Here is a 111,106-nt window from a genome sequence, read left to right as displayed (position 1 = left end):
AACGGGGGTTCAGGTGGCACCCCGCCGCCTCCGTCGGCGCCGATGCCGAACCCCCCGAACGAACCGAACCCGAATCCGGGTCCGACCGAAGGGAAGGAGTAGGCGATGCCACGCACCGACGACACGAAGACGACCGGCGAGCTGGTGCCGGTCAAGTTCTCCCGCCTCACCCGCCGAGGCCTGATCCTCGGGCTCTCCCTGTCGCAGATGATCGCCCTCGGCCTCGGCGGCGCCTCCCTGATCGGGGCGCTCTACGCCGGCGGCGGCATCCTCATCGCCTACTCCGCCCCCGTCTGGCTAGCCGCGATCACCCTGACGTGGGTGAAGGTCGGCGGCCGGGCGCTGGTCGAATGGATCCCGGTGTGCGCCTGGTGGCTGTGGCGCACCACCGGCGGGCAACTGCTCTACCGCCGCCGCATCATGACCCCGCGGCCCGAAGGCACCCTCGCACTGCCCGGCGACATGGCGAGGCTGCGCGAGTACACCGACCCCGAGACCGGCGCAGGGATGATCCACGACCCGACCGCGAACACGCTCACCGTCGTGGTGGAGGTCACGCATCCGGCGTTCGTGCTGCTGGACCCGTCCGAACAGAACCGCCGCGTCACCGCCTGGGGCCGGGTACTGGCGACGATCTGCCGCTCCGGGAGAGTCAGCGCCCTGCAAGTGCTGGAACGGACCCTGCCCGCCTCCGGGCAGGGCCTGGCGGAATGGTGGGCCGAGCACGGCACCCACGACGACTCCTGGGCCTCGACCACCTACGCCGAGCTCATCCAGAGGGCCGGTCCCGCCGGGGAACGACACGCCACCACGCTCTCGCTGAGCCTGGACATGAAGGCGGCAGGCCGGCAGATCCGCACCGCCGGCGGCGGCATCAAGGGAGCGGCGAACGTACTGCGGCAGGAGATGACGACCCTCGTCTCCGCGCTGCGAGCCGCCGACCTCGACCCCTCCGGGTGGCTGTCGACCGGCAAGCTCGCGGTGATGCTGCGCACCGCCTACGACCCTGCCATCGGCCCGACCCTGGAACGCCACGGGCAGCTCGGCCAGGACCTCGCCACGGCAGGCCCGGTCGCGGTCGCCGAGACGTGGGATCGGCTGCGCACAGACTCGGGTCACCATGCGGTGCTGTGGATCAGCGAGTGGCCGCGGGCGATGGTCTATCCGGGGTTCCTCGCCCCTGTGGCCCTATCGACGGGGATTCAGCGGTCTATCTCGCTGATCTGCACCCCGCTGCGGACCGATCAGGCCGTGCGTGACATCCGCAAGAAGAAGGTCGAATACATCAGCGACCGGGCGCAGCGGGCGAAGATCGGGCAGATCCAGGACGCGTCCCAGACCGCCGAATACGAGGACGTGCTGCGCCAGGAGGCCGACCTGACGGCCGGGCACGGGGTGCTGCGCTACACCGGCCTCATCGCCGTCACCGCTCCCACTGTTGAGGAGCTCGACGCTGCGGTCGCCGCAATCGAGCAGGCCGCGATTCAGGCCTCCTGCGAGACCAGACGGCTCGTCGGGCAGCAAGCCGCCGCGTTCACCGCCGCCGCCCTGCCCATCGCACGCCGCATCTGAGATGTGGTCAGTCGGTGGGCTTGACCAGGACTGTGGCGCCGGGGTCGACATCGGGAGCTGCGGCGAGGGTCGGCAGATCGGCACCGTCGAGGCCGGCCATCTCCAACGCAGCCTGCCCGGACAAATGAGCCGAGCGCACCGACTGGCCGTTCGCGATGGAGGCGTAGAACTGGGCCGCGTAGTTGATGGCGTCTCCGTCATCGATGCTGTCGGCCATGCCGATAGCGAACGGGACAACGTCCGCGACCAGTTGATCGATCTGTGCGGCGGACTTGCAGGCGTTGAGCAGCACGAGCAGCGGCGGGTCGTCAGTAGCAGCGATGGCGCGTGAGAACGCGCGTGCCGTGACAACGTGCCCGTCGTGCGGCGCGTCGGTGTCGTGTTCGAAGACGATGAGGTCTTCGTTGCTGTGTCCGGAGAAGTGCACGACGTGCGGACGGAATTTGGTGATGCCGTCCAACAGGTCGCTCGCGGTCGCAGCAGGGCGGACATCGAGTTCGATCAGGTCCCGGTGCAGCGCGGACTCGACTGCGGATCGGATGCGCTTCTGCTCTCGCCCGACACGTAGATCGCCTTCGGAGGACGCGCCGAGCAACAGCACACGCAGCTTCTCTGGCTTGGGTGCACGTAATTCCCGGAGCGCTTCGCCGACAGCGTGTTCCGTGCGGTCGAATCGCGCTTCGGTTGCCGCGCGTTCGGCGGCTGCACGCCGATCGGCCGCGGTCTGCTCTCGCTTGCGCTTGCGTTCCGCCGCGTCGGCCTCGGAGCGCTCTGCGCGTGCGAGCTTGGACTGGAGGTCCGCTTCCTGCTTGCGGTAGGTGGATGCCTTGCCCTGCCACTTGTTCGCTTCGCTTCCGGCGGTCGCGGCCTCCTTATCGCGCTGGGCGGCCCGGCTCAGCTTCGATCTCTGTGTCGACGCGCTCGTGGTCTTCGCCGCCTCCTGGCGCGCCTTGTCCGCCTCGGCACGCTTCTTCGACTCCTTGTTCCGGTACTCACCGGCCTTCTTCTCCGCATCGACCCGCTGCTTACGCTTGCGCTCAAGCTCCCCGCGGTACTGCTGTGATCCCAACTTGGCTCCTCTCGACTCACCTGCTTGGCAACGCTATCCGGCACCACTGACACGGCAGAGCCGTGCGCACCTGGGAAGTACAGCGCCCCGACTCCCTCTCGCTCCGGGAGCCGGGGCGCTGCCCTGCTCACCCCGATGCGAAAGAGGCCATCATGCCGACGTTCCACGACCCTGCCGCCGATGCCCGTGAAGCCGCCGAGGCCTTGCGCGGGCTCGCGCACGCCACGATCACCATCGAGGACCCGCGCGCCATGTATGAAGTCATCGGGAATCTGCTGGCCAGCACCCGGTACCTGGCCCAGGTCACCGATCAGCTCGCCCAGAACCATCACCGCAGTGCGGCACGAGCGACGACCGATCACGGTGATCCACTCGCCGCAAGAACGCTCATCAGCGACACGATCGACGCCCTGCGCACCGCGTCTGCCCGCATGGACCAGGCCGAAGTCTCCCTCGACCAGGCTTCCGGCAAGGCGGGGCAAATCGCATGGAAGCCCGACGATCCGCAGCACCGGTGGGTCAGCATCGTGTTCCTCCAAGGCGAGGAAGCGGACCCAGTGATGGAGATCATCGACCGGCAGAGCACCGACGCCGCGATCGCCTACCTCGCCGGCTGGGACCACGGCGAGGAGACCATCAGCGATGCGATGGAGAACGGCTACGTCTACGACACCGCCCCACAGAGCGCCGCCGACCGGCTCGCCACCTCTGGCGACTACGCCCTCACCTACAGCCCCGACCTGCGGTACGTCGGTCTGTCCCGCCGCATCGACGCCCCCGACCCCGACGCTCCGGCCTCCGGCACCGCAATCCCGCCTCTACCGGAGCCTGAACCGCGGCGGGGGCGACATAGCGGACCTGCACGATCGGGCGCAGCGTCGAGGTTCCGGCCGGACGCGATCGACGAGGTCGCCGAGAACCGGGGGCTGTTCCGGTGAGCGGCGACCGCGAGAAGCTGCACTCCGCCGTCCTCGTCGCCCCCGCGAAGGAGCGGCGCCGGCTACGCAAGCAACGCCGAGCCGCCGCCGCGGAGCTCGTCGCCGAACAGCGCCAGAAAGAACGGGCCAAGGCGCGGGAGAAGAAGGCCGCTGAGCGGGCCGAGCGCCGGGCGACCCGATATCTGCCCGCCGCCGGCGAGCCCGGCCCCGCCACACTCCGCACGCCGGGCAGGTTCCGCCTCCCGAAGCATCAGGACACCTCCGCGATGCTCGCCGGGGCCTACCCGTTCCTCGCCGAAGGTGGCCTCGGCTCCCACGGAGTGTTCATCGGCCAAGACCTCTACTCCGGCGACTCGTTCGTCTACGACCCCTGGGTGCTATACGCGAACGGGGTCATCACCGCCCCGAACGTCGTAGTCGCCGGAATCGTCGGCTCCGGCAAGTCGAGCCTCGCGAAGAGCCTCTATACGCGGTCGCTCGGGTTCGGGCGCCGCGTCTACATCCCCGGCGACCCGAAAGGCGAGCACACCCCTGTCGCCGAGGCCGTCGGCGGGCGGGCGATCAAACTCGGCCACGGCCTGCCGTCGCGCCTGAACCCCCTCGATGAGGGGTACCGGCCGGCGGGGATGAGCGATGAGCAGTGGACCGCGACGGTCACCTCCCGGCGCCGCGACCTGATCGGCGCATTGACGGAGACGGTGCTGGCCAGGCCCATGAGCCCGTTGGAGCACACCGCGATCGACACGGCACTGTCGGCGACCATGCGGGAGAACGCCGTGCCGATCTTGCCGATGGTCGTCGATCACCTCCTCGACCCGACCGGTGACGAGGACGGGCGGTTGAAGGAGGACGGCCGCATGGTCGGCCATGCGCTGCGCCGCCTGGTCGCCGGTGACCTGGCCGGCCTGTTCGATGGACCCTCGACGGAGGTGTTCGATCCGTCCTTGCCGATGATCTCCCTCGACCTGTCGCAGGTCACCGAGAACTCCACCCTGATCTCGGTGCTGATGACCTGCTCATCGGCGTGGATGGAGGCCGCCCTGCTCGACCCGGCCGGCGGTCAACGGTGGTGCATCTATGACGAGGCCTGGCGGCTCATGAGCCAGCCGGCCTTGTTGAAGCGGATGGATGCCCATTGGAGGCTTGCCCGCGCCTACGGCATCGCGAACGCGATGATCTTCCACAAGGTCTCCGACCTCGACAATGTCGGCGACCAGGGGTCAGCCATGCGCGGCCTGGCGAACTCCCTGCTGGCGAACGCAGAGACCAGGATCATCTACCGGCAAGAATCGGATCAGCTCGGCCCGACCTCCGCAGCGCTCGGGTTGACCGGTACCGAGCAGTCCCTGCTGCCCACGCTCGGCGTCGGGCAGGGACTGTGGAAGATCAAGGGCAAGTCCTACGTCATCCAGCACCAGCTCCACCCCGCCGAAAACCGACTGTTCGACACCAGCGCCCGCGCCGCCGCGAAAGTTTAAAAGTTCGTCGAAATATTGAAGGGTTTTGTCGGAACTTGAGTACTCGATGTGCCCTCAGGCTATCCCGTATTCAAAGTTCGCGGAACCCGTCACTCTGACGAACGAATGTCTTCCCGTGACAAGCCCGATCCTTGCCGATCAGTCAGCGATCGCTGTATGGTCAGTTTATGCTGACTATTGCTTCTCGGGTGGGCGTGATGAACCGGCTCGGCCGGGCGATGGCTGACCCCACGCGCTCCCGGATCCTGCTCTCCCTGCTCGACGGCCCGGGCTACCCGGCGCGGCTCGCCCGCGAGCTGGAGCTGACGCGGACGAACGTGTCGAACCACCTGGCCTGTCTGCGCGGGTGCGGGATCGTGGTCGCCGAACCCGAGGGCCGGCAGACCCGCTACGAGATCGCCGACCCCCACCTCGCCGCAGCGCTGACCGCGCTCCTAGATGTCACGCTCGCAGTCGACGAGCAGGTGCCGTGCATTGACCCCGCCTGCCAAGTGCCGGGCTGCTGCACCCCCGAGGTCGCGCCGTGAGCGCGGCGGTACTGACACTGGAGCGGACCGGGGTACTCCGGCGGCGGATCCGGATCGTCGTGGGGATCACAATCACCTGGAACGTGATCGAAGCGGTCATCGCCCTCATCGCTGGCGGGGCCGCATCCTCGGCGGCGTTGATCGGGTTCGGACTCGACTCGATCGTGGAGGTCCTGTCGGCGGCGGCGGTTGCATGGCAGTTCGCCGCCCCGGACCCGGAGAAGCGGGAGAAGGTCGCCCTCCGGGTGATCGCGGTGTCGTTCTTCGCTCTCGCTGCCTACGTCACCGTCGACGCGATCTTGTCGCTGGCGGGCTTGCGGGAGCCGGAGCATTCCCCGGTCGGGATCGCGATTGCCGCCCTCAGTCTGATCGTGATGCCGTTCCTGTCCTGGTTCGAGCGACGCACTGGACGCGAGCTCGGCTCCGCGTCCGCGGTCGCGGATTCGAAGCAGACCCTGATCTGCACCTACCTCTCCGCCGCGCTGCTGGCAGGACTGCTGCTGAACAGCCTGCTCGGGTGGGCGTGGGCGGACTCGGTTGCCGCGCTCGTGATCGCGGTCTTCGCGATCCGTGAAGGCGTGGAGGCGTGGCGCGGGGATGCCTGTTGCGCGGCCCCGGTCGCGGTCCTTACCGGGGAACGTGAGCCGGAGCACTGCGACGACGGTTGCTGTAGGCCATGACTCGCTGGAATACCCTGTGGGGGTATTCGGTTGTGGTGGGTGATGCATCCGTACCGGGTGCGATAGCGAAGGAGTGAGCGATGTCCGATCCGCATGCGCACCATCACGGTGCGAGAGCGCATCCGTCTGGGCCCGTGTCGACCGAGGGGGACGCAGATCGTGCAGACCGCGCAGGTCACCCGGGTCATGGCGATCATCACACGTCGGGGCATGAGGCGCAGGAGGGGCGTTCCGCGTCCGCCGGGCACGAGATGCACGCTGGGCACGAGATGCACGCTGGGCACGAGATGCACGCGGAGCACACCGGGCATGGGGACCATAGCGGGCACGGGGATCATGTCGGGCAGTTCCGGCGCCTGTTCTGGATCAATCTGCTGATCGCGGTGCCGGTGGTGGCGTTCTCGCCGATGTTCGCGATGATCGTCGGTTACGGGGTCCCCGGCTGGGGGTCGTGGGTCGCGCCGGTGCTCGGCACAGTCATGTACATCTGGGGCGGGCGGCCGTTCCTGACCGGCGCGGTCGGCGAACTCCGCGCCCGCAGGCCCGGGATGATGTTGCTGATCGGCCTAGCGATCACGGTCGCGTTCCTCGCGTCCTGGGGTGCGACGCTGGGGCTGTTGGATCACGCGCTGGAGTTCTGGTGGGAGCTGGCGCTGCTGATCGTGATCATGCTGCTCGGACACTGGGTCGAGATGCGCTCCCTCGCCCAGACCACATCGGCGTTGGATTCCCTGGCCGCGCTCTTGCCGGACGAGGCGGAGCGGGTGGACGGCGACCGGGTGGAGACGGTCGCGCCGAGCGAACTGCGGGTCGGCGACATCGTGATCGTGCGGCCGGGCGGCAGCGTGCCGGCGGACGGGCGGATCGTGGATGGCCGCGCGGACATGGACGAGTCGATGGTCACCGGCGAATCCCGCCCCGTCCCTCGTGGCGTGGACGACACGGTGACGGCGGGCACGGTCGCCACCGACTCCGGTCTGCGGGTCGAGGTCACCGCGACCGGCGATGACACCGCCTTGGCGGGGATCGGGCGCCTCGTGGCTGAAGCTCAGGCGTCGTCGTCGCGGGCGCAGCGGATCGCCGACCGCGCGGCGGCGCTACTGTTCTGGTTCGCCCTCGCCGCGGCCGTGATTACGGCCGCGGCGTGGACGCTGGTGGGGAGCCCGGATGATGCGGTCGTGCGGGCGATCACGGTGCTCGTGATCGCGTGCCCGCACGCGCTCGGCCTGGCGATCCCGCTGGTGGTGTCGATCGCGACCGAGCGCGCGGCGAAGGGCGGCGTGCTCGTGAAAGACCGGCTCGCGCTGGAGAGCATGCGCACGATCGATGTCGTCGTGTTCGACAAGACCGGCACGCTCACCAAGGGTGAACCCGTCGTCACGGCGACCGCTCCTGCCGGCGGCATGGAGGCGGATCGACTGCTCACGCTGGCTGCGGCGGCCGAGGCCGACAGCGAGCACCCGCTCGCGCAGGCCATCGTCCGCGCCGCCCGTGAGAAGCAGCTCGCGATTCCGGCCGCGTCAGGGTTTTCCTCATCGCCGGCGGTCGGGGTGACGGCGAGCGTGGACGGCCACGAGGTGCGCGTCGGCGGGCCGAGCCTGCTCGAACAGCTCGGCGCCGCCGAGGTCGCCGAGGCGGATGCGTGGCGGGCGGAGGGTGCGATCATCCTGCACGTCGCCATCGACGGCCGGGTGGTCGGCGGGCTTGCGCTCGCGGACGAGATCCGCCCGGCGTCCCGCGACGCGGTCGGCGCGCTGCACGCGTACGGCGTGCAGGTCGTGATGATCACCGGCGACGCCGACGCGGTCGCGCAGCGGGTCGGCCGGGAGCTCGGCATCGACCGAGTGTTCGCCGGGGTGCGGCCCGAGGACAAGGCCGCGAAGATCGCCGCGCTGCAGAGCGAAGGCCTCAAAGCGGCGATGGTCGGCGACGGCGTGAACGACGCCCCGGCACTCGCCCAGGCCGATGTCGGGATCGCGATCGGCGCCGGCACCGATGTCGCGATCGCCTCCGCCGGGGTGATCCTCGCGAGCTCCGACCCCCGCTCCGTGCTGTCGGTGATCGAGCTGTCGCAGGCGGCGTATCGGAAGATGAAACAGAACCTGTGGTGGGCGGCCGGCTACAACCTCATCTCCGTGCCCCTCGCGGCCGGTGTACTCGCCCCGGTCGGGTTCGTGTTGCCGATGTCGGTCGGCGCGATCTTGATGTCCTTGTCGACCATCGTCGTCGCCGTCAACGCGCAGCTGCTGCGTCGCCTCGACCTCACCCCCGAAGCGAGTACGCGAGCTGCGCTGGATCGGGCAGCCTGACCGAACTATCGTTGACCAGGGAGAGGAAGGGGGGCCGATGGGTTCAGCGCGTGAGCACCGCGTCGCAGCAAGGACCTTGCATGGTCTGCTGCTCAGCGTCGGAATCGCCCTCCTGGTCATCGCCGGGCTGCTCGGTATGCACGCCCTCTCCGTCGGACACGCCACGCCCGGGGTGGGACACAACCAGACGGCCGCTCACGCCACCCACTCCGCCTCGGCGCACCACAATGCCGTTGCTGAGTCGGCGTCGCACCATGATGCATCGACCCCTGTGGTACTTGCGCGCACGGGCATATGTTCAGGCGACGGCTGCGGCGGGGCCGCGCACGACCATGCGATGCAGCTGATGATGTGCGTGCTCGCTCTGCTCTCGGTCGCCCTCGTCCTGCTCGTGCCGCGGCTGCTTGGCCCCTGGTTCCTGCCACTGCCGTCGATCAGCACGCAGTTGGGCGTGCTACTCCGCTCTCTTCCGCAGCCGCGCCCACCGTCGCTGCACGTCCTGTCGATCAGTCGTACCTGATCCGCACCGCCCGCCGCTCGCCCCGAACTTTCGGGGTTGGCGGGCTCCGCCCTGTCCGGGCGACGGATCACCCCCAATTTTCGAATGACACGATAAGGACACTCACCTCATGCGTATTCGCACCATCGCCTTCTTCTCAACCGCTCTGGCCGCCTCGCTCGTGCTCACCGGCTGCTCCACAGCCGGCGATGACACCACGGGCGGAACCGATCACAGCTCACACTCCAGCAGCCCCGAAGCATCGACCTCGTCGGAGGCGAACTCCGCCGATGAAATGTTCGCGACGATGATGATCCCGCACCACGAACAGGCCGTCGAGATGGCCGACATGATCCTCGCCAAAGACGACATCGACCCGCGCGTCACCGACCTCGCCCAGCAGATCAAAGACGCCCAGCAGCCCGAGATCGACACGATGACCGGATGGCTCGAAGACTGGGGCGTTAACCCCGACGACGCCCCAGCCGGTCACGACATGGGCGACGACGGCATGATGGACGAGACCGCCATGACCGCCCTCGACAACGCGACCGGCGACGAGGCGGCACGCCTGTTCCTGGAAGGCATGATCGTCCATCACGAGGGCGCGATCGACATGGCCGAAACCGAACTCGAGAAGGGCCAGAACCCCTACGCACTCGAACTGGCGCAGCAGGTCATCGACGGGCAAAGCGCTGAGATCACGACGATGAACGAGATCCTCGATACCCTCTGACCCGTGTTCGGCTCGGGCTGCTGGCGGCGCGATGCGTCGGCCGGCAGCCCCGCCGATCTTCACCGAAAGACACGCAATGCTCACTATTTCTATCGCCCGCACCACGATCCTGACCGCCACCGGTATCGTCCTCGCCGCAGCGATGCTCCTCACTGGTTGCTCCACCGGCCCGGCACCGTCCCCTGAACCCCCCGCGCAAGGCAGCGCACTGGAGATGGACGAGGTCGCGGGCCTCGACGCGGAGACGATCATCGACCGCCTCGATCACACCCCGATCGGCGAGCGTCCCACCGACTTCACCGCCTCGATCCGGCCCGACACGCTGGTTCTCACCGACACCACCGGCACGGAAACGTCAGTACCGATGCCCGAGGACCGCGCATATGTCGCGCTCGCGCCGTATCAGCAGCAGACTCACGACTGCTACTACCACGCACCGACGAACTGCATCGGCGAGCTACGCAACACCGACATCCACGTCACCATCACCGACACTGAAACCGGGAAGGCATATTACGACGAAGATACCCGCACCTTCGACAACGGCTTCGTCGGCTTCTGGCTGCCCAAGGGCATCACTGCAACTGTCACGGTCACGAAAGGCGAGCAGACCGCGATCGGCGAGGTGTCCACGGTCGCCAACGACGATGCGACCTGCATCACCACGCTCAAGTTCGCCTGAGGTGAGGATGCTCAAGCGTTCCGACATACCGCTGCGTGCCGTCAATGCTCAGCCCGAACAGGTCGGTGAGGCGACGCGGGTCACCGCCGGTAGCGCGAACTTCGGCGAGGATGCGGTCTTCGCGGAGCGCCTGGGCGGAGATGCCGGCCTTCTTCCAGGGGAACTGGTGGCCGGGCGAGTTCAGCCTGGGGGCGGTGTGCGTCGTGACGAATAGGTGCGGGTTGCGGGTGTTCGGCCACTTCGCCGCCCGGTAGTCCAGCCATCGAGTGAGTCGGGCGCGGACCGGCTCCGCGAGGAGGATGACGCGGCCGTCGGGCATCGTGAGGCGTCCGTCGCTGATGTCGGTGAGCTGGATGTTGCGGACTTGCAGATTCGTGAGCGCGTGGAAGGCGACGATCGCGACGGCCAGAGCGATCGCGGGGTCGTCGTGGCCCAGGACGGCGCGAATCTCCGCGGGTTCCAGCGGCAGCGGCGTGGTGCCGTTGAGTTGGTAGGAGCCCATGCTGCTGGTTGGGTCAGCGAAGACGAGTTTGCGGCCTTTGAGGATGGTGAACAGGGAACGCAGGCCGAGCATCGCGGCGTGCCTCTTGGCCGATTCCTCGGGCAGCGAGTCGATGAGGATGGCCGGGCTGATCTCGGCGAGGGATTGGTGGCCAGCTTCGGCCCAGGCGGTGACGATCGGGGCGAGGCCGATGATCTGGACGCGCACTGTGGTCTCTTCGCGGGGCTTGCGGCGCGGAGGGATTCGGCTGCCGTTGAGCATGATGTCGAACCAGAGCTCGAGTTGGGTGCGCATCGCCTCGGGGAGCTGGCCGAACTTGCCGGCGAAGTGGCGGTCGATGGTCGGGATGCGGTCGTCGATGAGGATGTCGGCGGCGGCGAGGACGTCGAGGGTGGAGCGGACGTTGCTGTCGCTGTCGTAGCGGCGCAGCCGGATCACTTCGGTCGCGCGGATGGTTGTGGCGCCCTCGGGGGCGAGGATCTGGAGCATCTTCAACGAGCGCCGGACCTGGTTGGTCTGGCGCTTGGACCAGCCGAAGCGTTCAGCTTGCTCGAAGACGATGCCATCGGTTCGCCAGGACCAGTCGCGGGCCTGAGCGGTGGTGAGTTCTCGGAGCACGTCTGTGTCGGGAGCGAGGTCGAAGAGGGCAGGCTGCTCCCAATCGGAGAGTGCCTCGGCCTGTTGCGCTAGAAGGATGCGGGCGGCCCGCACGGACTGTCTGGGCGGTTTCGGCTTGCGTCTCGGGGCCATGTTCGCGAAGAAGAGCTGCAGCCCGAGACGGACGCCTTCCTCGAAGTCGAGGGGTTGGCCCGGTACGTGGATGCGGCGGGCGTTCTCCAGACAGAGGCGGCAGGCTCCCTGGTCGCCGACGGTGACGGGGCGGCCGCAGTAGAGGCAATCGCCGACCGGGTAGTGCTGAGCCCACCAGCGGCATTGCCAGCATTTCCAGTTGTGTCGGCGATAGACGCCCCAGGCGAGACAGTCCTTGCAGTAACCGACGTATTCAGGGCTGCCGGGGTGACAGCGGTCGCAGAGCCCCTGGCTGTAGTAGACGTCCGACCCGCAACGCTCGCAGGACGGAGCGGGGAACGGACCACCGGGCAGGCAGTCGTAACAGTAGTCGACGGCAGGCCAGGTCCATGCCGCCGCGTTCACGCCGCAGGCGAAGCACGTTCGAGGGGGCCGGAAGCGTGAGTTGATCCCCTTCCTCGTGCTCACAACGGCGGCTCTGACCGCGGGTTGCCGAACCGCGGAGACACCCGCGGCCCGGTCTCGTTCTCGCCGTTGATCGTCTCGGCCTTCTTCGGCCGGCGGGCGGCAACCTTCTCCGGCTCGGGAGTCATCAGGTCAGAGGGCGTGCAGTCGAGGATCGCGCAGATCACGTCGAGTTCTTCCAGCCTGATCGTCGGCGGAGTGCCTGACCACCAGCCCGACATCTTTCCGGCGCTGATCTCCACCCCAGCCGCGGCGAGTTGGCGGCGCAACTCGGCTGACTTCCAGATGCCCCGTTCGGCGGCTCTCATCCGCAAGTTCCACTTCACGGTCTTCTCACCCTTCCGCTGTCAGGCGGGCCTCGACCCGCTGGTTCGCGTTGCGCCACGCGAGCTCGACATGCTCGCTGCGCACATGGACATAGCCCGAGGTCGTTGCCAGCCACTGATGGCCCAGTAGCTCTTGGAGCGCTTTCAAGTCCATCCCGGCCCCATACAGCGACGAGGCGCAATAGTGCCGCAGCACATGCGGCGTCAGACGACCCGCCCACGCGGGCAGGAACCGCTCGGTCTGGATCGTCAGAGCCCGCCGCAGCGAGTTGTGACCGATCCGCCCGCACCGGCCGAGTTCGTCATCGAAGCGCTCGGACGGCATCAGCGGCGCATCGGGGTCCTGCCAGTCGTCGCCGAACTGGTGACGGACCTCGGCCAGCCACCAGTCAATGAGCTGATCGGCACCGTTGATCGCCGGCACCAGTCGAGGCTTGAACCCGCGGCCACCCGAGCCCTTGCCGAAGCGCACATGCAGCTTGCCGAACCCGCCCAGATCGGGTCGCCAGTCGCGGATGTCGAGCATCACCGACTCGTTGATCCGCAGACCCAGCCGCCGCCACAGCGACGCGGCGAAGTAGTCGCGAGCGGCCGGCAGGTACTTCCTCGCGTCGGGGATCGAGCCGCGCCACCCGGTGAACAGCTCCTCGACCTCAGCGTCAGAGGGCGGCACCCTGACCTTGCCCAGCGACTTGCCCTTTTGCCGGTTGAACTCGTCGATCGGTTGCTCGACGGTCACGCCGGTCATCCGGCGGATCTGGCCCTGATAGCGGGCGATGAGGAACTCGTAGAACTGCGCCAGCGAGCCGGCCTTGCCAGCCCGCGTGGTCACCGACAGGCCCTTGCGTCGCTGTTCCGCCATGAAGCGATCGGCGTCATTGGTCGTCGCTTCCCACAACGGGCAGATCAGCGACCGGGCGAACTCGATGACCGCCGCCCGGGTCGTTCGCGCATGCCCATCGGTGAGCCCGGCAGCAGCCATCGCCAGTGCGTACTCGTCGACGAGCTCCTGCTCGAAGTCCTCCGCATCCTGGGCGCTACGCAGCACCTCATCAGCCGCGCCGCCACCATGCAGCGCGACCAGTTTCATGAACGCCTCGGTTCACTCTGACCGACCATACGTCAATCATAGCGACGAACCTTCAGCCACAGTGAAGGTTCGTCAACGTGTCGTCCGGACACGGGGAACCTTGCACCACCTGGGAAGCAGGCCCCTCAGACAGCCGGGGCGTCAGGAGGAACTTGAGTGCATGGAGATTAAAGTCTAGAAGTTCACCGGATTCCTGACCGTTGTTCACGATTCCTGACGGTCCGTCAGCCGCGGTAACGTCGGTCGGGATTCCTGACGGTCGCCGATGAACACGCGCATCCGGTCGCGGGGTGGCTTGGGTGCACCTGGCGGGCATGAGACACGCCCCGATCCCTGATTCGTCCACCCCGGTGCCGGTGTCGGTGCCCCACCTCGTACTCGACGTGCACGAGAACGGCACCCTCACCGCCACGCTCAACGCGCATCAGATCGCCCCGCCAGAAGAGCCCGGTACGTGGCGGCGGACGATGTTCACGCAGATCATCGACCACGTCACCCACGACCGCGCGATCCCGGTGCGGGTCACGGTGCACGAGGCCGACGGCACGACCTTCACCGACATCCTCCCCGCCGCCAAACGCCCGACCCCTCAGCCGGAGGCCGAGATGATGCCGGGGCCAGTCACGGCGGGCAAGCGGCGCCGTCCGGCCGATCCGATCGAGGTCGACGGCGGTGAAGGGTTCGTCTCCGGGGAGGACGTCGCCATCGCGCTCATCACCACGCACACGGATGCGACCCCCGACGGGCGGGCGCGCGCCCTCCTCGACCCCCAGGGCGTCGCCGCGATCAACGCCGGCGAGGTTTTGCTGTTCGGGCGGGTCTCGGGCACGATCGCGATCCGGAGCCTGCCGTGACCGGCCCGCAGGGCCGACCCGGCGGCGGGGCGATGGGCGATGAGCTGACCAACGTGATCCTCCTCGGCATCGGCGGGCTGCTCGGGGCCGCGTTCGTCCTGCGCGCCGCCGGCAGCGTGGCCGCGTTCCTCACCGGCACCGCCCAACCGACCGCCGGGATGACCGGCGGGGTCGCGGTGTTCTTCGACCCCGCCGACCCGGCCGGGCAGCTCGGCGCCGACGAGCTGAACCCGGTCATCTACTGGATCGTCGCTGTCGTCCTGCTCGGTCTCCTGGCGACGGCGGGATTCTGGGCGTGGGGGCTGATCCGGCGCACGATACGGCAAGCCGCGCATGATCCGCACCGGCAGGAAGGCACCGCGACCCGTTACGAGGTCGCCCGCGCCGCCTCCACCAAAGCGCTGCTGCGCCGCGCCGGCACCCTCAGACCAACGTTGGAGAACCCGAGACCGGCCGATGTCGGTTACCGGCTCGGCTCCTCCCATCGGCAAGAGGTGTGGGCATCGGTGGAGGACTCGATCCTCCTCGTCGGAGCTCCGCGAAGCGGCAAGGGCCTGTTCCTGGTGATCCCCGCAATACTCGACGCGCCCGGCGCCGTCGTCACGACCTCGACCCGGCCCGATAACGTCACCGCCTGCCTGCGCGCAAGGAAACGCATCGGGCCGGTCGCGGTGTTCGACCCCCAGCATCTCGCCGAGGGCCTGCCCGCGGGTTTGCGGTGGTCGCCGATCCGGGGATGCGAGTCGCCGCAGACGGCGATGATCCGCGCCGCCGGCCTCGCTTCCGCAACCGGCCTCAGTGCGGGCGGGGTTGAGGGCGGTGACTTCTGGGAAGGCAAGACCAAGGCCGCGCTCCAAGCGCTGCTGCACGCCGCCGCCCTCGACCGCCGCTCCCCGGCCGAGCTGTTCCGGTGGACGCTCGACCCCACGTCCGCGGCGGACGCGGTCGCGATCCTCACCAACCATCCGCAGGCGGCGACCGGGTGGGCGGACTCGCTGGCATCGATGATCGACGCCGACCCGCGCACGCGCGATTCGATCTGGCAAGGCGTCAGCTTGTCGCTGGCGGCGTTGGCCGATCCTCGGGTGCTCGACGCCGTCTCCCCGGCAGACGGCGAAGAGTTCGACCCCGAAGCGTTCATCCAGCAACGCGGCACCCTGTTTCTGCTCGCCACCGGTGCCGGCGCCGGGAACAGCGCCGCCCTCGTCGCCGCCCTGGTCGAAGACCTCGTGGAGACGGCCCGCCGACTCGCCGCCCGCTCCACGGGTGCGCGTCTCGACCCGCCGATGCTGCTCGCGCTGGATGAGATCGGGAACCTCTCGCCCCTGCCGAGCCTGCCGACGCTGATGTCCGAAGGAGGCGGCTCGGGAATCACGACCCTCGCCGTACTGCAATCGCTCGCGCAGGCCCGCGACAAGTGGAACGAGCACCAAGCCGGAGCGATCTGGGATTCATCGATCGTCAAGATCCTCCTCGGCGGCGCCTCCAACTCCCGCGACCTGCAAGACCTCTCCACCCTGATCGGCGAACGTGACGAGCTGACCGACTCGACCACCGTCGGCGACTACGGCTCCCGCTCCAACCAGCGCTCGGTGCGCCGAGTCGCGATCCTGCCACCAGACCAAATCCGCCGACTCCCGTTCGGCACCGCCGTCACCCTGCTCAGGTCGGCACCGCCGATCATCACCGACCTGCGCGGCTGGCCCGACCGCCCCGACGGCACGCAACTCAAGACCGATCGAGCCGAGGTCGAACAACTCCTCCGCGACGCCCACCAGCAGTAACCCGACACCGACCGAACGAGCGCGGGAGAGACCGGGAGCACCTGCTGGCCAAGAGCAGCCCCGACGAACGGGCGGCATGAGCAGAACGGGAACACACGATGAGCGAGCAGCAGCAAAGCAACCCGGACCCGGAGATCGGCGAGGCCTTCTACGGCTTCGTCGCCTCCGAGCCGCAGCTGACCTATCACGACGGCAAGCCGCGCCTGTATTTCAAGGCCGGGCAGGAGCACTACGAGTACGGCCCGGACGGATCGCGCACGAAACTGCCCACCACGTTCCACGACGTCGTCGCGTTCCGCGGCGCCGCCAAGAGCGGGGGCGAGACGCTGTCCAAGCTGGACTGGTTCGTCGCGCACGGCCGCCTCGAACCGAACACCAACCCAAACACCGGGGTGGAGACCAAGGAGTTCATCGCGAACCGATTCGGCCCCGACGCCGCCCGCATGAACATCGAGATCGGCTCCCCGCGCCGTCTGTCGCAGATGGACTCCCCGAAGCGCCAGCAGCCGCAGCGACAGGTCGCGTTCGAGCCCGTCGAACAGGAGCAGCCCGAGCGCGAGCAGCCCGCACGGGCCATGTGACCGAGGCGGCGATGATGAACAACGACACCATGCCCACCGAGAGCCCTGATCCGGAGGAGTGGGAAGACGACGGGTTCGATCCGGTCGGCCCCGACGATGACGTGCCGGGGCCGCCGCGACCGGTGAACTGGAACCTGCTGCTCGCGCACGACCTGGAGCAGGAATGGCTCGCCCTCAACCGGTGGGTCGAATGGGTCAGGAGAGAGTACGCGTTGCCCTCCTCGGTGATCCCGCCGTGCTGGCACCGGCATCCGGCCCTCAAATGGGAGCTCAGCGCGCTGCACCTGCACTGGCTCGCCGCCTACGACCCCGAACAGGACGCCTCGGCCGCGATCGGATGGCACCGCGACTTCGCCGCCGCCCGCCAACGCCTACGCGACTGGGTCGCCGCCTCCGGCACCCGCCTGGACCGCGACCGCCCCGACCGGCAGACCGCCTGGCCCGGCGAGCCCCCGGCACCGCCGGTCGAGGACATCCCCATCACGAACCGGCGCGAGGACTTCGTAGGCTTCGTGATCGAGCAGGTCGCCCGCCGCAAAGCCGCCGAAGACGCCTTCTTCGCCCGCCTCGACGACACCGACCCCGATGCCGAGGGCGGGTGAGCAGGCATGGTGCGGAACTATCAGCGCAAGACCAACCGGCCCTCGGCGGATCGAAACCTGCGGGTCACCTTCACCCGCCGGGAGCACATCGACACCGAGAAGGTCGCCGAAGTCCTCATCCGCGTCGCCCTCCGGCACGCCGACACCCACACGCCGACGGGGCAGGCCGGCTCCTACCTCCGTGATCTGCTCACCAGCAACCGGTAGAATCCTGAATGTACGTCCACACCAGGGCGCTACCGGCTTACCCCTCTGTTGCCCGAACCCGTCGCGGTTCGGCAGGCCCCTCAATCTGTGTCGTGACCGCCAGTCGGCGCCCACACCCGCCCCCATCGTTTGGGGCGGGTGAGAGCCCGAAAGGCAGTCACGACCATGACGCTCATCGACCTCCCCGCCGGCCTCGACCTCGGAGCGCTCCGCAATCTCGCGGCCGGCCCGAAACCCTCCCACGAGGGGGCGGCCCTTCCCGACGGGAAAGTGCCCGCGATCTCCTACCTGCGGGTCTCCACCAAGGACCAGGCCACTCGCAACGGCCTCGAAGAGGGCCTGTCCATCCCCGCGCAGCGCGAAGCCGCCCAGCGCAAAGCCGACTTGCTCGGCGCGGTCATCGTCGCGGAGTTCATCGAGCCCGGCGAATCCGGCAAGACCGCAAGGCGCAAAGCGCTCCAGGAGATGCTGGACTATCTCGCCGAGCATCCGGTCAGGTACTGCATCATCAACAAGGTCGACCGGATCGCCCGCAACCGGCTCGATGACGCGATCATCCACGCCACGCTCCGTCAAGCAGGGGTCACGCTCGTGTCGGTGATGGAGAACATCGACGAGACCCCGTCGGGGATGCTCATGCACGGCATCATGGCCTCCATCGCCGAGTTCTACTCCCTGAACCTCGCCCAAGAGGTCACCAAGGGCCTCGTGCAGAAGGCGACAATCGGCGGCACCCCGCACAAGGCGCCCATCGGCTACCTCAACGTGCGCACCACAGACGCGAACGGGCACGAAGTACGCGAGGTGCGGCTCGACCCGGACCGGGCCGAGCTGATCCGGTTCGCGTTCACCGCCTACGCCACCGGAGACTGGTCGCTGTCCAAGCTCGCCCGCGAACTGGAGACTCGCGGCCTGACCACCCGGCCTACCCCGTCGTTCCCCGCCAAGCCGGTCACGACGACCTCGCTGCACAAGATCCTCGTCAACCCCTACTACCAGGGCATCGTCACGTTCCGCGACGTGACCTACCCCGGCACGCACGACCCACTAGTGACGCCGGAGACATTCGATCAAGTGCAGACGATCCTGCGGCAGAACCACGTCGTCGGCGACAAGCCCCAGAAGTACGACCACTACCTCAAAGGCTCCATCTACTGCGGGTGCGGGCAGAAGCTCATGTTCGAGCGGCCACGCAACCACCAGGGCGTCGCCTACGACTACTTCACCTGCACCGGTCGCCGGTTCAAGCGCACCGCCTGCCAGCGCACCGCCGTCCTCGTTCACCGCGTTGAGCACGCGATCGAGAACCAGTACCAGCAGGTCGCCATCACCAAGGAGGAGGCGGCGCAGATCAAGGCCGTGCTCGGGCAGGTGTTCGACACCCTCGCCGAGGCGACCAGCGACGAACAGAAGCTGCTCGCCGGGCAGAAGGCGAAGCTCGAAGCCGAACAGGTCAAGCTCCTCCAGGCCCACTACGCCGATGCGATCCCGCTCGACCTGCTGAAGACCGAGCAAGACCGCATCCGCGCGAGCCTCCAAGCCATCACCGGCCGACTTGACACCCTGGAGACGACCTACGACAAAGCGAGCGTTGGGCTCGACGCGATCCTCGGGCTCCTCACCGACATCGGCGAGGTCTACGCGAAGGCCGCACCTGCCGAGCGACGGATGCTCAACCGGGCACTGTTCGACCGCATCACCATCGATGACGAGGACGAGGCCACTCTCGAACCGAAGGAGGCCATCGCGACGATCCTTGCCAGCAACCCCAGGCCACACAACGAAAGAACCTTGCCCCGCGATCAAGCGGGGCAAGGTTCGAACGTTCAACTTTACGTGGATCTGAGGGGACTCGAACCCCTGACCCCCTGCATGCCATGCAGGTGCGCTACCAGCTGCGCCACAGACCCAGATGTCTTGCTTTCGTGCCGTCCGGTTCCCCGGAGGCACCATAGAAGCGTACACCATGCGAACGCCGGGCAACGAAATCGAAGCCGTCACCCGGGCGCGTCGCTGATCAGGCGGTGTGGTCCACCGGGAGCTCGAGCGGGATGGTCGGGCAGTCGGCCCAGAGACGCTCGAGCGAGTAGTACTGGCGGTCTTCGTCGTGGAAGACGTGCACCACGATGTCGCCGACGTCGATGAGGACCCAGCGGCCCTCGCTCCGGCCTTCGCGGCGGAGGGTCTTGGCGCCGAGCTCGAGGAGGCGCTCCTCGACCGCATCGGCGATGGACTGCACGTTGCGCTCGTTCCGACCGGTTGCGAGCAGGAACACGTCCGTGAGCTGCAACGGCCCGGTCACATCGAGCGCGACGAGGTCCTCGGCCTGCTTGGCGTCGGCCGCGAGAGCGGCGGCCTGCACGAGTTCCAGTGCGCGAGTGGAGGCGGTCACGGATTCCTTCCGGTCGTCGACCCGGCAGGGAGCCGGATCGCTTGGTGGGTCACGATCATAAGCCACCCCGCCGACAGCGGCCAGGCCAGGGGCGGCGGGGTGGTGCACGACGGACGTCGGGGAGGGCGGCGGTCAGCCGCCCATGTGGGTGGTGAGGAGGGCGGTGATGATGACACCGGCCGCTGCCAGTCCGACCGCACCCACCGTGACACCGAGGATGAGCGGCGTGCGCGACTCCTTCGGCTTCGCGGCGGCGAGGACGACCTGGCGGGTCGAGGTGTGGCTGGACACGGCACGGCTGGCGCGCACCGGGCTGGCGTCGGTCTCCGGCTGCTCGTCGTGCTGCTCGAGCAGGCGGTCGACCTCGGCGCCGTCGATCGGCCGGTGCGACCCGGTCGACGAGAGCGACGCGGGCAGGTCGATCGATCCGGTGAGGATCACCTCGCCCGTCGCGTTCAGCGCACCGGTCGGGTCGGCGAGGGCCGAGTTCGGCAGGATGATCGCGTTGGTGTCGGTGACCGCGATCCGGCGGGTGCCGGTCGAGTCGTCGTGCACCTCGGCGTCGTTCGAGCCGTGCGCCTGCTGCGACCAGTGCCCGACGGGCGGCTCGAAGGCCGTCGTCACGGGCTTCGGCTCGGACGGCCGCTGGAAGGACGCGGGGACCTTCGGGGGCTCGGTCCGTGCGGGTTCCGGGATCGGGACCTCGTTGGTGTCGTCGTCCTCTGGGTCGAGGGACAGCGGGAACACCGCCGGGGTCGACGGCGCGCCGTCCGGGATCCCCGGGAGCGGCGTGGCCGAGGGGTGCTCGAGCGGGGCGACGTCGGCCGGTGTCTCCACGTCGGTCTGCGCCTCGTCGGCGCCCGTCTCGTCAGAGCCCGTCTCGTCGATGCCCGTCTGGTCGGTGTTCGACTGGTCGGTGTTCGACTGGTCGCTGGGCGCCCCTGGGGCAACCTCGTCCGTGGACCCGGCTGCAGGCTGTGCGTCGGAAGCGTCGTCGGCGGGCGGTGACCAGGTCGACCGGTGGCGCCGGGGCTCCTCGGCGTGCGCAGCGGCTTCGTCGAGCGGCTCGAGGGCGTCGGGCGACCCGTCGGCCTCGGTGGCCTGGGCGACCGCAGCCTCGTCGAGCACCGTGTGACCCTCGGGACCGGACGGCTCGTCCGCGGCGCGCGGCGCCGAGGTCGGCTCGATGGTGTCGACCGAGCCGAGGACGTCCTCGACGGTGCGGTCGGAGGACTGCGGCGTCGGGTTCTGCAGTGGTACCGGCAGGACCGCCTGGTTCTCGGCGGCGCGCTGCTGGCGGATCTGGCGGCGGGTCAGACCACCGCTGCCGGGGACGATCTCGGTCGCGGAGGCCGGCGGGAACGGCGACACCCCGGCCGCGGGCACGGAGGTCACCGGCACGGAGGGCGCCGAGGCCGGCGTGCCCGTGGCGGCGGATGCCGGGGCAGCGGACTGGGTCGGACCGCCGGGGGCGGGTGCCACGTGCGAACCGGGCCGAGGACGGGGTTCCGTCGACTCGGCGGGTGCGGCGACGGTCGGTGGCGGCGTCGCGGGCTGCGAACCGGCTGCTGCGGCACGCTCCCGCTCGCGCGCCTGGCGCCGCGACAGGGGCGGCTGCGCGTCGGACGAACTCATGCAACGCTCCGATACAGGTGGTGCTTGGAGATGTACTGGACGACCCCGTCGGGGACCAGGTACCAGACGGGGGAACCACGTCTCACCCGGTCGCGGCAGTCGGTCGACGAGATGGCCAGTGCGGGGACTTCGAGCAAGCTTACGTCTCGCTCGGGGAGTCCACTGATGCTCAGGTCGTGTCCCGGACGCGTCACAGCGACGAAGTGCGCGAGGTCCCAGAGACCATCATGGTCTTTCCAGTCGACAATCTGCTGAACGGCGTCTGCGCCCGAGATGAAGACGAGCTGCGCGTCGGGCCGCTGTTCGTGCAGGTCGCGGAGCGTGTCGACCGTGTACGTCGGGCCGGGGCGGTCGATGTCGACGCGGCTCACCGTGAACATCGGGTTCGATGCGGTCGCGATGACCGTCATCAGGTAGCGGTGCTCGGCATCCGTGACGCCGGACTTCATGTACGGCTGCCCCGTGGGGACGAACACGACCTCGTCGAGGTCGAACGCCCGAGCCACCTCGGACGCCGCGACGAGGTGACCGTGGTGGATGGGGTCGAACGTGCCGCCCATCACCCCGATGCGCGGTCGTCCGGTGCTCTCGAGCATCGAGTGCAGATCAGATCTTGGTGTGGCCGAACTCGTCGACACCCGTCTCGTGGTGGCGGGTCGCCTCGAACTTCTGCGAGTGGCGGTACGCCACGTCGCGGAAGCTCCAGGTGACGAAGCCCAGGAAGACGAAGAACAGCGCACCGACGAGCGGGAACACGAACGCCGGGGCCCCGGAGGCGTGCTCAGCAGCTTCTGCGAGGAAGGTCATCGTTCGGTGCTCCGTTCGGTCGGGGAAAGACGCCGTTCAGTCTAGCCGCGGATCTGGCCGTTCCCGCGCACGATCCACTTGGTGCTCGTGAGCTCCGGCAACCCCATCGGACCACGGGCGTGCAGCTTCTGCGTCGAGATGCCCACCTCGGCGCCGAAGCCGAACTCGCCGCCGTCGGTGAAGCGCGTCGAGGCGTTCACCATCACGACCGCCGAGTCCACCGTCGCCAGGAACCGCTCGGCCGTGTCGACGTCGTTCGTCACGATCGACTCGGTGTGGTGGGTGGACCAGCGCGCGATGTGCGCCATCGCGGCGTCGACGTCCGGCACGACCCGGATCGACAGGTCGAGGTCCATCGACTCGGTCGCCCAGTCCTCGTCGGTGGCGCGGAGCACCCCCGGCACGATCGCCCGGGTGGCGTCGTCGCCGCGCAGCGTGACCCCGGAGGCGCGGAGCCGGTCCGCCAGCACGGGCAGGAGCCGCTCGGCCGCCTGCTCGTGCACCAGCAGGGTCTCGAGGGCGTTGCACACGCTCGGCCGCTGCACCTTGCTGTTCAGGACGATGTCGACGGCGCGCTGCTCGGGGGCGGACGCATCGAGGAACACGTGCACGACGCCGGCACCCGTCTCGATCACGGGGACCTGTGACTCGGTGACGACGGTCTGGATGAGCGAGGCGCTGCCACGAGGGATGAGGACGTCGACCAGGCCCCGGGCGCGCATCAGCTCCGTGGCGCCGGCGCGGCCGAACTCGTCGATGGTCTGCACGAGCTCGCGCGGCAGGCCGACCGACTCCACCGCGTCCTGGATGCGGGCCACGAGCACGGCGTTCGTCCGCTGGGCCGCCGATCCACCGCGGAGCACGACGGCGTTGCCGGACTTCAGCGCGAGCGAGGCGATGTCGACCGTGACGTTCGGGCGTGCTTCGTAGATGGCACCGACGACCCCGAACGGGACCCGCACCTGCGTCAGCTGCAGGCCGTTCGGCAGCAGCGAGCCGCGGAGGTGCTCCCCCACCGGGTCCTGCAGACCGACGACGTCCTCGACCGCGGTGGCCAGCGCCTCGATGCGTGCGGGGTCGAGCCGGAGACGGTCGACGAGCCCGGACGACAGGCCGCTCTCCTCGCCCGCGACCAGGTCACCGTGGTTCGCGGTGACGATCTCGTCCGTGGCGGCGCGGACGCCGGCGGCGATCGCCACGAGGGCGGCGTCCTTGACCGCCGTCGTCGCGGTCGCGAGGGCCGACGAAGCGGTGCGGGCCGCCACGAGCGTGTCGGTCAGGGTCGGGGCGGGCGCGATCGACGACATGGACCGATCCTAGGCCCGAGGCGATCCCGTGTGACGGACGCGACCCCGGCCTCCCGACCGCTGTGGACGACGCGTGTCAGGAACGGGGCGCCGCGTGGAACCAGGTGCCCACGTGCTCGCCCGACAGGGCGCGGTCGACGAGCGCCGTGGCGGTCACCAGGACCGACGTGCCCGCCTCGGCCGCGAGCCGTGCGGCAGCGACCTTCGTGCCGGCACCCCCGGTCCCCACGCCGGACTTGCCGACGGAGCCGAAGGTGACGCCGGCGAGCTCGTCGCCGAACGGGACCTCGTCGATGCGCTCGGCGCCGGGCTGCTCGGGGGGCTTCGTGTACAGGGCCTCGACGTCGGACAGCAGCACCAGGGCGTCGGCACCGAGCAGCCGCGCCACCAGGGCAGCGAGCCGGTCGTTGTCGCCGAAGCGGATCTCGTGCGTGGCGACGGTGTCGTTCTCGTTCACGATCGGCAGCACCCGCAGGGCGAGCAGTCGGTCGACGGCGCGCTGCGCGTTCACCCGGTGCGTCGGGTTCTGCAGGTCACCGGCGGTCAACAGGATCTGCGCCGCGACGACCCGGTGCCGGTCGAGTTCCTTCTGGTACCGGAACATCAGGACGTTCTGGCCGGTCGCCGCGGCGGCCTGCTGCGTGGCGAGGTCGTCAGGACGGCCCTCGAGCCCGAGGAACGGGAAACCGGTTGCGATCGCGCCGGACGACACGAGCACGACCTCGGTGCCCCGGCCGTACGCCGCGGACAGGGCGTCCACCAGTGGTCCGATCTGACCGGCGGCGTCACCGCTGACCGACGACGAGCCGACCTTCACCACGATCCGCCGCGCACGCGGGATGTCCTCGCGCCGGGTGACGGGTCCGAGGTCGGTGCGGGCGGTCGTGTCGGTCATGCCGCGGTCAGTCCTTCTGGTCGCTGGTCGTCTCGAGGTCGTCGCTCGTCTCGAGGTCGTCGCTGGTCACGACGTCGTCGTTCACCCAGAGGCCGGCGACGCGCTCCTGCTCGAGCTCGGCACGGGCGGCCGCCTTGGCGTCCATCCGCTCGAAGTACTCCTCGCGACGCTCGTTGCGGGTCGGACGCGACGTCGCGCCGATGCGGGCGTCGGTGCCTCGGGCGCTCGTGATGAGCTCCGCCGTCGAGGTGAGCGTCGGCTCCCAGTCGAAGACCATGCCGCCGTCGCCGCCGATCACGACGGTCGAGCCGGCGACGGCGCCGGCCTTGAACAGGCCGTCCTCGACACCGAGCTTCGCGAGCCGGTCGGCCAGGAAGCCGATCGCTTCTTCGTTGGTGAAGTCGGTCTGCTGCACCCACCGCTCGGGCTTCGCACCGCGCACGCGGTAGAAGCGGTGCTCCTCGCCGCCCTCGGCGCGGACCGTGAAGCCCTGGTCGTTGACCGCGCGGGGGCGGATGACGATGCGCTCGACGACCGGCTCGGCCGCGCGCTTCGCACGACCCTGCTCGACGACCTCGGCCAGCGCGAACGTCAGCTCACGCAGGCCCTTGTGCGACGCGGTGGAGATCGGGAACACGCGGTAGCCGCGGCCCTCGAGCTCGGCGGTGACGAACTCGGCGAGCTCGGCGGCGTCCGGCACGTCGATCTTGTTGAGCGCGATGAGCTGCGGACGCTCGAGCAGCGGCACCTGGCCCTCGGGGACCGGGTAGCGCTCGAGTTCGCCGAGGATGACGTCGAGGTCGCTGATCGGGTCGCGGCCCGGGTCCATCGTCGCGCAGTCGATGACGTGCAGCAGGGCTTCGCAGCGCTCGACGTGCCGCAGGAACTCGAGGCCGAGGCCCTTGCCCTCCGACGCGCCCTCGATCAGACCGGGGACGTCGGCGACCGTGAAGCGGCTCTCGCCCGACTCGACGACGCCGAGGTTGGGGGTGAGCGTGGTGAAGGGGTAGTCGGCGATCTTCGGCTTCGCGGCCGAGATCGCCGCGATGAGCGAGGACTTGCCGGCACTCGGGAACCCGACGAGGGCGACGTCGGCGATGGTCTTCAGCTCGAGGCTGATGTCACCCGCCCAGCCCTCGGTGCCGAGGAGCGCGAAGCCGGGGGCCTTGCGCTTCGTGGTGGAGAGCGCCGCGTTGCCGAGACCGCCCTGCCCACCGGGGGCCACGACGACGCGCATCCCGGGTTCGGTCAGGTCGGCGATGACCTCGCCGGCCTCGTCGTACACGACGGTGCCGATCGGGAGCGGGAGCTCCTGGACCTCGCCGCTCACACCACTGCGGTGGTCACCCATGCCGGGCTGACCGTTCTTGGACGAACGGTGCGGCGAGCGGTGGTAGCCGAGCAGCGTGGTGACCTGCGGGTCGGCCACGAGCACGATGTCGCCGCCGTCACCGCCGTTGCCACCGTCGGGCCCGGCGAGGGGCTTGAACTTCTCACGGCGGACCGAGACGCAACCGTTGCCGCCCTTCCCCGCGCTGAGGTGCAGGGTCACGCGGTCGACGAAGGTCGCCATGGTTCCACTCCTGGAAGGTCGTTGTGCCGACGGGATCCGTCAGCGCGTTGTGCCGACGGGATCCGTCGACGCGTTGTGCCGACGGCATCCGTCGGCGGGAAAAGCGAAGGAGGGGCGGGCACTCGGCCCGCCCCTCCCGCTGAAGCTGATCGTCGCGACTACGCGTTGACGATGTTGATGACCTTGCGGCCACCCTTGGTGCCGAACTCGACCGAACCGGCCGAGAGGGCGAACAGCGTGTCGTCGCCACCGCGGCCGACGTTGGCGCCCGGGTGGAAGTGGGTCCCACGCTGGCGGATGATGATCTCGCCGGCGTTGACGACCTCGCCACCGAAGCGCTTCACGCCGAGGCGCTGTGCGTTCGAGTCACGACCGTTGCGAGTGGAACTCGCACCCTTCTTGTGTGCCATGAGCTGACTCCCTTACGCGATCTTGGTGATCTTGACGCGGGTCAGTTCAGCGCGGAAACCCTGGCGCTTCTTGTACCCGGTCTTGTTCTTGAACTTCTGGATGATGACCTTCGGACCGCGCAGGTCGTCGAGCACCTCGGCGGTGACGGTCACGTTGGCGAGCTCGGAAGCCGCCGACGTGATCTTGTCACCGTCCACGAGGAGCACGGGGGCGAGGTCGATGTTGCCCTTGTCGTCCGCCTTGACACGGTCGACGGTCAGGATGGTGCCGACCTCGACCTTTTCCTGACGGCCGCCGGCGCGCACTACTGCGTAAACCACGTGGAAATCCTTACGTAACTCTGCTTGAGGGAAGTCTCGGGTGCCCACTTCTGCACGAGCGGCTCCCGGGAGGCCGGGCCCGATCGGCGACGCAGGCAGAACGGCCCGCTGACACCAGGGATCGAGAATACTCGATCCCCATGGGTCCGGTCAAACGGCGACACACGTACGATTGCACGGTGACCGTGTTGATCGACCCACCGACGTGGCCCGCTCACGACACTCTGTGGTCGCACCTCGTCAGTGATGAATCCTACGCGGAACTCCACGCGTTCGCTGCACGTGCCGGTGTGCCGCGTCGTGCGTTCGACCACGACCACTACGACGTGCCGCTCGCCAAGTACGACGAACTCGTCGCCGCGGGGGCGTCGGCGGTGTCCGGACGCGAGCTCGTGCTGCGGCTGATCCGCAGCGGGCTGCGCGTGGCGCAGCGCGACAAGCGCGCGCACTGACGCGCGGGCCGCGTGCGTCCGGACGCACGGTGCGAGGTTCCCGACTCGGTGCGGGGTGTGGCGGCTCGCACGGTGTCCGGAACCTCGCACGGTGCGCACGTGCCCTGGACGTGGCGCCGCACCGTGCGAGGTGAGGCGCGTGGCGGGCGCACACCGGGCCTCCCGGCCGCACCGTGCGCAGTTCCCCGCAGCGCGCGAGGTTGGTGGCTCGGTGCGGCGCCGGAGGCTCGCACCGAGCCGCGAACGCCGCACCGCCCGGAGAAACTCGCACCGTGCAGCGACCGCGCGTCGACGACCGGGGGTCAGCGGGGCGCTGGACCACCCCACGGCGCGGCCGGCGGCTGCTGCTGCTGGTTCGGACGGGGCTGTGCGCCGTACTGACCGCCGTACTGCCCGTAGGGGTCCGGCTGGACCAGACCCTGTCCGTACGGGCCCTGCTGCGGCTGCTGCGGCCCCGGCTGCACCGTCGCGGGCGGGACGGCGTCTGCGGGCCGTACCGTGCCCGGCAGGCCGGAGGTCGGCGCTGCACCGCGGTTCCGTCGCGGGCGGCCGAGCCAGAGCCACGCGGCGGTGGCGGTCGCCAGGAGCATCACCGTGTACGGCACCCCGTTGCGGAGCGGGTTCGTGACGACGTCGATGACCAGGCGGGACCCGCCCGAGGTGATCGCGCCGAACGCCCCGGTGAAGACGCCGACGAGCGCGAGTGCGATCGTCCCCGCGGCGCCGGCGAGCACCGCTCGGAGCAGCACCGTCGGCAGCGGGCTGCGACGGGCGATCGGCGTCAGGAACGCCAGCGCCAGGAAGGCCCCGGCGTAGAACGGGAACGGCGCGAGGAAGACCCCGGCGATGAAGCTGCCGACGAGGCTCGCACCGGCACCGTAGTGCGCGAACGGGCTGACGACGAGCGACGTCCCGATCAGGCCGACGACGCCGGACACGAACTCGACGAGCACGAGCGACACCACGGCGATGAGCGCCCCGGCCGTGTTGTTCACCGAGGCGCCGGGCGCGAAGGCCCGACGCGGGTCGGCCGGCGTGCGCGGCGGCCGTGGCGGGGCGTAGGGCACCCCGGCGGTCGGCTGCGCGCCGTGAAGCGGCTGCCCACCAGGCCACCCACCGCGCGGCGGCTGCCCACCAGGCTGCCCACCAGGCTGCCCACCGTACGGCGGCACGGGACCGCCGGCTCCCCCGGGTCCGGGCGGTGCGGGCTGCTGCCAGCCCGCACCGTAGTACCCACGATCCTGCTGCGGGTCACCCGGGTTCGCCACGCTCAGTTCCCCAGGATGACGGAGCCGTCGGTGTCGTCGCCGGATGCATCGTCGGTCGTGGCCGGAGCGCTGATGCTCGGCGACGACACGCGGCGGGACCGCGAACGGCCCTGGCCCGGCTGCTTCGGCTCCGGCAGCGCCTGGAGCACGGAGTCCAACAGCGACTCGGCGTCCGGGGCCACCTGGCGGGGCTCGCGCTTCGGTGCGGCGTTGAGCGGGATGTCCAGGATCGCGACCGTGTTCTCGGTCGGGGTCACCGTCGCGCTGGAGCTGACCCGTCGGCGGGCCGGGGCCTTGGCCTTCGGCTCGGCAGCAGGAGCGGCAGCCGCCGACTGGTCGACAGCCTGACTCCGCGCGGCCTGCTTCGGCTCGTCGCGCTTCGGCGCGGCCTGCTTCGGCTCGTCGCGCTTCGGCTCGGCGACGGGCTCCGGCTCGACCGCGGCGGATGCCGACTCGGTGGATGCCGACTCGGTGGCTTCGGTCGTGGCAGCGTTCGACTGCTCACCGCCCCGTCCGCCACGGCCGCCACGGCGCCGACGCTTCGAGCCGCTGGGCTGTTCGCCGGCGTCTGCGGACTCGGCGGTCCCCGCCGGCGCGTCGGCCGAGGTCGGGGCCGCTGCCGAGGTCGGCGATGCCGGCGACTCCTCGTGCGGGATCGTCGAGGCCGCGATCCGGGACAGCGCGTTCTTCACGTCGTCCGTGATCTGGTGCGCCTGGCTCGACTGCCCGTTCGACGAACCCGAGCCACCGCCGGAGTTGCCCCCGCCGTTGCCGTGCCCGTTGCCGCCGTTGCCGCCGTTCCCGTTGCCGCCGTTGCCGCCGTTCCCGGCCGCACCGCTGCGCCCCTTGCGACGCCCCTTGCTCGGGCCCGGGTCGGCGTTGTTGTCGTTGACCTTCGCGTTGACCTCGTCGAGCGACTCGCGCAGGCCGACACCGATCTTCTTGCGGGTCATCTGCACGAGGCCGAGCGAGGTGACCTCGGCGACCTGGTGCTTCGTGCGGTCGCGGCTCAGGCACTCGATCAGGCGACGGAGCACGAGGTCGCGGTTCTCCTCGAGCACCATGTCGATGAAGTCGACGACGATGATGCCGCCGATGTCACGCAGGCGGAGCTGGCGGACGAGTTCCTCGGCGGCCTCGAGGTTGTTCTTCGTGACGGTCTCCTCGAGGTTGCCCCCGGAGCCGACGAACTTGCCGGTGTTGACGTCGACGACCGTCATGGCCTCGGTGCGGTCGATCACGAGCGAACCACCGGAGGGCAGCCAGACCTTGCGGTCGAGCGCCTTGTCGATCTGCTCGTTCAGGCGGTACTCCTCGAAGGAGTCCGGGCCCTCGTAGCGGACGACGCGGTCCTTCAGGTCGGGTGCGACGGCCGACAGGTACTCGTCGATGGTGCCGCCGGCAGCCTCGCCGTCGATGATGAGCTTCGTGAAGTCCTCGTTGAAGACGTCGCGCACGATCTTGACGAGCAGGTCGGGCTCCGAGTGCAGCATGACCGGGGCCTGGCCACCGTCGACCTTCTTCTGGATGGCCTCCCACTGGCTGGCCAGGCGCTGCACGTCGCGGGTGAGCTGCTCCTCGGTCGCGCCTTCGGCAGCGGTGCGCACGATGACGCCCGCGTGCTCCGGCAGGACCTCCTTCAGGATCTTCTTGAGGCGCGCGCGCTCGGTGTCGGGCAGCTTGCGCGAGATGCCGTTCATGGAGCCGTTCGGCACGTAGACCAGGTAGCGACCGGGCAGCGAGACCTGGCTCGTCAGACGGGCGCCCTTGTGGCCGACCGGGTCCTTGGTGACCTGGACCAGGACCTTGTCGCCCGGCTTGAGCGCGGCCTCGATGCGACGGCCGTGGCTGGTGTCGACGGAGTTCCAGTCGACCTCGCCGGCGTAGAGCACGGCGTTGCGGCCGCGGCCGATGTCGACGAAGGCTGCCTCCATCGAGGGCAGCACGTTCTGCACCTTGCCGAGGTACACGTTGCCGATGAGCGACACGTTCTCGGACTTGGTGATGTAGTGCTCGGCGAGGATGCCGTCCTCGAGCACGCCGATCTCGATCGTCGACGAGCTGGAGCGGACGATCATCTGACGGTCGACGCTCTCGCGGCGGGCGAGGAACTCGTCCTCGCTCACGACCTGGCGACGACGTCCGGCGTCACGGCCGTCGCGGCGACGCTGCTTCTTCGCCTCGAGCCGGGTCGAGCCCTTGATACGCTGCGGCTCGGTGATGAGCTCGGGCTCGCGGCGGCGGGGCTCCTGGTGGTCGCGCGGTTCGCGCGGCGCACGGGACTCGCGGTCGGCGCTGCTCCCCCGACGACGCGAACGACGGCGGGATCCGCCGGGCTCCTCGTCGTGGTCCTCGCGGTCGAACCGGTCCTCGCGCTCGGAACGGTCGAAGCGGTCGTCACGGTCGTCCTCGTCACGCTCGTACCGCGCGGCGCGGCGCGGCAGCTCCGGCAGGACGGGGGCGTGGAAGATCAGGCTGAGCGTGCTGGTCGCCTTCGGGACGAACGGCTCGGCCGGGGCGGCGGGTTCGCTCGCCTCGGTCGTCTGCTCGGTCTCGGTCGGACGGGAGGCACCACTCGCCTCCGTCACGTCGGTCGCGGGCTCGGCCGGCTCGGCCGTGACCACCGGCAGGTCGCCGGTCAGCGTGCTCACGTCGTCCGGCTCGGCGCTCTGAGCGGCGACGGCCTCGACCGCGACGGAGACCGTCTCGGCTCCGGTCGGCTCGACCGCGTCCGCTGCGTCGGCGGACGAACCGTCCGTCAGCGCGGAGGCCTCGTCGACGGCCGGCACCTGCACGGCACCGGCCTGACCCTGCAGGCCGGACGACCGGGCGCGGCGTCCGCCGAACAGGCGGGTCCGACGCTTCGGGGCGTTCTCGTCGTTGGTCGTGTTGTCGTTGTTCTGCTCCACCATGGACTGGCGCACTCCTCGGCCCCACTCGCACCCTTGTCAGGCGGCGGGAATTCTTTGGTTGTGGCGGTGGCGTCGACGCCCCGCGCTCGCTGTCTTCGTGACCGGTCTGCGTCAACTTCTCGTTGCGTCCGCGGCCGTTCCGGTCCGGGCACCCGGCCCGGGTCGGCTCGGCGTCGGAGTGACGCTGTCCCGACCACGGTGCGCTCTCACCGCACCTGATCGTCCGGACACTGCCCCGTGGGGCACCGCCCGGAAAGCTCTCTTCGGTCTGCGGTTGCCCGCACGACCTCCGGCCAGTATCGCACGCCGCTCCCGGAAAGGACCGGAACCCGCGTGCGATGATGACGGCGTGAGCACGTCAGCGCCTGCCCCCCGTCGTCCGGTCGCGATGGCCGTCTTCCTCTTGATCACCGGGTTCGTCGGCCTCTACGGGTCGTTCTCCCTGGTGCTCGACGAGTTCAAGAAGTACGCAGACCCGGACACCGTGCTGTCGTGCGACGTGAACCCGTTCATCAGCTGCTCGGACGTCATGGCCAGTTGGCAGGGCCACCTGTTCGGGTTCCCGAACCCGCTGCTCGGCGTGATGGGCTTCGTCGCGCCGATCGCCGTCGCCGTGCTGATGCTCGCGGGCTTCCGGAACGGTTCGCGGTGGTTCTGGATCGCCTTCAACGCCGGCGTGTTCCTGGCGTGGGTCTTCGTGACGTGGCTCTTCACCCAGACCGTGTGGTTCATCGGCGCGCTCTGCCCCTGGTGCATGCTCGTGTGGTCGATGACGATCCCGATGTTCTGGGTGTTCACGATCTGGAACGCCGCGCAGGGTCGCTTCGGTGCGAAGACCCAGCGCGTCGGCCGGGTGCTGCTCCCCTTCTGCTGGGCGTTCCCGCTGGCGAACTACCTGTTCATCATCGTGACGATCATCATCAAGTTCCCGACCATCCTCACGGTCTTCTGATCCACTGCTGGACGTTCCCGATGCGGCGACGATGACGCATCGATGACGTGTCGATGACGCGTCACCGAATTCCTGGGCGCTTCCCAGGCAGGACGCCCGATCGGCGTCCGGGCAGCACCTACGCTCGATCTCGATGAGCGAGAACGAGAGCAAGAAGGTCCGTCGCGACGCCGCCCGAGAGCGCGCGCGCGAAGCCCGGGTGAAGGAACAGGCGCGACGTCGCCGCAACAGGACGCTCGGCATCAGCGGCATCATCGTCGGCAGCCTGGCGGTCGTCGCCGTGGTCGTCCTGGTGATCGCGAACTCGGTGCAACCCGCGGGGCCGGGGCCGCGCAACATGGCGAGCGACGGCATCCTGTTCACCGGCCAGAGCGGCAAGATCGTGCCCGTCGAGACGAAGGCGACACCCGACGGCGGGACCCCGACGGCGACGAAGCAGGACGACTCGGTGGCGAACATCACCGTGTACTCGGACTACATGTGCCCGTACTGCAACCAGTTCGAGACGGCGCAGATGGACCAGATCCAGCAATGGGTCGAGGACGGCTCGGCGACCCTCGAACTGCACCCGTTCAACCTGCTCGACCGGGTGTCCCTCGGGTCGAAGTACTCGACGCGCTCCGCGGCAGCGGCCGCCTGTGTCGCGAACGACGACCCGGACGCCTTCCTGGCCTACAACACGTCGCTCTACGAGAACCAGCCGTCCGAGAGCACCAAGGGGCTCACGAACGACGAGCTGGCGTCCCTGGCGAAGGAGGCCGGCGCGACGAGCAGCAAGGTCGCCTCGTGCATCACCGGGCAGCACTTCGCCGGGTGGGTCGCCGACGCCACGAACCGGGTGATGAACGACCCGATCCCGAACTCGTCGCTCGACAAGGTGACGAGCACCCCCACGATCATCGTGAACGGGAAGCAGTTCACCGGCTCCCTGACCGACACCGACGCCTTCGCGTCCTTCGTCGAGCAGAACGGTGGCACCGCCTGACCCGAAGGTGCCCCACACGAGCGAAGGCCCCCGCTTCCGGATGGAAGCGGGGGCCTTCGCTCGTGCGGGTGGCGCTACTTCGCCGCGTCGTCGATCGCGGTGATGACCGTGCTGAGGTTGTCCAGGCGCTTGCCGTTCACGACCACGGTCGGCGTGCCGAAGCCCTGCGTGCCCTGCAGTGCTTCGTCCGCGGTGACGAGCTTCGTGGACTTGGTCACCCAGCCCTTGAACTGCTCGGTCGACAGGCACTCGGAGACGTTCGACCCGGTCGCGCCCCCGGCCTTGACGAGCTTCGCGATCTCGGCGTTCGTCAGGCCCGAGGTGCCCTCGGCGGGCTGGTTGTCGAAGAACTGCGTCTGGACGTCCAGGAACTTGTCCGGCGCGTAGTTCGCGACGCACATCGCGGCGTTCGCGGCCCGGCTGGCGTAGCGCGAGCTCTGGTAGCTGCGGTCGAGGATCGACACCGGCTGGATGGCCAGCGTCGCATCGCCCGACTTCACCTTGTCCAGGATCTGGTCGGCGTAGGCGGCCTCGAACTGCTTGCAGACCGGGCAGGCCCAGTCGACGTACTCGGTGACCGCCACAGCGCCGTCGGTGTTCGACGTCGGGACCGCCGACGGGGTGCCCTTCGCGGTGACGGCCTTCGTGGTCACCGGGGTGACCTCGCCGCCCTCGCCGGTGAACTGGATCGCACCGGTGGCCATGTTCTTCGGCCCGGCAGCGGACACGGCGGGCGCGTTGTTCACGTTCACCACGACGAGCGTGATGATCGCGGCGATCGCGATGATCCCCAGGCCGATGCCGCCCTGCAGGAACCACTTGTTGCGGCGCTTGCGGCGCTTCTCGGCGTCGGCGCGCTGTCGCGAGACCTCGCGCGCGTGCTGACGACGTTCGTTCTTGGTGGGTCGGTCGTTGTTCGTCATGCTCTCCCCGTCGCTCAGGCGAACCAGAGCGCGAGCTCGCGCGCCGACGACTCGGTGCTGTCGGATCCGTGCACCAGGTTCTGCTGCACCTTGAGACCCCAGTCGCGACCGAGGTCGCCACGGATGGTCCCGGGTGCGGCGCTGGTCGGGTCGGTGGTGCCGGCGAGCGACCGGAAGCCGGCGATCACGCCGTTGCCGGCGACGCGCACGGCGACGACCGGACCGGACTGCATGAACTCGACGAGCGGCTCGAAGAACGGCTTGCCCTGGTGCTCCTCGTAGTGCGCGTCCAGCAGGTCGCGCGGCGCGGTGAGCATCTTCAGGTCGACGATCTCGTAACCCTTCGACTCGATGCGGCGAAGGATCTCACCGGTGAGCTGGCGGGCGACGCCGTCGGGCTTGACGAGGACGAGGGTCTCTTCGAGGTCGGACACGCAGTACTCCTAGTGTGTTCGCGGGATCGGAGGGGTGGTCAGTCCTCGCCCATGGCGGCCCGGCGCGCGGCGTTCTGACGGTCGAGCTGACCGCCCTTGACGAAGCAGAAGACCCACAGCGCCAGGAACACCACGGCGACCGCGAACATGAACGGTTCGATGAACCCGGTGGCGAGGATGGCCGCCTGCAGCAGCCACCCGAACCATACACCGGCGGGGTTGCCGGTCAGGCGTGAGGCCAGTGCCAGCACGACCATCGCACCGATGCCGCCGCCGAACGCCAGGGCCGGCGGCAGGGTCCCCTTGCCGAACACGACGAGCATCGGGAAGAAGAACATGATCGCCTCGAGCACGAGCGCGATCGACAGCAGGCTCTCCTGCGCCCCGCGGTCGCGTCGCGGCTTCCGGGTGCGCGGTGCACGCCCCGGCCGGGAGGCACGTGGTGCGTCCGTCACTTCGTCTCGCCTTCCCGGTGGACCAGGTCCATGACCGCACCCACCATCACGATGGAGCCCGCGACGAGCACGAGGGCGTCCTCGGCGTCCGCCTCGTCCGCCAGGTCGCGTGCCTGCTGCAGCGCGGCGGCCAGCGACGGCTCGACGACGACACGGTCCGCGCCGACCTCGTCCACGACGACCTTCGCGAAGGCGTCCGCGTCGAGCGCACGATCCCCCGGCGGCTGCGTGACGACGAAGGTCTCGACGGTGCCCTTCAGCGCGCGGACGAACCCGCGGGCGTCCTTGTCGCCGAGGATCCCCACGACGCCGACGACGTGCTCGGACGGGAACGCCACCGGCAGGGCCTCGGCCAGGGCCTTGGCGCCGTGCGGGTTGTGCGCCGCGTCGACCACGACGGTCGGCTCGGTGGCGATCGGCTGCAGGCGGCCGGGGCTCGTGGCACCGGCGAGGCCCTCGGACAGGACGTCCTCGTCGAGCGCCTGGGTGCCCCGACCGAGGAACGACTCGACAGCGGCGATCGCGACGGCCGCGTTGTGCGCCTGGTGCCGGCCGAACAGCGGCAGGAACAGGTCGTCGTAGCGGCCGGCGATCCCCTGCACGGTGATGAGCTGACCGCCCACGGCCGGGGTGACGTCGACCACCGAGAAACCAGTGCCCTCGACGGCAAGGGTCGACTCGGTCAGCTCGGCGGCCCGCTCGAGTTCCACGAGGGCCTCGGGGACCTGCTCGCTCGACACCACGGCGGACGACGGCTTGATGATCCCGGACTTGGTGCGGGCGATCTCCGCCACGGTGCTGCCGAGCTGCTTCGCGTGGTCGATGGCGATCGGGGTGAACACCGCGACCTGGCTCTGCACGACGTTGGTGGAGTCCCACTCGCCGCCCATGCCGACCTCGATCACGGCGACGTCGACCGGCGCCTCGGCGAAGCAGGCCAGGGCCAGCACGGTCAGTGCCTCGAAGAAGGTGAGCGGAAGCTCGCCCCTGTCGGCGAGCTCGTTGTCGGTCAGCTCGAGGACCGGGGCGATGTCGTCCCAGTTCTCGACGAACCGCTCGGCGGCGATCGGCTGGCCGTCGATGACGATGCGCTCCCGGATCGACACCAGGTGCGGGCTCGTCATCAGGCCGGTGCGCAGACCGTGCGCACGGACGATGCTCTCGGTCGTCCGAGCCGTCGAGGTCTTGCCGTTCGTCCCGGTGATGTGGATCACCGGGTACGCCAAGTGCGGGTCGCCGAGCAGCTCGACGGCGCGACGGGTCGCGGTCAGGCGGTGCTCGGGCGACTGCTCGCCGATCCGGGCGTACAGGGCGGCCTCGACGCGCTTGACCTCGTCGTCGTCACCGCCGTACGGCACGGCCTCGAGCGGGGTGTCACCGGACGGACCCACCGGGATCCGGATGCCGTCCTCGTCGTGCTGGTCGTGCTCGTCGTACTGGTCGTCGTCGCTCATGCGCGTGACACCTCCACGGTCACCTTCGCGCCGTCACCGACATCGGTGGTGGCGCCTGCCCCGAGGGGCACGATCTCGACGCTCGTCGCCAGGGTCTCCCCCGCGATGAGCTGCTGGTGGGTGCGCACCGACGCGTCGGCGACCTCGTCGACCCCGAGGGTGAGGACGATGCGGTCGCTGACGTCCAGGTCGGCGTCGCGTCGGGCCTGCTGGACGGCGCGGACGACGTCGCGGGCGAGCCCCTCCGCCTCGAGCTCGGGCGTGGTCACGGTGTCGAGCACCACGAAACCGCCCTCGTCGAGGAACGCCACGGCGACCGACGGGTCGGCGACGGTGAGGTCGAGCGTGTACTCGCCCTGGACCAGGTCGACACCGCCGACGGTGACGCCGGACTCGGTCGCGGTCCAGTCGCCCTTCTTCGCGGCCGGGATCACCTGCTGCACCTGCTTGCCGATCCGGGGACCGGCGACACGGGCGTTGACGGTGAGCTTCCGCTCGATGCCGTACTGCGCCAGGGATTCCTCGGCCTGCGCCTCGAGCACGACCCGCTTGACGTTCAGCTCGTCGCGCAGGATGTCGGCGAACGGTTCGACCGCCGCCGGGTCCGGCACCACGAGGGTGAGCGTGGCGAGCGGCAGCCGGACGCGCTTGCCGGTCGCCTTGCGGAGCGCGAGGCCCTTCGAGGCGACGTCGCGCACGCGGTCCATCGCCGCGACGAGGGCGTCGTCGGCGGGGAACTCGGCCGCGTCCGGGAAGTCCGTCAGGTGCACGCTCCGACCGCCGGTCAGGCCCTTCCAGATCTCCTCGGTGACGAGCGGGGCGAGCGGGGCAGCCACACGGGTCAGGGTCTCGAGCACGGTGTACAGCGTGTCGAACGCGGCACGGGCGTCGTCCGCTGCCACGCGGTCGGCTCCGGTCCAGAACTTGTCGCGCGACCGGCGGACGTACCAGTTCGTCAGCACGTCGGCGAAGTCGCGGACGGCCTGGGCCGCGAGCGGGGTGTCGAGCGCGTCGAGGTGCTGCTGCACGTCGGACACCAACACCCGGGTCTTCGCGAGCAGGTAGCGGTCGAGCACGTCGGTGCTGTCCGTGCGGCGGGTGGCCTGGTAGCCGTCCGGCCCGGAGGCGTTCGCGTACAGGGTGAAGAAGTAGTACGTCGACCACAGCGGGAGCATGAACTCGCGGACGCCCTGGCGGATGCCTTCCTCGGTGACGACGAGGTTGCCGCCGCGGATCACCGACGAGGACATCAGGAACCAGCGCATGGCATCGGCACCGTCGCGGTCGAACACCTCGGAGACGTCCGGGTAGTTCCGCAGCGACTTCGACATCTTCTGGCCGTCCGAGCCGAGGACGATGCCGTGGCTGATGACGTTCTTGAAGGCCGGCCGGTCGAACAGCGCCGTGGACAGCACGTGCATGACGTAGAACCAGCCACGGGTCTGCCCGATGTACTCGACGATGAAGTCGGCGGGGTTGTGCGACTCGAACCACTCGCGGTTCTCGAACGGGTAGTGCACCTGGGCGTACGGCATCGACCCGGAGTCGAACCAGACGTCGAACACGTCGGTGATCCGGCGCATCGTCGAGTTCCCCGTGGGGTCGTCGGGGTTCGGACGGGTCAGGTCGTCGATGAACGGGCGGTGCAGGTCGACCTCGCCGTCGGCGTTCAGCGGCAGGCGACCGAAGTCGCGTTCGATGTCGGCGAGCGAGCCGTACACGTCCGTGCGCGGGTACTCGGGGTCGTCCGACTGCCACACCGGGATCGGCGTACCGAAGTAGCGGTTGCGCGAGACCGACCAGTCGATGGCGTTGCCGACCCACTTGCCGAACTGGCCGTCCTTGACGTTGTCCGGCACCCAGTTGATGTCCTGGTTCAGCTGGCCCATGCGGTCACGGAGCTCCGTGACCCGGACGAACCACGACGACACGGCCTTGTAGATGAGGGGCTTCCGGCAGCGCCAGCAGTGCGGGTAGCTGTGCTCGTAGGACGCCTGGCGGAGCAGGCGCCCGGCGTCGCGCACGGCCTTGGTGAGCGGCTTGTTCGCGTCGGACCAGAGCACGCCGGCGACCTCGCCGAACTGCGAGGTGAACACACCGCCCTCGTCCAGCGACAGCACGACGGGGATGCCGGCTGCGGCGCAGACCTCCTGGTCGTCGGCGCCGTAGGCCGGGGCCTGGTGCACGATGCCGGTGCCCTCGCCGGTCTCGACGTAGTCGGCGACGAGGATCTTCCAGGCGTTCTCCATGCCCTCGGTGTCCGCGAGGAAGTCGAACAGGCGCTCGTACTCCACGCCGTCGAGCTCCGCGCCCGTCAGGGTGCGGACGACCGCGGCAGCGGCGTCCTCGGCGCTCTCGTAGCCGAGGTCCTTCGCGTAGGCGGCCACGGTGTCCGAAGCCAGCAGGTAGTGGACGGAACCGGCGTCGGCACCGTCAGCCGCGCCTCCCGGCCCCGCAGGGAGCACCACGTACGAGACCGCAGGCCCGACGGCCAACGCGGCGTTCGTCGGCAGCGTCCAGGGGGTCGTCGTCCAGGCGAGCGCGCGCACACCCGTCAGGTCGAGCGCGGCAGCGCGGTCGCCGTGCAGCGGGAAGGAGACCGTGACGGACTGGTCCTGGCGCATCTTGTAGACGTCGTCGTCCATGCGCAGCTCGTGGTTCGACAGCGGCGTCTGGTCGTTCCAGCAGTACGGCAGGACCCGGAAGCCCTCGTACGCCAGGCCCTTGTCCCAGAGCTGCTTCCACGCCCACAGCACGCTCTCCATGAACGTGGTGTCGAGCGTCTTGTAGTCGTCCTCGAAGTCGACCCAGCGCGCCTCGCGGGTGACGTACTGCTGCCACTCGTCGGTGTACTGCAGGACGGACTTCTTGGCGGCGGCGTTGAACACGTCGATGCCCATGGCGTCGATCTCGTGCTTCTCGGTGATGCCGAGCTGGCGCATCGCCTCGAGCTCGGCGGGCAGGCCGTGGGTGTCCCAGCCGAAGCGGCGGTGCACCTGCTTGCCGCGCATGGTCTGGTAGCGCGGGAAGACGTCCTTCGCGTACCCGGTCAGCAGGTGGCCGTAGTGCGGCAGGCCGTTCGCGAACGGGGGGCCGTCGTAGAAGGTCCACTCGTCGCAGCCCTGACGCTGATCGATGGACGCCTGGAACGTGTCGTCGCGCTTCCAGAAGGCGAGGATCCCCCGCTCGACGGCGGGGAAGGACGGCGAGGGGACGACGCCTGCGGCGCCGTCGTGCTCGTCGGGACGGTTCAAGGGGTAGCGCACCGCGGGGCTCCTGTGGGTTGCCGGTTCTCGGACCACGAGGACGGAGCGGACTCCGCGGTACCACCTCGCTTGCCGTGGCGCACTGTTCGGCGCGTCACGACCGCTCGTGTTCGGGTTCGGCGCGGCCCGGTCCGCCCGGTTCTACTGACGAGCCGCTCGCGCGGACCGCGTTCTTCCGGGAGCTCCCCGGTGATGGCCGGATCGACGCTCGTGTGACACGAGTTTAGCGGACGGGAGCATGCTGGAGGGATGCCCGACGACTCTGCCTCCGGCGAACGCCCGGAGTCCTCCCTCACCGTCATCATCGCCTTCGGCGCGAACCTGCTCGTGGCGATCGCGAAGACCATCGCGTCGCTCCTCTCGGGCTCGGCATCGATGGTGGCCGAGGCGGCGCACTCGTGGGCGGACACCGGCAACGAGGTCTTCCTGCTCGTCGCCGAACGACGGGGCGCGCGGAAGCGCGACACCGCACACCCGCTCGGCTACGGGCGCGAGACGTACATCTGGTCGATGTTCGCCGCGTTCGGCCTGTTCACCGCCGGCGCCATCGTGTCGATCTACCACGGCATCTCGGAACTCGGGGACACCGGCCCGGCCGAGGACGTCCTGCTCAACTACATCGTGCTGGCGCTGTCGTTCTGCCTCGAGGGCACGAGCTTCCTGCAGGCGTACCGCCAGGCGCACGGTGCCGCGACGAAGCGCAAGGTGCCGGTGCTGCGCCACGTGCTGCAGTCCTCGAACCCGACGCTGCGAGCCGTGTTCGCCGAGGACGCCGCCGCGCTCATCGGCCTCGTCGTCGCGTTCCTCGGGGTGTTCCTGCACCAGGTCACCGGCCTGGCGGTCTTCGACGCGATCGGGTCCATCGCGATCGGCGTGCTGCTCGGCGTCGTGGCGATCGTCCTCATCGACCGCAACCGCCGCTTCCTGCTCGGCGAGAGCACGTCGCCGGAGCTCGAGAACGCCGTGCTCGTCGAGCTGCTCGGCCGCTCGCAGGTCGAACGCGTCACCTACCTGCACCTGGAGTTCGTCGGACCGTCGCGGGTGTACCTCGTCGCCGCCGTCGACCTGACGGGCAACGAGAACGAGGAGCACGTCGCGGTGCGGTTGCGCGACGTCGAGAAGTCGCTCGAGGACAGCCCCTACATCGAGGAGGCCGTCCTCACCCTGAGCTACCCGGGTGACGAGTCCCTGGTGCCGACCGACGACGACGTGCCCGAGGTCGTGCGCGACGGGACGGCCTCGGACGTGGCGTCCGGCGGCGCGGGGACCCTGCGCACGGAGTGAGCGTCCGCGCGTCAGCGCGCGTCGAGGCCCGCGACCACCGGCGTCAGCGCTGCGGCGACGTACTCGACGAGCGGCCGGCGCGCCACCCCGTCGGCGACCCACACCCCGAACGCCGCCGCGGCGGCACCGAGCATCGCGCCCGACACGGTCTGCGGCCAGAGCGACCCCGGCTGCTCCCCCGTGCGCCCCGCCACGAAGGCGGCGACGGCCCCGTGCTGCGCCATCACCCGGACGGCGACGCCGGCGACGAGCTCGGATCCGATGCCCATCACCTCGGCCTGCGCGACCGCCCACGGCACCCGCTCGGGGTCGTGGGCCCGGGCCGCAGCGAGCAGGGCCTGCTCCACCGCACGCACCGCACTCGCCTCGGTCGAGGACGCCAGGTACCCGGGCAGCCCCGCCACTGCGGCGTCGAGCTCGAGCCACATGACGTCGGACTTCGCCGTGAAGTAGTTGAAGAACGTCGCTCGGCTGACCCCGGCACGCACGGCGATCTGGTCGACCGTGGTGCGCCCGTACCCCTGCTCGAGGAACAGCTCGGCGGCGGCGTCCGCGAGGACCTCGGCGCTCGAGCGTCGGGGCCGCCCACCGCGGCGGATCGGTTCGTCCATGGGCCCCAGTAAACCGCTAGACTCGTCCAGCCATGATCTTGGACTCAGTACAGAAAACCGTCGCCGCCGTCGCGAGCGCCACCGCCGTCGTCCTCGTCCTCGCCGCCTGCAGCGGCGCGGGGACGAGCACCACGAGCAGCAAGCCGGTGAGCGGCGGGACCCTGACGTACGCGTCCGGCGACGCCGAGCCCACCTGCCTCGACCCGCACGTCGGCGGCAACTACCCGCAGGCGCTCCTGGCGACGCAGTACATCGAGGAGCTCGTCGGGCTCGAGGACGGCGAGCCGACGCCCGAGCTCGCGACGAAGTGGACCACGAGCGACGACGGCAAGACCCTCACCTTCACGCTCCGCGACGACGTCACCTTCACCGACGGCACCCCGTTCGACGCCGCCGCCGTCGTGGCGAACATCGAGCACGTGCAGGACCCGGCGACCGCGTCGAGCACCGGTTACCTCGCGCTGCAGTCGATCACGAAGGCGACGGCCACCGACGACCACACCGTGACGCTCTCGCTGAGCCGTCCGGACAGCGCGCTGCTCGAGTCGTTCTCGCAGCCCTGGGTCGGCATGGAGTCTCCGAAGGCGCTCGAGCGCAAGCAGGCGACGAACTGCGAGTCCCCCGTCGGCACCGGCCCCTTCGAAGTGACCGGCTGGAAGCACGGCGACCGCGTCACCCTGACGAAGAACACCGACTACTGGGGGAAGACGAAGCCGCGCCTGTCCGGCATCACGTGGCGCTTCCTGCCCGACTCCACCTCGCGCTACGCCGCGCTGCAGTCCGGCCAGGTCGACGTCATCGACAACGCGCAGCCCGACCAGCTCAAGGCAGCGTCGGCGAAGGGCGCGATCCGTGACCTCGACGCCCCGCGCCCCGGCGCCTCGAACCGTCTCGAGCTGAACTCCGGCCACGGGGTGTTCCGCGACGAGGCCGTGCGCCAGGCCTTCATCGCCGGCGCGGAGATCGACCCGGGCCTGCAGTCGCTGTTCCTCGGTACCGCGAAGCGCTCGTACTCGGTGCTCTCGAGCGCCGAGCCCCTGGCGTACTCGGAGAAGAACCGGTTCGACTACTCCCCCACCAAGGCGAAGCAGCTGCTCGACGACGCCGGCTGGACGGTCGGGTCGGACGGCATCCGGCAGAAGGACGGCCAGCAGCTCACCGTGACGTTCCCAGTGTCGACGAACCAGTCGGTGCCGGCCGAGCGCAGCCTGTTCCAGCAGATCCAGGCGTCCGAGAAGGCCGTCGGGTTCAAGGTCGTGCTGGACGAGCTCGACCTGTCCAGCTGGTATGCGGCCCTCGCGGCGAACGAGTACGACGTGGTCAGCGCCCCGTACACGAAGGTCGGCCCCGACGTCCTGCGCATCCTGTACGACAGCGCGAGCATCGAACCCGCACCGTCCGGCTACTTCGCGAACCTGGCCCAGCTCGACGACCCCGCGCTCGACACCCTGCTCGAGCAGGCGGCCCGCACCTCGGACGCCGACGAGCGCGCCGACCTGTACGAGCAGGCCCAGAAGGCGATCCTCGCGAGCGACACCGTGCTCCCCCTGTACGACCAGCAGAACCACTTCCTGGTGCGCTCGGCCGTGCACGGCATCCAGACGACCTCCGTCTCGACGCCCTGGTTCGGCACCGCCTGGATCGACCGCTGACACGGATGCGATGGGTCTGGTGGGCCGTCCGGCGGCTCGCCGGGGGCATCGGTGTGCTCTGGGCCGTCGCGACGATCGTCTTCGTCGCGATCCGGCTCATCCCCGGCGACCCCGCACTCGCGATCCTCGGGGGTCCGGGTTCGCAGGCCTCCGCCGAGGCCGTCGCCCGGGTCCGCCACGAGTACGGCCTCGACCAGCCCGTGCTCGTGCAGTACGCGGTGTTCCTCGGTCGCCTCGCCACCCTGCAGCTCGGTGAGTCCTACGCCTTCCGCACCCCCGTCGCCACCCTGCTCGGCCAGCAGCTCCCGGTCACGCTGACCCTGGCGGTGGCCGGGCTCGTCGTCGCGTGGGTCCTGGCGATCGTCGCGGCCTGGTGGTCGACGCAGCGCGGCCGGTTCGCGGCCGGACTGACGAGCGCACTGAGTGTCACCGCGAGCGTCATGCCCCACTTCTGGCTCGGCAGCGTGCTCATCGTGGTGTTCGCGAGCGCCCTCGGCTGGGTGCCCGCGGTGAGCGACGGCACTGCCCGCGGCTGGGTGCTCCCGGTGCTGACGGTGGCCGTCCCGGTCGCCGGGTACCTGGCCGAGACCGTCCGCGACGGGGTCGTCGACGCGCAACGGTCCGCCTTCGCGCTCGCCGCCCGTGGCCGTGGCGAGACCCGCCTCGGGCTGTTCTCCCGGCACCTGCTCCGCCACGCGGCGCTGCCCGGGATCGCCCTGTCCGCCTGGGCCTTCGGATCCCTGGTGTCCGGGGCCGTCGTCGTCGAGTCGGTGTTCGCGCTCCCGGGCATCGGCCGCGCCCTCGTGACCGCCGTCACGCAGCGGGACATGCCGCTCGTCGCCGGGATCGCGCTGGTGTCCGCAGCCGCGTACGTCGTGGTGCTGGCCGTCGCCGACCTGGTCGAGCGCGTCGTCGACCCGCGCACGTCGGCGAGTCGTGGTGCGCGGAACGGCGGCGCACGCGGCGGCACCGCGCGACGCCGTGGACCCGGCCGACCGGCGGACGCGCGGTGAGCGGGATCGCCGACCCGGGCCTCCAGACCGGAGCGCCCGGCCACCAGACCGCCGCCGGCACCGAGCGCGTCCGTGGGGGGACGCTCGGCGTCGGCGGCACCGCCGCGGCGGTGGTCGTCCTCGTCGCCGTCGTGGCGGCCGCTTGGCCGGCGCTGCTCGGCGGCGGCGACCCGCTCGCGGTGCACCCCACGGACGCCCTGACCGCCCCGAGCGGCGCCCACCCGTTCGGCACCGACGAGTCCGGTCGCGACGTCCTGGCACGGGTGGTCGCGGGGACCCGCGCATCGCTCGTCGTGGGCGTCGCCGCGACCCTGATCGGGGGCGGAGTGGGCGTCCTGCTCGGCGTCGTCGCCGGGCTCGGTGCCGGGGCGGGACGGCTCGGCCGCCTGCTCGACGCCGTGATCGGCCGCGTGACCGAGGTGGCGTTCGCCCTGCCGCTGCTGCTCGTCGCCCTCGTGGTGATCGCGGTCACCGGACCTGGCCCGGTCCCCGCCGTGCTCGCCGTCGGCTTCGCCACCGCCCCCGGCTACGCCCGCATCGTCCGCGCGCTGGTGCGTGCCGCCCGGTCGTCGCAGGTGGTCGAGACGGCCGTGCTGCAGGGCCGCTCCCCCGTCCGCATCGTGGTCCGGCACGTCCTGCCCACCGCACTCTGGCCCGTCGTCGCCGTCGCCACCCTCGGCGTCGGTCAGGCGATCGTCTGGGCCTCGGCACTGAGCTACCTCGGCGTCGGCACACCGCCCCCGGCTCCGGAGTGGGGCGCGATGCTCGCCGACGGCCGGACCTACCTGCAGACCGCGCCGTGGATGAGCACCTTCCCCGGACTCGCCATCGTGGTGCTCGCGACCGCCGTCACCGTGCTCGGTCGCGCGATCCGCCGAACAGGAGTCGTCCGATGACCACCGTCTTCGAGGTCCAGGGGCTGCATGTCGCCATCGCGGGCACGCCGATCGTGCACGACGTCGCCCTGCGGGTGGACGCCGGCGAGTGCGTCGCGCTGGTCGGCGCGTCCGGCTCCGGCAAGACCGTCACCGCGCGCGCCGCGCTCGGCCTGTCGGCGCCCGGCTCCGCCGTCCGCGCCGACGCCTTCACCGTCGCCGGCCTCGACGTCCGGGCGTTCTCCGACCGGCGGTGGCGCCAGGTGCGCGGGTCGCGGGTCGGCTACGTCGGCCAGGAGGCCCTGGGCGCGTTGGACCCGCTGCGACCGGTCGGGCGCGAGGTCGCCGACAGCCTCCGCCTGCACACCGAGATGGGTGCGGCCGAGCGCATGGACGCCGTGCGCGATGCCCTGCGAGCGGTCGGCCTCGATCCGGACATCGCGACCGACGGCCGACTCGCCGGCACGCTGTCGGGCGGGATGCGGCAGCGGACCCTCATCGCCGCGGCCACCATCGGGTCGCCCGCGCTCGTGGTCGCCGACGAACCCACGACCGCACTGGACGCCGGGGTCGCGGTCACCGTGATGGAGCAACTGCGGGCGGCGCAGCAGCGCGGGGCGGGGCTGCTCGTGATCACGCACGACCTCGGGCTCGTCGCGGGGTGGGCCGACCGCGTGGCCGTCATGCACGAGGGGCGGATCGTCGAGCAGGGTCCGGTCGCCTCGGTGTTGCAGGACCCGGAGCACGCCGCGACGCAGGCCCTGGTGCGCGCTGCCTCGCACGGTGCGAGGTCCCGCCGGGATGCTGTCGTCCGGTGCGAGGTTCCGGACATGGTGCGAGGTGCTGCGGATCGCACAGAACACGGAACCTCGCACGGAACAGAGGCGACCTCGCACGGTGCGAGGGGCGTGCTCGTCGCCGAGGGCCTCGCGCGCGACTTCGACGGCGTCCGCGCGGTCGACGACGTGTCGTTCGGACTCGACCGCGGACGGGTGCTCGGGGTGATCGGCGCCTCGGGGTCTGGCAAGACGACCCTCGCGCGCGTGCTGCTCGGGCTCGAGACACCCGACGGCGGCACCGTCGCACTCGACGGCGAACCGTGGGTGCCGCTCCCCGAGCACGACCGACGCCCTCGGCGCCACCGCGTCTCGGCCGTCGTGCAGGACCCCGGTGCCACGTTCGACGAGCGGTGGTCGGTCGAGCGGGTCCTCGCCGACGCGTTCTCGCGGGGCGACGCTCGACGTGCCCAGGGTCCGCTCGCCGCCCGGGTGGACGCAGCCCTGCGGCAGGTCGACCTCGACCCGGCGCTCCGACCGCGCTCCCCGCGGACGCTGTCCGGCGGGCAACGGCAGCGCCTGGCGATCGCCCGGGCGCTGGCGACCGACCCCGAGGTGATCGTCCTCGACGAGCCGGTGACCGCCCTCGACGCCACCGTGCAGGACGCCGTGCTCACCCTGCTCGAACGGCTCCGCGACGACACCGGGGTCGCGATGGTGTTCGTGTCGCACGACCTGCTGGCGGTCCGGCGGATGGCGGACGACGTGCTCGTCGTGCACGAGGGCGCGGTCGTCGAGCACGGCCCCGCCGCGACGGTGTTCGCGCGCCCGGCGCACCCGGTGACCGCGTCCCTGCTGCGGGCCGCCGAGCAGCTCGCGGCCGGCCCGGCGGGACAGGACGCGCCCGACGCTCCGGGCCGTCGCGCGCCCTGGACGTGACCGGAGGCCCGGTGCGCGTCCGTGACGGACGTGCACCGGGCCTCCAGGGCGGGTCTGACCGGGGTCAGGAGTCCGCGGACTCCTTCTTCGGCGTGTCACCCGAGATGATCGGGATCTCACTCGTCGCGAACTCCTTCGCCCAGTCGGACTGCGCGAACTCCGAGTTCGGGTCGTTGTAGTCGTCGATCACGCCGGCGACCTCGTCCTCGGAACCGACCGTCGGACCGGAGCCCATGAGCGGCGTGGCCGCGGTCTCCTTCGTGAAGTACACCGCGACGAGTCCGATGACGGCGGCCAGCATCAGGTAGAAGGCCGGGATGTCCTCGGCCCAGCCGTAGCCGGCGTCCTTCGCGGCGTTGATGAGCGCGGACGTCGCGAGCGGGGTCGTCCCACCGAACAGCGAGACGGACACGTTGAACGCGATGGCGAGGGCGCCGTAGCGGATGATCGTCGGGAACAGCGCGGGCAGCGTCGACGGCATGGTCGAGGTGAACGTGACGAGCACGACACCGAGGATCAGCAGGCCGGAGAACACCCCGACGCCCGTGCCGGTCTGGACGAGCTTGAGCGCCGGCCAGGACAGCAGGATGAAGCCGATGCAGCCGGCAGCGAGCACCGGACGACGGCCGAACTTGTCGGACAGCCGGCCACCGAACGTGATGACGACCATCATGAGCAGCATCACGACGACGATCAGGATGAGGCCGAACGTGGCGTTCTGGCCGAGGTTCTGCTCGAGGTAGGTCGGCATGTACGACAGCAGCATGTAGTCGGTCACGTTGAAGACCAGGACCAGGCCGATGCAGATGATGAGCGAGCGCCAGTTCTCGGCGAAGAGCTTGAGGAACGGCGTCTTCTGCCCCTCGCGCTCGGCGGCCTGCTCCTGCTGCTTCTGGAAGGCCGGCGTCTCCTCCAGCTTGAGGCGCAGGTAGAGCCCGATCAGACCGAGCGGGCCCGCGATGATGAACGGGATGCGCCAGCCCCAGCTGAGCAGGGCGTCCTCGGACAGGCCGAACTGCAGGCCGGTGACGATCGACGCACCGAGCACGTAGCCGGCGAGGGTGCCGAACTCGAGCCACGAACCCATGAACCCGCGGCGCTTGTCGGGCGAGTACTCGGCGATGAAGGTCGCGGCGCCGCCGTACTCACCACCGGTCGAGAAGCCCTGCACGAAGCGCGCCACGAGCAGCAGGACCGGAGCCCAGAAGCCGATCGAGTCGTACGACGGGATCAGGCCGATCATCAGCGTGCCGGCGGCCATCAGGATCATCGTCAGTGCGAGGACCTTCTGCCGACCGATCTTGTCGCCGATCGGGCCGAACACGGCGCCACCGATCGGTCGGACGATGAACGCCGCGGCGAAGAACCCGAAGGTCGCGACGATGTTCGCGGCCGGGTCGCCCTGCGGCAGGAAGACCTGCGAGATCGTCACGGTCAGGTACGCGAAGATGCCGAAGTCGAACCACTCCATCGCGTTGCCGAGGGCGGCGGCCGCCACGGCGCGCTTGAGCAGCGACTCCTCGACGACGGTGACGTCGTCCTTCGTGAGCTTGCGCCGAGCGCGCTTCGCAGCGCCCTTCGAGCGCAGCGGTCGGTCGCCGTGCGGCAACGGCCGATCGCCGTGCGGGTGGGGTGCGTCGTTCGGTGCCAAGTCGTTCCTCCGGTGTGCGGTGCGTCCTTCGGGCGTCCGGCGGACGGCAACGGTGCAGTTCCTGCGAACCCGCGCTCGCCGGACAAACTCCGACAGACTACCAGGTGTCCGGCGTGTCCGACAGGTCGGTGTGGTAACCACCGCTCCGACCGCCCGCGAGCGGCGTCGGCCCCGCCCGCTACGATTGGGACACCTCGCGTCAGGCGGGGACACTCAGGCACCTCATCACGGACTCGGTGCCGCACACACGCACGGAAGGCGCAGCCATGACCAAGCCCATGCCCGAGAAGCCCAGCGTCGACGGACTCGAGCGGGTCTGGGGGCCGGTCTGGGAGCAGGACGGCACGTACCGCTTCGACCGTGACGCCGCCGGCCACCGCGACGCCGTGTACTCGATCGACACCCCGCCGCCGACCGCCTCCGGGTCGCTGCACATCGGCCACGTGTTCTCGTACACGCACACCGACCTCAAGGCGCGGTTCGAGCGCATGCGGGGCAAGCACGTGTTCTACCCGATGGGCTGGGACGACAACGGCCTGCCGACCGAGCGACGCGTGCAGAACTACTACGGCGTCCGCTGCGACCCGACCCTGCCCTACGACCCCGACTTCACGCCGCCGTTCGAGGGCGGCGACGGCAAGTCGTCGAAGGCCGCCGATCAGCTGCCGATCTCGCGCCGCAACTTCATCGAGCTGTGCGACCAGCTGACCGTGCAGGACGAGCAGCAGTTCGAGGAGCTCTTCCGCACCCTCGGACTGTCGGTGGACTGGACGCAGTCGTACCGCACCATCGACGAGACCTCGCGGGCGAGCGCCCAGCGTGCCTTCCTCCGCAACCTCGAGCGCGGCGAGGCCTACCAGGCCGACGCCCCGACCCTGTGGGACGTCACGTTCCGCACCGCGGTCGCGCAGGCCGAGCTCGAGGACAAGGAGATGCCCGGCGCCTACCACGGCATCGCATTCCACCGTGCGGACGGCGGCGACGACGTCGTGATCCAGACGACCCGCCCCGAGCTGCTGCCGGCGTGCGTCGCCCTCGTCGCGCACCCGGACGACGAGCGGTTCCAGGACCTGTTCGGCACCATGGTCCGCTCCCCCCTGTTCGGCGTCGAGGTCCCGGTGCTGGCGCACCACCTGGCACAGAAGGACAAGGGCGCCGGCATCGCGATGGTCTGCACCTTCGGCGACACCACCGACGTCGTGTGGTGGCGCGAGCTGCAGCTGCCGAACCGCGCGATCCTCGGCTTCGACGGCCGTGTCCGCTCCGACGAGCCCGCGTGGATCGAGAGCGAGCAGGGCAAGGCGCTCTACGCCGAGATGGCCGGCAAGACCGTGTTCTCGGCCAAGAAGGTCGTCGTCGACGCCCTGACCGAGTCCGGCGAGCTCGTCGGCGACGTCAAGACGATCAACCACCCGGTGAAGTTCTTCGAGAAGGGCGACAAGCCCCTCGAGATCGTCTCGACCCGCCAGTGGTACATCGTCAACGGCGCCCGCGACGAAGCCCTGAAGGCGACGCTCCGCGCCCGCGGCGAGGAGATCGCGTTCCACCCGGACTTCATGCGCGTCCGGTACGACAACTGGGTCGGTGGCCTGTCCGGCGACTGGCTCATCTCGCGCCAGCGGTTCTTCGGTGTGCCGATCCCGGTCTGGTACCCGCTCGACGCCGACGGCAACCCGGTGTTCGACCAGCCGATCGTCCCGACCGAGGCGCAGCTCCCCGTCGACCCGTCGTCCGACCCGGCGCCGGGCTACTCCGAGGACCAGCGCGGCGTCGCCGGCGGGTTCCAGGGCGAGCTGGATGTCATGGACACCTGGGCCACCTCGTCGCTCACCCCGCAGCTCGCGGGCAAGTGGGAGACCGACCCGGCACTCTACGACCTGGTGTACCCGTACGACGTCCGCCCGCAGGCGCAGGACATCATCCGCACGTGGCTCTTCACGACGGTGCTCCGCAGCCAGCTCGAAGCGGACACCGTGCCGTGGAAGCACGCGAGCATCTCCGGCTTCATCGTCGACCCCGACCGCAAGAAGATGTCGAAGTCGAAGGGCAACGTCGTCACGCCGCTGTCGATCCTCGAGCAGCACGGCGCCGACGCGGTCCGCTACTGGGCGGCGTCGTCGAAGCTCGGCACCGATGCGGCGTTCGACCCGCAGAACCCGAAGCAGATCAAGGTCGGTCGTCGTCTGGCGATCAAGGTCCTGAACGCGGCGAAGTTCGTCTACGGCTTCCCGCTGCCGGAGGGCGCGAGCGACGTGACCGAGGCACTCGACGTCGACATGCTCGCCGAGCTCGGCGCCGTCGTCGAGCAGGCCACCGCCGCGTTCGACGGGTTCGACCACGCCCGTGCGCTCGAGATCGTGGAGCGGTTCTTCTGGACCTTCTGCGACGACTACCTCGAGCTCGTGAAGGAGCGTGCCTACGGCACGGCGGCCGACGCGACGCACGAGACCCAGGCGAGCGCGGTCCTGGCGCTGCGCGGCGCGATCGACGTGCTGCTCCGGCTGCTGGCACCGTTCCTCCCGTACGCGACGGAGGAAGTGTGGGCCTGGACCCACGAGACGAGCGTGCACCGGGCCTCCTGGCCGACCGCTGCCGATCTGCCGACCGACGCGGCCCCCACCGGGCTGCTCGCGGCCGTCGGGCAGGCGCTGATCGGTATCCGCGGGGCGAAGACGGCGGCGAAGGCGTCCCAGAAGACACCCGTGACGCGCGCCGTGGTCGCGGCGCCGGCGGAGACGCGGGTGCTCATCGAGCGCGCGGCGGTCGACCTGGCGGCCGTCGGCCGCATCGAGAACCTGTCGTTCGTCGACGGTGACGAGCTCGCGGTCACCGAGATCGAGCTCGCGGAGCAGCAGGCGTAAGGTCGGCCGTCCGGGCCGGGTCGCGTCGGCGACCCGGCCCGTCCACCACCGGACAGGAGGCACGGATGCAGTTGGGCACACGATGGGGCGTGGGTGCGGAGCCGCCTGCGCGACTGCCCGAGGCGATGGTCGTCGCCGTGCGCGGGGTCGAGGACGAGCTCGCTGCGGAGTCGGTCGACACCGGGGCGTGGGGCTGGACCCTGACGTTCTTGGAGGGCAAGCCGATCGTCGAGCTCGACGACGGCACCTCGATCCACCTCGACGATGCCGGGCACGCACAGGTCACGAACCCCGACGACGCGGCTGAAGAGGACTAGCGCGCGGTCTGCGGTTCGCTTGGTGAGCAGAAATGGTCGGGTCCCTGGTGGGGACCCGACCATTCCTGCTCACGATGCGGGGACCGTGAGGCACCCGCGTGATCGCCGAGGGATCAGGACTCGGCGAGCCAGGTGAGCAGGACCTCGTTCACCTCAGCGGTGTGCGTGGTGAGCAGGCCGTGCGGGGCGCCCTCGATCTCGACGTACTTCGCGGCCGGCAGGGCCTTGGTGAAGCGGCGACCGGTGGCGTCGATCGGCAGGATGTTGTCCGCCGTACCGTGGACGATGAGTGCCGGGACGGTGACCTTCGGGATGTCCTGGCGGAAGTCGGTCGGCCAGGTCAGCGGTGCTGCGGCGGACGCGATGGAGCCGGAACCGGCGGCGATGTTCCAGGCGTTGCGGACGGCCTCTTCCGAGATGCGCGAGCCGAGGTTCTCCGACAGGTTGAAGAAGTCCTGGTAGAAGTTCGTGAAGTACGCGTACCGGTCCTTCTCGACGTCGGCGGCGATGCCCTCGAAGAACGACATCGGGCCGGCACCGTCCGGGTTGTCCTCGGTGATGGCCAGGAACGGCTCGAGCGAGGCGAGGAACGCGACCTTGGCGATCCGGTCCTGTCCGTGGCGGCCGATGTAGCGGGCGATCTCGCCGGTGCCCATCGAGAAGCCGACCAGGATCACGTCGCGCAGGTCGAGGGTCTCGAGGACCGTGTGCAGGTCGTCGGCGAAGGTGTCGTAGTCGTAGCCGGTGCTCGGCTGCGAGGACTGCCCGAAGCCGCGGCGGTCGTACGTGATCACGCGGTAGCCGGCCTCGAGCAGGGCCGGGGTCTGGCCCTCCCACGAGTTGCCGTCGAGGGGGAAGCCGTGGATCAGCACGATCGGCTGCCCGGTCCCCTTGTCCTCGTAGTGGAGTTCGATGTCGACGCTGTTCTCGGTTCCGACGGTGATGGCACCCATGATCGTTCCTTCCCTGAGTATCGCGGAGAACGACCGTTCTCCGCCGATGTGGATTACACTAGAGAACGATCGTTCCCGACGCAACTCGGGAACGGTGAACACACAGCGAACGGGGTACGTCATGGCAACCAGCACCGTCGAACCGGATGTCCGCGCCCACATCGTGGACGTCGCGGACCAGTTGTTCTACGCGCGCGGCATCCAGTCGGTCGGCATGGACGAGATCCGCACCGGCGCCGGCGTCTCGCTGAAGAAGCTCTACGCGGCCTTCCCCGGCAAGGAGCAGCTCATCGCGGCCGTCCTGTCCGGGCGCCACGACCTGTGGGAGCGCGGCGTGCACGGTGCGGTCGAGGCCGCCACCACCCCGCGCGACAAACTGCTCGCCGTGTACGACTTCCTCGAGTCGTGGTTCGGGGACGACACGTTCCGTGGCTGCGGCTTCATCAACGCCTTCGGGGAGCTCGGGGCCACGTCGCCCGCCGTCGCCGAGATCGCCCGCGAGCACAAGGACTCGTTCCAGCGGTTCGTGCAGGAGCTCACCGCCGAGGTCGTCACCGATCCCGAGCGTGCCGAGGAGCTCGCCGCCCAGCTCGCGCTGCTGGCCGAGGGCGCGCAGACCACGGCCGCCATCGCCGGCACCACGGTGCCGGCCGCGCACGCCCGCCGTGCGGCTTCCACGCTGATCGACGCCGCGACGGGGCCGTCCCGCGCATAGCTGGTCGCTTCGGGCGTACTGGGTCGTTTCTTCTGACCCGGTACGCCCGATTCCGTTTTCCAGACCGGTCGCGATGGGAAGGAACGCACCCACAGGGCGGACGGGAGGCGCGGGGCGGGGCCGCCACGGGCCTCCCGTCCGTCCCGTCCCGGCGCGACGTCCGTAGGGTGGTGACCATGGCAACTCCGTTCGACGTCCCGAGCACCCTCCCCTACGCGCTGCCGCCCTTCGGCGACGTGCGACTCGAGCACTACCGGCCGGCCTTCGAGGCCGGCATGGCCGAGCAGCGCGCCGAGGTCGAGGCCATCGCCACCGATCCGCACGCACCGACGGTCGAGAACACCCTCATCGCCCTCGAGCGCTCCGGGCAGTTGCTGACCCGCGTCAGCCACGTGTTCTTCACGCTGTCGTCGGCGGACTCGACGCCGGAGCTGCACGACCTCGAAGCCGAGATCTCGCCGCTGCTCGCCGCACACCGCGACGCCATCACGCTGGACTCGCGGCTCTACGCCCGGGTGCAGTCCGTGCTCGACGGCGCCGAAGCGGCCGGGCTCGAGGGCGAAGCGCTCCGACTGGTCGAACGTACCCACGCCGAGATGACCCTGGCGGGCGCCGGACTCGACGACGCCGGCAAGGAGCGCCTGACCGCGATCAACCAGGAGTTGTCGACGCTCACCACCACCTTCGAGCGCAACCTGCTCGAGGACACGAACGACTCCGCCGTGCACGTGACCGACGAGGCCGAGCTCGAGGGCCTCGACGACGGTGCGAAGTCCGCCGCCGCCGGATCCGCCGCCGACCGCGGGCTCGAGGGGTGGCTCATCACGCTGCCGCTCTACACCGGACACCCGTGGCTGCCGTCGCTGGCGAACCGCGACCTGCGCGAGCGGATCATGCGCGCTTCGCTCGCCCGCGGTCGCCGCGGGAACCAGTACGACAACCGCGAGGTGCTGCTGCGCATCGTGCGGCTCCGGGCCGAGCGTGCCGAACTGCTCGGGTTCCCGAACCACGCCGCCGTCGTCACCGCCGACGAGACCGCCAAGACCCCCGAGGCCGTCGACGGGCTGCTGTCGTCGCTCGTCGGCGCCGCGGCACGGAACGCCGACGACGAGCGAGCCGTCCGGTCCCGCACCGTCGGGTTCGACATCGATTCGTGGGACTGGGCGTACGCCACCGAGATCCTGCGCGGGGAGCAGTTCGCCGCGGACAGCTCCGCGCTCCGGCCCTACTTCGAGGCCGACCGGGTCCTGCACGACGGCGTCTTCCACGCTGCCGGAGCACTGTACGGCCTGACGTTCACCGAGCGTCCGGACCTGCACGGCTACAACGACGAGGTCCGTGTCTTCGAGGTCACCGGCGACGACGACGAGCCCGTCGGGCTCTACCTGCTCGACCTGTACACGCGCGACGGCAAGCGCGGCGGCGCGTGGATGAACCCCGTCGTCGAGCAGTCCGAGCTGCTCGGCACGCTGCCCGTCGTGGTGAACAACCTCAACGTCGCGAAGCCGGCACCCGGGTCGCCGACGCTGCTCATCCAGGACGAGGTCGAGACGCTCTTCCACGAGTTCGGCCACGCGCTGCACGGCCTCATCGCCCGCACCACGTACCCCCGCTTCTCCGGCACGAACGTCGAACGCGACTTCGTCGAGTTCCCGAGCCAGGTGAACGAGATGTGGGTGTCGTGGCCGTCGGTCCTGGCGAACTACGCCAAGCACCACGAGACCGGTGCCCCGCTGCCGCCCGAGCTCGTCCTGGGCCTGAGCGAGTCCGAGGGCTTCAACGAGGGCTTCGGCACGACCGAGTACCTGGCCGCAGCACTGCTCGACCAGGCGTGGCACCGACTCTCCGCCGCAGAGGCCGCGGCGGTGACGTCCGTCGAGGACTTCGAGCGTTCGGCACTCGAGTCGGCCGGGATCGCCGTCGAGGCCGTCCCGCCGCGGTACTCGTCGACGTACTTCGCGCACACGTTCTCAGGCGGGTACGACGCCGGGTACTACGGGTACATCTGGTCCGAGGTGCTCGACGCCGACACGGTCGAGTGGTTCCGCGAGAACGGCGGGCTCGACCGGTCCGCGGGCAGGCGGTTCGCATCGCTCCTGCTGGGCGTCGGTGGGTCGAAGGACCCGCTCGAGGCGTACCGCGACTTCCGCGGCCGTGACGCCGAGGTCGGACCGCTGCTGCGGCGCCGCGGGCTGGAGTAGGCCGCGCGGGGCCGGGCGCTTCCGGGCGTACCGCCTCGAATCGGGCATACCTGGTCGGAACTTTCGACCAGGTACGCCCGATCTCACCTTCCATCGCAGCCGTCATGGGAAGTACCAGACGTCGATCCGCGGGCCGTGCCGACCACCCCACCACGACGAAGGCCCGCACCGAACGGTGCGGGCCTTCGCGGCGTTCCGGAGCGCTACGCCGACTTCTCGACGCGCTTCGCCCGAGGCCGCGGCACGATGGTCGGCGCGGCGTTCTCGAGCACGGACTCGCGGGTGATCACCACGCGGGCCACGTCGTCGTCGGAGGGGACGTCGAACATCACCGGGCCGAGCACTTCTTCGAGGATGGCACGCAGGCCGCGGGCACCGGTCTGGCGCAGCACGGCCAGGTCGGCGATCGCCTCGAGCGCGCCCTGGTCGAACTCGAGCTCGACGCCGTCGATCTGGAACATCCGCTGGTACTGCTTGATCAGCGCGTTCTTCGGCTCGGTCAGGATCTGCATGAGCGCCGCCTGGTCGAGCTGCGACACCGTGGTGACGACGGGCAGACGACCGATGAACTCGGGGATCAGGCCGAACTTGTGCAGGTCTTCCGGCAGGACCTCGGAGTACAGGTCCTGGTGGTCGGTCGCACTGTGCAGCGGCGCCCCGAAGCCGATCCCCCGCTTGCCGACGCGCGAGGACACGATGTCCTCGAGCCCGGCGAACGCACCGGCCACGATGAACAGGACGTTCGTCGTGTCGATCTGGATGAACTCCTGGTGCGGGTGCTTGCGACCACCCTGCGGCGGCACGGAGGCGACGGTGCCCTCGAGGATCTTGAGCAGTGCCTGCTGCACGCCTTCGCCCGAGACGTCGCGCGTGATCGACGGGTTCTCGGCCTTGCGGGCGATCTTGTCGACCTCGTCGATGTAGATGATGCCGGTCTCGGCCCGCTTGACGTCGTAGTCGGCAGCCTGGATCAGCTTGAGCAGGATGTTCTCGACGTCCTCGCCCACGTAGCCGGCCTCGGTCAGGGCGGTGGCGTCGGCGACGGCGAACGGCACGTTGAGGCGCTTCGCCAGGGTCTGCGCCAGGTAGGTCTTGCCGCAACCGGTCGGGCCGATGAGCAGGATGTTCGACTTCGCGATCTCGATGTCGTCGCGGTCTTCGGCAGCGGTGATCTGCCCCTGTGCCCGGATGCGCTTGTAGTGGTTGTAGACGGCCACGGCGAGGGCGCGCTTCGCCGGGTCCTGCCCGATGACGTACTCCTGCAGGAAGTCGAAGATCTCGCGCGGCTTCGGCAGTTCGAAGTCACCGCTCGAGGTGTCCTCGCCGGCTTCGGCCAGGCGCTCCTCGATGATCTCGTTGCACAGCTCGACGCACTCGTCACAGATGTAGACACCCGGACCGGCGATCAACTGCTGGACCTGCTTCTGGCTCTTGCCGCAGAAGGAGCACTTGAGGAGGTCCCCGCTCTCTCCGATGCGTGCCATTGCCGTGCCTCCCTGGTTGGACATGCCGGCCCGCGCGCTCGCACCGGCCGCTGGTGCACCGCTGCTGGTGGGCACCTCGTCGTGGACACGAGCCTAACCGCAACCGGTGACACCGACCGTGCGGCGCCGCGGGATTTCGCGCGCGCGTTCGCCCAGGGCGTTCGGGCCTGCTACCGTGATCCCGTCGTCTCTACAAGTTGTAGAAACCCCGTCGAACCAACCCCCGAAGGATCCCCATGCAGAAGCGTCTCGCCGCCGGCGGCGTCGTCACCCTCGGAGCAGTGGCCGTCATCGTCCTCGGCACCGCCGGCGCAGCCAGCGCGCACGTGTCCGCGACGGCCACCTCGACCGCCGCGAATTCGTACACCACGGCCACCTTCTCCGTCCCGCACGGCTGCGACGGCTCCCCCACCACGAAGATCGAGTTCCAGGTGCCGGAGTCGGTCATCGAGGTCACCCCCACCGTGAACCCGAACTGGAAGATCACGAAGGCGACCGAGCCGTACACGAGCCCCTCCGCCGCGGCCGACGGTGAGCACGCCGAGGACGCCGCCGAGCGCGTCACGAGCATCACCTACACCGCGAAGACCCCGCTCCCCGCCGACGAGCGCGACACCTTCGCGCTGTCCTTCTCGCTGCCCGACGGCACGGCCGGCGACCTCGTCGAGTTCCCCGCCATCCAGACCTGCGAGAAGGGCTCGGTCGAGTGGAACCAGGAGCAGCAGGCCGGCGAAGCCGAGCCCGAGCACCCGGCTCCCTCGATCACGCTGACCGCGGCCGAGGCGACGGACGACGACGGTGACCCGGTCGCCGCCACGCCGACCGCCGAGGCCGCAGCCGGCTCGACGGCCCCCGCGGACCCCGACCTGGTCGGCCGTTTCCTCGGCCTGGGCGGCCTGGTCCTCGGCGCCGTCGCCCTGGTCGTCGCCGTCGCCGGCACGCGCCGCCGGAGCTCCGCCAAGTGACGCAGCGCGGCTCGCGTCGGACCCGACTTCGGTCCTCTGCCTGGAGGCTCGTGGCCGGGTCCGCCGCGGCCGTCGCGATCGCGGGCGGTGCGGTCCTCGGGCTCGCGGGGCCCGCCAGCGCGCACAACTACCTGATCGCGTCCACACCGGAGGTCGACGGCACGCTCACCGCGCTGCCGAAGACGTTCGAGATCACCACGAACGACAAGCTGCTCGACATCGGCGACTCCGGGTCGGGCTTCGCCTTCCGGGTCGTGGGTCCGGACGGGAAGTACTACGAGGACGGCTGCGTCGACGTCGACGGCCCCTCGATGACCACGCCCGCCGCGCTCGGCGACTCCGGGAAGTACACCGTCGAGTGGCAGATCGTCTCCGCCGACGGCCACACCGTCTCCGACGAGTACGCCTTCACGTGGAAGGCCCCGTCCGGGTTCTCGGCCGCGACGGGATCGTCGACGCCGCCGACCTGCGCCACCGCGGGCGACGACTCGACCGAGGCCGCCACCACCGGCACCGCCTCGGGTGACACCGACTCGACCGCGACCGACGCGCTCTGGATCGGCGCCGGAGGCGTCGTCCTCGTCGCCGCGGTCGTCGCGGTGCTGCTGCTCCTGCGGCGGCGCCCCGCGCCCGAGACGGACGACGCCGACGACTGACACCGCTGCACGACGAAGGCCCCACACCGATCGGTGCGGGGCCTTCGTCGTTCCTGCTGGTGCTACTTGACGAGCGCCGGCAGGTTCTTGCGGCTGGTGAGGACCTGGTCGATCAGGCCGTACTCCACGGCTTCCTGCGCGGACATGATCTTGTCGCGCTCGATGTCGTGGTTGATCTCCTCCGGCGTCTTGTTGGAGTGCTTCGACAGCGTCTCCTCGAGCCAGGTGCGCATGCGGAGGATCTCCGCGGCCTGGATCTCGATGTCGGACGCCTGTCCGCCACCCTGCTGGGTCGCGGGCTGGTGGATCAGCACACGGGCGTTCGGCAGCGCGAGGCGCTTGCCGGGGGTGCCACCAGCGAGGAGCACCGACGCGGCCGAGGCCGCCTGGCCGAGGCAGACCGTCTGGATCTGCGGACGGATGTACTGCATCGTGTCGTAGATCGCGGTCATCGCGGTGAACGAGCCACCGGGTGAGTTGATGTACATGACGATGTCGCGGTCCGGGTCCATCGACTCGAGCACGAGCAGCTGGGCCATGACGTCGTCAGCCGACGCGTCGTCGACCTGGACACCGAGGAACACGATGCGGTCCTCGAAGAGCTTCGCGTACGGGTCCTGGCGCTTGTAGCCGTAGGCCGTGCGCTCCTCGAAGCTCGGCAGGATGTACCGATTGGACGGAGCCGGGACGTTCTGCGCGCCACCGAGCATTGGGAGATGCATTCTCGTTTCCTTTTCTTCGGTGGGGATCAGGACTGGGCGTCGGGTTCGGCCGCGCTGGTGGGCGTCTCGCCGTCGGCGACGGTGCCGCCGCCACCGATGACCTCGGCGCTCGAGGCGCGGAGGTGGTCGACGAAGCCGTACTCGAGCGCTTCCTGCGCCGTGAACCAGTTGTCACGGTCGTTGTCCTTGAGGATCTGCTCGATCGACTTGCCGGTCTGCTCGGCCGTGAGCTCCGCCATGCGCTGCTTCATGTCGAGGATGACCTTGGCCTGCGTCTGGATGTCGGCAGCGGTGCCGCCGAACCCGCCGGACGGCTGGTGCAGCAGGACGCGGGCGTTCGGCGTGATGTAGCGCTTGCCCGGCGTGCCGGAGGACAGCAGGAACTGCCCCATCGACGCGGCCAGGCCGATGCCCACGGTGACGATGTCGTTCGGGACGAACTGCATCGTGTCGTAGATCGCCATGCCGGCGGTGATCGAACCACCGGGCGAGTTGATGTAGAGGTAGATGTCCTTCTCAGGGTCCTCGGCGGCGAGCAGCAGCAGCTTGGCTGCGATCTCGTTCGAGTTGTCGTCGCGGACCTCGGAGCCGAGCCACACGATCCGGTCTCTCAGAAGGCGGTCAAAAACACTGGGGTTCAGTGTTGCTTCGGCCATGGAAAAGCTCCCGTTCAGTTGTCGCTTGTTGTCGAACTTATCGGTTGCAACGCACCACTTCGCGTGTGTTCGCCGACAGCAATGCGGTGGTGCGGAAATACGAGACGGGAGGCACGGTGCCAGCTGGCACCGTGCCTCCCGTCTGTCTCGCTGGTGGCGTCGAGATCGTTACTCGGCGTCCTCAGCAGGAGCCTGCGCAACGCCCGCCGTGAAGGCGGACAGGTCGACGGCGTCGCCGTTGGTGTCCTTGACGGTCACCTTCGACAGGACGGTCGCGACGGCCTTGGAACGGGCGACCTCGCCGACCATGCCGGGGATCTGGCCGTTCTGGTCGATGACCTTGATGAACTCGGCCGGCTCCATGCCGTACTGCGCAGCAGCCTGGATGAGGTACTGGGTCAGTTCCTCCTGCGAGACCTGGATCTCTTCCTTCTCGGCGATCGAGTCGAGGAGGATCTGCGAGCGGAAGGCCGTCTCGCTGGACTCCGAGACCTCCTTGCGGTGCTCGTCGTCCTCGAGGCGGTTCTCCTGCTCGAGGTGACGGTGCACCTCGTCCTCGATGAGCTGCGCCGAGATCGGGATGTTGACGTCCTCGATGAGCTTCTCGACGAGCTTGTCGCGAGCCGCGGCGCCCTGACCGAAGGTCTTGGACTTCGCGATCTGCTCCTTCAGGTCCGCCTTGAGCTCGTCGATCGTGTCGAACTGGCTGGCGATCTGCGCGAACTCGTCGTCGGCCTCGGGGAGCTCGCGCTCCTTGACGGCGGTGACGGTGACGGCGATCTGGGCGGTCTCGCCCTCGCGGTCGCCACCGACGAGCTTCGACTCGAAGTTCGTCGACTCACCGGCGGTCAGGGACTCGAGCGCCTCGTCGATGCCCTCGAGCAGGTCGCCGGAGCCGATCTCGTAGGAGACGCCGGTGGCCGAGTCGACCTCGTCGTCGCCGATGCTGGCGGTCAGGTCGATCTGCGCGAAGTCGCCGGTCTTCGCCGGACGGTCGACCGTCACGAGCGTGCCGAAGCGGGTGCGCAGGTTCTGCAGCTCCTCTTCGATCTCGTCGTCCGACACCTCGACGGCGTCGACGGTGAGCTCGTACGCGGAGTAGTCCGGCAGGTCGAACTCGGGACGCACGTCGACCTCGAAGGTGAGGACGAGGTCGCCGGCGAAGTCGGCGAGGTTCGGCAGCTCGGCGACGTCGGCCTCGGCACGGCCGAGGATGCGCAGCTCCTGCTCTTCGACCGCCTGGCGGTAGAAGTTGTCGATGGCGTCACCGACGGCGTGGTTCAGGACCTCGCCACGGCCGACGCGCTGGTCGACGATCGCCGGCGGGACCTTGCCCTTGCGGAAGCCGGGGATGTTGATCTGCTCGGCGATGTGCTTGTACGCGTGGTCGATGCTCGGCTTGAGATCTTCCGGCGTCACGTTCACGGTGAGCTTGACGCGGGTGTCGCTCACCTTGTCGACGGTGCTGGTGGCCACGGGATGTTCTCCTGTTGGTTGACGTTCGTGTGGTCGATGGTTCTCGAGGACCTGGTCGGGGCGACAGGAGTTGAACCTGCGACCTCCCGCTCCCAAAGCGGGCGCTCTACCAAGCTGAGCTACGCCCCGTTTGACTGGGCCAGGGTGTTCGCGCACGCCGAAGGGCGCACGCGACGCCGATGAGTCTAGCGGTCCGGGGCCGGGCGGTTCCCGGGAGGAACGTCACTCGTCCGCTGCGGCGCGTCGCAGGCCGTTGCGCCACCGCACACCGACGAGCACCTGGACCCCGAGCGCCGCCACCCCGAGCACGATCCCGACGACGATCCGCCACACGTGCAGCAGGGCGTGCGCGGGCTGCGACTGCGGATCACCGAACAGCTCCGGGCGCATCGAGAACACGATCGCCGCGAGGACCACCAGCACGTACGAGACCACCCGCGACCAGCGGATCGTGCGCTCGGCGCCGGCGTCCGGCTTGGGGATGACGCGCCCTGGCATGCCGTGCTCGTTCGTTCGGTGCTCGTTCGTCCGCTACGATGGTCTGGCTGCGCCTGGTGCGCAGGCGCGGGGATGTAGCTCAATGGTAGAGCCCCAGTCTTCCAAACTGGCCACGCGGGTTCGATTCCCGTCATCCCCTCTCTTGTTCCTCTGTCTGCCGTCGCCGCACGGTGCGGTGTTCTTCAGCCCGTGCACGGTGGGTTGCTCGGTGCGAGGTCGTTCTGGCGCACGGAGCGATCAACCCCGCACGCAGCGAACACGCGCGCACCGTGCATCTCGGCACCACCCTGAACTGGGGATGGGGCGGCGGAGAGACCTCACGGATCGCGTTCGGCTCCACGACGGTGCAGAGCTCGACCCTGGCCCAGGGCACCACCTCAGTGACGACGCCCGGGGTCCGCGGTGTCAACACGAAGACGTACCTCGTCACGTACACGGACGGTGTGGAAACCGACCGTGTTCTGCGGAGCGAACGCGTGACGACGCCGCCGGTGACGCAGGTCACCACGGTCGGAACCTACGTTGCCCCCGCAGCACCTGCCGCTCCCGCGGCCCCGACGTGCACGAACGGCACCTACGTCAACGCGGCGGGAGCAACGGTCTGTCGACCAGAAGCGGCTTCGAGTGCGCCCGCTGGCGCGACAGCCAAGTGCGTCGACGGTGTTTACAGCTTCAGCCAGTCACGGCGAGGAACCTGCTCTGGGCACGGAGGCGTCGCCGTCTGGCTGTGACACATGCCTGCTGGTAGCGGCACCGATGCTCGGTTGTCAGAGCGCGCCGATCGGCTCTTCGTCGACTTCCTGTCGCAGCATCCGGTACTGCCGCTCCCAACCAGGGGTGCCGCGCCCAGCGGCGTGCAGCGCAGTCCGGACTGCCCCGAGCGCACGGTCGAGCGCACCGAACTCGTCGTCCGAGACGACCCCGATCGAGAAGTTGAGGGTGCCGGTCGCGATGTCGACGGCCAGATCCTGATCGTGGACGTCGTCGAGATCGAAGAGCGCGTCCGCGATGACGTCGAAGTCCGCCGTGAGCTCGGCGCGGAGGTCGTCCGCTGCCTCGAGCTGTGCTGCGCACTCGACGCGCACGATGTAGTTCGTCATGAGCTCCTCCTGTCCCAGCAGCCTGTTCTCTCGAACCGATACTTCAGATGCACAACGTACCAGCGGTTCGACGGCGTCACGTGGACCGTGTGCAGGTGCTCGCCGCACGGGCAGTACGCCTTGTAGTACTTCTCCCTTGCCTGCCGTCCCAGCACGGTGCGAACACGAGCGCACCGTGGGTGGTCAGGGGCCGCCGAGTTCGAGCGTGATCTGCGGGGCTTCGCCGACCTCCACCTGAGCACGGCGACGCTCGGCAGCACGGAGGGGCACAAGGTACCCGCCGTCCTTCGGGAACAACGAGGTGGTCCAGGTGACGGCGCCGATCGTCACCCGGGCGGGGATCACACCCCACCCGTAGGTGAGCATCGGCGCGAGGTCGGCGATGACCTCGGCGGCGTCCGGCGGCACGACGGCGAAGAAGAACGGCGACGGCCCGCGCCACTCGACGACCTCGCCGCGGAACTCGAGCTCCATGCGGCGATCGTACGGCCGCACCCCTCGCACGGTGCGAGGTCGACGGAACTCCGTGCGAGGTTCCACACTCGGTGCGACGGCCGGAGGCTCGCACCGAGTGCGGAACCTCGCACCAGGCCGAGCCCCCAGCCGCTGCCGTCAGCGCGAACGCGTCAGCGGTACGACGCGGCCTGCCCGTACAGCTTCTGCGTCAGGGCGGAGACGTAGGCGGACTTGTCGCCTCCCGGCAGGTTGTACGTCATGAAGACGCCGTACCCGTCGGCCTTGGTGCGCGAGGCGAGTGACACCGCGGTCGACTGCGAGGTGTTCTGGATGTCCACCGCGGCAGCCGACAACCGGGACTTGTCGAGCCCCGGGATCGACGGCGCCGAGTACGTGCCGTAGTAGGGGTTCCAGGCGTAGTCGAGCTTCGAGCCGATGGTGCTGCTCGACTGCGACAGCGAGGACGACGCCGGGCCGATGTCGTAGAACGAGATGAGCTTGCCGGGCATCTGGGCACGCAGCGCGGTGATGAGCCAACCGATGGACTGCTGGTTCGGCTGCGGGGTGCCGTTCGCGCCGTAGTCGGAGTACTCGTCGTCGAGGTCGACCCCGTCGAGGCCGTACTTCGACACGGTGGCGGCGATCTGGGACGCGAAGTCCGAGGCGGCCGCCTGGGTCGGGAAGTTGGCGATGCCCGCGCCCTGGTGGTTGCCGAGGACCGACAGCGACACCTTGATGCCCTTCGCCTGCAGCGGCTTGATCTGCGTCGCGGCGTTGTCGAGCGTCGCCTGCACCTTGTCGTTGTTGACCAGGACGGCCTTGGAGCCGTTCCAGTTGATGTTCGCCGCGAAGATGATCGCGACGTCGAAGGCGTTCGCCCCGCCGGACAGCGTGTACCGGCCGACGTTGGCGAGCTGGTCGTTGTTGACCTCGACGTAGGCGATGCTCGTCGGCCCGGACTTGGTTCCGGCGGCAGCGCCGACGGCAGTCGCGGCGGCCGCACCGGGCGCGGCCGTCGCTGCGGACGGCACGAGCGGTGCCGCCACCATCGCGGCGATGGCCGCCACGATCCCGAACTTCATGGAATTCTTCATGTCATTCCTCCTTGAATGGGTCGGTCGTTCAGTTGTGTGGGAAGCGGAAGGTGCGGACCTCGTACGCGTCGACGGCGAACGAGGACGCGTCGACGGTCCCGGCCGAGGCCAACGGCTCTTCGAGCAGGGTGACCTCGGCAGCCGGACCGAACGGCCCGTCCACCGCGACCCCACCGGTCCCCCGCCGCCCCACCGGCTCGTACACCCGCACGACCAGGTCACCGGAGCGGTCGTCGGCGAGCTTGACGCTCGACAGCACGACCCCGCCGGACACCCGCACGAGCGGTGTGAACCCGTGCGCCCCGGTGACGGTCCGCACTCCGGCGTTCATCCGCACGCCGGCCGCCGTCGCCCCGAGCTGGTCCGTCCCGATGACGATGCCGTACCGGTGCGTCTGCACACCCTGATCGGTCTCGGGGTCCGGGAACCGCGGTGCCCGCAGCAGCGACAGCCGCACGGTGGTGGTGACGTGCCCGTCGACGGCGTCGCGGGTGGTGTCGAACCCGTGGATCGAGTCGTTCACGAGCGCCACACCGAAGCCCGGCTCGGACACGAGCACGTAGCGGTGCATCGACGTCTCGAACTTCGCGGCTTCCCACGAGGTGTTCGTGTGCGTCACCCGCTTCTGTGCTCCGAACTGCGTCTCGGCGACGGTGTGCTCGGCGCGGACGTCGAGCGGGAACGCGACCTTGAGGAACTTCTCGGTCTCGTGCCAGTCGGTGGTCTGGTCGAACTCGAGGGTGCGGGAGTCCTGCGCGAGCGTGATCTCCTGGCGCACGGTCGAGTCGCCGAAGGCCCGCGAGACGAGGACGCGCGCGACGCCGTCGGCATCGACGGACGCGTCGAGCGACGTCAGCGCGACGAGGTCCTCGACCCGGTTCCGGTAGTACCGGTCGACGTCCCACGCGTCCCACATGTTCGGGAAGTCCTGGTGCAGCTGCAGCAGGTTCGCGGCCTGTCCGGCAGCGATCGCCTCGCGGCCGCTCGCCAGGTCGACGGCGCTCGTCACGAGCCCCTGCGCGTCGACGGCGATCCGCACCAGGTCGTTCGCCAGCACGTACCCGCCGTCCTGCTCGGTCAGGGTCACGGCGGTGGCTTCCGGCACGTCGGTCGCCAGGACCGCGCCCTGCGCGGGTGCGCCGGCCTGGAGGAACGGGGCCGGGTTCACGACGACGGCTGCCTGCCCGGTACCGGCGAGCGCCGAGAGCGCCTGGTCGATGATCGCGGTCAGGGCCGCGGCCGTCTCGGCGTAGCGCTCGACCGCTTCCCGGTGCACCCACGCGATCGAGGTGCCCGGCAGGATGTCGTGGAACTGCTGGAGCAGGACCTGCTGCCACAGGGTGTCGAGTTCGTCGTACGGGTAGGCGAAGTCGGTGCGGGCGGCGGCGGTCGTGGCCCAGAGCTCGGCCTCGATGAGCAGCTGCTCGCACCGGCGGTTGCCCTGCTTCGTGCCGTGCTGGCTGGTCAGCGTGGCGCGGTGCAGCTCGAGGTACAGCTCCCCCACCCACACCGGCGGGTCGGTCAGCTCGGACTTCGCGCGGTCGAAGAACGTGTCCGGGTGCTCCCACCGGACCTTCGCACTGCCCTCGAGGTCGGCAAGGCGTGCGGCCGTGCCGGTCATCTCGCGGGTCGTGCCACCGCCGCCGTCGCCCCAGCCGACCGGTGCGATCGAGCCCGTGGCGAGCCGGTTCTCACGGAACTGGCGGGAGGCCTTCGCGACCTCGCTGCCGGACAGGCGGGAGTTGTAGGTGTCCATCGACGGGAAGTGCGAGAACACCCGTGAGCCGTCGATGCCCTCCCACAGGAACGTGTGGTGCGGGAACTTGTTCACCTGGTTCCACGAGATCTTCTGCGTGAAGAACCACTCGAAGCCCGCGCGGCGCATGAGCTGCGGCAGGGCCGGCGAGTACCCGAAGCTGTCGGGCAGCCAGACGCCCTTGGGTCGGATGCCGAACTCGCGCTCGAAGAACCGCTGACCCTGCGAGAACTGGCGGACGATGCTCTCGCCGGTCGGCATCACAGTGTCAGACTCGACCCACATGCCGCCGATCGGCAGGAACCGGCCGGCCTCGACCGCGGCCTGCACGCGCGCGTAGACCTCGGGGCGGTGCTCCTTGATCCACGCGTACTGCTGCGCGCTCGACATGCCGTACAGGAAGTCGTCGGTCTGGTCGATGAGTTCGGTCATCGTCGAGGTGGTGCGGGCGACCTTCCGGATCGTCTCGCGGACGGGCCAGAGCCACGCGGAGTCGATGTGGGCGTGGCCGATCGCCGAGATCGTGTGGGCGGAGGCCTCGGCGGGGGCGGCGAGCACGTCGGCGAGCGCCGCGCGGGCGTCGCCCGCGGTCGCGGCGATGTGCTGCAGGTCGAGCCGGTCCAACGCATCGTCGAGGGCCTGCAGGATCCGCATCCGCCGTGGGCCCTCGGGCAGCTCTGCCTGCAGTTCGAGCAGGACGTCGATGTCGAGCGCGAGTTCGTGCACCTCGGACTCGAAGACGGCGAGGTCCATCCGGCGCGAGGTGTAGAGCCGCTTCGACGACGAGGTCTGCACATCCCCCTGCTGCGTCGGCAGGAAGGGGTGGTAGTCGAGCAGGACGGGGTTCGACGCGGCCTCGACGAAGAGCTCGATCGTCTCGCCGCCCTCGGCCCGCTCGGTGACCAGGACCCACTGGTTGCGCGGGTTGATCGACTTCACTGGAGTGCCGTCGGCCAGGTAGACGAGTCCTTCGCACTGGAACCCGGGCATGTTCTTGTCGAACCCGAGGTCGATCACAGCCTCCACCCGACGTCCGACCCACTCCGTCGGCACGGTCCCGGTCAGCCGGAACCACGTGGTGCCCCACGCCGCGCCCCACGGAGTGCCCACCTCGTACGGTTCGAAGGCGAGCTGCAAGCCCTCGGTCGGCGGGATGGGCTCACCGGGCAGTTCGTGCCACGCGGTCTCCAGCGGCACGGCGGTGGCGTGCACCGCGGGCGTGATCCGCTCGTCGAGGACCCGGCGGGCCCGTCCGGTGGTGAGGGGGATGTCGTCGTGCATGGAGTCTTCCAGGGTCGGGGCGTTGCCGCAGGTCAGGGCGTGGTCGCGGGGTGCGCGACGCGGATGGTGGTGGAGTCGAGGTCGGCGGGCACGTCCACGCAGCGGTCGATGCCACGGGCGGCGAGCATCTCGGTGTCGCCGAGTCGGGAACGGAGGACGACCTGCGGACCGCGACCGTCCGGTTCCGCCGACGCGACCGCGAGCCAGGCGGCGGCGAACCGGCCTCCGGGGGCGCAGTCGGCACGCATCCCGTGCCGGTCCGAGCCGTCGGGCAGCACGTCGTCGAGCACGAGCGCGGTGGCCGGCGGCGTAGCGGCGGCGGCGCCTGACCGTGCGACGGCGGCGAAGGCCTCTCCCGCCGGCTTGACGCGGCCGTCGTTGGTGAAGAGCCCGAGGTCGTACTCGAGCTCCGGGAAGTCGGCGAGCGACCGGGCGACGTCGTGCGAGCACCACCACGTGACACCGAGCACCTGCTGCGCCCCGAGCACGTGCCGGATGGTCTGCTCGGTGAACGAGGCGGCGTCCTCCGGGGCGATGACGTTGGTGGGCGCTCCCACTTCTTGCAGCCAGTTCGGTCGTGCGGGGTCGCGGTTCCAGGCGGCGGCGAGCTGGAGCAGGTACTCACCGTGCCGCACCGATCCCGGTCCGAGTGCGCCGTGCAGCGCTGCCGAGCCGTTGAACACCCACGAGTGCGTGACGGTGGCGTCACCGTGGTCCGCCGCGTGCTCCGGGCCGAAGGGCTGGGCGTCGTCGTACCAGGCGGCGTCGTACTGCGCGACGGTGACCAGCGGCCGTGGACGCGACCCGGCGCCGGACGGCGCCGACGTGGCGGGGTCGAGCCGTGCCTCCAGGCCGGACCCGCCGGACGAACCGGACGAACCGGCCGACAGCCCGTCACGCGCCGCCGCGACCATCGCCGCCGCCCACGCGTGGCCCTGCTCCGCCGTGATGTCGTGCGGCGCGGGGTGCGGCGCGTGCGCGAACTGGTTCACCTCGTTGCCGATGGTGATGCCGAGCAGGTTCGGCTTGTCCGCGACCGCTCGGGCGAGCGCCCGGACGTACGCCGCGGTCGACGCGACGACGTCCGGGTCGGTGAACATGTTGCGACGGTGCCAGCTGTCCAGCCACGCGGGCACGAAGTCGAAGCTCGACAGGTGCCCCTGCAGGGCGTCGACGTTGACGTCGAGCCCGAACGAGCCGGCGATGTCCACGACCGTCGCGACGTCCTGCAGCGCCGAGGCCCGGATGAGCGTCCGGTTCGGCTGCACGACCGGCCAGAGCGGGAAGATCCGCACGTGGTCGGCGCCGAGCGAGGCGATCGCCTCGAGGTCCCTGGCGGTGTCCGACGGCGAGAAGTCGAGCCATGAGTGGAACCAGCCGACCGAGGGCGTGTAGTTGACCCCGAAGCGCATCAGCCCTTCACACCGCCCTCTTCGACGCCCTTGAAGAAGAAGCGTTGCAGGACGGCGAAGATCACGGCGATCGGGATGAACGCGATCATGGTGCCGGCGGCGATCATGCGCTGGTCGGTCGCGAACGTGCCCTGCAGGTACTGCAGCCCGACGGTCAGGGTGAGGTTCTCCGGCGACTGCAGCACGATGAGCGGCCACAGGAAGTCGTCCCACGCCCCGATGAACGAGAAGATCGCGATGACGGCGATGGTCCCCTGCACGGCGGGCAGCGAGATGTACCGCAGCCGCTGCATCGCGTTCGCGCCGTCCATCACGGCGGCCTGGTCGATCTCCTCCGGGATCTGCCGGAACGCGTTGAACATGAGCAGCACGTTGAGCGCGGCGATCATCCCCGGCAGGGCGACACCGACGAGGTTGTCGGCGAGGCCGAGGTCCTTGACGGTGACGAACTGCGAGATGATCGTCGCCTCGCCGGGCAGGACGAGCGTGGCGAGGAACAGCCCGAGGACGAGCTTGCGGTGCCGCCACTGCAGCCGCGCCAGGGCGAAGCCGGCGAGCGTCGCGAAGACGATGTTGCCGAACACGTCGATCGCGGCGACGAGCAGCGAGTTGCCGATGTACCGCCAGACCGGGATCGCGGCGGCCACCTTGAGGTAGTTCTCGAAGGTCGGCTCGGTCGGGATGAAGGACGGGTTCGCGGTGTAGATGTCCTCGCCGGCGCCCTTGAGCGAGGTGGACAGCTGCCACAGGAACGGGCCGATCGTGATGAAGAGCACCACGATGAGCAGGACGTAGCGCAGCACTTTCTCGCGGGTGGACATGACGCCCCAGACCGCGCGACGGCGCTTGCGTCCGTCTCGTCCGTTCGGTCGGGAGGCCCGTCCCGCGTCCGTCGCGCCGGTCACGTCCGGCGTCGGGCTGGCTGCACCGCGCGCCCCGCCCAGTGCGGGTTCGGTGGTCGTCGTGTTCGTCACTTGTCCGCCTTGCTGTTCATCCGCGCGAGGGCGAGCATCGGGACGAGCGTCACGACGAAGAGCAGGAGGCTCAGGGCGGACGCGTACCCGAGGTTGCCGGTGAAACCGCGGGCGTACTGCTGAATGAGCATGACGAGCGAGTTGTCCTGCCCGCCGGGTCCACCGGTGCCGTTGGTGAGGATGTAGAGCTCGCTGAACACCCGGAGCGCTGAGACGCACACCAGGATCCCGACGAGCGTCATGGTGCCGCGGACCCCCGGCATGGTGACCGACCAGAACCGTCGCACCGATCCGGCGCCGTCGAGGGCGGCCGCTTCGTGCAGGTCCTTGCCGACGTTCCCGAGGGCCGCGAGGAAGATGATCATGTAGTAGCCGAGGCCCTTCCAGACCGTCAGGCTGATGGCGCTGAGGAGCAGCAGCCACCGGTCGGTCAGGAACGGGACGCTGCCCTGCACGACGCCGAGCGCCTGCGCCATCTCGTTGATGACGCCGCGGTCGTCGAGGATCCAGGTCCAGATGAGCCCGACGACCACGGCCGAGGCGATGACCGGCGTGTAGAACGCCGTGCGGAAGAACGCGATCCCCGGGAGCTTCTGCTGGACGAGCACCGCGATGAGCAGCGGCAGCACGGTCAGCAGGGGCAGGCAGATCGCCATGTAGATGACACTGTTGAGCAGCGCCTCCCACACCTGCGGATCTGCCAACAGGGTCTCGAAGTTCGCAAGACCCACCCACTGGCTCACGCCCCCCAGCGGGCTGGCGTTCGTGAACGACAGCCGGACGGTGTTGATCGACGGCCAGAGGCTGAACGCGACGAGCCAGACGAGGGCCGGCAGGACGAGCAGCCAGGGCGTGAACCAGCGGTTGGCGCGCATCAGCCGTTGGCCAGCAGGCTGTTCATCTTGGTCTGCGCCGTCTGCAGTGCCTGCTCCGGCGCGACCTGGCCCTTCATGGCGAGGGCGATCTGCTGGTCGAGGAAGTCCGTCATCGCGGAGTTCGCCTCGACCGGGTTGATCACCTTCGCGGTCTTCAGGGCCTCGTTCGCCAGGACACGGGCCTCACCGTTGACGGTGCCGTCGTCCTTCGAGAAGTACGGGTCGGACTGCGACGACGTGGTCGACGGGAAGATGTTGACCTCGTGCGCGAACGCCTCCTGGTTCTTCGCGTTCGTCATGAACTTCGCGAACGCCTCAGCCGTGGCGAGGTGCTTCGACTTCGCCGACACCGACAGCCCTTGCACGTACAGCGGCGGGGTGTCGAGTGCGGGGCTGACGGTGACCTTGCCCTTGAGCGACGGGTTGTTCTTCTCGAAGTCGGCGAGCGAGGTGGCGCCTCCGGTGGTCCACGCGACCTTCTGCTGCGTGAACAGCGTCGAGTTGCCGAGGTAGTCGCTGTTCAGCACGTTCGAGGGCATGTAGCCGTCCTGGTACGCGTCCTTGTACCGCTCGATCAGGTCGGCGGCCTTCGACGAGTCGGCGAAGGTGAACTTCGTGCCGTCCGCGTTGAGGACCTTCACGCCTGCCAGGGTGAAGTCGCCGAGGCCGGGCTTGCGGCTCATCAGGTAGTCGGTCGGGCAGTTCTCGTGCATGGTCTTCGCCTGCGTGAACAGCTCGTCGGTGGTCTTCGGCGGGTTCTTCGCGTCGAGGCCGCACTTCGCGAACATCGTCGCGTTCCAGTAGTCGACGTCGGTGTTGAGGTACCAGGGGTACCCGAACGTGCCGTCCACGCCCTTGTACTCGTACGAGTCCAGCGCACCGGCGACGTAGGTGCTCGCGAGCTCGGTGTCGTCCTTCGCGACGTCCCGCAGGAACCCGCGCTTGGCGAGCGGCAGGGCGATGTCCGGCGGCAGGTTGATGACGTCGGGCAACGAGTTCGACGACGCCTGGCTGAGCACCTTGTCGGCGTAGCCGTCGCCCGGCTGGTCCTGCAGCTTCACCTTCGCGTCCGGGTGGGCCTTCTCGAAGTCGGCGATCACCCCGTTCAGGTAGTCCGTGTACGTCGGCGTGAGCGCCCACGTCTGCAGCGTGATCGACCCGCTGATCTCCCCGCCGCCGTTGTCGGCCGCGGTGCTGCCACCCGAGCAGCCGGTCAGGACGAGTGCCGTGGCGGCAGCTCCTGCGAGCAGCGCCGCAGCACGGCTCCTCGTCGCACGTGTGGTGGTCCTCATGAGTCTGACTCCCTCGTCATCCTGCTTCGTCAGTGTGCTGAACCGGTTCAGTTCCTGTCCCCGAACCCGCTTGTGGCAGTGACTATGAAGGACTAAAACGCTATAGTCAAGCCCATGGCCGCGAACCGTCGAACGACGATCTCCGACATCGCCGCGCGTGCCGGCGTGTCCGTCAGCGCGGTCTCGTTCGCCCTGAACGACCGCCCCGGCGTGTCCGACGAGACCCGTGCTCGCGTGCGCGCGATCGCCCGCGAACTCGACTGGCAACCGCACACCGCAGCCCGCGCACTGGGCGGCGCCAAGGCCGGCTCGATCGGCTTCGTGCTGAACCGGCCGGCCCGCACCCTCGGCACCGAGTCGTTCTTCGGCGACCTGATCTCCGGCATCCAGCTCGGACTCGCCGGCACCCACGTCGGGATGAACCTGCTCGTGGCGCGCGACGCCGCTGAGGAACTCGAGACCTACCGGGCGTGGTGGCGTGGGCACCGCGTCGACGGGGTGGTCGTCATCGACCCGCGGCGCGACGACGACCGGTTGACCCTGCTCGCCGAACTCGGCATGCCCACGGTCGTCGTCGGGTCCCACCCCTCGCCCGAGGGCTCCGCACCGAGCGTATGGATCGACGACGGTGCCGCGACGGACACCGTCCTGCGGTACCTGCACGCGCTCGGGCACCGACGCATCGCGCACGTCGCCGGGCGCCCCGAGTTCGAGCACACCGCCATGCGGATCGGCCGTGTGCGGGCGTTCGCCGCGGCCGAGGGGCTCGCCGACGCCGTGTCGATCCCGACCGACTACTCGGCCGAGGCCGGTGCGAGTGCGACCCGCACGCTGCTGTCCCGCAGCAGCCGACCGACGGCGATCGTCTACGACAACGACGTCCTGGCGGTGGCCGGGCTCGGGGTCGCGAGCGAGATGGGCGTCGCCGTGCCGACCGACGTCTCGATCGTGTCGTTCGACGACTCGGCGATGATCCAGCTGGTCCGGCCGTCCATCACCTCGCTGACCCGCGACACCGTGGAGCTCGGGCAGCGGGCGGCGACGCTCCTGCGCGCGCAGATCGACGCCGACGCGCCGCTGCCGTCACGCCCTGGGCCGCCACTGACCCTCAGCGTCCGGGAATCGACGGCACGCGCGGCGCCCTGACCCGTCGCTCCGGCGCTCCTGGCATTCCACGACGACACGCCCAGTAGGTGTCCGGCCGAGGTCCACAGCACGCGGCGGACTTGACTCCTGTTCGAACACACGTTCGAATACCGTCGTGGGACGGCGTCGCGAGAACCGGTGGCAGCCCCCGGAACACCCGGAGGTCGAACGTCCGCGCGCCTACTCGCTGTCCGAGGACGCCCGCGGGCCCGACGTCTGCCACGCCGTCACCCCCGTGCCGGTCTGGGCGTGGATCCAGTTCCCGACCTTCCACGTCCGGGTGAAGGCCTTCGCGAAGAGCTGGACCCGCGACGCCGTCATGGTCGAGTGGGCGCAGTTCGGACAGCAGGCGGACGCCTGGGTGTGGCGATCGGCCGTGAAGCACCGCACCCTGCGTGCCGACCAGGCGGAACGCGCGATGCGGAGTCCGCAGAACGCAGCGCGTTGACTTCCGGTCGCACCCCGAGGATGGTTTAGCGAACACCGGTTCGGCAAGTAACTCACTGATCGAGGCATTCGTTCGAGTGCCGCTCCGGAACGAGGAGGCACCATGAAGAACACCGCGGTGCCGTCCTGGGTCGCCCACGTGCTCACCCCGCCCGAGGTCATCAGCGCCTACGTCGAGGCCCGGGTCAACGACCCCGCTCTGCTGTCGGGCGAGCACACGGAACCCACGTACGCCGACTTCCTCGGCGACGAGTAGACGGTCGTTCAGCGGCGTCGGCGGCGCGCCGAGAGCGTGACGCCGACGCTCGCAGCGGTGACGCACACCAGCGCCACCGTCTCCAGCACCGACAGCCCCTCACTGAGCACCACGAGGCCGGCCAGCGCCGCGATCGCCGGTCCGAGGCTCTGCAGGACGCCGAACACCCGCGTCGGCATCCGCCGCAACGCCGCCATCTCGAGGGCGTAGGGCAGCACGCTCGACAACACCGCGACCGCGCCGAAGACCAGCAGGAGCACGGGTTCGCGGACCACGCCGTCCACCGCGGACGGGAGCCCGAACGGCAGCGACACGAGCATCGCGACCACCATCGACACCACCAGGCCGTCGACCCCGGGGATCGCCGCGCCGACGTGCCGGTTCATCACGATGTAGCCCGCCCAGCACGCCGCCGCGAGCACGGCCCAGACGACCCCGCCGACCTCGGTCACGGCGCTCGGGCCGACCCCGAGCAGCACGACGCCGGCGAGCGCCAGGGCAGCCCAGAGCGCGTCCCGCCAGCGTCGGGTGTGCACGAGGGACAGGGCGAGCGGGCCGAGGAACTCGATCGTCACCGCGACCCCGATCGGGATGCTCGCGAACGCCAGGTAGATGAAGACGTTCATCCCGCCGAGCGCCAGGCCGAGACCGACGGCGCCGACCCACTGCGCGCGGGTCCAGTGCCGGACGCGGGGACGGACGACCAGGGCGAGCACCACCGCGCCGATGACGAGCCGGAGCGCCGCGGCCCCGACCGCGCCGACGTCGTCGAAGTGGGTCTTCGCGATCGCGGCGCCGAGCTGGACGGACACCATCGCGGTGAGGGCGAGCAGCGGAGCCGGGACCCGATCGGTGCCGCGGGCCTGGTTCATCCGCGCGCCCGGGTCATCCGAGGTAGGCGAGCACGGCGAGGACGCGGCGGTGGTCCTCGCCGGTGTCCTCGAGCGCGAGCTTGCCGAAGATGCTCGACACGTGCTTCTCGACGGCGCCGGTGCCGATGACGAGCGCGCGGGCGATGGCTGCGTTCGTGCGCCCCTCGGCCATCAGGCCGAGCACGTCGCGTTCACGAGGGGTGAGCGCGGCGAGGGGGTCGCGCCGACGGCTCATCAACTGCGTGACGACCTCGGGGTCGAGCACGGTGCCGCCGGCCGCGATCCGGCGCACGGCGTCGTCGATCTCCTCGAGCCGGGTGACGCGGTCCTTGAGCAGGTAGCCGATGCCCGTCGCGCCGGCGGCGAGGACGTCTTCGGCGTAGGTGGCCTCGACGTACTGCGAGAGCAGGAGCACGCCCGTGCGCGGGGCGATCCGGCGGGTCTCGACGGCCGCGCGGACGCCTTCGTCCGTGAAGGTCGGCGGCATCCGGACGTCCATGACCACGACGTCGGGAGCGCCGTCGGGCAGCGTCGCGAGGAACGCGCGGGCGTCGGCGTACTGCCCGATGACGTCGATGCCGGCTTCGTCGAGCACGCGGGCCAAGCCCTCGCGCAGCAGGACGGCGTCGTCGACGACGACGGCCCGGATGCGTGCTGCATCCGGGCCGTCTGTCATGCCGACCAGCCTAGTGGGAGCGCGGGCGCCCCCGTGGGGTCACGACCGCGGGTTCGCCGTCGTGGGGACGCCGTTCAGGGCACCGAGCGGGATCCGGGCCGTGGCCTCGGTGGGTCCGCCCTCGGGGCTCGCGACGACCAGGTCGCCGTCGAGCGCGCGCATCCGGCCGATCAGGCCCTCGATGCCGTGGCCCTGCTGGGGTCGGGCGCCACCACGGCCGTCGTCGGTGACGCTGACGGTCAGGTACCAGAGCCCGGAGGCGTCGACCACGAGCCCGAGGTACACCCCGGCGGTCGTCGCACCGGCGTGCTTCATGGTGTTCGTCAGGAGCTCGCTCACCGTGAAGTACACGTTGCGCTGGATCTCCGTCGCGAGCTCGAGGCCCTCGGGCAGGCGGACGTCGAGGCCGACCGGGATCGGGGTGCGGGCGACGAGCGCCTCGAGGGCCGCCACGAGCCCGCGGTCGAGCAGGATCGGCGGGGCGAACCCGCGGGACAGCGCACGCAGTTCGTCGAGGGCGTCCTGCGCGTGCTCCGATGCCTCGCCGATCAGCTGCTTCGCCTTCTGCGGGTCCTTGTCGAACGCGCGCTCGGCGGCGGACAGGTCCATCCGGAGCCGCACCAGGCGCTGCTGGGGGCCGTCGTGCAGGTCGCGCTCGATCTGGCGCAGGGCCTGTCCCTCGGCGGTCACCGCACCGGCACGGGATGCCTGCAGTCCGGCGACGCGCTGCTCGAGCTGCTCGGCACGGAACCCTCCGAGCAGGCCGAAGTCCACCCAGTAGTGCGCGATGACCGAACCGCGGGCCCACAGCGGGAACAGCACGACCGAGGCCGCCATCGACAGCAGCCCGAGGAACCCGATGCCCGTGGCGAACCCGATGCCGTCCGGGAAGTACCCGGACCGGACGTTGTTGAGCAGGAACAACCCGCCGACGGCGATCGGCCAGAGGAACCCGGCGAGCAGGATCGCTCCGGCGCCGACGGTCACGAGGGCGACGAGCGGGTACACGACCGCTGCGTGCAGCAGGTAGAGCCAGTAGTGCGGGTTGGCGACCGCGGACCCCGTGCGCGTCCACCAGTTCTGCTGCCAGCGGGGCGTCCAGTCCACCGGCCGGATCGGACGCCGGTCGGCCCATCCGATGCGGAGCTTCTCGAACTGTCCGAGCCACCGCGCCACGAACAGCGCGATGAAGAACATCAGCAGCACGAACGGGTTGAACAGGTCGCGGAACCCGCCACCGAAGATCGCAGCGGGGAACGCGACGTACAGGGTGCACAGCAGCACGGCCGTCAGGGCCATGTAGCCGAAGTCGCGCGGCAGGCGCTTCCAGGACTCACGGTAGAACGCACCGGCGGTCATGCCGGGACCCGGACCGCGGCCGTGGCCACCGACGGGTGCCGATCCGTTCGGCGGGGTCGCGCCCCACGACGCCGGCGGCGTCTGCTGGTCGTGCTGTCGTGGGTACTGCGGCATCGGCTTGGTGGCTCCAGGTGGGACGGAGTCGCCCAGCGGGACGGTCTGGGCCTGGTCGGGCGAGGGCGTGACGTCGTCCAGCGGGACGGTTCGCGCCTGGTCGAGGCGGTCGGTGTCGGTCATGACTCCAGCCTCGCGATCACGGGGCCGTTCCCCCATCCTGCCCCCTCCCCACCCCGGGTGGGGTTATCCCCCCTCTCCACAGATCGCCCGAGGTCGATCGTCGCGGGACGGCCCGCCGGACATGCTCTTGGCGATGGGCGACGCACTCCGAGCACTGATCGACGCCGTCGGCCTCGAGGTCGGCTCCGGCCAGGAGATCCGTTCGGACGACGACCTCTGGACGCTCGATCCCGATCCGGGCGGCACGCATGCCTGGGTCGCGTCCCTGCGCCGGCCGGTCTGGGTCCGTCACGACGACACGCTCGTGTTCGTCGAGGCGGGTGGAGCCGCACTGGTCGAGCAGCACCCGACGATGTCGATCGGCTCCGACCCTGAACGGCACGGCCCGCCTCGTACTGCTTCTTCGTACGACTTCCCGCACGAGGCCCTGTTCGCCGACACCGGCGTCGTCGTCGGATCAGCGTCGCTCGGGCCACTCGCTGCCGAGGCCCTCGCGCTCCCGCCGATCGCCACCACGCAGCCCGCGGGCTTCCCGTCGGCGGACGTCGTGCTGGCGCTGCGTCACGTCGGTCACCTCGACGGCGGCCGGTGGCACGGCGTGCAGCAGGATGCGCTCGCGCGACTCGTGGTCACGACCGTGCTCCACGACAACCCACCACCCTTGCTGCGCGACAACAGTCTGGCGAGGGTCCTCGACCGGCTCTTCGAACCGGCGGGCGGACACTCGACCGCGGACCTGCTCGACGGCGTCCGCATGTCTCCGCGCACCCTCGAGCGTCGGTGCTTCGAGACAACGGGCTGCACGCCGGCCCAGCTCGGGCGGTGGTTCCGGAGCCTCGGTGTCCGGAGTGCACTCACCCGGGGTGACCGTCCCGCCGAGGTCGCTGCACGCTTCGGCTTCAGCACCACCGCCTCCATGCGGCGCGCGCTGCAGCGGGTCCACGCACCGGACACCGACATCCCTCGGCCGATCTGACGGTTCTGGTTCACGGATCCCGCGGTTCGCGAACCAGGACCGTCAGCGGCCCGGCCAGAACGTGCTTTCCCTGCCGTACTGGGTGCGCGTAGTGTGCGGGCATGCAGAACATCACGGGGGTTCGGGTGGTCTCGGCCGCGGCAGTCGTCGCAGCGGTCGTGTTCGGGGCGCGCGGACTGGTGGGGACGATCTGGCTCGCGTCGTGGGACCTGCCGAACGGGCTGCTCCTCGTCGCCACGGCGCTCGCCGGGCTGGCAGCTGCGGTCGTGCTCGTCGCAGCGGTGCGCGCTCGGGACCGCCGGGCGCTCGCGTTCGCGGTGTCGGTCCTGGCGTTCGCGCTCCTGTGGCCGGCGCCGGGCTGGGCCACCGAGGTGCTCCTCGTGGTCGCGCAGGGCGCACTCGTGGCGTTCGGCGTGCTGACCGTCCGGAACGAGGACGGCGTGCAGCGGGCCTTCGGCTGGGTCGTCACCGTGGCGGCGTCGCTGTGGTTCGTCGCGGCGCTCCTGTCGAACACGGCGCTGATCCTGGCGACCCCACAGGAGGCGCTGGGCATCGTGCTGGCCGTCCCGGGGCTGCTGCAGACCGTGGCGTACCTGGCGGCGACGGTGCTCGTCGCCGTCCCGCTCCTGCGTCCGGTCGGTCGGGGCGCGAACGCCCTGTGGGTCTCAGCCGAGGTGCGCTGACGCCACACGGACGCCGACCCCGCAGCTGCGCTGACCCCGCAGCTGCGCCGAGCCTGCGAGTGCCCCTCAGCCGACCCGTGCCGCCAGGCGCTCGGATCGGCGGACGGCCTGCTCGGCCGGGTCGGGTACCGGCGCGGCCTGGATGAGCCGGCGCGTGTAGGGATCCTGCGGCGACCGGAGGATGGCGTCACGGGTCCCCTGCTCGGCGACCTTCCCGCCGTGCAGCACGACGACCCGGTCGCACAGCGTGTCGACCACGGCCAGGTCGTGCGTCACGAACAGGCACGCGAAGCCCAGGCGCTCCTGCAGTTCCCGGAAGACGTCGAGCACCCGCGCCTGCACCGAGACGTCGAGGGCACTCGTCGGCTCGTCGGCGATGAGCAGTGCGGGGTCGAGCGCGACCGCTCGGGCGATCGCGACGCGCTGCCGTTGCCCGCCGGAGAGCTCGTGCGGGAAGCGCTCGCGGTACCCGCCGTCCAGGCCGACGTCGGCGAGCAGCCGGTCCACCCGTTCGTCGATCTGCGCCGACGGCAGGCGCAGGACCTGCCGGAGCGGCTCGGCGACGGTCTGTCCGACCGTGTACCGCGGGTTGAGCGACCGCAGCGGGTTCTGGAAGACCACACCGACGTGTCGCCGCATCTCGCGACGAGCTCCTCGCCGGGCGACCGCCACGTCGGTGCCCTCGACGACGACCGATCCGGACGTGATCGGTGCGAGTCCCACGGCGGCGCGGCCGATGGTGGTCTTGCCGCTGCCGGACTCCCCCACGAGTCCGACGATCTCACCGCGACCGACCGTGAACGACACGTCGTCGACCGCGCGGAACCGCCCGCGCAGCGCACCGCCGTACTCGACCACGAGGTGCCGGACGTCGAGGACGACCGCGGGGGCCTCCGAGACGGGGTCGACCCGGGCCTCCTGGCCGGACCCGGCGCCCATGCGTGGGACCGCAGCGAGCAGGTCGCGGGTGTACTCGGCGGACGGCGCGGCGAAGACCGCGGCGACGGTGCCCGTCTCGACGACGCGACCGCGGCGCATGACGACCACGCGGTCGGCGATGTCGGCGACGACGCCCATGTCGTGGGTGATGAGGAGGATCGCGGTGCCGGTGCGTTCCCGCAGCGCACGCAGGACGTCGAGCACCTCGGCCTGCACCGTGACGTCGAGTGCGGTCGTCGGCTCGTCGGCGATGAGCAGGTCGGGGTCGGCGGCGAGCGCCATCGCGATCATCACGCGCTGCGCCTGTCCGCCGGAGAGCTCGTGCGGGTACTGGCCGAGCCGGCGTTCGGGCTCCGGCACCTCGACGGCGCGCAGGAGTTCGAGCGATCGTTCGCGCACGGCGGCGCGGTCGTGCGACGCGTCGGCGCGGCGGACGGCCTCGGCCAGCTGGAACCCGACCGTGAACACCGGGTTGAGCGCGGCCGACGGGTCCTGGAAGACCATCGACACGCTGCGGCCGCGGACCCCGCGCAGGGTGCGCTCGTCGGAGCCGATGACCTCGAGGTCGCCGAGCCGGATGCTGCCGGAGGCGCGCGCGCCGTCGGGGGCGATCCCCATCGCCGTCATCGCGGTCATGCTCTTGCCCGACCCGGACTCCCCGACGACGGCGACGACCTCGCCGCGGCCGACGGTGAACGAGGCGTCGTCGACCGCGCGGACCTCGGCGCCGTCGACGTCGAAGGTCACGGACAGGTGGTCGACGGTCAGGACGTCGGTCATGGGGTCTCCGAACGGTCGGTGTGGTCGCGGGCGGCCTTGAACGCCTCCCACTCCTCGAGCATCTTGCGGTGGTACCCCTGCAGCCACTGCATGTAGTCGCGGCCGTTGAGCAGGCGCTCGCGGACCTCGGCGTCGACGTCGCCCTCGCCGGTGCGGCCCGCGGCCTCGACGACGGTGAGTCCGCGGCCGATGATGTCGCGCTGCCGGTCGAGGTACTTCCGCTCGCTCGCGAGCCAGGAACCCCAGACGTCCGCCTCGGCGCGGAAGTAGTGGCTGCGTTCGCCGGCGACGATGTGGCGCTTCACGAACCCGGAGTCGACGAGCCGTCGCGTGGCCATCGACACCGAGCCCGAGCTGGCGCCGAGGGCGTCCTGCAGGTCGGCGGAGGACGAGTGCGGCGCGCGGGTCATCATGAGGTAGCCGAGCACGCGGGCGTCGGTGAGGGGCATGCCGGCACCGTCGTTGAGCATCAGGGCGAACTCCTCGACGAACGCCTGCCGCTCGGGTTCGAGCACGACGTCGTCGTGCCCGACACCGTCGTCCCGACCGTCGACGCCGCTCACGGTGCCAGCCCCGCCGCGACCTCGGGCGACTCGGTCGGGATCGTCCAAGGTTCCTCGGTCATGCCGCCACCGGCGCGGATCGACCGGACGGTACCGTCGGCGTCGCGCGTGAAGGTGATGTCCTCGTCGATCGAACCGAAGCGGTTGCCGTGCGTCATCCGGAGCGTGTCCGCGTCGACGACCTCGAGCCGGGTGGGGGTGTCGAGCGGTTCGGGTCCGGACGGGTCGACCTCGACGAGCCGGTCGCCGATGCGGGCGATGTCGCTGACGCCCCACGGGTTGGCGAAACGGCCGGTGTACGCAGCGGTGTCGACGTCGTCGGGCACGGGGGTGCCGGGTGCGGACGCGTCCGCCGCGGCGTCGAGCATCTGCACGACGGCGGTGGCGATGAGGGTGGCGGGTCCGGCGGCAGCGCTCGTCAGCACGGAGACGACGAGGCCCGATGCCGGGTCGAACAGCGACTGCGTGATGTGCCCGGGGAACCCGCCGGAGTGGCCGCGGACCTCACGGCCTCCGATGCGGTCGACGATGAAGCCGGCGCCGTACCCGCGGGCGGCCGGGTCGTCGGTGGCGCTCCAGGCCTTGCGCTGAGCGAGCCGCTTCGAGTGGTCGTCGAGCAGGCTGCCGTGCCCGATGACGTGCTGCGAGAAGTACCTGACCAGGTCGGAGGCGGTGCCGTGGAACCCGGTGGCGGCGGCCATCGCGCGGGTGTCCACGTGGTCGATGCGCTGCCGGCGCCGCGCGGTGTGGAACCCGGTGTACCCGACCACGAAGTCGTCGGCGCGGGTGGGGTCCCAGTCCGGGCCGGTGTTGCGGAGTCCCAGGGGTTCGGTGATCGACTCGCGGACGAAGTCGTTGTAGGACCGGCCGGAGACCGCGGCGATGACGAGTCCGAGCAGCGAGTAGCCGAGGTTCGAGTAGTTGAAGGACGACCCGGTGGGGACCTTCTGACCGCGGTCGAGCACGAGTGCCAGGAGCTCCTGCTCGTCGGGGAACGGCCGCAGGAGCGACCAGTAGTCGCCGTCGTGGCCGTCGCGGATGACCCCGGCGCCCATCTCCATGAGCTCCCGGATCGTGGCGTCGGCGAGCGGGGAGCCGCCGTCGACCAGGGCGGGGATGTACGTGCCGACGGTGTCGTCGAGCCGGAGTGACCCGCGCTCGGCGAGCTGGAGCAGGGCCGTCGCGGTGAAGGTCTTCGAGTGCGAGGCGATGCGGAACAGGTCGGTGGTGGTCAGGCGACGCCCGGCCTCGACGTCGGCGTAGCCCCAGGCCTCGTCGAACAGCACCTCGCCGCCGAACCCGATGGCGACCTGTACGCCCGGCACCCGCAGCTGCCAGACCTTGTACGACACCCACTCGTGGATGTAGGGCAGGGTCTTCCGGTACGCGGAGAGGGTGTCGGTCACGGTGGTCCTTTCGAGAACGGTTCTGCAGCGAGTCTGGCGTGTCAGCGCCGACGCGGGTCGAGCGCGGCGCGCAGCGTGTCGCCGAGCGCGATGACGGAGAGCACGGTGACGGCGAGGAACGTCGCCGGTGCGATGAGCATGTGCGGGGCGCGGAGGAACTGCGAGGTCGCGGCGGAGAGCTGCAGTCCCCACGAGATCGCGGGGCTCTCGAGCCCGATGCCGAGGTAGGTCAGTGACGACTCGGACACGATGACGCCGCCGACGGTGATCGTCGCGAGCACGAGCAGCGGCGAGATCGACGACGGCAGGACGTACCGGGTGGTGATCCGCCAGGTGGACAACCCCATCGTGCGGGCGGCGAGCACGAACTCGGCGTTCCGCACGCTGCGGACGCTCGACCGCACGAGCCGGGCCATCGTCGGCCACCCGAACAGTGCGAGCACGAGCGACACGGTGAGCACCGAGCGCTCCCCCACGCTGTTGAGCACCACGACGGCGCCGAGCAGGAACGGGAAGCCGAGGAACACGTCGGTCAGGCGGGCGAGCACGGCGTCGACCCAGCCGCCGACCATGCCCGCGATCGTCCCGACGACGACGGCGACCATGCCGGCGAGCACGGTGGTGAGCACCGCGACGGCGATCGACGACCGGGTGCCGTACACGACGTTGGCGTACACGTCGCAGCCCTGCAGGTCGAAGCCGAACGGGTGACCGCCGGTCGGCGAGGCGCCGCTCTGCCCGAGGTCGCACACCCGGGGGTCGCCGTGGCCGAACAGTCCGGCGAACAGCTGCGGGAACGACGCGACGAGCAGCACGACGACCAGGACCGAGGCGGGTACCCAGAAGCCGGGGGTCCGGGCCGCGGCCAGCAGGGGCCGGCGGCGACCGCCGACGACGGGTTCGACGGTGGCGCTGAGCGCTGAGGTGGTCATGCGGCTGCTCCGGTCCGGACGCGGGGGTCGAGGGCGGCGTGCAGCAGGTCGACGAGCACGCTCGTGACGAGGAACACCAGGATGAGCGCGGTCGAGATGCCGACGACGACCGCGCCCTCGTGCGACCGGATGCCCTGGAACAGCAGGTTGCCGACGCCGGGCAGGTTGAAGATGCCCTCGATGATCACGGTGCCGCCCATCAGGTACCCGAGGTCGGTCGCCAGGTAGGTGGCGGTGGGGATGAGCGAGTTCCGCATCACGTGCACGCCGACGATCCGACCGGGCGCGAGCCCCTTGGCCCGTGCGGTGCGGACGTAGTCGGCGTCGAGCGTCTCGATCATCGAGGTGCGGGTGAGCCGGGACACCGCGGCGAGGCCGAACAGCGCGATGACGAACGCTGGCAGGATGTACGCCGTCGGCCAGCCCGCGGTGACGCCGGCGACCGGGAACCAGTGCAGCCGCACCGAGAACACCAGCTGCAGGGCGACCCCGAGGACGAACACGGGGATCGCGCCGACGACGATGGTGCCGACCAGGACCGTCTTGTCGAGGGCGGTGCCGCGCTGCAGGGCGGAGAGCACCCCGAGCCCGATGCCCAGCACGATCTCGAGAGCCCAGGCGGTGAGCGCCAGGGTGATCGTGACGGGCCAGCGCGACGCCATCTGCTCGCCGACGGACTGCCCGTTGAAGTCGGTGCCGAAGTCGCCGCGGAACAGCCCGCCGAGGTACTGCACGTACTGCAGCCAGAGCGGCTGGTCCAGGTGGTACTCGGCGCGGAGCGTGCGGACGACCGCGTCGCTGAGCGGACGCTCGCCGCCGAGCGCCTTGATCGGGTCGCCGGGCAGCGCGAAGGTCATCGCGTAGATGAGGAACGTCACCCCGAGGAACACGATGGCCAGGCCGCCGAGCCGGCGACCGACGGCGAGCGTCGGACGCATCACGCGCCTCCCGACACGGCCGCCGACACCGGACGGGAGGCACGGGCCGGGTCCGCCACGTGGCTCGCGCAGGCGAGGATCGCCCCGTACTGCACCCCCACCAGTTTCCGCACCGGGATCGGCTGGGCGCCCGTGGACGCGTCCGCCTGCCAGCGCGCGTACCGCTCCACCAGGCGGTCGCACAGGCGCCGGAGCGGCGCGGACGCCGTGCCGGCGGTGGTCTCCGCCTCGACCGCACGGAGCAGCATGCCGCCGTAGCGCAGTCGGAAGCAGCGGACCAGGTCCTCGCAGCCGAAACGCTCCGCGACCGTGGCCATCCGCTCGGCCGGCTCGCGGTCGGCGCGACGGCGGTCCGTGTCGGCCGTGCTGACGAGCATCGGCACGAAGGCGCGCGACGCCTCGAGGAACGGCGACTCGATCGACAGCATCGGCGACGCCTCGTCGAGGAGCTGCTGGAGTTCCTCGCCCGAGGCACCGAGCTCGGCGGAGCAGCGCCGGAGCAGGTCGGCGTACGACTCGTCGGTCGGGGTCTGGTCGTCGGCGTCCGGGTGGCTCCAGTACGGCAGTTCGGCGACCATGCACAGCGCCCCGTGCCGCATCGCCCACGCCGCGCTCGACGCACCGTGGATGTGCTCGCCCGGATCGACCCCGAGTCCCTCGAGGTAGTCGTACGCGGTCTCGATCCCGTCCATCGCGAACACCGCGGGGGCGAGTTCGCGCAGGAACGGCGACTCGGGCTCCCCGGTGTCGAGCGGCAGCCCGAGCGCGGCCGGTACCGCGTGCAGGGTGTAGACGACGTCGGGCAGGTCCTCGGACAGGTAGTAGTAGACCCCGCCCATCTCGCCGTTGTGCAGGCTCACGAGCAGGTCCGGCTCGGTGTCGTCGATGAGCCGCATGAACGCGAGCGTCTCGGGCAGCACCTGGTCGAAGTACACCGACCGGTAGCTGTTCGGGAACGTCCACTCCACCTGGCTGTCCGGGGCCGGGCGGTAGAAGTGCCGCGAGTAGAACACCCGGTCGTGCGGGTCGTGGAACCAGGCCTCGTTGAGCCGCATGCCGTCCGGGTCGATCGTCGGGACGATGTGCCAGGTGACGTCGAGCGCACGGGCCTCGTCGTCGGTGGTCATCGTCTCGGCGAGGTGCAGGGCCGTCCACGAGCCGATCGGTTCGTTCGGGTGCACGCCGCCGACCACGACGGCGGCGTGCGACCCGGTGCCGATCCGGTAGGAGTGCAGCGGTTCGCCGAGGCGGCTGGTGCCGATCCGGGTGACCGTGACCCGGTCCGGGTGCGCCGCGGCGAGTGCGTCGAACCGGGCGTGCAGGTCGTCGACGAGCGGGAAGCCGTCGCGGTCGGGGACCTCGGCCGCCAGGCGGAGGATGGTGCGCTGGTCCATGTGGTGGTGCCCTACTTCACGGCGATCTGTGCGACGACCGGGCTGCCGGCGACCGCGGGGAGCTTCGTGACCTTGTCGCTCGTGACGTACGAGTACTTGTCGAAGAAGGTCGGGACGACGGGGAAGTCCTCGAGCACGGCCTCCTGCGTCTTCGTGTAGTACTCGTTCGCCTCGTCCTGCGACCCGGCCGAGTCGGCCTTCGCGAGCAGGGCGTCCACGGTGTCGGACTGGTAGTACCCGGTGCAGGGTGCGCAGCCGCCGGCCGTGGTGAACAGGGCGCGGAGGGTGTTCTGCTGGCTGATGTACAGCGCGCCCCAGTGGCCGAAGTGCGGGCCGGCGACCTTCTTGTCCGTCAGCTCGGAGTAGTACGAGGCCCAGTCGGTGGTGGCCTTCGCGACGGTGTCGACGCCGAGGTTCTGCCGGATCTGGTTGGCGTACGCCTCGTAGAGCGAGTCGAGGCCGCTGCCGCCGGGGTAGACGAGCGTGATCGTGCCGTCGAAGCCGCCGGACTTCGCGAGGAGCTTCTTCGCCGCGGCGGGGTCGAACTCGCACGCCTCGCCGCAGATGCCCTCCTCCGTGCCGGACATCGACGGCGGCGTGAGCGCGGTGGCGGGTTCGTACAGGCCGCCGTAGATGGCGGTGTTCACCTCGTCGCGGTCGATCGACATCGAGATCGCGCGTCGGACGTCGGGGTCGGAGTACCGGTCGTCCCAGAGCGGGAACCCGAGGTAGTCGATGCCGGGGGCGTCGAAGGAGTGCAGGCGGTCGCCGAAGTCGGCCTCCGCGCTGGTCATCTTGTCGGTCGGCAGGAACAGCACGTCGGCGTTGCCCGCGAGGACGTCGGTGTAGGCGGTGTTCATGTCGGAGTAGCTCCGGAACGTGACGTCCTTCGTGACCGGCTTCGTCCCCTCGTAGTCCTTCCACGCGGTGACGGTGAACTCCTTGTCCGCCTTCCACGCCGACTGCATCTCGTAGGGGCCGTTGCCGATCGGCGTCTTGTCGTACGCCTTCAGGTCGTCGTACGCGGCCGACGGCATCGGGTAGAACGCCGTCTGGGCCTGGCTGAGCTGCAGCGGGAACTGGCTGTCGGCGTGGGTGAGCGTCACCGTGAAGGTGTCCTTGCCGGTGACCTTCAGCCCCGACATCTCCTTCGTCTTCGGGGTGCCCTTCGCCGGGTTGAGGTCCGTGTAGCCGACGATCGCGGCGAGCTGGCCGCTGTTCTCCCACGCGTTGGGTCCGTAGGCGACGTGGTTCCAGGCCGTCACGTAGCTCTCCGGGGTGACGGCCTCGCCGTTCTGGAACGTCCAGCCGTCTCGGAGCGTGATGGTCCACGTGGTGGCGTCGTCGCTCTCGACGCTCTTCGCGGCGACGTCGTGGAGCTCGCCCTTCGCATCGGTCTGCGTCAGTGGCGCGAACAGGCTCTGCACCTGGTCGAACGCGACGGTCTGCCGTCCGGGCGTGAGGTGGTCGGGCTCGCCGGTGGCGTACACCAGGCTGGATCCGCCGTCGGAGTCGGCCGTGCCGCTCGCCGAACAGCCGGTCACCACGAGTGCCAGCGTGGCTGCCGTGGCCAGCGTGGCGATGGTCCTGCGTCGCATGGGGTCTCCTCCGGGTCGTCGTTGATGAGTGAAGCTAGGCCCGCAGCAGTACCCGGCACAATGCTTCTTTCAATGAACTCTGAAACTTTTACCGTGCTGAAACACTCGCGAAACGACAGGTGTCGCGCTCGGCCGGGGCCGTGTGCCACGCTCGGACCATGCGGCACACACCCCACTTCCTGATGACGGACGTCGACGAGGTCAAGCGCCTGGTCACGGGCAACCCGTGGGCCACGATCGTGTCGCACACCGACGCCGGGATCGTCGCGTCGCACTACCCGTTCCTGCTCGAGGCGCCCGGGCCGGACGAGGACCCCGACGAGATCGTGCTCGTCTCGCACGTCGGCCGTCCGGACGAGGTCGCGCACGAACTCGGCCGGCACGAGGTCCTGGTCGTGGTGCAGGGTCCGCACGGGTACGTCTCCCCCGCCTGGTACCCGCCGGAACAGTTCGTGCCCACCTGGAACCACGTCACCGCACACCTGTGGGGCACGCCGGAGCTGCTGTCCGACGACGAGAACTTCCGGGTGCTCGGCGAACTCGTCGACCACTTCGAGCGCGTGATGCCCGAGCCGGTGTCCCTCGAGATCGACGAGGAGACCGCGCGCCGGATGGCGAAGGGCACCGTGGGCATCCGCATCCGGATCACCCGGTTCGACGCCCGCGCGAAGCTCTCGCAGAACAAGGCGCCCGAGGTCGTCGACCGCATCATCGCGGGGCTGCGCGGCGACGGACCCTACGCGTCGCCGGCGCTCGCCGACGAGATGGAACGAGCGCACGCTGCGCGCGCTGACGATCGGGAGGAACGGTGACGGAGATCCTGCTCAGGACCGTCCGCAGGGTGGGCACCTCCGGGGCCCCTGCCGACGTCCGCATCGCCGACGGCCGGATCGCCGAGATCGCGCCGGCCGGCACGCTCGACCCCGCCGGTCCCGACACCGAGGTCGTCGAGACCGCCGGCGCGTGGCTCGGCCCCGGCCTCCGCGACCACCACACGCACTTCGACCAGTGGGCCCTGGTGCGCCGCCGCGTCGACGTCTCCGGCTGCGACTCCGCGGAGTCGACCGCCGACCTCCTCGCAGCGGTCGCGCGGACCGGGGCGCCGGACCGCGTGCTGATCGGACACGGCTACCGCGACGGGCTGTGGCCGACCCCCGCACGACGCGAGCTGCTCGACCAGGCCGCACCGGGCCTCCCGACCGTCGTCATCAGCGGTGACCTGCACGCGGTCTGGTGCAACGCCCTCGCGCTCGCCCACTTCTCCGCACTCGTCGGCCGCTCGCTCGAGGCGGGTGACGACGGGGTCCTGCGCGAGCAGGACGCCTTCGACGTGACCGGTGCACTCTCGCAGGTGCCGGACGACCTGCTCGACGGGTACGTCGCCGACGCGGCCGAGGCCGCTGCCGCCCGCGGTGTGACGGGCGTCGTCGACCTCGAGATGCGCTTCGGCCTCGACCGCTGGGCGCGCCGGATCCACGCCGGCACCGACGCACTGCGGGTGGCGTCGGGCGTCTACCCGGCGGAACTCGACGCCGCGATCGACCGCGGGCTCCGCACCGGCGACGTCGTCGACGGCACACGCGGCCTGCTGACGATGGGGCCGTTCAAGGTCGTCACCGACGGCTCCCTCGGCACCCGGACCGCGGCCATGACCGACGGGTCCGGCGTGCTCGCGTGGGAGTTCGACGACCTCGTGACCATCACCCGCCGGGCCGTCGACGCCGGACTCGTCCCCGCGATCCACGCGATCGGCGACCGGGCGAACACCCTCGCGCTCGACGTCTTCGAGGCCGTCGGCGCCCGCGGCACCATCGAGCACGCGCAACTGCTCGTCGACACCGACGTCGACCGGTTCGCCCGGCTCGGGGTGGCCGCCTCGGTGCAGCCCGAGCACGCCATGGACGACCGCGACATCGCCGACCGGCACTGGGCGGGCCGCACCGACCGCGCCTTCGCGTTCGCGTCGCTCGCCCGAGCCGGAGCCCGACTGCTGCTCGGGTCGGACGCCCCGGTGGCGCCCCTCGACCCGTGGGTGTCGATGGCCGCGGCCGTCGGGCGCGACCGCGACGGCCGCGACCCGTGGCACCCCGCCGAACGGCTCTCGGCGCTCGCCGCGTGGCAGGGATCGACGGACGGTCGCGTCAGCGTGGCCGTCGGCGACGTCGCGGACCTCGTGCTCGTCGAGTCGGACCCGCTCACGGCGTCGTCGTCCGCGTTGCGTTCGATGCGGGTGCTCGCGACCGCGATCGCCGGGCGGTTCACGTACTGCGAACTCTGAGGCGCGTTACTTCTGGTCCTTCGGGCACCAGTAGAGCTTCCGGCCGGCCATGTCGGCCATCCGGATCTCGGTGCCGCAGACCCGGCAGGGCTCGCCCTGCCGGTGGTAGACCCAGTGGCGGTCCTTGCGCGAGCGCAGGGCCTTCTTGTGGTCGGCCTCGGACAGGTCGTCCATCGTCATCATCAGGCCGTCACGGACGCCGTCGTGCAGCAGCTTCGACCAGTCCGCCCAGAGCGCCTTCGCCTGCTTGACGGTGATCTTCTTGCCCGGCTTGTACGGGTCGATGCGCTGCCGGAAGAGCAGTTCGGCACGGTAGATGTTGCCGATGCCGGCCACGACCGACTGGTCCATGAGCAGCTGCCCGATGGCGACGTTCCGCTTCCGGACGTTGTCGACGAACACCTTCTCGGCCTCGGGGCCGTCGTCGTTCATCGGGTCGGGGCCGAGCTTGTCGAGGGCGCGCTGCACCTCGGCCGGCGTCTCCACGACGCACGCGGTCGGGCCGCGCAGGTCGGCGACGGTGTCCTCGGTCAGGATCCGGACGCGCACCTGGCCGACGGGGTCCGGTGGGAAGGACTCGATCGGGTCCTCCGCCTTCTCCTGCTCGGCCATCCGGTACCGGGCCAGCCGCGGTGCGCCGATCGAGCTGAGCGACTCTTCGCGGTCGTCGTCGTCCGACAGCGCCTCGGCGGTCGAGATCACCCCCGCGAAGTCCCACGCGCCGTAGAGGCCGAGGTGGACGCGGAGGAACAGGTCGCCCTCGAACTCGAGGAACATCTGCTTCGCCACCGCCCGGGCAGCGATCATCCGCTTGCCGTCGAGCTGCGCGGCACCCGCGGCGAACCGCCCCTGCGGACTGGACACCTCGCAGCGCTTGCCGACGAAGTGCCGGGTGAACTGGTTGGCGATTCGGTGGACGGAGTGACCCTCGGGCATGGGACCTGTCTACTCGGCCGAGCCGTCGATCTGCTTGCCGGCGATGTGCCCCGTCTGCTCGTACTCGGCGAGCTGCGCGATGCGGCGGGCGTGACGCTCCTCGCCCGAGAACGGCTCGGCGATGAACAGGTCGACGAAGCGGATCGCTTCGTCCTCGGTGTGCTGGCGGGCACCGATCGAGATGACGTTGGCGTCGTTGTGCTGACGCGCGAGGAGCGCGGTCGACTCGTTCCAGACGAGCGCTGCGCGGACGCCCTCTACCTTGTTCGCGGCGATCTGCTCGCCGTTGCCGGAGCCGCCGAACACGACGCCGAGCGCCTGGACACCGGCGCGCTGGTCCTGCACCACGGCGTGCGCGGCGTTGATGCAGAACGAGGGGTAGTCGTCGAGCGCGTCGTACTCGGTCGGTCCGTGGTCCACGACCTCGTGCCCGGCTTCCGTCAGGTGCGTCGCGAGGGTCTGGTTGAACTCGAGGCCGGCGTGGTCCGTTCCGAGGTGGATGCGCATGGAACCGATCCTATTCCTGCGGCTACTGCCCCCGGACCACCACGACGACGTACCGGGTGGGCCCGTCGCCCGGGTTCCGGTAGACCACGTCGGCGGGGTCGCCGAGCTCGATCCGGTCGCCCGCGGCGAGCCGCGTCGACTCGCCGCCGACGACGAGCTCGAGCACGCCGTCGACCACCCAGATGCAGTGGCGCAGGAACGCGTAGGCGGACGCCGGGTAGGCCACTTCGCGGCCGGCCGGGAGGCGCACCTCGGTGACGTCAGCGGGGAAGGCCGCGCTCGAGACCGGACGGCGGCGGTACCCGGTGTCGGGATCGGTCCAGGACTCGGCGGTCGCGCCGCGTTGGATGCCGCGCGCGTCGTCGGGATCGGTCGCCCTGGGCACCTCGTGCTCGAGGGCCTCGTCGAGGAGCTGCGAGATCGTCATGCCGAAGGCGCCGGAGAGCCGCCCGAGGATCGTCGCGGTGGGGCTGGAGACCCCGCGCTCGACGCGGTTGATCATGGCGCGGGAGACGCCTGACTCCTCGGCGAGCTCGGTGAGGCTCCACTTCCGTTCGGTCCGGAGGCGCTGGAGTCGCTCGCCGAGGGCCCGTTCCGCGAGACCCGGCTCGTCGTCTACGATGTGAGACATGACGACAGCATATGCGACGAACGGGGTCGTGGTCCGCGACTGCACCCCGGCCGACCTCGACGTCGTGCACGCCCTGCACGTCGACGCCGTGCTGCACTCCACCGCCATCTGGCAGGAGGAGCCGCACCCGCGCGCGTACTTCGACACCTGGCTGTCCGAACGGCAGGGCGACGGGTACCCCGTGCTCGTCGCCGAGGTCGACGGCACCGTGGCCGGGTACGCCACGTACTCGCAGTGGCGGCCGCACCACGGGTACCGCCTGACCGTCGAGCACAGCGTCTACGTGGTCGAGTCGTTCCGCGGCCGGGGCATCGCCTCGACCCTGATGCGGTCCCTCGTCGAGCGGGCGACCGCCGAGGGCCGGCACGTCATGATGGCGGGGATCTGCAGCACGAACACCGGGTCGATCGCCTTGCACGAGAAGCTCGGGTTCAGCACGGTCGCGGTCGTGCCCGAGGTCGGACGCAAGTTCGACCGCTGGCTGGACCTGACGCTCATGCGCCTGCCCCTCGCCTGACGGAACGGACGGGGCGGTGGCGAGCCGCGCCTCCCGTCCGCTTGCCGGAGCGTCAGTCGGTGGTGTCGAAGATCGGGCCGACCGTGCGCGAGCGCTTGAGCTCGAAGAAGCCGGGGTACTTCGCCACGGCGACGACGCCGTCCCACAGGTCGAGCGCCTCCTGGCCCTTGGGTGCCGGGGAGATGACCGGTCCGAAGAACGCGGTGCCGGCGACCGCGATGACGGGCGTGCCGACGTCCTGTCCGACCCGGTCGATGCCGTCCTGGTGGCTGGCCCGCACGGCGGCGTCGACCTCGTCGGTCCACGCGTACTCGAGCAGGTCGGCGTCGAGACCGAGCTCGGCGAGCACGGCGGGGACGACCTGGTCGGGGTCCTGCTCCTGGCGGTGGTGGACGTGCTCACCGAGGGCGTCGTAGAGCGGCTTGACGACGTCCTGGCCGAGCCGGAGCCGCGCTGCCGTGACGATGCGCGGGTAGAGCTGTCCCTTGTGGATGCGCTCGCGGTACTCCTCGGGGATGTCCTGGTCCTCGTTGAGGACGAACAGGCTCATCACCTTCCACGTCACGTCGAGGTCGCGGTGCTCGGCGACCTCGCCCACCCAGCGGCTCGTCATCCAGGCCCAGGGGCAGTTCGGGTCGAACCAGAACTCCACGGTGGTTCGTTCGGTCGTGTGTCCGGTCGGGTGTTCCGTCGTCTTGTCCACAGTCGTCTCGCTCACGCTCCGAGCGTACGCGGCGTCGCTAGGCTGGAACCCATCGTCCCGCCGGTGCACGACGCCGTGCCGGGACTCCCCTCGCGGACACGATCGTCCGCGTCCCCAGCGAAGATGGAGCGTTGCGTGCCCGGAGAGAACCTCACCAGAACCGAAGCCCAGGAACGTGCCGGCATCGTCAGCGTGCAGACGTACGACGTCGAGCTCGACCTGACCCGCGGCGCCGAGACCTTCGGCAGCACCACCCGCGTGCGCTTCACCGCGACCGCCGGTGCGTCCACGTTCATCGACGCGATCACGAAGACCGTGCACTCCGTCACCCTGAACGGCACCGCGCTCGACGTCGCCGCGGTGAACGACGGCGTCCGCATCCAGCTCGACGACCTGCAGGAGCAGAACGAGCTCGTGGTCGTCAGCGACGCGCTGTACACGAACACGGGCGAGGGCCTGCACCGCTTCGTCGACCCGGTGGACGACGAGGTGTACCTGTACTCCCAGTTCGAGGTCCCCGACTCGCGCCGCATGTTCGCGGTGTTCGAGCAGCCCGACCTCAAGGCACAGTTCTCCTTCACCGTGACGGCGCCGTCACGGTGGCAGGTCGTGTCGAACTCCCCGACGCCCGAGCCCCACGTCGACGGCGACGTCGCGACCTGGGCCTTCCCGCCCACCGCCACCATCTCGAGCTACATCACCGCGCTCATCGCCGGCCCGTACGAGGTCGTCCGCGACGAACTGACGAGCAGCGACGGCCGCACCATCCCGCTCGGCGTCTTCGCGCGCAAGTCGCTGGCCGAGTACCTCGACCCCGAGTACGTGTTCGAGACCACGAAGAAGGGCTTCGCCTACTACGAGGAGAAGTTCGACGTCCCGTACCCGTTCGAGAAGTACGACCAGCTCTTCGTGCCGGAGTTCAACGCCGGCGCGATGGAGAACGCGGGCGCCGTCACGTTCACGGAGACCTACGTCTTCCGCTCGAAGGTGACCGACGCCATCAAGGAGCGCCGGGTCGTCACGATCCTGCACGAGCTCGCGCACATGTGGTTCGGCGACCTCGTCACGATGAAGTGGTGGAACGACCTCTGGCTGAACGAGTCGTTCGCCGAGTGGGCGTCCACGATCGCCACCGCCGAGGCCACCGAGTGGACCGAGGCCTGGACCACGTTCCAGGCGATGGAGAAGTCCTGGGCCTACCGCCAGGACCAGCTCCCCTCGACGCACCCGATCGTCGCGACGATCAACGACCTCGAGGACGTCCAGGTCAACTTCGACGGCATCACCTACGCCAAGGGTGGCTCCGTCCTGAAGCAGCTCGTGGCGTGGGTCGGCATCGACGCGTTCTTCGCGGGTGTCTCGGCCTACTTCAAGAAGCACCACCACTCGAACACCGAACTGCGTGACCTGCTCGTCGAGCTCGAGGCCACCAGCGGCCGCGACCTGTCCGGGTGGTCGAAGCTCTGGCTCGAGACCGCGGGCGTCAACACGCTCCGCCCGGAGATCGAGGTCGACGAGTCCGGCGCGATCACCTCGTTCGCCGTCCTGCAGGAAGCGCCGGCCGACCACCCGACGCTCCGCCCGCACCGCCTCGCCATCGGCGTCTACGCGTTCGGGACGGACGACTCCGCGCCGTTCGGTGCCGACACCGCGTCGTCCGGCGGCAAGCTCGAGCGGGTGCACCGCGTCGAGATCGACGTCGACGGCGCACGCACCGAGGTCCCCGAGCTCGTCGGTGTGCAGCGCGGCGACCTCGTGCTCCTCAACGACGACGACCTGGCCTACGCCAAGATCCGTCTCGACGAGCAGTCCCGCACGACGGCGATCGAGCACCTCGCGGCCATCGCGAACCCGCTCGCCCGTTCGATCGTCTGGGGTGCGATGTGGGACGCCACGCGCGACGCCGAGTCGCCCGCCAGCGACTACGTCCGGCTCGCGCTCGGCAACATCGCGACCGAGTCCGAGTCGACGACCATCCGCACGACCCTGTCGCAGCTGCTCCTGACGACGCGCAACTACGTGGCGCCGTCGAAGGTCGACGCCACGGTCCGCACGGTGGGCGACACCCTCTGGCAGCTCGCGGCCTCGGCCGAGGCCGGTTCGGACGCGCAGTTCCAGTTCGTGAAGTTCTTCGCGCAGATCGCATCGACGCCCGAGCACGTCGCCACCCTGCAGGGGCTGCGCGACGGGTCGGTCACGCTGCAGGGCCTCGAGATCGACACCGACCTGCGCTGGGAGCTGCTCGAGGGCCTCGTGCTCGCCGGTGCTGCCTCCGACGCCGAGGTCGACGCCGAACTCGCGGCGGACAAGACCGCGTCGGGTGAGCAGGCCGCGGCCCGCGCCCGTGCGACGATCCCCACCGCCGAGGGCAAGCTCGCGGCCTTCGCGTCGCTCGTCGACTCGTCCGAGCTGCCGAACGCGATCGTGCGGCAGACCACGGTCGGGTTCCAGCACGTGAACAGCCCCGTCGTGCTCGAGGGCCTCGTGCCGAAGTACTTCGAGGTGCTCACGCGCATCTGGGCCGAGCGCAGCTACCACATGGCCGACACGATCGTCTCGGGCCTGTACCCGGCGCCGCTCGCGTCCGCCGAGCTCCGCGACGCCGCGCACGCGTGGCTCGAGGCGCACCCGGAGACCCCGGCGCTGCGGCGCATCGTCTCCGAGAGCGTCGCGGGCACGGAGCGTGCGCTCCGGGTGCAGGCGGCGGACGCCTGAGCGTCGAGCTCTGATCGGCGGGGTCTTGGCGTTCCTCATGGAACGCCGAGGCCCCGCCCTCTAGCATCGTCCGGATCATGAGCCTCGCTGCAACCACCGATGAGACCACGAAGGCCGTCTCGAACGCCTTCACCGACTTCGTGACCACCTGGCACGACGCGATCGTCATCGTGATCACGATCCTCGTCGCCGTCGTCCTGCGGCTGATCCTGCGCCGAGTGATCCGTCAGGTCGTCGACCGCGTCGTCTCCGGCGTCAAGAAGCGGCAGGGAGCGACCGACACGCAGGCGCTCATCGCGTCGCCGGTGCAGACCGCACGCGTCGTGCAGCGCACCCGCACACTCGGGAGCGTCCTGCAGAACCTGGCCACGGTCATCGTCGTGGTGATCGCCCTCGTCGTGATCATCCCGCTCCTGGTTCCGAACGCCGCAGTCGGCATCGTCGGTGGCGCGTCGCTCGTCGCCGCGGGCCTCGCCGTCGGCGCGCAGTCGATCGTCAAGGACCTGCTGTCCGGCATCTTCATGATCCTCGAGGACCAGGCCGGCGTCGGGGACGTCGTGGACACCGGACAGGCAACGGGCGTGGTCGAGAACGTCGGGCTGCGCGTCATGCAGGTGCGTGACGTCAACGGCATCCTGTGGTTCGTGCCGAACGGCCAGATCCTGCGCGTCGGCAACCTGTCGCAGGGTTGGTCACGCGTCCTCGTCGACATCACCGTCCCCTACGACACCGACATCGACGCCGTGCAGGACGCCCTGCTCGCGGCCGCCGTCACCATGTCGCAGGAGCCCCGCTGGCGCCAGCGCATCGTCGAGAAGCCCGAGATCTGGGGGCTGCAGTCGATCTCCGAGGACGGCATGGTCTTCCGGCTCGTCGTGAAGACCCGCGCGTCCGAGCTCGACGTCGTCGGACGCGAACTCCGCGCCCGCCTCAAGCACGCCGTCGACGACCTCGGCGTCACCCTTCCTGCCATGGCGATGATCATGCCCGAGGGCTGGGAGAACGCGACCTCGATCAACGGGCTGCGATCCGTCCAGACCCGGCCCACCCCGGCACCGACCAAGCCGCGCCGCACCAAGCGCAACGTGCTCGGGCAGCCGATCCGCACCGACGACCACCACGACGGTGGGAAGGACCCCCAGTGACCGATCCCACTGCCCCGAGCAACGGCCCCGGCGGGGCTGGCGGCCCCGGCATGACCGGCGGGGCTGGCAGCCTCGGCATGCCCGGCGTCCCGGCGCAACCGATCACGCTGCGGGTCGGCGAGCACGGGGTCTCGGCCACCGGCTCGCTCTTCGACCGCATCGGCGGCGCTCCGACCTTCGACCGGCTCGTCCGGCGCTTCTACGAGGGTGTGCAGCACGACGAGGTCATCTGGCCGATGTACCCGGCCGACGACCTCGAGGGCGCGATCTGGCGCCTGTCGGCCTTCCTGCAGCAGTACTGGGGCGGGCCGGGCACCTACAGCGAACAGCGCGGACACCCCCGACTGCGCATGCGGCACAACCCGTTCCGCATCACGTCCGAGGCCCGCGAGCGGTGGTTGCACCACATGCGTGAGGCCGTCGAGTCACTCGAACTCGCGCCCCTGGACGAGGCCGAGCTCTGGGCGTACCTCGACCGCGCCGCGCACGCCATGACGAACACCTTCGACTGACCCCTGCCGTCGGCGCCTGGGTCCCGACTGCCGGCAGGTCCTGACTGCCGGCAGGCCCTGACTGCCCTTCAGGTTCCAAAATCTGCACATCTCGGCGGCCCCTCGCGCCGTTCGTGGAACCTCGGCGAACGGTGCGCGGCGTGTTGTGGAACCTCGGCGGCGCTGAAGCCGTCGTCGAGGGCCGCTGGTCGTCCTCAGCGCACGTACGAGCCGGTGGCGAGTTCCTGGACCAGGGACGGGTGCGTCGGGTTCCAGCCGCACGCGGAGCGGGCATGTGCGCCGGAAGCCTCCTGGTGCAGGAGCAGGGCCTCGGCGAACGTCGTGCCGAGTCGCTCACGCGAGGCGTCGACGCTCTCGGGGACGACAGGAGCGCCGTGCGCCCCCGCTTCGGCGAGCTCGCGCACCGTGGGGTTGTCCCCGGTGGCGGCGACGATGTACCCGTCCTGCTCGGCCCGCTCCAGCGCGAGGACGTAGAGCTCGCCGAGGTCGTCGACGTGCACCGTGGTCCAGCGCTGCGAGCCGTCGCCGACCAGGGTGACCGGCTGCGTGCCGTCGCTGACGAACATCGCGGGGATCCCCGCACCGTGCCCGTACACGATGCCCGGGGCGACGATCGTGGTCCGCGCGTCGCTCGCCCGAACGGCTGCCTCGTTCGCCGTGCGCCACGACGTCAGCTCGGGCGGGTCGATCGGCGACTGCTCGGAGATGTCCGTCGAGTTGCCGAAGGTGAAGATGCCGCCCGTGTGCACGAACGGCTTCGGGGTGCCGGAGTACGCGCGGAGGACCGTCGCCACGAAGTCGGGGTCGACATCGGGAGCGGACGCGGTGTGGACGACGCCGTCGGTCTCGTGCAGCAGCCGTTCGACGACCTCGGTGTCGGTGACGTCCTCGACGAGCGCGTGCCCGCCGGCGTCACGGACGCGCTGCGCCTTCTCGTCGGAGCGCACGATGGCGGTCACCTGGTGCTCGTGGGCGACGAGGGCGCGGAGGACGGAGGAACCGATGTAGCCGGACGCGCCGGTGAGGAAGACGTGCATGCCGCCAGCCAACCACCCGGGCAGGACGCGACGCTCGCTACGGGTTCAGGGTCCAGGCGCGGCGCTTGACGAGGACGTGCCCGCGCGACGTCGTCAGACGGCTCCACGGACCCGTCTCGAACAGTCGGACGGGGTCGTGACCGAGGAAGCCGAGGCTCTCCCCCGCGAAGCCTGCACCAGCGGGCAGGTGCTCGATGCCCGGCACCGGACGGCCCCAGACCTCGGAGCGCACCTTGCGGATGATCGCCTCGCCCGCGTTGGTCGGGACGGCGTCGGCGACCTCGGCGATGCCGTCGCGGGTGGCGCGGCGCAGCAGCTCCGGCGAGATGTCCGGCAGCGGCACCCACCCACCACGAGGCGGTGAGATCGCTGCCCAGGTCACGGTGTGGACCTCGTGCGGGAGCTCGACCTCGATCGGGGTGGCCCGCGTCGGGTCGGCACCGTCGGCGTGCTCGGCGTCCTGTTCCTCGGCGAGAAGTCGCAGCCGCTCGAGCAGCGACTGCAGCGGCACCACGGCATCGATCGTCGCGGGCTCGGTGAGCGAGAACGTCCGGAGCCCGAGGACCGTCGGCAGCTCGTCGAGGAGCCCGAGGGGGTAGAGGATCGCCGTGTAGACCGCGAGGACGCCGGAGTCGGCGATGAACCGGACCGAGCCGTCCTCGATCCGAGCGGCACGTCCGAGGTACGTGCGGAGGTCCCCGAGGGAGGCGGCGTCGGGAAGCGTGAACGAGGTGCCCATGTCGCACCGATCCTACCGGCGCACCCTGTGTTCGTAGACTGCACCTCGTGAACGGCGAACCCGACTTCCTGCGGACACTCCGACTCGAGGACACCGGTGCGAGCACGGGTGAGACGATCCTCACCGGCGCGAACCACTGGTCCCCCGGCGGGCGGGTGTTCGGCGGCCAGGTGCTCGCCCAGTGCATCGTCGCCGCACAGGCCACCATCGAGGGGCGCGACATCCACTCGATGCACGGGTACTTCCTGCGCCCCGGCGACATCGACGTGCCGATCACCTTCGGCGTCGAACGCATCCACGACGGCCGGTCGTTCGCGACCCGGCGGGTGCAGGCCTACCAGCGCGGCGTACCGATCTTCTCGATGATCGCGTCGTTCCAGGTGCCGGACACCGGGGTCGAGCACCAGGACCCGTACCCGGTCGACACCCCGGCGCCGGAGTCGCTGCCGTCGGCCGCGTCGATCCTGTCCGCCATCGACCACCCCGTCGCCAAGGCCTGGGCCGAGCGGTCGATCGACCTCCGGCACGTCGAGGGCCCGGTGTTCGTCGACGTGCAGGGCAAACACGTCCCGCACCAGGCGGTCTGGTTCCGCGTGCAGGGCGACCTGCCCGATGACCCGGCTCTGCACCGCGCGGTCCTCGGGTACGCCAGCGACCTGTCGATCCTCGAACCGATCATGCGGCGGCACGGTGTCGCCTGGGGCACACCCGGCGTGAAGAGCGCCAGCCTGGACCACGCGATGTGGTGGCACCGCGACGGTCGGGCCGACGAGTGGATCCTGTACACGCAGGAGTCCCCCAGCGCGCAGGGCGGCCGGGGGCTCGCGTTCGGTCGGATGTTCTCCCGCGACGGCCGCCTGCTGGCGACCGTGGCGCAGGAGGGCATGATGCGGGTGCCTACGGGCGGCTGAACTCCACCGGGGCCTCGAGGTACGGCTCGCACGCCGCACGCTCGGCCTCGGTCAGCCGCCGAGGACGGTTCGTGGCGGCGTCCACCATGACGAGCGCCGTCGTCGCCCGGGTGTAGAGCTCGGCCGGCTGCTGCCCGACCGGCGACCAGACCTCGTACGACACGTCGATGCTCGCTCCACCGAGGCGCCCGATCCACATCTGGATGTCGAGCGGCTGGCGGAGGTACGGGATCGACGCGAGGTACTCGAGACGCTGTCCGGCGATCACCGTCATCGTGCCGGAGCCCGGCCGACCGTCGATGATCGGCTCGGGCAGGCTGCCGTCATCCGTCAGCTCGCCCGCATCCGGCCCCCAGAACCCCACGATGCGCGCCTCTTCGAGCAGGCGCAGCATCGCGGAGTTGTTGACGTGACCGTAGGCGTCGATGTCGCTCCACCGCATGCGGATGGGAGCGTGCAGTCTCGCCACGCGGGTCAGTCGCGGGTGAGCTTGCGGTACGTCGCGCGACCGGGCTTCGCGGCGTCGGCACCGAGGCGCTCGATCTTGTTCTCCTCGTATGCCTCGAAGTTGCCCTCGAACCAGTACCAGTTCGGCGTGCCGTCCTCGTTGAGGCCTTCCCACGCCAGGATGTGCGTCGCGATGCGGTCGAGGAACCACCGGTCGTGGGTGATGACCACGGCGCAACCGGGGTACTCGAGCAGGGCGTTCTCGAGGCTGCCGAGGGTCTCGACGTCCAGGTCGTTCGTCGGCTCGTCGAGGAGCAGCAGGTTGCCGCCCTGCTTGAGGGTCAGCGCGAGGTTCAGACGGTTGCGCTCACCACCCGACAGGATGCCGGCCCGCTTCTGCTGGTCCGGGCCCTTGAACCCGAACTGCGAGACGTAGGCGCGGGACGGGATCTCGGTCTTGCCGACCTGGATGTAGTCGAGCCCGTCGGACACGACCTCCCACAGGTTCTTGTTCGGGTCGATGCCGCCACGGCTCTGGTCGACGTAGGAGATGTCGACCGTGTCGCCGATCTTCAGCGTGCCGCCGTCGAGGGGCTCGAGGCCGACGATCGTCTTGAAGAGCGTCGTCTTGCCGACACCGTTCGGGCCGATGACGCCGACGATGCCGTTGCGGGGCAGCGTGAAGGACAGGTCGCCGATGATGACGCGCTCACCGAACTGCTTGTGCAGCTTCTCGGCGTCGATGACCTGCGAGCCCAGACGCGGGCCCACGGGGATCACGATCTCCTCGAAGTCGAGCTTGCGGGTGCGCTCGGCCTCGGTGACCATCTCTTCGTACCGGGCGAGACGGGCCTTCGACTTCGCCTGACGGCCCTTGGTGTTGCTGCGGACCCAGTCGAGCTCCGAGGACAGGCGCTTCGCGAGCTTCGCGTCCTTCTTGCCCTGCACCTCGAGGCGCGCACGCTTCTTCTCGAGGTACGTCGAGTAGTTGCCCTCGTACGGGTAGAGGCGACCACGGTCGACCTCGGCGATCCACTGGGCCACGTGGTCCAGGAAGTACCGGTCGTGGGTCACGGCGAGGACGGCACCGTGGTACTGCTGCAGGTGCTGCTCGAGCCACTGCACGCTCTCGGCGTCCAGGTGGTTGGTGGGCTCGTCGAGCAGGAGCAGGTCGGGCTTCTGGAGCAGGAGCTTGCAGAGCGCGACGCGACGCTTCTCACCGCCGGAGAGGTGCGTGACGAGTTCGTCCCCCGGGGGGCACTGGAGCGCGGCCATGGCCTGCTCGAGCTGCGAGTCGAGGTCCCACGCGTCGGCGGCGTCGATCTCCTCCTGCAGCGTGCCCATCTCGGCCAGGAGCGCGTCGAAGTCGGCGTCGGGCTCGGCCATCAGCGCGGAGATCTCGTTGAAGCGGGCGAGCTTCGCGTGGATCTCGCCGACGCCTTCCTGGACGTTCTCGAGCACGGTCTTCGTCTCGTCGAGCTCCGGCTCCTGCATGAGGATGCCGACGGTGAAGCCCGGCGTGAGCTTCGCCTCACCGTTCGACGGCTGGTCGAGACCGGCCATGATCTTCAGGATCGTCGACTTGCCGGCACCGTTCGGTCCCACGACGCCGATCTTGGCGCCGGGGAGGAACGACATCGTGACGTCGTCGAGGATCAGCTTGTCGCCGACCGCCTTGCGGGCGCGGACCATCTGGTAGATGTACTCAGCCATATCGGCCCCAAGTGTAGTGACACCGCCGGTGCGTCGCGCGCCCGGAACCGGATCGCCGCTTCGCGCACCCGACCGGACAGGGGTCTGTCGGGATCCGTGGCGACGACGTAGGTTGTCCTCGCCAACCACCTCGGGGCCCGTCGCTCACCACGACGCGGACCGGCTCAGGATCACGGACGGGATGACAACCATGACCAGGCACGCCACACGACTGCGCCGACTCGCGCTCCCCTTCGTCGGAGCGATCGCGCTCACCGTCGCCCTCGTCGCTCCGGCCGCGCCGGCATCGGCCGCCGGAGCCGTCCCGAAGGGCGACCCCTACCTGCTCTACACGGCGAGCATCAGCGCCAGCGGGTCCGGCACGGGGTACTCGTCGTACATCAACGTCCACGACGCCCACAACAACGCCTACTCGTTCGGCATCCAGTCGGACAAGGGGTCCCCCGAGAGCAAAGGCAAGCCGCGCTACATCTGGGAGCGCGTGCAGAACGGCAAGTTCACCTACGGCTACCTCGGTCCGGCGACGAACAAGCTCACGCCGATCGGGATGCGCTGGTACAAGAACGACGTCGCGACGATGATCGTGAACCACAAGACGATCGGCACCCTCAAGCTCAACCTGGACGGCCGGCTGTTCTTCAACGCCGAGGCGAACGCCCGCCTGAACGGTGACGTCGTGCACTCGACCGTGCAGAACACGCGCATCACCGTCGGCGACCGCAAGGGCCAGATCGGGCTGAACGGCAAGTGGGACACGAGCTTCTCGTTCCACGGGCTGAAGGCGACGCAGACGAACAAGCCACGGATCCAGGGCGCGAGCTTCAAGATCGACGGCCGGGTCGCCGGGCTGCCGCGCGGTGGGAACTGGGACACCGAGCAGGTGTCCGGCATCGCGATGATCGCGCAGAAGTGGTGACCTTCCGGCGCGTCTGACCGGGTTCACGCGGCGACCCCCGTGAGGGGTCCGTCGTCGTCCGCTGCCTCGGGATCGAACGCGGCACCGTCCTGTTCGAGCATGCGCTCCGACGGCCCGACCGGGTCGGCGTCGTCGAGTCCGTGGTCGATCCCGGAGTCGTTCCCCTGGTCGGTCCCTGGCTCGAGCCCGTCCTCGTCCTCGCGGTCGGCACCGGCACCGGCACCGGCACCGGCACCGGCCTCGTGCTCGGTGTCGTGCTCGTGCCGCGGGCCGTCGAGCGCCGGAGCAGCGACCAGGCCGCCGCCGTGCACCTCGCCGGTCCGGGGGTCGACGCCCCGCACCCCGCCGTGCCCGGACGTCGTGTCGTTCACCTGCCGCGGCACCCGGACCCAGTTGCTGATGCCCCACGCCAGGTCGTGCCCGATGCCGTCGGCGTCGATCTCGACGGACGTGCCACCGCGACCGTCGCGCTCCCAGGTGCGGATCCGGACACGGCCGGACACGACGATGCGGTCGCCCTTCTTCAGGGACTTGAACACGTTCGACGCGAGGGAGCGGAACGCGGTGACGGTGTACCAGTTGGTCGCACCGTTGACCCAGGCGGCGCTGGCCCGGTCCCATCGGCGTGACGGTGAGGCGAGGCGCAGGCTCGTGATGGCGATGCCGGTCTCGGTGACGAGGTGACGGGGTTCCGTGGCGACGATTCCGCAGACGGTGATGATGTCGTTCATGCGTCGATCGTCATCGAGCCCGGGGCTGCCGAAGCAGCCCCGGGCTCGATCTGTGGCGTGTGGACCCGATCAGGCGACCTGTGGAGGGCGAGTCCCCCGGGCCTCCTGTCCGGCCCTGGACCGCTAGTGCGCTCGGAACTCGGGCCGCGCTGCGAGCGGCCCGAGCGCGGCGTGGACCGCGCCCTTCGCGGACTCGAGCGACGGGTAGAGCCCGCCGGTGCGCCCTCGTCCGTAGAGTTCGACCTGGAAGCCGTCCGCGGCACGGTGGATGCTGCCCACCGCACCTGCCGGACCGATCGCGACCCAGGTCCCGGTGTTGTTCGTCATCGTTCGACCACCTCCTCGTGGCCCCGACGCCCGAGGATCAGGACGCCAGGATGTACTGACTGTAGGCCTTGCGGACCTTGTTCACCTTGGGCAGCGCGACTGCGAGGCAGTAGCCCTGGCCGGGGTTCTTCGCGAAGAAGTCCTGGTGGTACTCCTCCGCCGGGTAGAACGTCGTGAGCGGTTCGATCGTGGTGACGATGCCGCCGTCCCAGATCTCGGATGCGCGCGCGATCGCCTGCTCGAACAGCACGCGCTGCGCGTCGTCCGCCGGGAACATCGCCGACCGGTACTGCGTGCCGACGTCGGCGCCCTGCCGGTTCAGCTGCCGCGGGTCGTGCAGCGTGAAGAAGACGTCGAGGATCACGTCGGCCGGGATCACCGTCTCGTCGAACGTGACCGCGACGGCCTCGGCGTGACCGGTCGACCCGGTGCACACCAGCTCGTACGAGGGGTTCTCCACCCGACCGCCGATGTAGCCGGACTCCACGTCCTGCACGCCCTGGAGCGTGCGGTACACGGCGTCGAGACACCAGAAACATCCACCTGCGAGCACGAACGTGGTCATGGCCACAACCTACCTCCCGGAGTCCGGCAGCGGACCGGCTGCGGACGGCCCGCACCGGGGACATCCCCTCCACAGCGCGCTGCGTCCGTCCCACCGTCCACGATGCGTCGGAAGAGCCCCGGCGTGTCGGTGGTGGCCCGTAGCGTCGGGACCACACCGACCAGGAGGCCACGATGCAGACCACGACCGAACCCGCACTGCGGATCCGCTCCGTCCCGCTCTCCCGGTCGCGCGGCGACTACCGCATCCTCGACGTCCGCGACGACCTGAGCCGTGTGACCCGCGCCAACGGCGAGATCGTCGGGTACGTGGACCGCATCGACGTCGCCGGTGACACCGCCTACCGCGCCCGTCGCTACGTCGCCACCGAGCGTCGGTTCGTCGAACTGCCGAACGTGTGGTCCGCCGACGACGCCGTGGACTGCCTCCGCTGGTCATGATGTTCCAGATTGGAATCATCTGGGGTCGGATGTGCGGAACGCCGTTCGTCCTCCCCAGGGCCTGACCGTTTCGTGAGTATGGTGCGCGCATGGACTGGTGGAACGACCTGACCGACTGGACTGCGTCCGACGACGGGTGGCGGGTGATCTCGGGTGCCGTGATCCCCTTCGTCGCCATCGTCGTCGCCGGCGTGATCGCGGCGCTCATCGGACGGGGTGCGACCAAGCGGGTCGTCGCCCTGCAGGAGCGTGAGTCGAAGAACGCCGCCGTCGCGGCGATCATCTCCGCGGCGCGCAAGGCCGCTGCCTGGGGTTCGCTCGGGCACGACGAACGCGGGTACGCGGACCACCTGGCAGAGGACGCCGACATCCGGCTCCGGCTGCTCCCCGTGCAGGGTGCGCCCCTCGCCGCCAGCTGGGCGCAGCACGAGATCGCCGACATCAAGAAGAACTCGTCGACCTTCAGCTTCCAGGCCGACCAGTCGCTCGCCGAGTTCCGCGACCGCCTGCTCGAGTGGCAGGCCCGCCCGGGCCGCGCCCGCAAGCTCTTCAAGGCCGACCTCGAGCGCTGGAAGTTCGAGTCCCCCGACCCCGATGCCGACCTGATCAAGCGCCAGCAGGACTGGAACGCCGACCAGAACGGCACCGCCCGGCCGCAGAGCCCGACCCCGGCGGCTCCCGCGCCGGCGGCTCCCGTCGAGCGCCCCACGCCGACGACGACGTCCCTGCGTCCGGCGCAGCGAGCAGCAGGAGCTCCCACCTCCGCACCGTCGACCCCGGCCAACGCCGGGTCGACCCCCGGCGGTGCAGCCCCCGCAGCGCCCGCTGCCTCCGCCGCCTCCACTCCCGCAGCTCCCGCGGCAGAACCCGGGTTCTCGGTGAAGCGCGGTGGGTCGGACGCCAACGCCACCCGCTCCTACGGCGAGAACACCACCCGCGTCTACGGCGACGACACCGCGCCCCCGGTACGCCCGGCACTCGGCACCCCCACGTCACCCGCACGCTCGACCCCGACCCGCGGGACCGACGACACCGAGGTCGTGGACGACGACGCCGTCACCCAGGCGTTCGGCGACTCCGACCGGGTGACCCCGGCCCGCAGCACCGACCGTCCCGCGTCGTCCGCCGTGGTGACGCCGACGCCGACCTCGGCCGACGCGCACGTCAACCGGCCCCCCGCCAACGACGTCCCGACGGCCCAGGCGTCACCGGCTGCTCCGTCGTCCCCGGCTGCCCCGGCGTCCGCCCCGGCCCCGAAGGTCGAGACCCCGGGCACGACGAACACGACGTCCATCCCGACCCGCATCACCCAGGCCCCGGCGGAACCGACCGACGCGAACGAGACGTCCGAGGCGCCGTACACGCAGCCGATCAGTGCCGCCGAACTCCGCCGCCGCGCAGCGGACGACGACGAGTAACGGGCCAGGACACCCAGCACCCGCTCGAACGAGCAACGGGCCGCCATCCGATCGGATGGCGGCCCGTTCGCGTCGTGCCCCCGGCAGGAATCGAACCCGCGGCACGGTGGGTAGAAACCACCTGCTCTATCCACTGAGCTACGGAGGCGAGCGACGTCGATTCTAACCGGGACCCGCCGGCCGAGCGGTTCCGGAACGGTTCGGCCCGCGTCTGCTCGCAGTTCGCCTCCGGGACACCCGCACTTCGTACCGTCCGGGAGATGCACTCCTCTCCCACCGTCCTCGCCGTCGTCCCCGCGCGCGCTGGCTCGAAGGGCATCCAGGGCAAGAACCTGCGGACGGTCGCCGGCCGGTCGCTCGTCCGCCGGGCCGTGGAGTCGGCGCGGAGCGCGGCACTGATCGACGCCGTGGTCGTCACGACCGACGGCGACGCCATCGCGGCGGAGGCACGAGCAGCCGGCGCCGACGTGGTCCGACGGCCGGCCGACCTCGCGGGCGACGAGGCGTCGTCGGAGTCCGCGCTGCTCCACGTGCTCGACGAACTCGAGGCCGCGGGCACCGGACTGCCCGAGGTCCTGGTGTTCCTGCAGGCGACCTCGCCGTTCATCGACCCGGATGACCTCGACACGGCGATCCGGCGCGTCTCGGAGGGGCACGCCGACGTCGTGTTCGCCGCGGCGCCGTCGCACGCGTTCCTGTGGCGCGTCGCCACGGACGGTTCCGCCGTCGCCGTGAACCACGACGCCGCCACCCGTCAGCGTCGCCAGGACCGCGCGGCCGAGTACCGCGAGACCGGCGCCTCGTACGTCATGCGGACCGATGGCTTCCGGCAGCACCGGCACCGCTTCCACGGCCGTGTCGAACTCATCGCCGTCGACCCCGCCGGCGCGATCGACATCGACGACGAGACGGACCTGATCGTGGCCGAAGCCACGGCCGACGTCACGGCCGAAGCCAGGTCCGAAGTCGCGGCCGACATCACGGCCGACGTCACGGCCGGCTCCGTCGCTCCCCAGACCCAGGACCACGACCCATCCCCGACGCGGGCAGCCCCCGCACTGAACGGAGCACCATGACCGTCACCATCGGCACGTCCACGATCGGCGCTGGCCACCCCGCGTACCTCATCGGCGAGATCGGCCTCAACCACAACGGGGACGTCGACATCGCCAAGCAGCTCATCGACGTCGCAGCCGACGCCGGGCTGCAGGCCGTGAAGTTCCAGAAGCGCACCCCGGCCATCGCCACTCCGGAGCACATGAAGAACACGCCTCGCAGCACCCCGTGGGGCGAGATGACCTACCTGGAGTACCGCTACCGCGTCGAGTTCGACCGCGACCAGTACATCGAGATCGGCGACCACGCGACCCTCCGTGGTCTCGACTGGTTCGCCTCACCGTGGGACGAGCCATCCGTGGACTTCCTCGAGGACCTCAACGTCGTCGCGTACAAGATCGCCTCGGCATCGGTGACCGACCTCGGGATGCTCGCCGCCGTCGCCGCGACCGGCAAGCCCGTCATCCTGTCGACGGGCATGTCGACCCTCGAGCAGATCGACGCCGCCGTCGACGCCCTCGGCACCGACCGCCTCGTGCTCATGCACGCCACGTCGACCTACCCGCTGCCCGCCGAGGAGGCGAACCTCCGCATGATCGACACCCTCGCCCACCGCTACTCGGGCGTGCCGGTCGGGTACTCCGGCCACGAGCCGGGCCTGCAGATCTCGATCGCCGCCGTGGCCCTCGGCGCGACCGCGGTCGAACGGCACATCACGCTCGACCGCACGATGTGGGGCTCGGACCACGCGGCCTCGCTCGAGCCGCACGGCCTAAAGACCCTGGCGCGGGACATCCGCATCATCGAGACGGCACTCGGCGACGGCGTCAAGAGGATCTTCCCCGGCGAGCAGGCACCGCTCGCGAAGCTGCGCCGCGTCGGCGCGTGAGCGGCCCGGTCGACGGGACCCACGCCATGGACGCGCCGGCTGACGGGGGTGCGCCGAGCAGCGGACGGGAGGCGCGCCTCCCGTCCGACGCGTCACCACGCGTCCGACGCGTGGTCGGCCTGGTCGACACCGATTCGTTCGCGAAGTGGGGCGCGCACCTGCTGGCGACGGCCCCGGCCGACTGGGACCTGGAGCTGCGCACCGTGGCGACCCCGCGGTCTGCGAGTCCGGAACAGCTGCGGTCGGCGTTCCGCGGACTGGACCGGCGGCTCGCCCACCTGCGCCACGATCCGCCGGCACCGAATGACGTCGACGCCGTCGTCGAGGAGCTCCGCGTCAACCCGCCGGACGCCGTCCTCGTGTCGTTGATCGGCCCCGTCGCCGAACTCGTCATCGACGAGGTGCACCGGCGGATCCCGGACCGGCCGGTGCTGGTGTCGGGACTGCCGGGGATCTCGTTCCCGGCGAAGTGGAAGGGCATCTTCTTCCGCGCCCGAGCCGACCTGTTCGTACTGCACAGCCACCGTGAGGTCCGGGCGTACGACGAGATGGCGCGCGAGGGCGGGGTGCAGCCGCACTTCGCGCTCGCCACGCTGCCCTTCGCGCGGAGCGCGACCGCCGGCGCGAGCGCCAGCGCGACCGCCGGCGCGAGCGCGCCCGTCCGTGACTCCGTCGTCTTCGCCGCCCAGCCGAGTGTCCCGCTGGAGCGCGCCGACCGGGCCCTCGTGGTGCAGTGGCTCGTCGCGACCGCACGGCAGCACCCGGAGTGGCGCGTCGTCATCAAGACCCGCGCGGCCGCCGGCGAACACCAGACGCACCGCGAGGAACACCCCTACCCCGACCTCGTGCCGGCAGACGCCCCGGCGAACCTGGTGGTCGAGAGCGGGCCGATGGCCGAGCACCTCGACCGTGCCGTGGCCCTCGTGACGATCAGCTCGACGGCGGTGCTCGAAGCGGCCGCCCGCGGTGTGCCCGCACTGACGCTGACGGACTTCGGCATCGGACGGCACCTGATCAACGAGGTGTTCGTGTCGAGCGGCCTCGAGGGCGACTCGGTCGACCTGGTGGACGGCCGGTTCGGCACGGTCCGACCGAGCTGGATGCGGGACAACTACTTCCACCCGGCCTCGGAGAACGACTGGCAGCAGCGGCTGACCGAGCTCATGGCACGGCGGGACGCCGGGACGCTCGTCGACCGCGAACCCGCACGCCGCAGCCGGGGCGGAGTGCTGCGCCGGGCCTGGGAGCGGAAGAACGCCCTCGGCGGCGCAGACCGCTCGGCGCTCGGCTGGCTCGCACTCGCGATCGGGGCGCCGATCCGCACGGTGAAGCGGCTGGCGCGGAAGGCGGTGGCGCTGGTCGACCCGCCGGAGCCGGTCGTGGTGGCGGCGCCGACGTCGCAGCGTGCGGCGGGCGGCGGCAGCGCGACGAGCGGTCGTTCAGAGGGCCTTGGCGATCGCCAGCAGCAGTTGGTCTCGGGTGGGGACCCCGGGTGAACGGAAGACCTCGGCTCCGTCCTCCCGCCGCACGATGATCGTGGGCGTGGAACGGATGCCGAGGTCCTCCGCGTCGTCGGGGTACGACGCCACGTCACGTTCGGTCACGGCGAGCCCGGGGACGAGTGCCGACGCCTCGGCCGACACCCGGCGGGCGGCGGCGCACGGCGCACAGAAGGCGGACGTCCAGAGGTCGAGCTGCATGTGACCCTGCAACACGGCGGCGTGGGGTTCTACTCCCGGTCGAACTCGCCGCTGCGGTCGCCGCGGTCGGCCAGGTCGTCCACCGGGTCGGACTCCCCCGGCTCGTAGGTGAACTCGACGGAGATCTGGTCGAGGACCTGCCGCGACTTGGTCGCGCGGTAGGTGAAGGCCGTCTGCAGGCCCTCGACGTCGGCGAACACCGTGACCTCGTCGTCCAGCGCGTCGCTCGTCGCGGTGCGGGTGTCGGTCGTGCCGTCGAAGGGGCCGCCGTGGAAGATCGCGGTGTACTCGTCGCCTTCGTGGATGGTGATGTCGCTCATGCGTCCCTTCTACCAGGCGGCGCCTGTTGCGGGATGCATAGCATCGCTATATAGTTCAGCTATGGAAACAACGCGGGCGCAGACGATCGAGACACTCCTCGTCTCCGTGAACCG

109 protein-coding genes, 4 tRNA genes and 1 pseudogene (2 of these 114 only partly in view) are annotated in these 111,106 nt (G+C 70.2%); 51 read left to right on the top strand and 63 right to left on the bottom strand.

The window, feature by feature from the left end; translation table 11 throughout:
- Both ACGH48_RS06270 and ACGH48_RS06265 read left to right on the top strand, forming a co-directional pair.
- On the top strand, positions 1-102 hold the end of the coding sequence (locus tag ACGH48_RS06270) for a conjugal transfer protein TrbL (protein ID WP_396290641.1). Its footprint begins 1,248 nt before the window's first position; the window shows 102 of its 1,350 coding nt (coding positions 1,249-1,350); the start codon falls outside the window, past its left edge; it ends in the stop codon at positions 100-102.
- 3 nt (positions 103-105) lie between these two features.
- Entirely contained in the window at positions 106-1,572 is a 1,467-nt protein-coding gene (locus ACGH48_RS06265; protein ID WP_396290640.1) for an SCO6880 family protein, read from the top strand.
- A 7-nt stretch (positions 1,573-1,579) separates the two neighbouring features.
- On the opposite strand, the gene ACGH48_RS06260 is transcribed toward ACGH48_RS06265, so the two are convergent.
- Positions 1,580-2,641 carry a hypothetical protein gene (locus tag ACGH48_RS06260; protein ID WP_396290639.1) on the bottom strand — a complete coding sequence of 354 codons (1,062 nt, stop codon included), beginning with the start codon at positions 2,639-2,641 and terminating at the stop codon, positions 1,580-1,582.
- A gap of 152 nt (positions 2,642-2,793) precedes the next feature.
- On the opposite strand from ACGH48_RS06260, the gene ACGH48_RS06255 reads away from it, so the two are divergent.
- From ACGH48_RS06255 to ACGH48_RS06220, 8 genes are all read left to right on the top strand, one after another.
- Positions 2,794-3,579 (top strand): hypothetical protein, encoded by a 786-nt coding sequence (locus ACGH48_RS06255; protein ID WP_396290638.1) that lies wholly within the window; start codon positions 2,794-2,796, stop codon positions 3,577-3,579.
- Positions 3,576-5,057: a VirB4 family type IV secretion system protein gene (locus ACGH48_RS06250; RefSeq protein WP_396290637.1), complete on the top strand. Its 1,482-nt coding sequence runs from the start codon at positions 3,576-3,578 to the stop codon at positions 5,055-5,057. The genes ACGH48_RS06255 and ACGH48_RS06250 overlap by 4 nt, the downstream gene beginning before the upstream one ends.
- 167 nt (positions 5,058-5,224) lie before the next feature.
- The gene (locus ACGH48_RS06245; protein WP_396290635.1) at positions 5,225-5,584 is read left to right on the top strand and encodes an ArsR/SmtB family transcription factor; all 360 of its coding nucleotides are present in this window, start codon (positions 5,225-5,227) and stop codon (positions 5,582-5,584) included.
- A complete protein-coding gene (locus ACGH48_RS06240) occupies positions 5,581-6,264 on the top strand; it encodes a cation transporter (RefSeq protein ID WP_396290634.1) in 684 nt (227 codons plus the stop codon). The genes ACGH48_RS06245 and ACGH48_RS06240 overlap by 4 nt, the downstream gene beginning before the upstream one ends.
- 80 nt (positions 6,265-6,344) lie before the next feature.
- On the top strand, positions 6,345-8,573 hold the full coding sequence (locus ACGH48_RS06235; protein WP_396290633.1) for a heavy metal translocating P-type ATPase: 2,229 nt from the start codon (positions 6,345-6,347) through the stop codon (positions 8,571-8,573).
- 37 nt (positions 8,574-8,610) lie between these two features.
- A complete protein-coding gene (locus ACGH48_RS06230) occupies positions 8,611-9,093 on the top strand; it encodes a DUF6153 family protein (RefSeq protein ID WP_396290632.1) in 483 nt (160 codons plus the stop codon).
- Positions 9,094-9,202: 109 nt separating this feature from the next.
- Positions 9,203-9,808, top strand: coding sequence for a DUF305 domain-containing protein (locus ACGH48_RS06225; protein WP_396290630.1), 606 nt, complete (start codon positions 9,203-9,205; stop codon positions 9,806-9,808).
- 76 nt (positions 9,809-9,884) lie between these two features.
- The gene (locus tag ACGH48_RS06220; protein WP_396290629.1) at positions 9,885-10,490 is read left to right on the top strand and encodes a CueP family metal-binding protein; all 606 of its coding nucleotides are present in this window, start codon (positions 9,885-9,887) and stop codon (positions 10,488-10,490) included.
- On the opposite strand, the gene ACGH48_RS06215 is transcribed toward ACGH48_RS06220, so the two are convergent.
- The 3 genes from ACGH48_RS06215 to ACGH48_RS06205 are packed head-to-tail and all read right to left on the bottom strand — an operon-like array spanning position 10,477 to position 13,623.
- On the bottom strand, positions 10,477-12,147 hold the full coding sequence (locus ACGH48_RS06215; RefSeq protein WP_396290628.1) for a hypothetical protein: 1,671 nt from the start codon (positions 12,145-12,147) through the stop codon (positions 10,477-10,479). The two genes, ACGH48_RS06220 and ACGH48_RS06215, sit on opposite strands and share 14 nt — an antisense overlap.
- Before the next feature lie 59 nt (positions 12,148-12,206).
- Entirely contained in the window at positions 12,207-12,533 is a 327-nt protein-coding gene (locus ACGH48_RS06210; RefSeq protein WP_396290627.1) for a helix-turn-helix domain-containing protein, read from the bottom strand.
- 7 nt (positions 12,534-12,540) lie between these two features.
- Entirely contained in the window at positions 12,541-13,623 is a 1,083-nt protein-coding gene (locus ACGH48_RS06205; protein ID WP_396290626.1) for a tyrosine-type recombinase/integrase, read from the bottom strand.
- A gap of 362 nt (positions 13,624-13,985) precedes the next feature.
- On the opposite strand from ACGH48_RS06205, the gene ACGH48_RS06200 reads away from it, so the two are divergent.
- The 6 genes and pseudogenes from ACGH48_RS06200 to ACGH48_RS06175 all read left to right on the top strand — a co-directional run.
- Complete coding sequence (locus tag ACGH48_RS06200; protein WP_396290625.1) at positions 13,986-14,477, top strand: hypothetical protein; 492 nt, start codon at positions 13,986-13,988, stop codon at positions 14,475-14,477.
- Complete coding sequence (locus ACGH48_RS06195) at positions 14,474-16,261, top strand: type IV secretory system conjugative DNA transfer family protein (RefSeq protein ID WP_396290624.1); 1,788 nt, start codon at positions 14,474-14,476, stop codon at positions 16,259-16,261. The genes ACGH48_RS06200 and ACGH48_RS06195 overlap by 4 nt, the downstream gene beginning before the upstream one ends.
- Positions 16,262-16,359: 98 nt before the next feature.
- Entirely contained in the window at positions 16,360-16,842 is a 483-nt protein-coding gene (locus ACGH48_RS06190) for a single-stranded DNA-binding protein (RefSeq protein ID WP_396290623.1), read from the top strand.
- 14 nt (positions 16,843-16,856) lie between these two features.
- Entirely contained in the window at positions 16,857-17,444 is a 588-nt protein-coding gene (locus ACGH48_RS06185) for a hypothetical protein (protein WP_396290622.1), read from the top strand.
- Between the two features lie 6 nt (positions 17,445-17,450).
- Positions 17,451-17,651: a hypothetical protein gene (locus ACGH48_RS06180; protein WP_396290621.1), complete on the top strand. Its 201-nt coding sequence runs from the start codon at positions 17,451-17,453 to the stop codon at positions 17,649-17,651.
- A gap of 165 nt (positions 17,652-17,816) precedes the next feature.
- Positions 17,817-18,689 (top strand): annotated as a pseudogene (locus ACGH48_RS06175) (recombinase family protein); the annotation flags it as partial.
- Positions 18,690-18,698: 9 nt separating this feature from the next.
- Here ACGH48_RS06175 and ACGH48_RS06170 read toward each other — a convergent pair.
- The 11 genes from ACGH48_RS06170 to rplU form a co-directional block, all read right to left on the bottom strand.
- Complete coding sequence (locus ACGH48_RS06170; protein ID WP_396290620.1) at positions 18,699-19,466, bottom strand: hypothetical protein; 768 nt, start codon at positions 19,464-19,466, stop codon at positions 18,699-18,701.
- 22 nt (positions 19,467-19,488) lie between these two features.
- Positions 19,489-19,561: transfer RNA gene (locus ACGH48_RS06165), tRNA-Ala, on the bottom strand.
- Positions 19,562-19,668: 107 nt separating this feature from the next.
- On the bottom strand, positions 19,669-20,043 hold the full coding sequence (rsfS, locus tag ACGH48_RS06160) for a ribosome silencing factor (RefSeq protein ID WP_111084542.1): 375 nt from the start codon (positions 20,041-20,043) through the stop codon (positions 19,669-19,671).
- A gap of 132 nt (positions 20,044-20,175) precedes the next feature.
- Positions 20,176-21,678, bottom strand: a complete 1,503-nt coding sequence (locus tag ACGH48_RS06155) for a hypothetical protein (RefSeq protein ID WP_396290619.1) — start codon at positions 21,676-21,678, stop codon at positions 20,176-20,178.
- The gene (gene nadD / locus ACGH48_RS06150) at positions 21,675-22,274 is read right to left on the bottom strand and encodes a nicotinate-nucleotide adenylyltransferase (protein WP_111084540.1); all 600 of its coding nucleotides are present in this window, start codon (positions 22,272-22,274) and stop codon (positions 21,675-21,677) included. Before nadD ends, ACGH48_RS06155 begins: the two co-directional genes overlap by 4 nt.
- A gap of 10 nt (positions 22,275-22,284) precedes the next feature.
- The gene (locus ACGH48_RS06145) at positions 22,285-22,485 is read right to left on the bottom strand and encodes a hypothetical protein (protein WP_111084539.1); all 201 of its coding nucleotides are present in this window, start codon (positions 22,483-22,485) and stop codon (positions 22,285-22,287) included.
- 41 nt (positions 22,486-22,526) lie between these two features.
- Positions 22,527-23,792 carry a glutamate-5-semialdehyde dehydrogenase gene (locus ACGH48_RS06140; RefSeq protein ID WP_396290618.1) on the bottom strand — a complete coding sequence of 422 codons (1,266 nt, stop codon included), beginning with the start codon at positions 23,790-23,792 and terminating at the stop codon, positions 22,527-22,529.
- A gap of 76 nt (positions 23,793-23,868) precedes the next feature.
- Complete coding sequence (proB, locus tag ACGH48_RS06135) at positions 23,869-24,687, bottom strand: glutamate 5-kinase (RefSeq protein WP_260233112.1); 819 nt, start codon at positions 24,685-24,687, stop codon at positions 23,869-23,871.
- A gap of 7 nt (positions 24,688-24,694) precedes the next feature.
- Complete coding sequence (gene obgE, locus ACGH48_RS06130; protein ID WP_123313480.1) at positions 24,695-26,260, bottom strand: GTPase ObgE; 1,566 nt, start codon at positions 26,258-26,260, stop codon at positions 24,695-24,697.
- Positions 26,261-26,418: 158 nt separating this feature from the next.
- The gene (rpmA, locus tag ACGH48_RS06125) at positions 26,419-26,670 is read right to left on the bottom strand and encodes a 50S ribosomal protein L27 (protein ID WP_071257351.1); all 252 of its coding nucleotides are present in this window, start codon (positions 26,668-26,670) and stop codon (positions 26,419-26,421) included.
- A gap of 12 nt (positions 26,671-26,682) precedes the next feature.
- The gene (gene rplU, locus ACGH48_RS06120) at positions 26,683-26,991 is read right to left on the bottom strand and encodes a 50S ribosomal protein L21 (RefSeq protein WP_123313479.1); all 309 of its coding nucleotides are present in this window, start codon (positions 26,989-26,991) and stop codon (positions 26,683-26,685) included.
- A gap of 179 nt (positions 26,992-27,170) precedes the next feature.
- Here rplU and ACGH48_RS06115 point away from each other — a divergent pair, with 179 nt between their 5' ends.
- Complete coding sequence (locus tag ACGH48_RS06115; protein ID WP_123313478.1) at positions 27,171-27,443, top strand: DUF4031 domain-containing protein; 273 nt, start codon at positions 27,171-27,173, stop codon at positions 27,441-27,443.
- A 302-nt stretch (positions 27,444-27,745) separates the two neighbouring features.
- On the opposite strand, the gene ACGH48_RS06110 is transcribed toward ACGH48_RS06115, so the two are convergent.
- Together ACGH48_RS06110 and ACGH48_RS06105 are read right to left on the bottom strand one after the other, a co-directional pair.
- Positions 27,746-28,711, bottom strand: coding sequence for a hypothetical protein (locus ACGH48_RS06110; protein WP_396290617.1), 966 nt, complete (start codon positions 28,709-28,711; stop codon positions 27,746-27,748).
- Between the two features lie 2 nt (positions 28,712-28,713).
- Complete coding sequence (locus ACGH48_RS06105; RefSeq protein ID WP_396290616.1) at positions 28,714-31,623, bottom strand: Rne/Rng family ribonuclease; 2,910 nt, start codon at positions 31,621-31,623, stop codon at positions 28,714-28,716.
- A 349-nt stretch (positions 31,624-31,972) separates the two neighbouring features.
- Between ACGH48_RS06105 and ACGH48_RS06100 the strand changes: the two genes are divergently transcribed.
- Both ACGH48_RS06100 and ACGH48_RS06095 read left to right on the top strand, forming a co-directional pair.
- Positions 31,973-32,575 (top strand): vitamin K epoxide reductase family protein, encoded by a 603-nt coding sequence (locus tag ACGH48_RS06100; protein ID WP_396290615.1) that lies wholly within the window; start codon positions 31,973-31,975, stop codon positions 32,573-32,575.
- A gap of 133 nt (positions 32,576-32,708) precedes the next feature.
- Positions 32,709-33,560 carry a DsbA family protein gene (locus tag ACGH48_RS06095; RefSeq protein WP_396290614.1) on the top strand — a complete coding sequence of 284 codons (852 nt, stop codon included), beginning with the start codon at positions 32,709-32,711 and terminating at the stop codon, positions 33,558-33,560.
- A gap of 74 nt (positions 33,561-33,634) precedes the next feature.
- Here ACGH48_RS06095 and ACGH48_RS06090 read toward each other — a convergent pair whose 3' ends face one another.
- The 5 genes from ACGH48_RS06090 to ileS are packed head-to-tail and all read right to left on the bottom strand — an operon-like array spanning position 33,635 to position 40,092.
- A complete protein-coding gene (locus ACGH48_RS06090; RefSeq protein WP_396290612.1) occupies positions 33,635-34,483 on the bottom strand; it encodes a DsbA family protein in 849 nt (282 codons plus the stop codon).
- 14 nt (positions 34,484-34,497) lie between these two features.
- Complete coding sequence (gene ndk, locus ACGH48_RS06085) at positions 34,498-34,917, bottom strand: nucleoside-diphosphate kinase (protein WP_111084529.1); 420 nt, start codon at positions 34,915-34,917, stop codon at positions 34,498-34,500.
- A gap of 38 nt (positions 34,918-34,955) precedes the next feature.
- Positions 34,956-35,372: a DUF4233 domain-containing protein gene (locus ACGH48_RS06080; RefSeq protein WP_396290611.1), complete on the bottom strand. Its 417-nt coding sequence runs from the start codon at positions 35,370-35,372 to the stop codon at positions 34,956-34,958.
- The gene (locus ACGH48_RS06075) at positions 35,369-36,826 is read right to left on the bottom strand and encodes a bifunctional folylpolyglutamate synthase/dihydrofolate synthase (RefSeq protein WP_396290610.1); all 1,458 of its coding nucleotides are present in this window, start codon (positions 36,824-36,826) and stop codon (positions 35,369-35,371) included. The genes ACGH48_RS06080 and ACGH48_RS06075 overlap by 4 nt, the downstream gene beginning before the upstream one ends.
- Positions 36,823-40,092: an isoleucine--tRNA ligase gene (gene ileS / locus ACGH48_RS06070; RefSeq protein ID WP_396290609.1), complete on the bottom strand. Its 3,270-nt coding sequence runs from the start codon at positions 40,090-40,092 to the stop codon at positions 36,823-36,825. The genes ACGH48_RS06075 and ileS overlap by 4 nt, the downstream gene beginning before the upstream one ends.
- 249 nt (positions 40,093-40,341) lie before the next feature.
- Between ileS and ACGH48_RS06065 the strand changes: the two genes are divergently transcribed.
- Positions 40,342-41,376: a cation diffusion facilitator family transporter gene (locus tag ACGH48_RS06065; RefSeq protein ID WP_396290608.1), complete on the top strand. Its 1,035-nt coding sequence runs from the start codon at positions 40,342-40,344 to the stop codon at positions 41,374-41,376.
- Positions 41,377-41,387: 11 nt separating this feature from the next.
- Here the strand turns inward: ACGH48_RS06065 and ACGH48_RS06060 are convergent, their stop codons facing one another.
- Entirely contained in the window at positions 41,388-41,987 is a 600-nt protein-coding gene (locus ACGH48_RS06060; protein ID WP_396290607.1) for a TetR family transcriptional regulator, read from the bottom strand.
- A 32-nt stretch (positions 41,988-42,019) separates the two neighbouring features.
- Between ACGH48_RS06060 and ACGH48_RS06055 the strand changes: the two genes are divergently transcribed.
- The 4 genes from ACGH48_RS06055 to ACGH48_RS06040 are packed head-to-tail and all read left to right on the top strand — an operon-like array spanning position 42,020 to position 47,242.
- A complete protein-coding gene (locus ACGH48_RS06055; RefSeq protein ID WP_396290605.1) occupies positions 42,020-43,639 on the top strand; it encodes an ABC transporter substrate-binding protein in 1,620 nt (539 codons plus the stop codon).
- 5 nt (positions 43,640-43,644) lie between these two features.
- Complete coding sequence (locus ACGH48_RS06050; protein WP_396290603.1) at positions 43,645-44,652, top strand: ABC transporter permease; 1,008 nt, start codon at positions 43,645-43,647, stop codon at positions 44,650-44,652.
- Positions 44,649-45,548: an ABC transporter permease gene (locus ACGH48_RS06045; protein ID WP_396290602.1), complete on the top strand. Its 900-nt coding sequence runs from the start codon at positions 44,649-44,651 to the stop codon at positions 45,546-45,548. Before ACGH48_RS06050 ends, ACGH48_RS06045 begins: the two co-directional genes overlap by 4 nt.
- On the top strand, positions 45,545-47,242 hold the full coding sequence (locus ACGH48_RS06040; protein ID WP_396290601.1) for an ATP-binding cassette domain-containing protein: 1,698 nt from the start codon (positions 45,545-45,547) through the stop codon (positions 47,240-47,242). Before ACGH48_RS06045 ends, ACGH48_RS06040 begins: the two co-directional genes overlap by 4 nt.
- Positions 47,243-47,306: 64 nt before the next feature.
- On the opposite strand, the gene proP is transcribed toward ACGH48_RS06040, so the two are convergent.
- Positions 47,307-48,893 (bottom strand): glycine betaine/L-proline transporter ProP, encoded by a 1,587-nt coding sequence (proP, locus tag ACGH48_RS06035; protein ID WP_260233110.1) that lies wholly within the window; start codon positions 48,891-48,893, stop codon positions 47,307-47,309.
- Between the two features lie 266 nt (positions 48,894-49,159).
- Between proP and valS the strand changes: the two genes are divergently transcribed.
- Both valS and ACGH48_RS06025 read left to right on the top strand, forming a co-directional pair.
- Entirely contained in the window at positions 49,160-51,754 is a 2,595-nt protein-coding gene (gene valS, locus ACGH48_RS06030; RefSeq protein WP_396290599.1) for a valine--tRNA ligase, read from the top strand.
- 65 nt (positions 51,755-51,819) lie between these two features.
- Entirely contained in the window at positions 51,820-52,071 is a 252-nt protein-coding gene (locus ACGH48_RS06025) for a hypothetical protein (RefSeq protein ID WP_123313465.1), read from the top strand.
- 113 nt (positions 52,072-52,184) lie between these two features.
- Here the strand turns inward: ACGH48_RS06025 and ACGH48_RS06020 are convergent, their stop codons facing one another.
- On the bottom strand, positions 52,185-53,024 hold the full coding sequence (locus tag ACGH48_RS06020) for an alpha/beta fold hydrolase (protein WP_396290598.1): 840 nt from the start codon (positions 53,022-53,024) through the stop codon (positions 52,185-52,187).
- 121 nt (positions 53,025-53,145) lie between these two features.
- On the opposite strand from ACGH48_RS06020, the gene ACGH48_RS06015 reads away from it, so the two are divergent.
- Both ACGH48_RS06015 and ACGH48_RS06010 read left to right on the top strand, forming a co-directional pair.
- Positions 53,146-53,739 carry a TetR/AcrR family transcriptional regulator gene (locus ACGH48_RS06015; RefSeq protein ID WP_396290597.1) on the top strand — a complete coding sequence of 198 codons (594 nt, stop codon included), beginning with the start codon at positions 53,146-53,148 and terminating at the stop codon, positions 53,737-53,739.
- 176 nt (positions 53,740-53,915) lie between these two features.
- Positions 53,916-55,940 carry a M3 family metallopeptidase gene (locus ACGH48_RS06010; protein WP_396290596.1) on the top strand — a complete coding sequence of 675 codons (2,025 nt, stop codon included), beginning with the start codon at positions 53,916-53,918 and terminating at the stop codon, positions 55,938-55,940.
- 203 nt (positions 55,941-56,143) lie between these two features.
- Here the strand turns inward: ACGH48_RS06010 and clpX are convergent, their stop codons facing one another.
- The gene (gene clpX, locus ACGH48_RS06005; protein ID WP_111084519.1) at positions 56,144-57,424 is read right to left on the bottom strand and encodes an ATP-dependent Clp protease ATP-binding subunit ClpX; all 1,281 of its coding nucleotides are present in this window, start codon (positions 57,422-57,424) and stop codon (positions 56,144-56,146) included.
- A gap of 236 nt (positions 57,425-57,660) precedes the next feature.
- Between clpX and ACGH48_RS06000 the strand changes: the two genes are divergently transcribed.
- Both ACGH48_RS06000 and ACGH48_RS05995 read left to right on the top strand, forming a co-directional pair.
- Positions 57,661-58,389: a YcnI family protein gene (locus ACGH48_RS06000; protein ID WP_396290595.1), complete on the top strand. Its 729-nt coding sequence runs from the start codon at positions 57,661-57,663 to the stop codon at positions 58,387-58,389.
- Positions 58,390-58,439: 50 nt separating this feature from the next.
- Positions 58,440-59,045 (top strand): copper resistance protein CopC, encoded by a 606-nt coding sequence (locus tag ACGH48_RS05995; RefSeq protein WP_396290594.1) that lies wholly within the window; start codon positions 58,440-58,442, stop codon positions 59,043-59,045.
- 62 nt (positions 59,046-59,107) lie between these two features.
- Here the strand turns inward: ACGH48_RS05995 and ACGH48_RS05990 are convergent, their stop codons facing one another.
- The 5 genes from ACGH48_RS05990 to ACGH48_RS05970 all read right to left on the bottom strand — a co-directional run bounded on the left by ACGH48_RS05990 (position 59,108) and on the right by ACGH48_RS05970 (position 62,397).
- The gene (locus ACGH48_RS05990; RefSeq protein WP_027464696.1) at positions 59,108-59,767 is read right to left on the bottom strand and encodes an ATP-dependent Clp protease proteolytic subunit; all 660 of its coding nucleotides are present in this window, start codon (positions 59,765-59,767) and stop codon (positions 59,108-59,110) included.
- A gap of 26 nt (positions 59,768-59,793) precedes the next feature.
- Complete coding sequence (locus ACGH48_RS05985; RefSeq protein WP_340196154.1) at positions 59,794-60,423, bottom strand: ATP-dependent Clp protease proteolytic subunit; 630 nt, start codon at positions 60,421-60,423, stop codon at positions 59,794-59,796.
- A gap of 168 nt (positions 60,424-60,591) precedes the next feature.
- The gene (gene tig, locus ACGH48_RS05980; protein ID WP_185021418.1) at positions 60,592-61,899 is read right to left on the bottom strand and encodes a trigger factor; all 1,308 of its coding nucleotides are present in this window, start codon (positions 61,897-61,899) and stop codon (positions 60,592-60,594) included.
- A 52-nt stretch (positions 61,900-61,951) separates the two neighbouring features.
- Positions 61,952-62,028, bottom strand: a tRNA-Pro gene (locus tag ACGH48_RS05975).
- A 93-nt stretch (positions 62,029-62,121) separates the two neighbouring features.
- Entirely contained in the window at positions 62,122-62,397 is a 276-nt protein-coding gene (locus ACGH48_RS05970; RefSeq protein WP_396290593.1) for a hypothetical protein, read from the bottom strand.
- A gap of 68 nt (positions 62,398-62,465) precedes the next feature.
- Between ACGH48_RS05970 and ACGH48_RS05965 the strand changes: the two genes are divergently transcribed.
- Both ACGH48_RS05965 and ACGH48_RS05960 read left to right on the top strand, forming a co-directional pair.
- Positions 62,466-62,536: transfer RNA gene (locus ACGH48_RS05965), tRNA-Gly, on the top strand.
- A 130-nt stretch (positions 62,537-62,666) separates the two neighbouring features.
- On the top strand, positions 62,667-63,128 hold the full coding sequence (locus ACGH48_RS05960) for a DUF3761 domain-containing protein (protein WP_396290592.1): 462 nt from the start codon (positions 62,667-62,669) through the stop codon (positions 63,126-63,128).
- Positions 63,129-63,164: 36 nt separating this feature from the next.
- Here the strand turns inward: ACGH48_RS05960 and ACGH48_RS05955 are convergent, their stop codons facing one another.
- From ACGH48_RS05955 to ACGH48_RS05920, 8 genes are all read right to left on the bottom strand, one after another.
- Positions 63,165-63,497 (bottom strand): hypothetical protein, encoded by a 333-nt coding sequence (locus ACGH48_RS05955; protein WP_222660213.1) that lies wholly within the window; start codon positions 63,495-63,497, stop codon positions 63,165-63,167.
- 183 nt (positions 63,498-63,680) lie between these two features.
- Positions 63,681-63,971 carry a DUF1905 domain-containing protein gene (locus ACGH48_RS05950; RefSeq protein ID WP_123313456.1) on the bottom strand — a complete coding sequence of 97 codons (291 nt, stop codon included), beginning with the start codon at positions 63,969-63,971 and terminating at the stop codon, positions 63,681-63,683.
- 152 nt (positions 63,972-64,123) lie between these two features.
- Positions 64,124-65,047 carry an endo-beta-N-acetylglucosaminidase H gene (locus ACGH48_RS05945; RefSeq protein WP_396290591.1) on the bottom strand — a complete coding sequence of 308 codons (924 nt, stop codon included), beginning with the start codon at positions 65,045-65,047 and terminating at the stop codon, positions 64,124-64,126.
- A 28-nt stretch (positions 65,048-65,075) separates the two neighbouring features.
- Positions 65,076-68,084 carry an alpha-mannosidase gene (locus tag ACGH48_RS05940; protein ID WP_396290590.1) on the bottom strand — a complete coding sequence of 1,003 codons (3,009 nt, stop codon included), beginning with the start codon at positions 68,082-68,084 and terminating at the stop codon, positions 65,076-65,078.
- Between the two features lie 32 nt (positions 68,085-68,116).
- Positions 68,117-69,496, bottom strand: a complete 1,380-nt coding sequence (locus ACGH48_RS05935) for a glycosyl hydrolase (protein WP_396290589.1) — start codon at positions 69,494-69,496, stop codon at positions 68,117-68,119.
- The gene (locus tag ACGH48_RS05930) at positions 69,496-70,470 is read right to left on the bottom strand and encodes a carbohydrate ABC transporter permease (protein WP_221180565.1); all 975 of its coding nucleotides are present in this window, start codon (positions 70,468-70,470) and stop codon (positions 69,496-69,498) included. The genes ACGH48_RS05935 and ACGH48_RS05930 overlap by 1 nt, the downstream gene beginning before the upstream one ends.
- Entirely contained in the window at positions 70,467-71,345 is an 879-nt protein-coding gene (locus ACGH48_RS05925) for a carbohydrate ABC transporter permease (protein ID WP_123313452.1), read from the bottom strand. Before ACGH48_RS05925 ends, ACGH48_RS05930 begins: the two co-directional genes overlap by 4 nt.
- Complete coding sequence (locus ACGH48_RS05920) at positions 71,345-72,637, bottom strand: ABC transporter substrate-binding protein (protein WP_396290588.1); 1,293 nt, start codon at positions 72,635-72,637, stop codon at positions 71,345-71,347. The genes ACGH48_RS05925 and ACGH48_RS05920 overlap by 1 nt, the downstream gene beginning before the upstream one ends.
- 114 nt (positions 72,638-72,751) lie before the next feature.
- Here ACGH48_RS05920 and ACGH48_RS05915 point away from each other — a divergent pair, with 114 nt between their 5' ends.
- The 3 genes from ACGH48_RS05915 to ACGH48_RS05905 all read left to right on the top strand — a co-directional run bounded on the left by ACGH48_RS05915 (position 72,752) and on the right by ACGH48_RS05905 (position 74,486).
- A complete protein-coding gene (locus ACGH48_RS05915; protein WP_340196148.1) occupies positions 72,752-73,783 on the top strand; it encodes a LacI family DNA-binding transcriptional regulator in 1,032 nt (343 codons plus the stop codon).
- A gap of 115 nt (positions 73,784-73,898) precedes the next feature.
- Positions 73,899-74,231, top strand: a complete 333-nt coding sequence (locus ACGH48_RS05910) for a hypothetical protein (protein ID WP_123293983.1) — start codon at positions 73,899-73,901, stop codon at positions 74,229-74,231.
- Between the two features lie 102 nt (positions 74,232-74,333).
- Positions 74,334-74,486 carry a hypothetical protein gene (locus ACGH48_RS05905; RefSeq protein WP_159572741.1) on the top strand — a complete coding sequence of 51 codons (153 nt, stop codon included), beginning with the start codon at positions 74,334-74,336 and terminating at the stop codon, positions 74,484-74,486.
- Positions 74,487-74,494: 8 nt separating this feature from the next.
- Here the strand turns inward: ACGH48_RS05905 and ACGH48_RS05900 are convergent, their stop codons facing one another.
- From ACGH48_RS05900 to ACGH48_RS05890, 3 genes are read right to left on the bottom strand one after another with little or no spacing between them, the layout of a single operon-like run.
- On the bottom strand, positions 74,495-75,358 hold the full coding sequence (locus ACGH48_RS05900) for a DMT family transporter (protein ID WP_123313449.1): 864 nt from the start codon (positions 75,356-75,358) through the stop codon (positions 74,495-74,497).
- 13 nt (positions 75,359-75,371) lie between these two features.
- Positions 75,372-76,034: a response regulator transcription factor gene (locus tag ACGH48_RS05895; protein ID WP_111084503.1), complete on the bottom strand. Its 663-nt coding sequence runs from the start codon at positions 76,032-76,034 to the stop codon at positions 75,372-75,374.
- A gap of 39 nt (positions 76,035-76,073) precedes the next feature.
- Positions 76,074-77,630, bottom strand: a complete 1,557-nt coding sequence (locus ACGH48_RS05890; protein ID WP_396290586.1) for a sensor histidine kinase — start codon at positions 77,628-77,630, stop codon at positions 76,074-76,076.
- A gap of 133 nt (positions 77,631-77,763) precedes the next feature.
- Between ACGH48_RS05890 and ACGH48_RS05885 the strand changes: the two genes are divergently transcribed.
- Together ACGH48_RS05885 and ACGH48_RS05880 are read left to right on the top strand one after the other, a co-directional pair.
- Positions 77,764-78,606 carry a helix-turn-helix domain-containing protein gene (locus ACGH48_RS05885; RefSeq protein ID WP_340195827.1) on the top strand — a complete coding sequence of 281 codons (843 nt, stop codon included), beginning with the start codon at positions 77,764-77,766 and terminating at the stop codon, positions 78,604-78,606.
- 101 nt (positions 78,607-78,707) lie between these two features.
- Positions 78,708-79,289, top strand: coding sequence for a hypothetical protein (locus ACGH48_RS05880; RefSeq protein ID WP_123313446.1), 582 nt, complete (start codon positions 78,708-78,710; stop codon positions 79,287-79,289).
- A gap of 66 nt (positions 79,290-79,355) precedes the next feature.
- Here the strand turns inward: ACGH48_RS05880 and ACGH48_RS05875 are convergent, their stop codons facing one another.
- The 7 genes from ACGH48_RS05875 to ACGH48_RS05845 are packed head-to-tail and all read right to left on the bottom strand — an operon-like array spanning position 79,356 to position 87,839.
- A complete protein-coding gene (locus ACGH48_RS05875) occupies positions 79,356-81,008 on the bottom strand; it encodes a dipeptide ABC transporter ATP-binding protein (protein ID WP_396290584.1) in 1,653 nt (550 codons plus the stop codon).
- Positions 81,005-81,571, bottom strand: coding sequence for a GbsR/MarR family transcriptional regulator (locus tag ACGH48_RS05870; protein ID WP_396290583.1), 567 nt, complete (start codon positions 81,569-81,571; stop codon positions 81,005-81,007). The genes ACGH48_RS05875 and ACGH48_RS05870 overlap by 4 nt, the downstream gene beginning before the upstream one ends.
- Positions 81,568-82,977, bottom strand: a complete 1,410-nt coding sequence (locus tag ACGH48_RS05865; protein ID WP_396290582.1) for a serine hydrolase — start codon at positions 82,975-82,977, stop codon at positions 81,568-81,570. Before ACGH48_RS05865 ends, ACGH48_RS05870 begins: the two co-directional genes overlap by 4 nt.
- Positions 82,978-83,018: 41 nt before the next feature.
- Positions 83,019-83,909, bottom strand: coding sequence for an ABC transporter permease (locus ACGH48_RS05860; RefSeq protein WP_123313444.1), 891 nt, complete (start codon positions 83,907-83,909; stop codon positions 83,019-83,021).
- Positions 83,906-84,847 carry an ABC transporter permease gene (locus ACGH48_RS05855; protein ID WP_396290581.1) on the bottom strand — a complete coding sequence of 314 codons (942 nt, stop codon included), beginning with the start codon at positions 84,845-84,847 and terminating at the stop codon, positions 83,906-83,908. The genes ACGH48_RS05860 and ACGH48_RS05855 overlap by 4 nt, the downstream gene beginning before the upstream one ends.
- Positions 84,847-86,241 (bottom strand): M14 family zinc carboxypeptidase, encoded by a 1,395-nt coding sequence (locus ACGH48_RS05850; protein WP_396290580.1) that lies wholly within the window; start codon positions 86,239-86,241, stop codon positions 84,847-84,849. Before ACGH48_RS05850 ends, ACGH48_RS05855 begins: the two co-directional genes overlap by 1 nt.
- A gap of 11 nt (positions 86,242-86,252) precedes the next feature.
- Complete coding sequence (locus ACGH48_RS05845; RefSeq protein ID WP_396290579.1) at positions 86,253-87,839, bottom strand: ABC transporter substrate-binding protein; 1,587 nt, start codon at positions 87,837-87,839, stop codon at positions 86,253-86,255.
- Positions 87,840-87,997: 158 nt separating this feature from the next.
- On the opposite strand from ACGH48_RS05845, the gene ACGH48_RS05840 reads away from it, so the two are divergent.
- Both ACGH48_RS05840 and ACGH48_RS05835 read left to right on the top strand, forming a co-directional pair.
- The gene (locus ACGH48_RS05840; protein WP_340195832.1) at positions 87,998-88,651 is read left to right on the top strand and encodes an FMN-binding negative transcriptional regulator; all 654 of its coding nucleotides are present in this window, start codon (positions 87,998-88,000) and stop codon (positions 88,649-88,651) included.
- Positions 88,652-88,680: 29 nt separating this feature from the next.
- A complete protein-coding gene (locus tag ACGH48_RS05835; protein WP_396290578.1) occupies positions 88,681-90,117 on the top strand; it encodes an amidohydrolase in 1,437 nt (478 codons plus the stop codon).
- Positions 90,118-90,123: 6 nt separating this feature from the next.
- On the opposite strand, the gene ACGH48_RS05830 is transcribed toward ACGH48_RS05835, so the two are convergent.
- From ACGH48_RS05830 to ACGH48_RS05820, 3 genes are read right to left on the bottom strand one after another with little or no spacing between them, the layout of a single operon-like run.
- Complete coding sequence (locus tag ACGH48_RS05830) at positions 90,124-91,053, bottom strand: Fpg/Nei family DNA glycosylase (RefSeq protein ID WP_123313440.1); 930 nt, start codon at positions 91,051-91,053, stop codon at positions 90,124-90,126.
- 9 nt (positions 91,054-91,062) lie between these two features.
- A complete protein-coding gene (locus ACGH48_RS05825) occupies positions 91,063-91,560 on the bottom strand; it encodes a ribose-5-phosphate isomerase (protein ID WP_123293994.1) in 498 nt (165 codons plus the stop codon).
- 22 nt (positions 91,561-91,582) lie between these two features.
- Positions 91,583-92,191, bottom strand: coding sequence for a helix-turn-helix domain-containing protein (locus ACGH48_RS05820; RefSeq protein WP_396290577.1), 609 nt, complete (start codon positions 92,189-92,191; stop codon positions 91,583-91,585).
- Between ACGH48_RS05820 and ACGH48_RS05815 the strand changes: the two genes are divergently transcribed.
- The gene (locus ACGH48_RS05815; protein WP_396290576.1) at positions 92,190-92,708 is read left to right on the top strand and encodes a GNAT family N-acetyltransferase; all 519 of its coding nucleotides are present in this window, start codon (positions 92,190-92,192) and stop codon (positions 92,706-92,708) included. The genes ACGH48_RS05820 and ACGH48_RS05815 overlap by 2 nt on opposite strands.
- A gap of 52 nt (positions 92,709-92,760) precedes the next feature.
- On the opposite strand, the gene ACGH48_RS05810 is transcribed toward ACGH48_RS05815, so the two are convergent.
- Complete coding sequence (locus ACGH48_RS05810; protein WP_396291104.1) at positions 92,761-93,321, bottom strand: disulfide bond formation protein DsbA; 561 nt, start codon at positions 93,319-93,321, stop codon at positions 92,761-92,763.
- Between the two features lie 225 nt (positions 93,322-93,546).
- Here ACGH48_RS05810 and pepN point away from each other — a divergent pair, with 225 nt between their 5' ends.
- The 3 genes from pepN to ACGH48_RS05795 all read left to right on the top strand — a co-directional run bounded on the left by pepN (position 93,547) and on the right by ACGH48_RS05795 (position 97,783).
- Positions 93,547-96,126, top strand: coding sequence for an aminopeptidase N (pepN, locus tag ACGH48_RS05805; RefSeq protein ID WP_396290575.1), 2,580 nt, complete (start codon positions 93,547-93,549; stop codon positions 96,124-96,126).
- A gap of 77 nt (positions 96,127-96,203) precedes the next feature.
- Entirely contained in the window at positions 96,204-97,271 is a 1,068-nt protein-coding gene (locus ACGH48_RS05800) for a mechanosensitive ion channel family protein (protein WP_396290573.1), read from the top strand.
- A 50-nt stretch (positions 97,272-97,321) separates the two neighbouring features.
- On the top strand, positions 97,322-97,783 hold the full coding sequence (locus ACGH48_RS05795) for a globin (protein ID WP_396291103.1): 462 nt from the start codon (positions 97,322-97,324) through the stop codon (positions 97,781-97,783).
- 194 nt (positions 97,784-97,977) lie between these two features.
- Here the strand turns inward: ACGH48_RS05795 and ACGH48_RS05790 are convergent, their stop codons facing one another.
- Together ACGH48_RS05790 and ACGH48_RS05785 are read right to left on the bottom strand one after the other, a co-directional pair.
- On the bottom strand, positions 97,978-98,820 hold the full coding sequence (locus ACGH48_RS05790) for an NAD-dependent epimerase/dehydratase family protein (protein WP_396290571.1): 843 nt from the start codon (positions 98,818-98,820) through the stop codon (positions 97,978-97,980).
- Positions 98,821-98,857: 37 nt separating this feature from the next.
- Positions 98,858-99,559: a hypothetical protein gene (locus ACGH48_RS05785; RefSeq protein WP_123313433.1), complete on the bottom strand. Its 702-nt coding sequence runs from the start codon at positions 99,557-99,559 to the stop codon at positions 98,858-98,860.
- Between the two features lie 47 nt (positions 99,560-99,606).
- Here ACGH48_RS05785 and ACGH48_RS05780 point away from each other — a divergent pair, with 47 nt between their 5' ends.
- Positions 99,607-100,470, top strand: a complete 864-nt coding sequence (locus tag ACGH48_RS05780; protein WP_396290570.1) for an acyl-CoA thioesterase — start codon at positions 99,607-99,609, stop codon at positions 100,468-100,470.
- On the opposite strand, the gene ACGH48_RS05775 is transcribed toward ACGH48_RS05780, so the two are convergent.
- Both ACGH48_RS05775 and ettA read right to left on the bottom strand, forming a co-directional pair.
- Positions 100,457-100,912, bottom strand: coding sequence for a thioesterase family protein (locus ACGH48_RS05775; protein ID WP_222660160.1), 456 nt, complete (start codon positions 100,910-100,912; stop codon positions 100,457-100,459). The genes ACGH48_RS05780 and ACGH48_RS05775 overlap by 14 nt on opposite strands.
- A 32-nt stretch (positions 100,913-100,944) precedes the next feature.
- Positions 100,945-102,630 (bottom strand): energy-dependent translational throttle protein EttA, encoded by a 1,686-nt coding sequence (gene ettA, locus ACGH48_RS05770; RefSeq protein WP_111086790.1) that lies wholly within the window; start codon positions 102,628-102,630, stop codon positions 100,945-100,947.
- Between the two features lie 190 nt (positions 102,631-102,820).
- On the opposite strand from ettA, the gene ACGH48_RS05765 reads away from it, so the two are divergent.
- The gene (locus ACGH48_RS05765; protein ID WP_123313430.1) at positions 102,821-103,546 is read left to right on the top strand and encodes a hypothetical protein; all 726 of its coding nucleotides are present in this window, start codon (positions 102,821-102,823) and stop codon (positions 103,544-103,546) included.
- A 23-nt stretch (positions 103,547-103,569) separates the two neighbouring features.
- Here ACGH48_RS05765 and ACGH48_RS05760 read toward each other — a convergent pair whose 3' ends face one another.
- The 3 genes from ACGH48_RS05760 to msrA form a co-directional block, all read right to left on the bottom strand.
- The gene (locus tag ACGH48_RS05760; RefSeq protein WP_396290568.1) at positions 103,570-104,277 is read right to left on the bottom strand and encodes a single-stranded DNA-binding protein; all 708 of its coding nucleotides are present in this window, start codon (positions 104,275-104,277) and stop codon (positions 103,570-103,572) included.
- Positions 104,278-104,400: 123 nt separating this feature from the next.
- Positions 104,401-104,604, bottom strand: a complete 204-nt coding sequence (locus ACGH48_RS05755) for a methyltransferase (RefSeq protein ID WP_111086793.1) — start codon at positions 104,602-104,604, stop codon at positions 104,401-104,403.
- A 37-nt stretch (positions 104,605-104,641) separates the two neighbouring features.
- Positions 104,642-105,169, bottom strand: coding sequence for a peptide-methionine (S)-S-oxide reductase MsrA (gene msrA, locus ACGH48_RS05750; RefSeq protein WP_222660156.1), 528 nt, complete (start codon positions 105,167-105,169; stop codon positions 104,642-104,644).
- A gap of 173 nt (positions 105,170-105,342) precedes the next feature.
- Here msrA and ACGH48_RS05745 point away from each other — a divergent pair, with 173 nt between their 5' ends.
- Positions 105,343-105,609, top strand: a complete 267-nt coding sequence (locus tag ACGH48_RS05745) for a hypothetical protein (protein WP_222660154.1) — start codon at positions 105,343-105,345, stop codon at positions 105,607-105,609.
- Positions 105,610-105,698: 89 nt separating this feature from the next.
- Complete coding sequence (locus tag ACGH48_RS05740) at positions 105,699-107,027, top strand: hypothetical protein (RefSeq protein WP_396290567.1); 1,329 nt, start codon at positions 105,699-105,701, stop codon at positions 107,025-107,027.
- Between the two features lie 75 nt (positions 107,028-107,102).
- Here the strand turns inward: ACGH48_RS05740 and ACGH48_RS05735 are convergent.
- Positions 107,103-107,175 (bottom strand) — tRNA-Arg (locus ACGH48_RS05735).
- Between the two features lie 112 nt (positions 107,176-107,287).
- Between ACGH48_RS05735 and ACGH48_RS05730 the strand changes: the two genes are divergently transcribed.
- From ACGH48_RS05730 to ACGH48_RS05720, 3 genes are read left to right on the top strand one after another with little or no spacing between them, the layout of a single operon-like run.
- On the top strand, positions 107,288-108,103 hold the full coding sequence (locus tag ACGH48_RS05730; RefSeq protein WP_396290566.1) for a cytidylyltransferase domain-containing protein: 816 nt from the start codon (positions 107,288-107,290) through the stop codon (positions 108,101-108,103).
- Positions 108,100-108,972 (top strand): N-acetylneuraminate synthase family protein, encoded by an 873-nt coding sequence (locus ACGH48_RS05725; protein WP_123313424.1) that lies wholly within the window; start codon positions 108,100-108,102, stop codon positions 108,970-108,972. Before ACGH48_RS05730 ends, ACGH48_RS05725 begins: the two co-directional genes overlap by 4 nt.
- Complete coding sequence (locus ACGH48_RS05720) at positions 108,969-110,468, top strand: DUF6716 putative glycosyltransferase (protein ID WP_396290565.1); 1,500 nt, start codon at positions 108,969-108,971, stop codon at positions 110,466-110,468. The genes ACGH48_RS05725 and ACGH48_RS05720 overlap by 4 nt, the downstream gene beginning before the upstream one ends.
- Here ACGH48_RS05720 and ACGH48_RS05715 read toward each other — a convergent pair.
- Together ACGH48_RS05715 and ACGH48_RS05710 are read right to left on the bottom strand one after the other, a co-directional pair.
- Positions 110,412-110,672, bottom strand: a complete 261-nt coding sequence (locus tag ACGH48_RS05715; RefSeq protein WP_123313641.1) for a thioredoxin family protein — start codon at positions 110,670-110,672, stop codon at positions 110,412-110,414. The genes ACGH48_RS05720 and ACGH48_RS05715 overlap by 57 nt on opposite strands.
- Positions 110,673-110,701: 29 nt before the next feature.
- Complete coding sequence (locus ACGH48_RS05710; protein WP_123313422.1) at positions 110,702-110,992, bottom strand: oligoribonuclease; 291 nt, start codon at positions 110,990-110,992, stop codon at positions 110,702-110,704.
- A gap of 61 nt (positions 110,993-111,053) precedes the next feature.
- Between ACGH48_RS05710 and ACGH48_RS05705 the strand changes: the two genes are divergently transcribed.
- A protein-coding gene (locus ACGH48_RS05705; protein WP_396290564.1) for a MarR family winged helix-turn-helix transcriptional regulator crosses the window boundary here: on the top strand, positions 111,054-111,106 show its 5' portion. It continues 427 nt past the right edge of the window; 53 of the gene's 480 nt are visible here — the first part of the coding sequence; its start codon is at positions 111,054-111,056; its stop codon lies beyond the right edge, outside the window.

It is taken from the genome of Curtobacterium pomorum, assembly GCF_044497295.1.
In the GTDB taxonomy this organism is placed as follows: domain Bacteria; phylum Actinomycetota; class Actinomycetes; order Actinomycetales; family Microbacteriaceae; genus Curtobacterium.
This window is presented reverse-complemented; position numbering and strand designations above follow the sequence as displayed.

What these genes read in the sequence shown, in the direction of transcription:
- ACGH48_RS05970 (WP_396290593.1), bottom strand. Translation starts at nt 62,397, where the DNA reads ATGCCAGGGCGCGTCATCCCCAAGCCGGACGCCGGCGCCGAGCGCACG.
- ACGH48_RS06255 (WP_396290638.1), top strand. Translation starts at nt 2,794, where the DNA reads ATGCCGACGTTCCACGACCCTGCCGCCGATGCCCGTGAAGCCGCCGAG.
- ACGH48_RS05795 (WP_396291103.1), top strand. Translation starts at nt 97,322, where the DNA reads ATGACCGGCGGGGCTGGCAGCCTCGGCATGCCCGGCGTCCCGGCGCAA.
- ACGH48_RS06140 (WP_396290618.1), bottom strand. Translation starts at nt 23,792, where the DNA reads ATGTCGTCGATCGCGCCCGCCCCGACCCTGACCGACACGCTCGTGGCG.
- ACGH48_RS05740 (WP_396290567.1), top strand. Translation starts at nt 105,699, where the DNA reads ATGGACTGGTGGAACGACCTGACCGACTGGACTGCGTCCGACGACGGG.
- msrA (WP_222660156.1), bottom strand. Translation starts at nt 105,169, where the DNA reads ATGACCACGTTCGTGCTCGCAGGTGGATGTTTCTGGTGTCTCGACGCC.
- ACGH48_RS05880 (WP_123313446.1), top strand. Translation starts at nt 78,708, where the DNA reads ATGCAGAACATCACGGGGGTTCGGGTGGTCTCGGCCGCGGCAGTCGTC.
- ACGH48_RS05950 (WP_123313456.1), bottom strand. Translation starts at nt 63,971, where the DNA reads ATGGAGCTCGAGTTCCGCGGCGAGGTCGTCGAGTGGCGCGGGCCGTCG.
- ACGH48_RS06145 (WP_111084539.1), bottom strand. Translation starts at nt 22,485, where the DNA reads ATGACCTTCCTCGCAGAAGCTGCTGAGCACGCCTCCGGGGCCCCGGCG.
- ACGH48_RS06015 (WP_396290597.1), top strand. Translation starts at nt 53,146, where the DNA reads ATGGCAACCAGCACCGTCGAACCGGATGTCCGCGCCCACATCGTGGAC.
- ACGH48_RS06055 (WP_396290605.1), top strand. Translation starts at nt 42,020, where the DNA reads ATGATCTTGGACTCAGTACAGAAAACCGTCGCCGCCGTCGCGAGCGCC.
- ACGH48_RS05725 (WP_123313424.1), top strand. Translation starts at nt 108,100, where the DNA reads ATGACCGTCACCATCGGCACGTCCACGATCGGCGCTGGCCACCCCGCG.
- ACGH48_RS05935 (WP_396290589.1), bottom strand. Translation starts at nt 69,496, where the DNA reads ATGCGCTTCGGGGTCAACTACACGCCCTCGGTCGGCTGGTTCCACTCA.
- ACGH48_RS05855 (WP_396290581.1), bottom strand. Translation starts at nt 84,847, where the DNA reads ATGCGTCCGACGCTCGCCGTCGGTCGCCGGCTCGGCGGCCTGGCCATC.
- ACGH48_RS05820 (WP_396290577.1), bottom strand. Translation starts at nt 92,191, where the DNA reads ATGTCTCACATCGTAGACGACGAGCCGGGTCTCGCGGAACGGGCCCTC.
- ACGH48_RS05920 (WP_396290588.1), bottom strand. Translation starts at nt 72,637, where the DNA reads ATGAGGACCACCACACGTGCGACGAGGAGCCGTGCTGCGGCGCTGCTC.
- ACGH48_RS06235 (WP_396290633.1), top strand. Translation starts at nt 6,345, where the DNA reads ATGTCCGATCCGCATGCGCACCATCACGGTGCGAGAGCGCATCCGTCT.
- ACGH48_RS06205 (WP_396290626.1), bottom strand. Translation starts at nt 13,623, where the DNA reads ATGAAACTGGTCGCGCTGCATGGTGGCGGCGCGGCTGATGAGGTGCTG.
- ACGH48_RS06105 (WP_396290616.1), bottom strand. Translation starts at nt 31,623, where the DNA reads ATGGTGGAGCAGAACAACGACAACACGACCAACGACGAGAACGCCCCG.
- ACGH48_RS06220 (WP_396290629.1), top strand. Translation starts at nt 9,885, where the DNA reads ATGCTCACTATTTCTATCGCCCGCACCACGATCCTGACCGCCACCGGT.
- ACGH48_RS05905 (WP_159572741.1), top strand. Translation starts at nt 74,334, where the DNA reads ATGAAGAACACCGCGGTGCCGTCCTGGGTCGCCCACGTGCTCACCCCG.
- ACGH48_RS05955 (WP_222660213.1), bottom strand. Translation starts at nt 63,497, where the DNA reads ATGACGAACTACATCGTGCGCGTCGAGTGCGCAGCACAGCTCGAGGCA.
- ACGH48_RS05860 (WP_123313444.1), bottom strand. Translation starts at nt 83,909, where the DNA reads ATGACCACCTCAGCGCTCAGCGCCACCGTCGAACCCGTCGTCGGCGGT.
- ACGH48_RS06020 (WP_396290598.1), bottom strand. Translation starts at nt 53,024, where the DNA reads ATGGGTGCCATCACCGTCGGAACCGAGAACAGCGTCGACATCGAACTC.
- ACGH48_RS06090 (WP_396290612.1), bottom strand. Translation starts at nt 34,483, where the DNA reads ATGACGAACAACGACCGACCCACCAAGAACGAACGTCGTCAGCACGCG.
- ACGH48_RS06010 (WP_396290596.1), top strand. Translation starts at nt 53,916, where the DNA reads ATGGCAACTCCGTTCGACGTCCCGAGCACCCTCCCCTACGCGCTGCCG.
- ACGH48_RS05800 (WP_396290573.1), top strand. Translation starts at nt 96,204, where the DNA reads ATGAGCCTCGCTGCAACCACCGATGAGACCACGAAGGCCGTCTCGAAC.
- ACGH48_RS05745 (WP_222660154.1), top strand. Translation starts at nt 105,343, where the DNA reads ATGCAGACCACGACCGAACCCGCACTGCGGATCCGCTCCGTCCCGCTC.
- ACGH48_RS05990 (WP_027464696.1), bottom strand. Translation starts at nt 59,767, where the DNA reads ATGCATCTCCCAATGCTCGGTGGCGCGCAGAACGTCCCGGCTCCGTCC.
- ACGH48_RS05895 (WP_111084503.1), bottom strand. Translation starts at nt 76,034, where the DNA reads ATGACAGACGGCCCGGATGCAGCACGCATCCGGGCCGTCGTCGTCGAC.
- ACGH48_RS06190 (WP_396290623.1), top strand. Translation starts at nt 16,360, where the DNA reads ATGAGCGAGCAGCAGCAAAGCAACCCGGACCCGGAGATCGGCGAGGCC.
- ACGH48_RS05985 (WP_340196154.1), bottom strand. Translation starts at nt 60,423, where the DNA reads ATGGCCGAAGCAACACTGAACCCCAGTGTTTTTGACCGCCTTCTGAGA.
- ACGH48_RS05755 (WP_111086793.1), bottom strand. Translation starts at nt 104,604, where the DNA reads ATGACGAACAACACCGGGACCTGGGTCGCGATCGGTCCGGCAGGTGCG.
- ACGH48_RS05765 (WP_123313430.1), top strand. Translation starts at nt 102,821, where the DNA reads ATGACCAGGCACGCCACACGACTGCGCCGACTCGCGCTCCCCTTCGTC.
- ACGH48_RS05730 (WP_396290566.1), top strand. Translation starts at nt 107,288, where the DNA reads ATGCACTCCTCTCCCACCGTCCTCGCCGTCGTCCCCGCGCGCGCTGGC.
- ACGH48_RS05840 (WP_340195832.1), top strand. Translation starts at nt 87,998, where the DNA reads ATGCGGCACACACCCCACTTCCTGATGACGGACGTCGACGAGGTCAAG.
- ACGH48_RS06040 (WP_396290601.1), top strand. Translation starts at nt 45,545, where the DNA reads ATGACCACCGTCTTCGAGGTCCAGGGGCTGCATGTCGCCATCGCGGGC.
- ACGH48_RS05815 (WP_396290576.1), top strand. Translation starts at nt 92,190, where the DNA reads ATGACGACAGCATATGCGACGAACGGGGTCGTGGTCCGCGACTGCACC.
- ACGH48_RS05775 (WP_222660160.1), bottom strand. Translation starts at nt 100,912, where the DNA reads ATGCGGTGGAGCGACATCGACGCCTACGGTCACGTCAACAACTCCGCG.
- obgE (WP_123313480.1), bottom strand. Translation starts at nt 26,260, where the DNA reads ATGGCGACCTTCGTCGACCGCGTGACCCTGCACCTCAGCGCGGGGAAG.
- ACGH48_RS05760 (WP_396290568.1), bottom strand. Translation starts at nt 104,277, where the DNA reads ATGAACGACATCATCACCGTCTGCGGAATCGTCGCCACGGAACCCCGT.
- nadD (WP_111084540.1), bottom strand. Translation starts at nt 22,274, where the DNA reads ATGCTCGAGAGCACCGGACGACCGCGCATCGGGGTGATGGGCGGCACG.
- ACGH48_RS06075 (WP_396290610.1), bottom strand. Translation starts at nt 36,826, where the DNA reads ATGAGCGACGACGACCAGTACGACGAGCACGACCAGCACGACGAGGAC.
- ACGH48_RS05885 (WP_340195827.1), top strand. Translation starts at nt 77,764, where the DNA reads ATGGGCGACGCACTCCGAGCACTGATCGACGCCGTCGGCCTCGAGGTC.
- ACGH48_RS05830 (WP_123313440.1), bottom strand. Translation starts at nt 91,053, where the DNA reads ATGCCCGAGGGTCACTCCGTCCACCGAATCGCCAACCAGTTCACCCGG.
- ACGH48_RS05925 (WP_123313452.1), bottom strand. Translation starts at nt 71,345, where the DNA reads ATGCGCGCCAACCGCTGGTTCACGCCCTGGCTGCTCGTCCTGCCGGCC.
- ACGH48_RS06185 (WP_396290622.1), top strand. Translation starts at nt 16,857, where the DNA reads ATGAACAACGACACCATGCCCACCGAGAGCCCTGATCCGGAGGAGTGG.
- ACGH48_RS06245 (WP_396290635.1), top strand. Translation starts at nt 5,225, where the DNA reads ATGCTGACTATTGCTTCTCGGGTGGGCGTGATGAACCGGCTCGGCCGG.
- ACGH48_RS05945 (WP_396290591.1), bottom strand. Translation starts at nt 65,047, where the DNA reads ATGAAGAATTCCATGAAGTTCGGGATCGTGGCGGCCATCGCCGCGATG.
- ACGH48_RS05845 (WP_396290579.1), bottom strand. Translation starts at nt 87,839, where the DNA reads ATGCGACGCAGGACCATCGCCACGCTGGCCACGGCAGCCACGCTGGCA.
- proB (WP_260233112.1), bottom strand. Translation starts at nt 24,687, where the DNA reads ATGACCGACACGACCGCCCGCACCGACCTCGGACCCGTCACCCGGCGC.
- ACGH48_RS06060 (WP_396290607.1), bottom strand. Translation starts at nt 41,987, where the DNA reads ATGGACGAACCGATCCGCCGCGGTGGGCGGCCCCGACGCTCGAGCGCC.
- ACGH48_RS05900 (WP_123313449.1), bottom strand. Translation starts at nt 75,358, where the DNA reads ATGAACCAGGCCCGCGGCACCGATCGGGTCCCGGCTCCGCTGCTCGCC.
- ACGH48_RS06155 (WP_396290619.1), bottom strand. Translation starts at nt 21,678, where the DNA reads ATGAGTTCGTCCGACGCGCAGCCGCCCCTGTCGCGGCGCCAGGCGCGC.
- ACGH48_RS06050 (WP_396290603.1), top strand. Translation starts at nt 43,645, where the DNA reads ATGCGATGGGTCTGGTGGGCCGTCCGGCGGCTCGCCGGGGGCATCGGT.
- ACGH48_RS05710 (WP_123313422.1), bottom strand. Translation starts at nt 110,992, where the DNA reads ATGAGCGACATCACCATCCACGAAGGCGACGAGTACACCGCGATCTTC.
- ACGH48_RS05785 (WP_123313433.1), bottom strand. Translation starts at nt 99,559, where the DNA reads ATGGGCACCTCGTTCACGCTTCCCGACGCCGCCTCCCTCGGGGACCTC.
- ACGH48_RS05850 (WP_396290580.1), bottom strand. Translation starts at nt 86,241, where the DNA reads ATGGACCAGCGCACCATCCTCCGCCTGGCGGCCGAGGTCCCCGACCGC.
- ACGH48_RS05875 (WP_396290584.1), bottom strand. Translation starts at nt 81,008, where the DNA reads ATGACCGACGTCCTGACCGTCGACCACCTGTCCGTGACCTTCGACGTC.
- ACGH48_RS06025 (WP_123313465.1), top strand. Translation starts at nt 51,820, where the DNA reads ATGCAGTTGGGCACACGATGGGGCGTGGGTGCGGAGCCGCCTGCGCGA.
- ACGH48_RS05715 (WP_123313641.1), bottom strand. Translation starts at nt 110,672, where the DNA reads ATGCAGCTCGACCTCTGGACGTCCGCCTTCTGTGCGCCGTGCGCCGCC.
- ACGH48_RS06065 (WP_396290608.1), top strand. Translation starts at nt 40,342, where the DNA reads ATGCCCGACGACTCTGCCTCCGGCGAACGCCCGGAGTCCTCCCTCACC.
- ACGH48_RS06225 (WP_396290630.1), top strand. Translation starts at nt 9,203, where the DNA reads ATGCGTATTCGCACCATCGCCTTCTTCTCAACCGCTCTGGCCGCCTCG.
- ACGH48_RS06000 (WP_396290595.1), top strand. Translation starts at nt 57,661, where the DNA reads ATGCAGAAGCGTCTCGCCGCCGGCGGCGTCGTCACCCTCGGAGCAGTG.
- rpmA (WP_071257351.1), bottom strand. Translation starts at nt 26,670, where the DNA reads ATGGCACACAAGAAGGGTGCGAGTTCCACTCGCAACGGTCGTGACTCG.
- ACGH48_RS05825 (WP_123293994.1), bottom strand. Translation starts at nt 91,560, where the DNA reads ATGCGCATCCACCTCGGAACGGACCACGCCGGCCTCGAGTTCAACCAG.
- ACGH48_RS06095 (WP_396290614.1), top strand. Translation starts at nt 32,709, where the DNA reads ATGAGCGAGAACGAGAGCAAGAAGGTCCGTCGCGACGCCGCCCGAGAG.
- ACGH48_RS06230 (WP_396290632.1), top strand. Translation starts at nt 8,611, where the DNA reads ATGGGTTCAGCGCGTGAGCACCGCGTCGCAGCAAGGACCTTGCATGGT.
- ACGH48_RS06180 (WP_396290621.1), top strand. Translation starts at nt 17,451, where the DNA reads ATGGTGCGGAACTATCAGCGCAAGACCAACCGGCCCTCGGCGGATCGA.
- ACGH48_RS05915 (WP_340196148.1), top strand. Translation starts at nt 72,752, where the DNA reads ATGGCCGCGAACCGTCGAACGACGATCTCCGACATCGCCGCGCGTGCC.
- ACGH48_RS06265 (WP_396290640.1), top strand. Translation starts at nt 106, where the DNA reads ATGCCACGCACCGACGACACGAAGACGACCGGCGAGCTGGTGCCGGTC.
- clpX (WP_111084519.1), bottom strand. Translation starts at nt 57,424, where the DNA reads ATGGCACGCATCGGAGAGAGCGGGGACCTCCTCAAGTGCTCCTTCTGC.
- valS (WP_396290599.1), top strand. Translation starts at nt 49,160, where the DNA reads ATGACCAAGCCCATGCCCGAGAAGCCCAGCGTCGACGGACTCGAGCGG.
- ACGH48_RS05790 (WP_396290571.1), bottom strand. Translation starts at nt 98,820, where the DNA reads ATGCACGTCTTCCTCACCGGCGCGTCCGGCTACATCGGTTCCTCCGTC.
- ACGH48_RS05940 (WP_396290590.1), bottom strand. Translation starts at nt 68,084, where the DNA reads ATGCACGACGACATCCCCCTCACCACCGGACGGGCCCGCCGGGTCCTC.
- ACGH48_RS05890 (WP_396290586.1), bottom strand. Translation starts at nt 77,630, where the DNA reads ATGACCGACACCGACCGCCTCGACCAGGCGCGAACCGTCCCGCTGGAC.
- ACGH48_RS05810 (WP_396291104.1), bottom strand. Translation starts at nt 93,321, where the DNA reads ATGACGAGCCGCTGGGTGGGCGAGGTCGCCGAGCACCGCGACCTCGAC.
- ettA (WP_111086790.1), bottom strand. Translation starts at nt 102,630, where the DNA reads ATGGCTGAGTACATCTACCAGATGGTCCGCGCCCGCAAGGCGGTCGGC.